Source organism: Pseudomonas sp. EL_65y_Pfl2_R96 (genome assembly GCF_963970905.1).
In the GTDB taxonomy this organism is placed as follows: Bacteria; Pseudomonadota; Gammaproteobacteria; order Pseudomonadales; family Pseudomonadaceae; genus Aquipseudomonas.
The window spans coordinates 1-83191 of record NZ_CAXAQH010000027.1; the positions used below are offsets into that span (position 1 = coordinate 1).

The following is an 83191-nucleotide window of genomic DNA, read 5'->3' on the forward strand; positions in this document are numbered from 1 at the left end:
CCGAACTCAGCAGTGAAACGATGCATCGCCGATGGTAGTGTGGGGTTTCCCCATGTGAGAGTAGGTCATCGTCAAGATTAAATTCCGAAACCCCTATCTGCGTATGCAGGTAGGGGTTTTGTTTTGCTCGCAGAAAAAGTCTACTCCGCTGGCAATACAAAATTGCACAGTTATTTTCGACTCAGAACACTAGAATAGGTCCAACTTTTTTGGAGCCAGAGCCTTTATGCCAGATCCGGTTGACGCCCCTGGGCTGTCAGATTTACCGCTGGACGGTTTGGTAGCGTGTCATGAGTGCGACTTGCTGATGCGCAAGCCTGAACTCGCCCATGGTGAGAAGGCCATTTGTCCACGCTGCGGTTATGAACTGTATGCCCATCGGCACAATGTCGTGCAGCGCAGTCTCGCCCTGGTCATTGCCGCACTGTTGTTGTACATCCCCGCGAACTTTTTACCCATCATGCAGCTCCATCTACTCGGGCAGTCATCGAATGATACTGTCTGGAGCGGCGTTGTCGGCCTGTTCGATACCGGTATGCAGGGCGTAGCAGCAGTGGTATTTCTCTGCAGCATGGGGATTCCACTGCTCAAGCTGCTCTGCCAATTGGTCGTGCTGCTGAGTATCCGCTTCGATATCGGACGCAGTTACGGTTTGCTGCTCTACCGCATTTATCACCATCTACGGGACTGGGGGATGCTCGAGGTTTACCTCATGGGCGTACTGGTTGCGATCGTCAAGTTGGCCGATATGGCGGCGATTACCGTAGGTTTTGGTCTGGCATGCTTTATCAGTTTGTTGTTGGTCCAGGTCTGGCTGGAAGTGGTGATGTCACCGCATCAGATCTGGCAGGCTTTATCAGGAGAAGATGCCCATGCGGGCGATTGATGCGGGCATTCTGATTTGTGGCGAATGCCACGAGTTGAATAAGCAGGAAGCCGACACCGACGAGCAGGTCTGCACCCGCTGCGGTGCGCTGGTTCACGCGCGCCGTCCGAACAGCCTGATGCGTACCTGGGCGCTGCTGGTCACGGCTGCGATTATTTATATCCCGGCCAATGTGCTGCCGATCATGACCGTCAGCTCCCTGGGCCAGGGCGATCCGAGCACCATCATGTCCGGCGTGATCCAACTGGTTCAGCACGGCATGATTCCAATCGCAGCCGTGGTTTTTATCGCCAGTATTCTGGTACCAACGTTCAAACTGGTGGGCATCGGGTTGCTGCTGTTTTCGGTGCAGCGCCGCCAGCCACTCTCGGCACGCCAGCGTATCTGGATGTACCGCTTTATCGAGTTCATCGGCCGCTGGTCGATGCTCGATATTTTTGTGATCGCCATCCTGGTGGCGGTTGTGAATTTCGGACGGCTTGCCAGCGTCGAAGCCAATCTTGGCGCCATCGCCTTCGCCAGTGTGGTGATTCTGACGATGCTTGCCGCAGTAACTTTCGATCCCCGACTGATTTGGGATAACACGGAGTCGGACGACGACCATGACTGAGTTGCCTAAAGCGAAAACCCGACCAGCCTCGAACTGGTCTGCCATTTGGGTGTTGCCCCTGATCGCCTTGCTCATCGGCGGCTGGCTCGCCTGGCGTGCCTACAGCGAGACAGGCATCGAGATTCAGGTGCGCTTCGAAAGTGGTGAAGGCATTCAGGCCAACAAGACCGAAGTCGTCTACAAAGGTATGTCAGTCGGTAAAGTTAAAGCCCTCACACTCGATGACGAAGGCAGCTCCAAAGGCGTGATCGCCACCGTCGAGATGAACAAGGACGTGGAGCAATACCTCAAGACCAGCACGCGCTTCTGGCTGGTCAAGCCGAGCGTGACCCTGGCCGGTATCACGGGCCTGGAGACGCTCGTCTCGGGTAACTATGTGGCCGTCAGCCCAGGGGAAGGCGAGCCGACCCGCAAGTTCAAGGCCTTGGCCCAAGAACCACCGCTGTCGGACGCCAAGCCCGGTCTGCACCTGACCATCAAGGCCGATCGTCTCGGCTCGCTGAATCGCGGCAGCCCGGTGTTCTACAAGCAGATCCAGGTCGGTCAGATTAAAAGCTACTTGCTGTCCGCGGACCAGAGCACTGTCGAACTCAAAGTCTTCATTGAGCCGACCTACGCCAGCCTGGTGCGTAAACACACGCGTTTCTGGAATGCCAGCGGCATCAGTATCGACGCCAACCTGTCCGGTGTGAAAGTGCGTAGCGAGTCCCTCGCCAGCATCGTCGCCGGTGGTATTGCGTTTGCCACACCGGAAAACCGCAAGGACAGCCCGCCCACCGATCCAAGCCTGCCGTTCCGTCTCTATGAAGACTTCGATGCAGCCGCCGCCGGTATTCGGGTCAAGGTCAAGCTCAGCGATTTCGAAGGCCTGCAGGCCGGTCGTACGCCGGTGATGTACAAAGGTATCCAGGTCGGCAATCTGAAAGCGCTCAAGATTGACCCGGACCTGTCCAGTGCGACTGCCGAGTTGACCCTCGATCCGCTGGCCGAAGAGTACCTGGTCACCGGCACGCAGTTCTGGGTGGTCAAACCGTCGATTTCGCTCGCCGGTATTACCGGTCTGGAAGCGTTGGTCAAAGGTAACTACATCGCCGTGCGCCCCGGCGACAAGGGCGGCGCACCACAGCGCGAGTTCGAAGCACGGGCCAAGGCGCCGCCGCTGGATCTGCGTTCGCCGGGCCTGCATCTGGTGCTGTTCACCGACAATCTCGGTTCTCTGGAGGTCGGCAGTCCGATTCTCTACAAGCAGGTCAAGGTGGGTTCGGTGCAGAGCTACCAGTTCTCCCGTACTAAAAAGCAGCTGGTGATCGGTGTGCACATCGAGAAGGAATACGAAGGGCTGGTCAACGCCTCGACGCGTTTCTGGAATGCCAGCGGCATCACGCTAACGGGTGGACTGACCGGCGGCATACAGGTCAAAAGTGAGTCGTTGCAAAGCCTGATGGCTGGCGGCATTGCCTTCGAAACCCCGGAAGCCAAAGCGCCGTTGCAGAAGCGGATTCCACGTTTCCGGCTGTTCGCCAACCATGACGAGGCGACGCAGAAAGGTGCCGTGGTGACCATCAAGGTTGATCGCGCCGATGGCCTTCGCACGGGCACACCGATTCGATTCAAAGGCCTGGACGTTGGCAAGATCGAGGACGTCGACCTCAGTGACGACTTGCAATCAGTGCTACTGACGGCGCGGATCAGTGAAGTGCCGGAGCGTATCGCTCGGGTGGGCAGTCAGTTCTGGGTGGTCAAACCTGAATTGGGTCTGATCAAGACGTCCAACCTCGAGACACTGGTGACCGGGCAGTACATCGAAGTGCAGCCAGCGCCGAAGAACCTCGGCCCGCAAAAGAACTTCGTGGCTTTGACCAATCCTCCGGAAACCGCCAAGGAAGAGGCCGGTTTGAGCCTGGTGTTGAGTGCTGCTCGTCGGGGATCGCTGAAGACCGGGGTGCCCGTCACCTATCGCGAAATCACGGTAGGCAAGGTGACCGGTTATGAACTGGGCCAGACGGCTGATCGAGTGTTGGTGCACATCCTGATCGAGCCCAAATACGCGCCACTGGTGCGCAGCGGCACGCGGTTCTGGAACACCAGTGGTTTTGGTTTTGACTACGGCTTGTTCAAAGGTGCGACCATACGCACCGAATCGCTGGAGACGCTGATTCAGGGCGGCATCGCCTTTGCCACACCGGATGGCGACCGCATGGGAGTTCCGGCGCGGCCCGAGCAAACGTTCCCGTTGTTCGACAAGTTCGAAGATGAATGGCTGACTTGGGCGCCGAAGATCTCGATCGGCAAGTAGTTTATCGGCCTCAAACTCACAGAAAGTCTTTAGTCATTGCATAAAAAAGGCCGCGATCCATTTGGATCGCGGCCTTTTTTGGGCTTCGGTTTAAGCGTCAGACCGCATCCAGCTCTGGCTCATCAGCTTGTACAACAACGGTAGCCTTCACTTCATCGTGACGACGGATGTACTTCCAGTCCGCCTCGTCGATGTAGATGCCATTCGGGCCGCTGCCACCTTCCAGGTCGATGGCGACACTGGCGCAGACTTGCGGTTTCACACTCGCCAGGATCGGCACGAAGCCCAGTTGCAGGCTGGTTTCCAGCAGCGCTGCCTGGTTCTTCTCGTCGATGTCCGCCGCCTCGTCGAGGTAGTACGGCAGGCGCACGCGACCGGCCTGGTCGCGGTCCATCAAGTGCAGCAACAAGTACATGTTGGTCAGCGCCTTGATGGTCATGGTGGTGCCGTTGGACGCCGCGCCGTCGATGTCGGTGTGGATCACCGGCGATCCGTTGACCTTGGTGATCTCGAACGCCAGTTCGAACAAGTCCTTGAGTCCGAGCTGGTTGTGGTTGGCCGCCACCAGCCGCGCGAGGTATTCCTTGGCTTCTTCGTTTTTGTTGTCCTGATCGGCGCTTTGACTCAGGTCGAAGACGGAGAGGGTTTCGCCTTCTTCGTATTGGCCGGCGCTGTGGATGATCTGGTCAATGTGCTTGAGCGCTTCCTTGTTCGGCGCGAGCACGATACGGAAGCTCTGCAGGTTGGAGACCTGACGCTTGTTGATCTCACGGTTGAACAGCGCCAGTTGATGCTCGAGGCTGTCGTAGTCGCTGCGGATGTTGCGCAGGGTCCGGGCGATGTCGGTCACGGCCGCACGGCGCGCCTTGCCGAGGGTCAGGGCTTCGTCGGTGCGGTGTGCATACGCGTTGATCAGCAGTTGCAGGCGACGTTCCATATCGTCTTCGCTGTCGAACTTGGCCACACCCTTGAGGCGAACCTGCGCGTAGAGCGCTTCGATTTGCCCGTCGCTGCGCAGCAAACCTTGCCAGCTGTCCTGATAGTCATTGAGCAACGGCAGCAGGTTGTCCATGGAGTCATCGACCGGGTCCATGAACGGCGTGCCGAAGGGCAGGTCGGCCGGCAACAGCTGACGGCGGCGCAGGGCGTCGTCGAGGGTGCGTTGCTTGGCTTCCATGTCGCCGATCTGGCGGCCGACCAGTTGCAGCTTGGCCGACAGTTGCTGGACGCGTTCGGTGAAGGCATCGCTGGAACGCTTCAATTCGTCCTGAGCGGCTTCCATTTGCGCCAATTGCTCAAGCTTGTCGCCTTCTTCGGCGCTCAAGGTTTGCGCGCGACGGAAGTCTTCCAGGGCTTTCTGCGCATCCAGCACTTGCTGGTAAAGCGCTTCAGTCTGGGTCTTGCTCGCGGCGCGGTCGGCGGCTACGGCTTGTTGGGTCTTCAGTTGCTTGAGTTCTTTGTCCAGACGCTCTTTCTGATCGCGCAGCGCCGCGCGGTCAGCCAGGGCTTGCAGCGCTGGAGGCTCAATGTGCGAGATGTCGATGGACAGGCCCGGCACTTCGAAGCGCTCGCCTTTGAAGCCATCGAGGATCAGCTCCATGGATTTGACCCACTGACCGTCCTCATCCAGCGCGATGCCGTGCTCGCCCAGTGGCAGGCTGAACAGCGCGCTGTTGAACAGCCGCATCAGGCGCTCGACGTCCTGCTGCGAGAATTCTTCGCGCAGTCGGGCGTAGCTGTTGTTGTCAGCGTGATCGAGTTGCTGCTTGACCGACTTCAGGCGTTTTTCCAGATCGCGCAGGCGCTCTTCGAGGTCTTCGGCACTGAACTGGCGGGACTGAGCCAGCGCACCGGCCAGCTCGTCGTGCGCGTCCTTGGCCGCGAGCAGTTGCTGCTCGAGGACTTTGACGTCATCGACCAGGGCGAAGCGATGCTTGAGCACCGACAACTCGCCGAGCCAGCGCTGGATGCCGGTGATTTCCCGCTCCAGACGCATCAGCTCTTGAGTACCGCCGCGTTGATCGTTTTGCAGGGCGTCCTGCTCGTTGCGGTAGTGCTCGGCCTGAATCGTCAGTTCTTCCTTGCGCGCACTGGCGTAATCCGACCAGGTGCCAAGCAAGGAGTCGAGAAGCGGCGAGATCCGGTGCAGTTTGCCGCGCAGGATATTGCGCTGGGCCACGCCAGCGGCCAGTGCTTCAACCAGTGGGCCAGCGGTGACCAGCGAGTTGTAATCCTGCTCCATGCGGCGAACATCGCGGAAGGCTTCTTCGCACGCGGCGATGTAATCGACACTGCCGGAACGCAGGCTGTGTTCGAAGGCATCGAGAAACAGCTGCTTGAGCTTGGCCGCGGTGATTTCGCGCATGTGCAGCAAGTTGATGAACAGGGCGCGGAAGGTCTTCAGGCTCTGCTCGCTGGTGGAGCGCAGCGGGATCAGCGTCAGGTCCAGCGGAATCGAGGTGTGGCCGCCCACCAGCAAACGACGCAGTTCATCCGGCTTGAGTTCGTAGGCTTTCAGGCCTTCGCGCTCAAGGTTGGTGAACAGTTCTTTCTGACGCAGGCAGGTGTCGTTTTTCTGGTAATGGGCCAGGTCGAGCTTGCCGGCGTAGGCAAAGAACTGGTGACCGAAACCGCCGCCCGGGCCGCGGCCGACCACGCCGATCACGTGCGGGCCGTGGGGCAGGGAAACTTCGACCAGGATGTAACTGGTGTCCGAGGCGAAGTAGAAACGCCGGGATTGCTCCAGGCTGTACTTGCCGAAACTCATGTCCGACATGCGCGCCAGAATCGGGAACTGCAAGGCGTTGATCGAGGCGGATTTACCGAGGTTGTTCGCGCCGTAAACCGACAGCGGCTCTTCCAGCGGGAACAGGCCGAGGCTGTAACCGGCGGTGTTCAAAAGGGCAAAGCGGCGAATGCCGTAGCGTTCCTTGCTCATGCGTCGGTCTCCTGTTCTTCGGCAATGGCGCGGGCCATGGCGTCTTCTTCGCTTTCTTCCTCGAAGTCACTCAAGTCGAGCGGATCATCGGTTTGCAGTAATTTTTCGTCGCTATCGTCGTCGATCAACACTGGAACCGGCAGAGGCAACACGCTGTGCAGGCTGGCCGCCAGATCGCGGTCCTGCTGAACCGACAGGCACACGTCGAGGAAACGGTGCATCGGCGGCAGGAAACGGTAGATGCCGGTCTCTTCGCTGGCGAATCCGAGCTGGGTCATGCGGCGCATGATTTTTTCTTCGAGTTCTTCGACGGTCTGCACTTCGGCCTGGATAAACAGGTCGCGGTATTTCTCCAGCAGCGATGGCAATTCATCGCGGCCGAGGCTGCCCCCATCCAGCACGGCGACCGGGTCGCGGCCCTGATCGGCCAGATGCTCGACGAGAATGAAGGTGAACAGCGCCAGACGTTGCGCGGTCTTGTTCACTGCCGCAGCAGCGAGGTCCGGCACGAAGTAGTAGAAACCACGTGTGTCGCAGACCAGCTCAAAGCCCAACGCCTTGAACAGCGTGCGGTACTGGTCCTGGAAGTTAGACAGTTGCGCGTACAGCTCCGGATCGCGGCGGCTGACGTGGTAGCCCTTGAACAGCTCGCGAAAGATCGGCGCCAGCTGGGACAGTTCGTTTAGATCAAGATGCATGTGGGGTGCTCGCAGAATCCTCGGCGGTGTCGCGGGCCGAGAGCAGGGCGAAGGAGCGCAGGCTGACCTGGTGCTCATGAGTGTGGTAATCGCGGCGTTCCAGACGCTCGCGCTTGAAGCGTTTTTCCCGCGACAGGCGCGAGAACCAGTACAGCAATTCGTCGGTGGCGCCGTCCGGCTCCTGCTCCAGCAGCCAGGTCATCAGGTCTGGCATCGGCAGGGCGTCTTCGCAGCGCTCGAGCATTTCCCGAACCGTGCGTGGTGCGCGCGGGGCTTCGCCTTTCTGGGTCTTGTGAGCCTTGGGGAAACGCGCCGGTTTTGGCTCGAAACGGGCCAGAGCGTACACATAGGCTTCGACCTGACTGGCGCTGCCGAGGAAGGTGCTTTGCGGACGAGTGAACAGCGGCATTGCGGCTTGCGGCACCGCATCGATGCCTTTTCGACGAATGGCCGACAGCGCGAGCGCCGCGCCACGGGTCACAGCGTTGTGCCGACGCGCTTCTTCGCGCAGCGGCAGCAGCAGTTCACGGGCATGACGCAAGGTCAGCTGGGCGCTGGTCTGCATTTCGAGGATTCGTGCGTGGGTGCGCAGCAGCATGTCGTCGTCGACCAAGTGGCCGAGACGTTGCTGTTCGGTGAGCATCTTCAGCAGGACGTTTTCGACCTTGCGCACGCCTTGTTCGAAGGCGCCGTCGGCGTTCACCAACTGGATCATCGGTTCGACGTATTCGTCCCAGGTCGCGAGCACTTCAGCGTAGCGCTGACGCAGCGGAATCTGCCGGTCACTGGTCTTGGCCCGCTCGGCGACGGCCACCAGGGCCTGTTCGTCGTTGGCGAGTTTCTTCAGAACGTCGCGCACGCGCATGTCGAGCAGGCGCAGCTGACGTGCCAGGTCGTTGCCGTCGCGAATGTCAAAGGCGTCCTGGATGTAACCGGCCAGGCGCTCGAGGTGGCGCAGGTAGGCTTCGATTTCCAGGCACAAGCCCAGACGGTGCTCACGACGCAGGTAAGCGAGGAAGTCGTGAATCTGCGCGTTGAGCTCGAAACGGTTCGGGCTTTTCGCCACGGGTACCAGAATGTCGAGGCGGATCCACACGTCCAGCAGGCTGGTGATGTCCTGCGGTGTACTGTCCAGTTGCTGGGCGGCCAACTGTGAACGCAGTTCGTTGAGGCTCAGGGTGCCTTGGTCGAAGTGCTCGCACAGTGGCTCCAGAAGTGCCCAGTGTTCAGCGAGGGCGCGCAAGACGCGCTTGGGTTCGATCATCGGAATGGCCGGCTGGTTGGCGATTAAAAGCCGCGATTGTACTGCATCGCAGCCGTGTCGATTCACTCTCGGGACGGACTGTTGGTTTTCTATCGATCAAGCGCGGGCGATCTTGAGCGAAGGGCGGTAGAATCACCGCACTTTAGTTATCCACAAGTGGCCGACCTTTGCTTATCGAGTCCCGTCGCCGCGCTTATTTGGCCGCCATGCAGGTGGTCAACTGGCTGCCGCGCACCGAATTGCCCTTTGCTGCGCCGTCGCGGCCCGAGCTCCTGGAGATGCCTGAACCGTTGGTCATCGCCCCGGTTGCGCCGGCTCCCGTGGCTGATGCGTCAGTGGAACCTGCGGTCAAACCGGCCGAGCGGGTGAAAATCGAGGTGCCGCGTCCATCATTGTCGAGCACGCGCACCGGGGCCAAAGTGGTGGAGGAAGCCGAAGAAGCGCCGGTTATCGCCAAGGCTCCTCAGGTTCCGCCACCGCGTTTCGCCCTGCAATTGCTGCGCGCCGGTCGTTGCCTGTTACTGGTGGAGTTACCCACAGGCGAAACCTTCCAGACCCGCGATCCGGCCTATCTGTTACTCAAGGACATGCTGCGCGCCGCCGGTCTGCCGGACAGCCCGCAGATCGTCGGCGAACCGGTGCGCTGGCCGCTGCTGACGCGCGGGACCATGGATCAAGGGCCGGAAGCGGCTCGGGATTTCGTACAGGGCTTTCTGTCGGCCCGACTGGAAGACGCTCCGTGCGTCTGCCTGTGGCTGATCGGCCTGCCGGCGGTGCGTTTTGCCGGTGAGGCGAACGCCGAATCCTTCAACCGTGAACTCCAGGTCGAAGGCCTTGGCTCGGTCTGGGCCTTGCCGGGTCTGGAATTATTAATGGAAGAGCCACAGCGTAAGGCTGATGTCTGGCAAGCCATGCGTCGGCTGATGGCGCGTTGGAAAGAATCGAATGAGTGACGCTGTATCGTTTCGCCCGATGACCGAGGCGGACCTGGACGCTGTACTGAAAATCGAATATGCGGCCTACAGCCATCCCTGGACCCGCGGGATTTTTCTCGATGGCCTGGGCAAGTACCAGATCTGGCTGATGTTCGAAGGGCAGCAGCAGGTCGGCCACGGTGTGGTGCAGATCATTCTTGACGAGGCGCATCTGCTGAACATCACCGTCAAACCGGAAAACCAGGGCCGTGGCCTGGGTTTGACGCTGCTGGAGCATTTGATGTCGATTGCCTACAAGGCGCAGGCGCGTGAATGTTTTCTGGAAGTGCGCGACAGCAACCGGGCGGCGTTTCGGTTGTATGAGCGGTATGGGTTCAATGAGGTCGGGCGTCGACGGGATTACTACCCGGCGGTGGGTGGACGGGAAGATGCGGTGGTCATGGCCTGCACTTTGGTTGATTGATCCCCAGTAGGAGCTGCCGAAGGCTGCGATCTTTTGATCTTCCATAGGCGCGCCATCGCAAAGATCAAAAGATCGCAGCCTTCGGCGGCTCCTTGGCATCCGGTCAGACCTGTAGATCAGCGCTTGCTGTCTAACGGGTCGCGCTGCGCCAACTCCGCTTCATCCAGCCCATTGCCCCCGCCGATGTCGTCCTCATCGACAATGCTCAGATCCCAATCCGCCTGGCCGCCTTCACCTTCTTCGTGGGCATCCCGTGCGCCATCTTCACGAATGAGGGTTTCCGGGCTCATGTCATCGTCGGTGGATTCATTGTCCCCGGTCATGCCAGCATCACGGATGCGCTTGTCGGGCATCTTCTGCGCACGCTCGGGTTCGGGGATCAGGTCGCCGATTCTGGCGCCGGGTTCTTCTTCGTCGAAGTCCAGCTCACGCACCGAGCGGTCCTCGTCGTCGATGGCCTTGGGTTGCACCGGATCGACCGGACGTCGTGAATCAGTCATGGTAATTCCTCATACTGTAGGCCTTACTACAGTTGACCCACTGGGCTGCTGAGAATTCCACCGGTATGGAGCGCCGGGCAAATGCATCAGGGGGTATCTACATCGCGCGCGTGACCCCGACAGACGGTTGTCTGTCAAAGAAGCGCATCATTCTCGAGGCTTCATTGCATGAACGAATTACAAGATCTGATTGATAACAACGAACGCTGGGCTGACGCGATCACCAAAGAAGATCCTGACTTTTTCGCCAAACTGGCCCGTCAGCAAACACCGGAATTCCTGTGGATCGGCTGCTCCGACGCTCGCGTGCCGGCCAACGAGATTGTTGGCATGCTGCCGGGCGACCTGTTTGTCCACCGCAACGTGGCCAACGTGGTGTTGCACACTGACCTCAACTGCCTGTCGGTCATTCAGTACGCAGTCGATGTACTCAAGGTCAAACACATCCTCGTCACCGGCCACTACGGTTGCGGTGGTGTACGTGCATCGATGCAGGATCGTCAGTTGGGCTTGATCGACGGTTGGCTGCGCTCGATTCGCGATCTCTATTATGAAAAACGCGACGAACTGGCCAAGTTGGCCACTGAAGAAGAACGGGTCGACCGCCTCTGCGAACTCAACGTGATTCAGCAGGTCGCCAACGTCGGTCACACCAGCATTGTGCAAAACGCCTGGCACCGTGGGCAGAGCCTGTCGATCCACGGTTGCATCTACGGCATCAAGGACGGTCGCTGGAAAAGCCTGAACGCCACCATCAGCGGTTTCGAACAGTTGCCGCCGCAGTACCGTTTGCGTCCGGTCGAGGCGTTGTAAAGCCGCTCGGGCTTCTGTTCAGCAGAGGCGGCGCCGATGCGTCCGGCAAATACGGCTGATACGTGGTAAGTCGCACAGGGCAGCAATCCCGCATGAGCCGTGGCTCATGCGGGAAAGGCTTTCATCGTTTTACTGGTGCGGGGCAGCGGCGGAGGTCACAAGGGACGGGGCCTGCAGTTGTTTCAGCTCAGATTTGACCGGCGCTGTTGCGCACTTGGCCACCGCTTGTTCAGGCGTCAGGTTGCGGATCGAGATGTAGAACAGCTCGCAGGTTTTTTCTTTCTGGGTCACTTGCCAGGTTTGAGTACAGCGCTTCAGCTGATCGGCTGGGTTGCTGCCGGGTTTGCTGCCCATCCCGGCCTGCCAGCACGCGGCGCTCAAATCCTGCCCCATGACTTTCAGCCCCGCGGCGTCGGCCTTGGCCTGCGCATCGTCGCCGCTATAGGCTTCGGGGTCGGCGGCGTACCAGATGTAGCTCGGGTGGTTGGAACCCAGTACGGGTACCGCCACGCCCTTGCTCGGGATGATGGTTGCCAGGCCCAGCACGTCCACGGTCTGCCCGTATTGTTGCTTGATCCAGTTACGCACCGGTGAACCAAAGGCGACCATTGGCAATGCAGCGCCTTTGGCATTCTGGCTGACTTCCTTGACCATGGTGGTCTGGTAGTCCGTGAAGTAGTTGTAGACGCCTTCCAGATCCTTGCCGGCGGTGGACGGCGCGGCAATCGGCGCGATGTCGATGATGGTCTGATAGGCCGGCGTCTGGTCGGCGGGAATGTTGTTGGCGGTCAGCAGCGCGGCCCAGCGATCGGTGGTCTTGGACTCCAGATAGTCCTGGGCCTGGGTCAGTGAGTAATCTGGCGGGAAGTGCAGCAGTTCGACGCTTTTGCGGTTTTCCAGCGCCATACCCAGCGGCAGGAACAGGTACCAGTTATAAGTCCATTTACCATCGGCACTCAGCTTGCTGGCGCCGTTGTAAGCCAGATCCCCTGCCTTGAGCAATGCGGTCAGTGGCTTGTCGTAGCCTTTGGGCACACCGCTGATAGTGGCGTAGAGCTGCTTGTTGTCGGTTTTGACCACCACTTTTGCGGTTTTGTAGCCATCGCGTTGTACGCTTTGGGTCAAGTAATGCTCGACGGTCTGCTCCAGTGTCCAGTTACGAAAGCAGATGACGTTGCAGTTGTTGGGGTAGGCGAACAGCCGGGTGACGCGTTCGGTACTGCCCAGATTCAGATCGACATCGGCGTGGGCGGCGGCACTCAGGGTGAGTGCGGCGAGAGTGAGTCCTGCGAGTTTGAACATGCTCAGATCCTTTTCAGCGTGAGCCCTCGGAGGCGGGGCGAGTACATACTGAAACTACTTGTGTCGAGCGGTCTAGTACCCACGTGAAAAGATCGTCAGTAATGTGTGTGCGGGCTTGCTCGCGAAAGCGGAGTATCAGGCGACATCTCTATCGACTGGAAGACCGCTTTCGCGAGCAAGCCCGCTTCCACACTGGATTTGTGGTGATTTGAAGGTCTGTTTAAGGCATTACCGGCGCCATATACGTAAGCGTCGTCCCCAGCGCCCACAGCAGAAACAGCACCAGTGGCGCATGCACCAGCAATTGCACGAACGAAAATCCGATCAGGTCCCGGGCCTTCAACCCGAGCACGCCCAGTAGCGGCAGCATGTAGAACGGGTTGATCAGGTTCGGCAGGGCTTCGGCGGCGTTGTAAATCTGCACGGCCCAGCCCAGATGGTAGTTCAGGTCATTGGCCACTTGCATGACGTACGGCGCTTCAATAATCCATTTGCCGCCGCCGGACGGGATGAAGAAACCGAGGATGGCCGAGTACACCCCCATCAGCAGGGCGTAGGTGTCGTGGGACGCGATTTGCGTTTGGGACTATGGTCTAACGGGTTGTCCATACGCGCATTTGCGCAGACCATGGGCGCCTTGGTTTTTTGCCTGCCAGAGTTCTTTTCCATGACTGCCAACACTGATGCGCGCCCGGCGCCCTTCACCCGCTCGGACTACAAGACCCTGGGGCTTGCAGCTCTGGGCGGTGCGCTGGAAATCTACGACTTCATCATTTTCGTATTTTTCGCGCTGACCCTCAGCCAACTGTTCTTCCCGCCGGAAATGCCCGAGTGGCTGCGCCTGCTGCAAAGCTTCGGGATCTTCGTCACCGGCTACCTGGCGCGCCCGTTGGGCGGGATTCTGATGGCACATTTCGCCGACCGGTTGGGGCGCAAGAAGGTGTTCAGTCTGAGCATCCTGATGATGGCGTTGCCGTGTCTGCTGATCGGGATCATGCCGACTTACGCCCAGATCGGCTATTTCGCACCGCTGTTGCTGTTGGCCCTGAGGGTCCTGCAAGGCGCGGCGGTGGGCGGTGAAGTGCCCAGCGCCTGGGTGTTCGTCGCCGAACACGCGCCGGTCGGGCATCGCGGTTATGCCCTCGGTTTTCTGCAGGCCGGGCTGACCTTCGGCTACCTGATCGGCGCTTTGACGGCGACTTTCCTGGCACAGGCGTTCACCCCCACGGAAGTCCTCGATTACGCCTGGCGTTACCCGTTTCTGCTGGGCGGCGTGTTCGGCGTCATCGGTGTCTGGCTGCGCCGCTGGCTCAGCGAAACCCCGGTGTTCATGGCGATGCAGGCCCAGCGCGAGGCGGCTGCCGAACTGCCGCTGCGTACGGTCCTGCGTGAGCACCGCCTGGCGATGGTGCCGGCGATGATCCTCACCTGCGTGTTGACCTCGGCGGTGGTGGTGTTCGTGGTCATCACCCCGACCATGATGCAGAAAACCTTCGGCATGACCGCCAGCCACACCTTCGCCCTGAGTGCCTTGGGCATCGTCTTTCTGAACATCGGCTGCGTGCTCGCCGGGCTGTTGGTCGACCGCGTCGGCGCCTGGCGCACGGTGATGCTGTATAGCCTGCTGCTGCCTCTGGGCATCGGCGTGCTCTACACCAGCCTGATCATTGAAAGCCAGTGGGTCGGTCTGGCCTATGCGGTGGCCGGCCTCGGTTGCGGGGTCGTGGGCGCCGTGCCGTCGGTGATGGTCAGCCTGTTTCCGGCGCGGATTCGCGTTTCGGGGATTTCCTTCACCTACAATATTGCCTACGCCGCCTGGGCCAGTATCACGCCGCTGTTGCTGATCGGTCTGATGCCGTGGAGTCCGTGGATTTGCGTGATCTTCTGCGCGGCGATGGGGGCGGTGGGCATCGGCAGCGTGGCATATTTCGGCGCGCGGATGCCGCGAATTGGACGCTGTTCAGTGGCTCGCGCGGTATGAGGGTGTTCGTACTGCCACTATTTTTGTAGGACAGCCCTGAAACACTCTTCAGAAAATATCCCCAAGGCCGATGGCTAGGCTGTATACCGCTTTCTATCTCTGCCATCGGTGCTTTCCCATGTTCAACAAACGCTTGAAGCAGGAGCTGTCGGCTCTTCGCGAAGAACTCTCCAGCCTTTTGCAAGTCAAGGAGAGTCTGGAAAGTGAGATGCTGGTCCTGACCCTCGATCCCGATGGGCGAATTCAATCGGCCAACCAAAACTTCATCGGCGAGATGCTCTACAAAAGCAACGACCTGATCGGCCGGAACATAGAAGACTTCGTCCCGGTCCATGTGAAGTCGGACGAGTTCCACCACCGTTTCAAGGCCGCGCTGAACCGTGGCGAGCACTTTGCCGGTGCGGTACGTTTGCTGCGCGGTAACGGTGCTGAAGCCTGGCTGCGTTCGATCATGCAGCCGGTGCGCTCGTCGGACGGCCGGATCAAACAATTTTCGATTTTTGCCAGCGACCTGACCCGTACCATCGAGGCGTCCCGTGAGCATGAGAACCTGATTGGCGCACTGGTGCGCTCGACGGCGGTGATCGAGTTCGACCTCAATGGCAACGTGCTGATGGCCAACGAGCGGTTCCTCAACGGCATGGGGTACAGCCTGGCGCAGATCCAGGGCAAACATCACCGCATCTTCTGCGCACCAGAGGAATACAACAGCGCCGAGTATCAGGACTTCTGGCGCCGCCTGAACGCCGGCGAGTTTGTGGCTGACCGCTTCAAGCGCGTCGACAGCCACGGTCGTGTGGTCTGGCTGGAGGCTTCCTACAACCCGGTGGTCGACGCCAACAACAAGCTTTACAAAGTGGTGAAATTTGCCACGGTGATTACCGATCAGGTGAATCAGGAACGCGCTGTCTCCGAAGCGGCCAACATTGCCTACGGCACTTCTCAGCAAACCGACCAGAGTGCACAGCGCGGTACTGCCGTGGTGACCCAGGCCGTGGACGTGATGCGTGATTTGGCCAAACACATGCAAACCGCCGGCGAAGGCATCGAAGCGCTGAACGAGCAATCGCTGGTGATCGGCACCATCGTCAAAACCATCAGCGGCATCGCCGAACAGACCAACCTGCTGGCGCTCAACGCGGCCATCGAAGCGGCTCGCGCTGGTGAACAGGGGCGGGGTTTTGCCGTGGTGGCTGACGAAGTCCGGCAACTGGCCTCGCGCACCAGCCAGGCGACCGATGAAATTGTCGGCGTCGTACGCCAGAACCAGGACATGGCGCGCAACGCCGTGGCACTGATGACCGACGGTAAACTCCAGGCGGAACAGGGTTTGGCGCTGGCGGCAGAAGCGGGGACGGTGATCGTCGAAATCCAGGACGGGGCGCAAAAAGTGGTGAACGCGGTCGGGCAGTTTGCCAACCAATTATCGACTTGATGTCCTCCATTCAGGCGTGGGTAGCCCTCAAAAAGGGGCTACCTGCTTCAAACCAGGCCTCATGTTTTCCGGGGATGGCCTGAATTTCCCGGTAAGCCTTTCCTCATTCCTGCGTACGATTCAATCCCCCAACGCTTCCCCCTCTCGCCGTGGATCGGCCCCGCCGGCCAACGCCGCTTTCCCCTGCGCATCCTTGACCCGAACAACCGCCTGAGTCCCGCTGGTCATGTCGATCTCGTTCACACTGTGCCCTTTGTCTTTCAGTGCCTGAATCAGCGCCGGGCTGAACTGCCCCAGTTCCAGTTCTGTCGGGCCGTTGCGGCTGCCGAAGTTGGGCAGGTTGATGGCGGCTTGTGGGTCCAGGTTCCAGTCGAGCAGGCCAATGGTGGATTTGGCCACGTACTCGATGATCTGCGAGCCGCCGGGCGAGCCGACAGTGGCCACGAACTCGCCGCTCTGGCGGTCGAGGATCAGCGTTGGCGCCATGGACGAGCGCGGGCGTTTACCCGGTTCGACGCGGTTGGCGACCTTTTGCCCGTGCTCTTCGGGGATGAACGAGAAGTCGGTCATCTGGTTGTTGAGCAGAAAACCCTGGACCATCAAGTGTGAGCCAAATGCCGCTTCCACGGTGGTGGTCATGGACACGGCGGCGCCCTCGTCATCGACCGCCACCACCTGCGAGGTGGAGATGCGCAACGGCGAGCGGTCCGGCGCGTAGGCGACCTGAATGCCCGGCGGGGTGCCGGGTTTGGCCTGGCCCATGCTGCGCTCGCCAATCAAGGTTGCGCGGGTCGCCAGATAAGTCGGGTCGACCAACCCTCTGACTGGCACGGGTACGAAGTCGGTGTCAGCGACGTACTGCGCGCGATCGGCGTAAGCCAGGCGCTCGGCTTCGGCGATCAGGTGCACGGCTTCAGGGGCTGGCTCTATGCCCGCCGGTTTGCTGGTCTTGACCGGTTTGAGTGGCGCCAGGGCAAAGCGTGGGTCGCGAGTTTCCAGGGCCTGCAAGGTGCCAAGGATCTGCGCCACGGCGATCCCCCCCGATGACGGCGGCGGCATGCCGCAAACTTGCCAGCGTTTGTAGTCGGTGCACAGCGGCGCGCGTTCCTTGGCCTTGTAGTCCTGGAGATCGTTCAGCGACAGGCTGCCGGGGTTGGTATGGCCTTGAACCTTGGCGACGATTTCTTTTGCGATCGGCCCTGTGTACAGCGCGTCGGGGCCTTCCTTGGCGATGCGTTTGAACACCGCGGCGAGTGCCGGGTTTTTCAGCTGCGTACCGACGGCTTTCGGGTGGCCATCGGCAGTCAGAAAGTAGGCGGCCATGTCCGGTGAGTGCTGGATAAACGCGTCGGTCGCGATCAACTGATGCAGTCGTGGCGAGATGACGAAGCCTTGTTCCGCGAGTTTGATGGCCGGTTCGAACAGCTTCACCCACGGCAGGCGACCGTGCTTGCGATGGGCCAGCTCCAGTGCCCGCAACACGCCCGGCGTGCCCACTGAGCGCCCGCCGATCTGCGCCTGGGTGAACGGCATCGGTGTGCCGTCGGCTTGCAGGAACAGTTTCTCGTTGGCGCCGGCCGGAGCGGTTTCGCGACCGTCGTAAGTGCGCACAGCCTTGCCATCCCATAGCACGATCAACGCGCCGCCACCGATACCCGATGATTGCGGTTCGACCAGCGTCAACACCGCTTGCATGGCAATGGCTGCGTCAATCGCCGAGCCTCCCGCACGCAACATCTCCCGCCCGGCTTCAGCTGCCAGCGGATTGGCGGCTGCGGCCATGTGTTTGGAGGCGTACCGGGTTTGCAGGTCGGTGCGATAACCGGCGGCGATTTCCGGCGCGACCGGCAGAGTCGAGACCGAAGGTGACGCGGGCGGGGCATTACACGCGGCGAGGGTTAAAGCGGTGGCGATCAGCGAAAGGGCTGACAGGCAATGGCGGCTCAAGCGCAAGGTTGAGAACACGCGGGGCGCTCCGTCCGTGGGATAAAAGGTCCGGGGACTTTATCGGCCTGAGGGGGAGGGACGCAAATCACGTCTGCCGTCCTGAAACGAATGCCACTTTTCTCGAGGCATAAAAAAACGGCCTACCTTTCGGTAAGCCGTTTTTAGTACTTGGTGGCTACACAGGGACTTGAACCCCGGACCCCAGCATTATGAATGCTATGCTCTAACCAACTGAGCTATGTAGCCAAGTGGCGCGCATTATTCACCTGTAACGAAGATGCGTCAAGCGTAAATCTAAAATATTTCTCCACACTTTCAACCGCTTATCCCCCTGGCCCGAAAAATCGGGCCAGGGGAGGGCGTCAACTGAGCTGAAATCTTCCGGTATTCGCACTCAAGGCCTTACTGCCCAGGCTCAAGGTGTCTGCCGCCAGGTTCACTGCCCGTGCGCCTTCAAGCAGGCGTAAAGCGGCCTGATCGACTTGCTGGATGTTGCCGCTGACTTCATCGGCGGTACTGGCTTGCTCTTCGACAGCGGTGGCAATTTGCGCCAGGGTGTCGGTGACGCTCTGCACCGCGCTGGCGATTTCCCCCAGGCGTTCACCGAGACCGGTGACGGCTTGCGCATCCGATTGTGCCTGGCCGCAGGCGGCTTCCATCAGGCTTACCGCTTCGTTCACGGTGCTGCGCAGGCTGTCGACGGTGCCGGCGATCTGCGCGGTGGAGGACTGGGTGCGTTGCGACAGGCTGCGTACTTCATCGGCCACCACCGCAAAGCCGCGACCTTGCTCGCCGGCCCGTGCGGCCTCGATGGCGGCGTTGAGGGCCAGCAGATTGGTCTGCTCGGCGACGCCGCGAATCGTATCGACCACCAATTGAATCTGCTGGCCTTGTTCGCTGACCCGACCCAATGCTGCTGCAGTGTCGTTCAAACGCTGATTGAGCTGCTGAATACTCGCCGTCGTGCGTTGGCTGTCGCGGCTGCTGTCGGCGGCGATGCGCTGGGTGTGCTGAGCGCTGCCAGACGCCTGTTCGCAACTCTGGGCGACCCCTTGGGAGGTCGCGGCCAATTGCGTGGCCGCTGCGGCGATCTGGCTGATCTGCAACTGCTGGGCCTCGACTTCGCCGAGGGCGCCGCTGGAGTGATCGTTGAGGGTGCGTACTGCGTTACTCAGCTGCAGGGTTTCGTGATCGACCCCCAGCAAACTGTTGCGCAGTTGCACCACGGCGACGTTAAGCGCGGTGCTGATCGCTGCCAGTTCGTCGCGGCCCTGCACTGGTACTTGCAGGCTCAGGTTGCCGTCGCGCAATGCTTCGGCCAACAGCGTGATACCGCTGGCGCTGCGACGGATCGAGGCCTGTAAACAGATGAACAGGTACAACGCGGCCAGCAGCAGGCAGCCAAAAATTATCGCCACCACGATGAACTGGCGGATGGCCGAGCCGTGGTAATAATCCAGCCGTTGATCCAGCGAAACCAACGATTGCTGACGCATCGAGGCGAGGTTGCCGAGCAGGGCATCGAGGCTGCGTTCGAAGTCCTCCGGTTTAAGGTTGATGCTGCCGCCGAAGACGCCGTCGTCCAGCACCTTCAAACCGGCATCCAGATGTTTGAGGCTGTCGTGGTATTGCCCGGCCCAGGTTTGCAAGGCGCTGGGCAGGCGTGCTTCCAGCAGGCTGGCTGTTTTCACCAGCTGCTCCCGGGCATCGCCGATGCGGCTGCGCAAGTCCCGCAGTTGCAGACGGCTTTGCAGGGTGAACTGCCCGGACACCACCGATGCCTGGCCGACTGCGGCGAGGCGGCCGACCCGTTCGATCAGGTCCGGTGCATGCTGGGTTGAAATCTGCGTCAGCAGCCAGGTTTCCAGCCATGGTGCCAGGGTCAGGCGATTATCCATCGCGATTTGTTCGCGCAAGGCTTGCAGAGCGCTCAAGGCATTGGTGAAGCGATCGTAACCGTCCGGCCACCAACCGACGCTGCTCAGGCTTTTCGAGTCCAGGCCGGTGAGGGCGGTTTGCAGGGTTTGATAGCGGGCAAGGGTTTCGCCCTCGGCGCCTTCGGTTTTCAGGGCATTGCCCAAGTCCGTGGTGGCTTGGGCCACAGCTGGCTGAACCGTGTCGAACGCTGCCATCGCCGCGATGGTTGCGGGTGTCGGCTGGCGATTGGTTTCGGTGGCGCGCCAGCGCGCGGCGCGGTCACGCTGGGCGGCGAGCAGGTTGTCGAGCGCATCCAGGGCGAGCAATTGACGAACCCCGGCACGTTCGCCGGAGATCAGGCTCAACTTGTCACGATAGTCTTGCCCGATCATCCACAGGCTGCCAGCGAGTGGCAGGATAAACAGTAGAAACAGCAACTGAAATTTTCGCGCGAAGCCGAAACGCCCCAGCAGCCCGATCCCCGGTGATAAAAAAGCCTGCATGCCCCATGACTCCTCTGGACACCACGCACCATTGGCGTGCATCGAGGTCATTGAGACCGCGACTTGTGTCCTTCTAAAAGGCCTCGAAAGTTCACCTTGGTCCGCTCTGTAGGCCGACTCTGTAGCGAAACTTCCCATTCTCGGTCCCCTTTATAAGGGGCCGCGTTGAAGCAGATAAGCAAGGCAAGATTCAGACCATGGCGTTGGGCTATCACCTTTTTTGAGGTCGTTAGCAGGCTAAGGGGATGGCGCTGTTGCACCGAAAAATGGCACATTGACCGACCTGCCAGTGTGCACCCATCTGCAGTACGGAAACTCTCATGGCTATCAGTAACGCTCAGTCCGCCTCGACATCGGCGCCCACTACTTCACAAAACAGTCCGCTGGTCATGCGCATCATCGGCGCGGTGGCACTGGCGCATCTGATCAACGACCTGATTCAGGCGGTGCTGCCGTCGATCTATCCGATGCTCAAGGCCAACTATGGCCTGAGCTTCACTCAGGTCGGCCTGATCACCCTGACCTTTCAACTGACGGCCTCGCTGTTGCAACCGTGGGTCGGTTACCACACTGATCGCCATCCCAAACCCTGGCTATTGCCGGCCGGTACCGTCTGCACATTGGTCGGCATTCTGATGATGTCTGTGGTCGGTAGCTTTGCGATGATTTTGCTGGCGGCGGGGTTGATCGGTATCGGCTCGTCGACCTTTCACCCGGAAGCTTCTCGCGTGGCGCGACTGGCCTCGGGTGGGCGCTTTGGCTTGGCGCAGTCGACATTTCAGGTCGGCGGTAATGCGGGCTCGGCCTTCGGGCCGTTGCTGGCGGCGGCGATCATCATTCCCTACGGGCAGGGCCATGTGGCCTGGTTCGGATTGTTCGCGCTGTTTGCGTTGTTCGTGCTGTACCGGATCAGCCGCTGGTATGCCAACCACTTGAATCTGTTCAAGCTCAAACAAGGTCATGCAGCGACTCACGGCTTGTCGAAAGGCCGGGTGATCAGCGCACTGGTGGTGCTCGGGTTGCTGGTGTTCTCCAAGTATTTCTACATGGCCAGTTTCACCAGTTACTTCACGTTCTACCTGATCGAGAAATTCGACCTGTCGGTGGCCAGCTCGCAGCTGCATCTGTTCCTGTTTCTCGGTGCGGTAGCGGCGGGGACCTTCTTCGGCGGGCCGATCGGCGACAAGATCGGGCGCAAGGCGGTGATCTGGTTCTCAATCCTCGGCGTCGCACCGTTCACCCTGATCCTGCCTCATGTCGACCTGTTCTGGACCAGTATCCTGAGCGTGGTGATTGGTTTCATCCTTGCCTCGGCGTTCTCGGCCATTGTGGTGTATGCGCAAGAACTGGTGCCGGGGAATGTCGGAATGATTGCCGGGGTGTTCTTCGGTCTGATGTTCGGTTTCGGCGGGATTGGCGCGGCGTTGCTTGGGTATTTGGCGGATATTCACGGTATTGAGTACGTGTACTTCCTGTGTTCGTTCTTGCCGCTGCTTGGGGTCTTGGCGATCTTCCTGCCACGGACCAAAAAAGTCTGACCGGGACCTGCGGCAGGCTATTTTGGCCGAGAGTTGGTGAAGAACAAGCTGCCGACCTGTCACGCTGGCGATATCATCGTCAGTCTGGACGCTCAAGTCAGCGGCGGGCATCGGACCGCAGCGCTCGGTGTCTTCCATGATCATCAAGTCTCAAGGAACATAGGCCCATGAATCTCTACAGTCAGTATGCGTTGGCCTGCGTGGGGATGATGCTGCTGTACATTTTCGTAAGGCGCTACGTACTCAGGAAATGGCTGGGTATTGCTCTGGTCGGTTTGGGCTTTGGTGTGATGTTTGTGCTGCCGCCCTACATTGGCAGCATCGATGTCGGGATCTTTGCAATCGCGGTAGTGGGGGCGGGGTCTTCGATGTTCTTCAATCGGAGTAAGTACCGAGTATGACCATAACGGTAGTGGCACACCGGTTTCACTGGGGTGGATGACGAAGGGAGGCCGGTACGACCAGCGTTTGCAGCAACCGCTTTTGATATGCCGGATGTCCTTTTCGCTCGTGAGCGCTCTCGTAAATAGGAAAAGCCCGCCTGTATCAATACACGCGGGCTTTTCCATGCTTGGTTAATTCATCGCATCAAATGCACTTCAAATCGTCAATGACGACTTTGCTGATCAACTCGTCTCTATCTTTTGCGATTTGTTTGAATGACGCTTTGAATTTTGAGCGGTCTCCTGCCTGATAAGCTTTCGACATGGCCGTGCTATTTCCAAGGGACGAACCGTCCGCACTATAGAACCGCACACCCATGGTTAAAAACATTTTGCATGATTTTGAGTACGTCACATAACCATTCAGATCGAACCTGTCGTCCAGACTCGCTTCCAGTTTCACCTGATCCAGGGTGGCCACACTAGATACTGCCGGGCTTACTTCGACTTTCATTTCCTGAAACCCGTTTCTCACCGAAGTGCGAAGATTGTTGATGCCATCCCTAATTGGATTACTGCATCCTGACAAAAATAAAATACAAATCGGGAGTGCCACGGCTAATTTCTTCATGTATTTCTCCTTTAGATAAAACTGTGCGCGATGGCACGTGATGGGTGGGGCAATACAGTTCAGGTGCACATTAATCGCCTCGATTCAAGCTTGCCCCAGTTTCCTCATCGTTGACTTAGGCAACGTCGGGGCATCAAGAAGAATCGAATCAAGGCGCTTGCGGATGTCAGAAACAATTTGCCCCAGGACAGCCTCGTCCTTGCAGCTGGCAATTTCGTCCTGAGTTTCACGGGATATCGCACCGGGCTTCTTGGCGGTGTCTTTGTGCCCAGCGGCGCGGGTGTCGAAGTTGAGGGAGGTCTGTACCGAACTCAAGATCAAGGTCAGGATTGATATGACGCTGGCGACAGACTCATTGATTGAGCTAAAGACGCTGGCGCTGACTACCGCTGACAGCGCCACGCAGGGAATGCCCAGTTGCCAACTGAACTTCCCGAAATCCCGGGCATTGATTTCGTGTTCAATCTGCAACCGCACGATCATGCGATTCCATTTGCTTAGTAGCTCGAGCCGACCCATGGTTGCAATCCTTTGCCGGGGGTTCAGGGGAATACTAATTACCATTTGGCCACCTATCAGGGCTCAGGGTCAAGAACATGTAGCGCTTGCTGAGAGGCGACTTTGGGATGGATGTGCAGTTCGCCATGGCCCCACAGTTCGACCCTTCCAACGCCTGTTTCCGGCTCGACTGGACGCCACCGATGGACACCCGCGTGTCAGCCAACAGTTCCGGCTGTCGCAGATCTGCGGTGAAACACAATACTTGTGGGAGGGGCCGGTGTACCCGATGTTGAGTTTCAACGGGGCAATTTTCAGGCACAAAAAAGCCGCGTCGAGACGCGGCTTTTTCTTGGGTGTTTCTTTACAGGCTCAGGTACTGCTTTTGCGGAAACTGCCGGGTGTGATGCCCACTACTTTTTTGAAGGCCCGGGTCATGTGGCTTTGATCGAAGAAGCCGCAAGCGAATGATGCTTCGGTGAGACTGGACCCGGTGCGCAGCAGTTTTTGGACCTGAGAGATCCTTTTCTGGATTTGATAGCTGTGGGGGGAGACGCCAACGCTTTTTTTGAACACCCGAATCAGGTAGAGCGGGTCCAGGTTGACCAGTTGCGCCAATTCTTCCAGAGACAGATGTTGGTCGAACTCGTCTTCGAGCTTCCTCTTGATCCTTTGCACGGCGTGCTGCTCAGTCGCACTGACCGGTTCGATGGGCGCGCCGCTGCGCTCGAAGAGCTGCGTCACCAGATCCAGCAGAATAGTTTCCCGTTCAAGGCTGGAGGGGGATTTTTCAATGATTTGATGTTGATGCAAAAAGGTCCGGGCGAAGTCGGGGGACTGGCTCAGAGCTGTTTGAAAAAGATGAATATGATCGTCTGAAAAACGCCCTTGAAACACCATCCGATTGACCCATTCGGGGTCGATATAGAGCATTCGATACATCCAGCCCTCATCATGACCTGGCAAGCCGTCGTGGATCTCCCCGGGAGTAATGGTGACCACACTTCCAGCGATCCCCATGTAGTAGCTGCCGCGATAAAAAAGTTTTTCAACACCGCTACTTATAACGCCGATAGCGTACCGGTCATGTGAATGTCGGCCGAAAGATTGAGTACTGTAACGCGCAGATAACAACTCACAGTCGCCTTCGGGTATACGCCGGAATTGAACAAAGTCCTTGTCTTTTTGAGGGGCTTTGTCACGGCGATTCTCGTCCATGAATTGTCCAGTTTTGTGCAATACGTATGAAAAAAAGGTCGCTAAATTTAGCACCTACTTCATAACACAAGCTAGGGGATGCGATGTCTACAAAATTGGTTGTTGGGGATTTTAATAAGTCTTCGTGGTCATTTCGTGCGTGGCTGGTTCTTGTGACAGCGGATGTTGCGTTTGAAACCCTTCAGATCAAACTGGAACAAAGCGACACCCGCCAGCGCATTCTGGAGCACTCGCCTTCCGGCAAGGTACCGGCGCTGCTGCTTGATGATGTCGTCATCAACGACAGCCTGGCCATCAGCGAATACATTGCCGACACATATCCGGCCGCCAACCTTTGGCCCCTGGATTCACGGGTCAAGGCCCTGGCACGAGCTGCTGCGGCAGAGATGCACTCCGGCTTCACCCACTTGCGCACGCAGATGTCGTTTGGCCTGAACACCGGTGACATCCCAGAAAGCCTGACCGCCGAGACCCGAGAGGAAATCATGCGGGTATTCGCTATCTGGAACCAGCTCCGTGAGGTGAGCGGTTCAACACAGTTTCTCTGTGGTGACTTCGGCATTGTTGATGCGATGTTTGTTCCGGTGGTGTTCCGCTTCCGTCGTTATGGTATTGCCATCCCTACGCAACTGCAGGGTTATGTCGAAAACATTCTGGCTTATGCGCCGGTACAACAATGGTTGAAATTGGCCGCGCAAGAAATTTAAAGAACTGCATTGCTGCTAACTATTAAAGCCAATTAAAAATTAGTTATTTTTTGACTCGTGGCAGAAAAGACCCTTGAGGCTTTCTGCTTTGTCGAGCCAGATATTTTTTGCCGGGGGGATAAGTTGTGAGTGTTCATAAAGTTAATGCCGGTCTTTATCAATGAGGCTTCTCATGTCGACTAATAACAATCGGGCAATCATTGAATTGACCATCGGTGGACTGATGCTCAGTCTGTCTGCTCTAGCCGTCGCTTTCGCCCATATCGGTGCAGGTGGCGCAGGGTTCTATCGGATGGTGTTCGCCTCGATCCTGTTCTTCCTGCTGCTCAAGGTGCGCAAAACACCGGTGCTGCTCAAAAGCGCCAAGGCGCAGCTGTACACCGCGTTGGCTGGGGTGTTTTTGGCCATTGACCTGGTGCTTTGGCACCAGAGCATCTATATCGTTGGCCCGGGCATCGGGTCGATCCTGACCAACTGTCAGGTGTTCTTCATGACCCTACTGGGGTTGTACCTGTTGAAGGAAAAACCTTCGATCTACTTCCTGGTATCCATTACCTTGGCATTTGTTGGGCTCTATCTGTTGTTGCTACCCGAGATGACCAGTGCGGTAGGGATCAGGGGCGTGGTGTATGGCGTGCTGTCGGGGCTGGCGTATGCCATCTGCGTGTACTTCCTGAAGATCAACACCCAGTTGCCTGACGGCGGGGGTGACAAGATCGCACAGATGCTCAATTTGAGTCTTTGGGCGGCACTGGTTCTGCTGGCATACGCGCTGGCAACTGGGGAAAGCTTGGCCATCGTGGATGGGCAAACCTTGCTGATGCTGATCATATACGGGGTACTGGTGCAGTTTGTCGGCTGGCTGCTGGTCAACCGTTCGATCGGAGCCATCAGCCTGGGGTTGGCCGGTCTGATCCTGTTACTGGAGCCGGTGATCACGTATTTCATTGATGTCGCCTTTCTCGGCAAGGTCAGCTCCACGCTGCAGATTTGCGGCGCGCTGGTGACTATCTTTGCGGTTTACATCGGCTCAATCAAACCGCCTGAGAAAGCGCACCCTTTACCCGAGGCGACCTGACAGAAGGTATACACGGCGGTCTCGTGGATGACGGGCTGCCGTGATCCTGGCCAATGCGATACGCGCAGGCCCGCAAGGTTTGAGCATGATCTCGATCTTTGGCTCGAATCCAAAGCTACCTGAACCTCAACCAAGGAGGGCATTAAAAATCGCTGACTACTTCAGGCCTTCCCAAGGTCACGGATTCCGGCACCAAGGGTCATTCTGGCGTCGGCGCCAACACCCCCGATTCCCAAATCATTAAAATTCCATTGCTTCGGTGGAAGTATTCCGCTCGCCCGTGTTACCCAATATAGGCCGTTTTTGAACCACGCCTGACTCCCCGTTCCCGCAGGCGACGCATGCCATCGGCCGTCGCGCAAGAAAAATGCAAGAGTGACTGGAATCGTGCATTTTCAATCATTTTCAATCATTTTCATTTTTTAACTATGTATATAGTAGTTGCTTCCATAGCGAATTCTTTGCGTTATATCGAATCGACACCAAAAAAGGACTTTACGTAATGATCTCTAACGAAAGATGGTTTTCGACGCAGCACTGCGCGTCATGTGAGAGGAAAAGATTTTATTGATGCAGTCCAGGTCAAACAATGGATCAAGAACTTAGTGGTTCCGCTGGTCGGCTTGGCCATGTTAGATACGGGAACGGAACGGTAAATGAAAGCCTGAACATTCTTTTCGTATTCTGCGCATTTTGTTTGGCCGCCTCGTCAATCTACGGTTCCTGCAATCGACGACGTTTTTTGTAGTCAAACCCAACTGGAGAAGTAATATGTCCGTCAATCTCGTCATCAGCTTTAATGTAAAAGAAGAAAAACTGCAATCGTTCAAGGACATCATGAACGACGTGAAGATCAATCTGCCGAAGGTGGACGGTTGCCAAACGGTCAAGATCCTCAACTACTTGGAAGATCCACTCGCGTTCACGCTGGTGGAAGTTTGGGATTCGCGTGAAATTCACGGCACCCATGTCGACCAAATGGTCTCGAGCGGTCAGTGGAAGGTCATCGTCGAGCATCTGAGCAGCGCGCCGGTCAGCGGCTACTTCAGCGAAGTTTGATGCCGTAACGTCAGCGGCCGGGCGCGTGCGGCGGACCGCGCCGTCTCGGCCATACATGCGCTACTTGCCGTGACGTATTTCTGCTACTTTCCTGGATATCCTCTTCCGTCCCGAACGTCCTACACGCTTGGGCAGCAGCGTGTCGCGCTGCTGGATACCGTCCTGTCCAAATGGGGCGGCCAATTTGTTGAGAAGCCATAGCAATGACACTCGAAGTAGTACCGGCGGCGCTTTATTCGATGCGCAACGTAAAGCCTATCCTCGCTGACGGTAGCTCGTCCATCCTCCATAAAACGCTTGAAACGAACCTGGAAAACAAGGCGATTTATATCGCCACGCCGTTGATCGTCTACATCAAGCAGGGCAAGCAGATTATTCGCGACTATGACGCCATGGCCAATGTCGTCGACGAGAATCATTTGATTTTCCTCTCCAAAGGCGTTTATACGGTATCGGACTACGTCACTGGCAGCGATATCTTCGAGGCGGTGCTGCTGTTTTTCGACGACAAGCTGATCGCCAAATACCTGTCGCGCGCGGCCGGCACAGGCAATTCGCACACGGACGGCCTGCAGAAAAACGTGCACGGCACTTATACCCTGCACGCCAACGAACAGATTCAGCGCTATATCGATTCGCTGAATTATGTCTACAAGGGCGCGGAGGGCTCCGACGCGCTGCTGGAATTGAAACTGCTCGAACTACTGCACCTGATCGCCATCCAGGACAAGTCCTTCCGTTTCCTGCGCGAGCTGTCCTGCGGCGGCAGCCGCAAACGCCGCCTCATCACCGACTTCATGGAGCAGTACTATTCGCACAAGCTGAAGATTGAAGACTATGCCCTGTTGACGGGACGCAGCGTGTCGACCTTTATCCGCGACTTCAGGCGCAGCTACAACACCACCCCGAACCGCTGGATCATCGAAAAAAAAGTCGACATCGCGCATCAGCTGTTGACGACTGAAAATTATTCCGTCACCGACGCGGCAGCGGAGGTGGGATATGAAAATACCTCCCACTTCATCAAGGTCTACAAGCAACGGTACGGTGTCACGCCGAAGAAAGCCAAGACCTTCGCGGCAGAACTGTAGCGCGACAAGGCCCAAGCCCCCCGCTGGCGCGACAGGGTGTTGTTGGGCGTGGTTGTAGTCGCCGACTAGATTTTGACCTGGGCGGCCGATTCTGCCTGACCCCGGCCGAACCATCGAAAGCCGCGCTGACCCTCGTTTTGTGCGTAGTAGGCTGGGTCAACGGATTCTGGCACCAAAGGTCAATCTGGCGTCGGCGCCAACACTCACGGCTAATGGTAGAGGCTGCTCGCCCTAGCAGCGTTGCTATGGAACGGATCGAGTTGTCTGCCACCACTGCACGCGAAATCTCTTCGCGCTCAGCCAACGTCAGCGCCAATCTGGACCTGCGGCGTACAGCTGGTCTGATACCGCCTGTTTCCGCCAAGATGCGCTGTATCGATGAGTGGTTTCGTTCAAATAGTTGGGCGATCTGCTGGAGAGAGTCGCCTTTCCGCCAGTGATCCCACATCAGTTTTTTCTGGCTTTCGGTGTAATAGATCCGAGGTCTCCGTTTCATCTGCAACACTCCTTCTGCTTACACAGAATGTAGTTTCTGGCGGTATTGCCGGAACCGATCTCGATCGGGCTGCCGAAAGCGCAGAGCGCATCCGCAAGGCGATCCAGGGATTGGTGACTGACAGTGACGGCCATAAAGTCGGCGTGACGCTGTCCATCGACATTACGCAATATCGTGCTCAAGAGGCGCTCAGTAACGCCATTGCCCGGGCCGATAAGGCACTCCACAAGGGCAAGTCGGCTGGGCGCAACAGGGTGGAAGTGGCGCTGGCTTGATGGCGTCGGCTGCGCCGTCGAGTGAAGGGCAGATCGCGTTATAGGCGGTAGCCCAAGCAACTGGTCGATCTCACTGGCTCGCAAGCTAGCCCCTATAAAGGACGGCCGGCATTGATCCAGCTCTCGATCTGCTCCTGGTTGGCCGAGAGCGTCGATACTTTCTTCGGTCAGAACGTCGCAATTCTCGAACATGCATTATCTGCTGCGTCGTACCAGGCACTTCCCGGTGGTTTCTTGTTATCCTGACGGCCCTCTTTCATGGACGAATACCGAGACAAGCCATGGCTAACCTCACCCCGTCACGCCTCGGGAAGATGCTTCAGGGGCTGCTCTTTGCCCTGATTGGTATCGGCTTGTTGGGCATTGCCGTCAATCTCACGCTTGAACGACGCGAATTCCTCGCCCACGCACAGACCGCCGATGGCATCGTCAGCCACTTGAATGCTGGTAGTTCGCATCCCGAGATCGCCTTCACCACCAGCAGTGGTGAAAAGATTTCCTACCCCCAGGGCGGCTTCATTTTTGGCTATCAGCAGGATCAGCCGGTGCGGGTGTATTACCTGCCCGAGCAGCCGGCCAGTAGCGCCGTGGTCGATACCCCTGCCGCACTGTGGGCCACTCCCGGGGTGCTGGGTTGTATTGGTCTGCTGTTTACCCTTGCCGGCCTGTTAAGGGGCATCCGTCAGCGCGGTCGCGGCGCAGTTCATTCATAAAAGACTTTGAACGATGAGCTACAACATCCCGATCCCGCTCAATGACAGTCGCTGGCAGTATCAGACCGCCAGCGGCGGCGGTCTGAGCTATCTGTTCTAGTTGCGCATAGCGGCTCGATATAACGCCCACAAAAAAGCCGCGAATCAACGCGGCTTCTTCGATTCCAACAACGCTACACGTTGAAACGGAAGTGCATCACGTCGCCGTCTTTAACGATGTAGTCCTTGCCTTCCAGGCGCCATTTACCGGCTTCCTTGGTGCCGGCCTCGCCCTTGTACTGGATGAAATCGTCGTAAGCGATGACTTCGGCGCGGATGAAGCCTTTTTCGAAGTCGGTGTGGATCACACCGGCGGCTTGTGGCGCGGTAGCACCCACACGGACAGTCCACGCGCGGACTTCTTCGACACCGGCGGTGAAGTAGGTCTGCAGGTGCAGCATTTCGTAGCCGGCGCGGATCACGCGGTTCAGGCCAGGTTCTTCAAGGCCCAAGGCTTCGAGGAACATGTCTTTCTCTTCGCCGTCTTCCAGTTCGGCGATTTCGGCTTCGATCTTATTGCAGACCGGAACCACCATGGCGCCTTCTTCTTCGGCGATGGCTTTGACGATGTCCAGCAGCGGGTTGTTCTCGAACCCGTCTTCAGCGACGTTGGCGATGTACATGACCGGTTTGGTGGTCAGCAGGTGGAAGCCACGAATCACCGCTTTGTCGTCGGCGCCCATGTTCTTCATCAGCGTGCGCGCTGGCTTGCCGAGGGTGAAGTGAGCGATCAGTTGCTCCAGCAGACCTTTCTGGACCACGGCGTCCTTGTCACCACCCTTGGCGTTGCGAGTGACTTTCTGCAGTTGCTTCTCGCAGCTGTCGAGGTCGGCGAAGATCAGTTCGAGGTCGATGATCTCGATGTCGCGTTTCGGGTCGACGCTGTTGGAGACGTGGATCACGTTCTCGTCTTCGAAGCAGCGGACCACGTGGGCGATGGCATCGGTCTCGCGGATGTTGGCGAGGAATTTGTTGCCCAGGCCTTCACCTTTCGAGGCGCCGGCAACCAGGCCAGCGATGTCGACGAATTCCATGGTAGTCGGCAGGATGCGCTTGGGATTGACGATGACCGCCAGGGCTTCCAGGCGCGGATCCGGCATCGCTACGATACCGGTGTTCGGCTCGATAGTGCAGAAGGGAAAGTTCTCGGCCGCGATCCCGGATTTGGTCAGGGCGTTGAACAGGGTGGACTTGCCGACGTTAGGCAGGCCGACGATGCCGCAATTGAATCCCATGGTGTTTCCCCGAGGAGTTAGAGTCAGGCCTTCTGGCTGTGCAGGTTTTTCATCGCGCGGTTCCATTCACCGGCGAGGATATCCGGCAGCACGCCGAGGGCAAAGTCGATGCTGGCATCGAGTTTTTCCTGTTCGGCGCGTGGCGCACGACCCAGGACGAAATTTGAAACCATACTGGCAACGCCCGGGTGGCCGATGCCAAGCCGCAGGCGGTGAAAGGTATTCTGATTACCCAGTTGCGCAATGATGTCGCGCAACCCGTTATGACCGCCATGGCCGCCGCCCTGTTTGAGCTTGGCAACGCCCGGAGGCAGGTCGAGTTCGTCATGCGCCACCAGAATCTCTTCAGGCTTTATGCGAAAGAAGCCGGCAAGTGCCGCCACGGCCTGGCCGCTGCGGTTCATGTAGGTGGTGGGAATCAGTAGACGAACATCCTGACCTTGATGCGAATAGCGCCCGGTCAGGCCGAAATATTTGCGATCGGCCACAAGGCTGACACCTTGCGCGTGTGCGATGCGCTCAACAAAAAGGGCCCCTGCGTTATGCCGGGTCTGTTCGTATTCAGCGCCTGGATTTCCCAGGCCAACGATCAGTTTGATGGCAGTCACGATAGGGGCCCTTCCTTGAAGTGGTGGATAACATCGCCGCAATCAGTGGGTGCGGCGAAAGTGGACGACAAGTGCTCATTTACCATGATGTAAACTCCGCGTTCTCGCCCGCTTTCTCGCTACGCTCTAGTCCGCGATGTTTCCGGTCACTCCGGCGTACAGAGTGAAATTACTCTGCAGCGCCTTCTGCAGCTTCTGGAGCAACACGTGGAGCGTGAACGTTGGCAACAGCCAGGTCGTTACCGTGAGCCAGAGCAACAAACTCAACGCCTTTAGGGGCTTTGAGGTTGGACAGGTGAATGATCGCGCCGACGTCGGCATCAGCCAGGTCAACTTCGATGAATTCAGGCAGGTCTTTTGGCAGGCACGAAACTTCGATTTCAGAAACAACGTGCGAAATTTCGCCGCCTTTCTTGATCGGAGCAGCTTCGTTGATGAAGTGTACAGGCACGATAGCGGTCAGTTTCTGGCCAGCTACGACGCGTACGAAGTCAGCGTGCATCACGTGGCCTTTGGCCGGGTGACGCTGCAGAGCCTTGATGATTACGTTTTGCTTGGTGCCGCCAACGTTCAGCTCGATGATGTGGCTGTAAGCCGCTTCGTTTTCGAGCAGTTTGGCAACTTCTTTAGCCAGCATGCTGATGGATTCAGGGGCTTTTTCGCCACCGTAAACTACAGCTGGAACCAGGCTTGCGAGACGACGCAGGCGGCGGCTCGCACCTTTCCCCAGGTCGGAACGCACTTCAGCATTCAGAGTAAAATCGTTCATGTTGTATCTCCAAAATAACCACATTCGCCCCAGCGTTTGCGACCAGCGCTAAAGGCGATATGGGCAAAAAAGCCCCGCCCCGACAGGAATGCCGGGGCGGGGCGCTTTTCGTCAACGAGATGTTTTGAAAAGGGCAGGGCCCTTAACGGAACATCGCACTGATCGATTCTTCATTGCTGATGCGGCGGACCGCCTCGGCAACTACCGGTGCGATATCCAGTTGGCGGATACGCGCACAGGCTTGTGCTGCAGCGGACAGCGGGATGGTGTTCGTCACCACCAGCTCGTCCAGCACGGAATTCTCAATGTTTTCGATCGCCCGACCCGACAGCACAGGGTGCGTGCAGTAGGCGAAAACCTTGGCAGCGCCATGCTCTTTCAAGGCCTTGGCCGCGTGGCACAGAGTGCCGGCGGTATCGACCATGTCATCGACCAGAATACAGGTACGCCCTTCGACATCACCGATGATATGCATCACTTCAGAGTGATTGGCTTTCTCACGGCGTTTGTCGATGATCCCGAGATCCACGCCCAGGGATTTGGCAACAGCCCGTGCACGCACGACGCCACCAATGTCCGGGGACACGATCATCAGGTTTTCGAAGCGCTGATCTTCAATGTCATCCACCAGAACCGGGGAGCCGTAGATGTTATCTACCGGAATATCGAAGAAACCCTGGATTTGGTCAGCATGCAGATCAACCGTGAGAACACGGTCGATGCCGACTACGGTAAGCATGTCAGCAACGACTTTCGCGCTGATAGCCACACGTGCGGAACGCGGACGGCGATCCTGACGGGCATAACCAAAGTAAGGAATAACAGCAGTGATACGAGTAGCCGAGGAGCGGCGGAAGGCATCAGCCATCACTACCAGTTCCATCAGGTTATCGTTGGTCGGAGCGCAAGTCGGCTGAATAATGAAGACATCTTTACCGCGGACGTTTTCATTGATCTCGGCTGTAATTTCGCCGTCGGAAAATTTACCGACAGAGATGTCACCGAGAGGGATATGCAGCTGACGTACGACACGCCGAGCCAGATCGGGGTTAGCGTTCCCCGTAAAGACCATCATCTTGGACACGCGCAGTACCTGAAGGCTGAGGGTAACCTGGATGAGTATAGGAAAATGGCAGGGGCGGCTGGATTCGAACCAACGCATGGCAGGATCAAAACCTGCTGCCTTACCGCTTGGCGACGCCCCTGTATCTGTTGCAACGATTACCCAGTAATCGGTTCCTTTAGAGCAGACTTTGCAGCTTGCGATGCAACATCGAAACGTTGCTTCCTTTTGCTACAAACCCTGTAAGGGTCTCTGTAAGAAGGGCCGAGACTTTATCAGCTTCAGCTTTGCTTGGGAAGCCCCCAAACACACAACTTCCAGTTCCGGTGAGTTTTGCTTCGGTAAAATTACCTAACAAATTCAATGCGTTACGTACCTCTGGATAACGCCTTGCTACCACCGGCAAGCAGTCATTTCGACTGTTTCCCTTGGGAACGGGGCGCACTTTAATGGGAGGAGAGTTACGTGTCAACAGCGGATCTGAAAAAATTTCTGCTGTACTTACAGATACTTGCGGCACCAGCACCAGATACCACGGTTCCTCGGGTTCTACAGGTGTGAGTTTTTCCCCCACACCCTCGGCGAAAGCCGCGTGGCCACGCACGAAAACCGGGACGTCGGCGCCCAGCGTCAGGCCCAGAGAAGCCAGCCGATCCTCATCCCAACCCAGTTGCCAGAGATGATTGAGGCCTAGCAACGTGGTGGCCGCATTCGAACTGCCTCCACCGATTCCGCCGCCCATGGGCAGGATTTTTTCGATCCAGATGTCGATGCCCAGCGAGCAACCGGATTGTTCCTGAAGTTTTTTTGCGGCTCGAACAATTAGATTGCTGTCGTGAGGAACACCGTCGAATTCGGTGTGCAACCGAATCACGCCATCATCGCGAACGGCGAAGGTGATTTCATCGCCGTAGTCGAGAAACTGAAAAATCGTTTGCAGCTCGTGGTAACCGTCTTCACGGCGACCGAGGATGTGCAGCATCAGGTTGAGCTTGGCGGGTGAGGGCAATGTCAGGCGTGGCGCAGTCATGTTCACTGCCCCAGTTTGCGTGGTTGCCATTCCTTGATCACCAGCGTGACATCAAGGTCGGTGCCGTGCAGTTTGATCCGCTCAGGCAGCCAGTAGCCGTTTTGCTCGGCATAGCTCAGGTACTCGACCTGCCAGCCATCCTGTTCGAGATTGGCCAGGCGGCTGTCGACGTCAAGGGTCAGGCGGCTTTTGCTGTCCGGGGCCGGGAGCCCGCGAACCCACCATGCCAGATGGGAAACCGGCAATTTCCAGCCCAGTTGCTCTTCGACCAGGGCTTCCGGAGTCGGCGCGTCATAACGGCCCTGATTGGCGATTTCCAGCGAGACTTTGCCGGGGCGACCGGTCAAGCGGGCTGCGCCACGACCCAGCGGGCCGGAGAGGCGGATATCGTAGTAGTCCTGGCGCTGCAGCCAGAACAAGGTGCCGCTGCCCGAGTCTTTTGGCGCGCGGATGCCGATCTTGCCGTTGATCTGCCAGCCATCGAGGGCGGTCAGTTGCTGTTTGTGCTCACGCCATTGGGCCGGATTACCGTGCCCCCCGACCGATTCACGGGCACCGAAGCCCGCGCAACCGGCGAGCAGGGCGATGAAGCTGAAAACGATGAAGTGGCGCAAAAACATAATCTTAAAGAGTCTCTGATCCGGTCAGGCGCTTGATGGTGCTGCGCAGGGTAGGGCTGTCGGGCTGTTCCTTGAGGAACTTGCTCCAGATTTGCTTGGCTTCGCGCTGTTTGCCGTTGGCCCACAGGACTTCGCCCAGGTGAGCGGCGACTTCCTGGTCGGGGAAGCGTTCCAGCGCCTGGCGCAAATAGCGCTCGGCTTCATCGAGATTGCCCAGGCGGAAATTCACCCAGCCGAGGCTATCGAGAACGGCCGGGTCTTCCGGGTTGAGCTGGTGCGCCTGTTCGATCAGGGCCTTGGCTTCGGCGTAGCGCGTGGTGCGGTCGGACAGGGTGTAGCCGAGGGCGTTCAACGCCATCGCGTTGTCCGGGTCGCGCTTGATGATCAGTCGCAGGTCTTTTTCCATCTGCGCCAGGTCATTGCGTTTTTCCGCCTGCATGGCCCGGGTATACAGCAGATTCAGATCGTCCGGGTATTTCTGCAGGGCTTGCTGCAAGACTTTCCAGGCCTTGTCGCCCTGTTTATTGGCAGACAGGGTTTCGACTTCGATCAGGTACAACTGGATCGCATAATCGGGTTGCTCGTCCCGCTGGGCCGCCAGACGGCTTTGGGCTTCGGCGGTCCTGCCGTTGTTCATCAGAATATCGGCCTGACGCAATTGAGCCGGCAGGTAATCGTTGCCCGGCCCGACCTGGGCGTACTCGATCAGCGCGCCTTGAGGGTCGTTACGCTCTTCAGCGATACGCCCCAGATTCAGGTGTGCCGAATCAACGTGGCTTTCCCGAGCGATCAAGTCTTGCAGGTAACCTTTGGCCTCGTCCCAGGCCTTGGCTTCCAGGCAAACCAGGGCCAGGGAGTAACGCAGCTCGTCGTCTTCCGGGTATTGCTGAACCAGGCTTGAGAACTCGACTTTGGCGTCGTCCATGCGATCCTGTTCAACTAGCATGCGCGCGTAGGTCAGGCGCAGGCGTTTGTCGTCCGGGTACTTCTTGATGCTTTTTTGCAGTAGCGGCAAGGCTTCATCGCCACGGCTGAGCCCTTGCAGCAGGCGCGCGCGCAGCAGAATCGGCGCGATTTCGCCCTCGTCCGGCGGGTTGTCTTCGAGCAGGGTCAGTGCGCCTTTGGCATCGCCGTCCTGTTGCAACAGCAAGGCTTTGCCGAAAATCAGCTGATTGTTATGCGGGTGACGTTGCAACAAGCGATCAAAACCTTTCATCAGGCCGTTGCGCGTTTCCTGGTCGGTATCGGCCGCGGACAGGGCGAGGAAGTCGAAATGCGTGTCGCCTTTGCCTTGCAGGACTTTCTCCATATAGACCATGGAGTCGTCGTAACGCCCGGCGCGGGCAAGTTGCACGGCAGCCGCCCGTTGCGCTTCAAGATCGTCCGGAGCGTTTTTTGCCCAGATCAGCGCCGTGTCGAGGGCGGCCTGATCGGCGCCCAGGTACTCGGCAATGCGAAATGCCCGCTCGGAGACGCCGGGATCCTGAGTATTGATGGCCTGGGTTACGTAGTTGTCCAGGGCAATGTCGTAACGATTGCGCTGGCCAGCCAGTTCGGCGCTCAACAGGCTAAAGACGGTTTCCTCACTGAACGAGCTGTAAACCTTGGGCTTTTCAGGGGCCGGAGTGCTGTCTTCGACCGGCGGCGTACCGTCCGACGAAACGGGTGCCAAGGCCTGGCAGCCGCTGAGGAAGACAAAAGCGAGGAGCAACGCGGAAGATCTATTCATATAGGAAGAGGACGACTAACCTGCGGTCGGATCATCATGACACAAGCCTTGGGCCAAACATAACCGCCCGGCCAATTTACCCGCGAGCCCAATGCTCGATCTTTCGGCCTTGTACCTGATAATCGCGGGGCGATGCCATTGTAGGCGCTGCCCAAGGCTGCGATCTTCTGATCTTGCTCTTTTAACGGCAAAAGATCGCGGCCTTCGGCAGCGCCTACAGAAGCCCGTCGCCAGTGTGAATAAGAACAGATCGCAGCCAGTGGGGATGTCTACCAAGACGATAGATATCGAGTGGTTGTTCTGGCTCTGTCGAAGTAGGACAATTGTCGGCTTCACGTCACCATCAGCGACCTTGAATGGCCTTCCTTGCACTCGGTATTAACCACAAGACTGCTTCAGTAGACGTCCGCGAGCGCGTGGCCTTTACCCCTGAGCAGCTGGTTGAGGCCTTGCAGCAGCTCTGCCGACTCACCGACAGCCGCGAAGCTGCGATCCTCTCCACCTGCAATCGCAGTGAACTGTATATAGAACAGGATCACCTTTCGGCTGACATCGTGTTGCGCTGGCTGGCCGATTATCATCATTTGAGCCTCGATGAGCTGCGCGCGAGTGCTTATGTGCATGAAGACGATGCGGCAGTTCGTCACATGATGAGGGTCGCCTCCGGCCTTGATTCGCTGGTGTTGGGCGAACCGCAGATTCTCGGTCAGATGAAGTCGGCTTACGCCGTGGCCCGCGAAGCCGGCACCATTGGTCCGCTGCTCGGGCGTTTGTTCCAGGCCACGTTCAATGCGGCCAAACAGGTGCGAACCGACACTGCCATCGGTGAAAACCCAGTGTCCGTGGCGTTTGCCGCGGTCAGCCTGGCGAAACAGATTTTCAGTGATTTGCAACGCAGCCAGGCTTTGCTGATCGGCGCTGGTGAGACCATCACCCTGGTTGCCCGCCATTTGCATGAACTGGGTGTGAAGCGAATCGTGGTCGCCAACCGCACACTGGAGCGCGCGAGCACGCTGGCCGAGCAGTTCGGTGCCCACGCGGTGCTGCTCTCGGATATCCCGGCAGAACTGGTGCGCAGCGACATCGTCATCAGTTCCACCGCCAGCCAGTTGCCGATTCTCGGTAAAGGCGCGGTGGAAAGTGCCTTGAAATTGCGCAAGCACAAGCCGATCTTCATGGTGGATATCGCCGTCCCTCGGGATATCGAGCCGGAAGTCGGCGAGTTGGACGATGTTTACCTGTATAGCGTCGACGATCTCCACGAAGTGGTCGCCGAGAACCTCAAGAGCCGTCAGGGCGCTGCCCAGGCCGCCGAAGAGATGGTGTCGGTCGGTGCCGAAGATTTCATGGTTCGCCTGCGCGAACTGGCGGCGGTGGATGTGCTCAAGGCCTATCGTCAACAAAGCGAGCGCATGCGCGACGAAGAGTTGCTCAAAGCCCAACGCATGCTCGCCAATGGCAGCAGCGCCGAGGACGTGCTGGTGCAACTGGCCCGTGGCCTGACCAACAAACTCTTGCACGCACCGAGCGTGCAATTGAAAAAGCTTTCTGCCGAAGGCCGCCTCGATGCGCTGGCCATGGCCCAGGAACTCTTTGCCCTCGGTGAGGGCTCATCGGATAGCTTTTCGGATAAAAAAACGCAATGAAAGCGTCACTGCTCAATAAGCTGGACATCCTCCAGGACCGTTTCGAGGAATTGACCGCCCTGCTTGGCGATGGCGAAGTCATTTCCGATCAGAACAAGTTCCGTACCTATTCCAAGGAATATGCGGAAGTCGAGCCGATCGTCGACACTTATAAACAGCTTCTCAAAGTGCAGGGCGACCTCGAAGGCGCCCAGGCACTGCTCAAGGACAGCGACCCGGACATGCGTGAAATGGCCGTGGAAGAAGTCCGCGAAGCCAAGGAACGCTTGATCGAACTCGAAGCCAGCCTGCAACGCATGCTGCTGCCCAAGGATCCGAACGACGGTCGTAACGTGTTCCTGGAAATCCGCGCGGGTACCGGCGGCGACGAAGCGGCAATTTTCTCCGGCGACCTGTTCCGCATGTATTCGCGTTATGCCGAGCGGCGTGGCTGGCGGGTAGAGATACTCTCGGAGAACGAGGGCGAACACGGCGGCTATAAAGAAGTCATTGCCCGGGTCGAAGGCGAGAATGTCTACGGCAAGCTGAAGTTCGAATCCGGTGCGCACCGCGTACAACGGGTTCCGGCCACTGAATCTCAAGGCCGCATCCACACCTCAGCCTGCACCGTAGCCGTGTTGCCCGAGCCGGACGAGCAGGAAGCCATCGAGATCAACCCGGCGGATCTGCGGGTCGATACCTATCGCTCCTCCGGTGCCGGTGGTCAGCACGTCAACAAGACCGACTCGGCAATCCGTATCACCCACTTGCCATCCGGTATTGTCGTCGAATGCCAGGAAGAACGTTCTCAGCACAAGAACCGTGCCCGGGCAATGTCCTGGCTGTCGGCCAAGCTCAATGACCAACAGACCAGCGCGGCGGCCAATGCCATCGCCAGCGAGCGTAAATTGCTGGTCGGTTCCGGTGACCGCTCCGAGCGGATCCGTACCTACAACTTCGCCCAAGGCCGGGTCACCGACCATCGGGTCAACCTGACGCTGTATTCGCTCGACGAAATTCTCGCGGGCGGCGTGGATGCGGTGATCGAACCGTTGCTGGCCGAGTACCAGGCCGATCAATTGGCAGCGATAGGTGAGTAAATGACGATCATTGCCAGTTTGCTGCGCGCCGCCGATTTACCTGATTCGCCCACCGCGCGTCTGGATGCCGAATTGCTGCTGGCGGCTGCCTTGGGCAAGTCCCGCAGCTTTCTGCACACCTGGCCTGAGCGTATCGTCCCGAGCGAAGCGGCACTGAAGTTTGCCGAGTATTTGCAGCGCCGCCGTAGCGGTGAGCCAGTGGCCTATATTCTGGGTCAGCAAGGCTTCTGGAAGCTCGACCTGGAAGTCGCGCCCCACACGCTGATTCCGCGTCCCGACACTGAATTGCTGGTGGAAGCTGCGTTGGAACTGTTGCCGGCCACCCCGGCCAAGGTGCTCGATCTGGGCACCGGCAGTGGTGCCATCGCCCTGGCGCTGGCCAGCGAGCGTCCGGCCTGGAAGGTCACCGCCGTGGATCGCGTGCTGGAAGCCGTGGCCCTGGCCGAGCGCAATCGTCAGCGCTTGAACCTGAACAATGCCACGGTATCGAGCAGCCATTGGTTCAGCGCTTTGGAAGGCCAGCGTTTTCAACTGATCATCAGCAATCCGCCTTACATCGCGTCGACCGATCCGCATCTGGTGGAGGGCGATGTGCGCTTTGAGCCGGCCAGTGCCCTGGTGGCGGGCGTCGATGGGCTGGACGATCTGCGTCTGATCGTCGCCCAGGCACCGGATTATCTTGAAGCGGGTGGCTGGTTGATGCTCGAGCACGGTTACGATCAAGCTTGCGCGGTGCGCGATTTGCTGCTGACCCGCGGCTTTGAAGAGGTCCACAGCCGTACCGATCTGGGCGGTCACCAACGCATCAGTCTGGGGCGCTTGCCGTGCTGAATGATCAGGAGTTGCTGCGTTACAGCCGGCAGATTCTGCTGCAACACGTCGACATCGACGGCCAATTACGGCTCAAAGAAAGCCGTGTACTGATTGTCGGCCTCGGCGGCCTCGGTTCGCCGGTTGCGCTGTATCTGGCCGCAGCCGGCGTCGGTGAGTTGCATCTGGCGGACTTCGACACGGTCGACCTGACCAATCTGCAACGCCAGATCGTTCATGACACCGACAGCGTCGGCCTGAGCAAGGTCGATTCGGCGATCCGTCGCCTGACCGCGATCAATCCCGAGATTCAGCTAATCGCCCATCGCACTGCATTGGACGAGGATTCGCTGGCCGCCGCCGTTGCTGCGGTGGATCTGGTGCTGGACTGTTCCGACAATTTCTCCACCCGCGAGGCGGTCAACGCCGCATGTGTGGCCGCGCGCAAGCCGCTGGTCAGCGGTGCGGCGATTCGCCTCGAAGGGCAATTGTCAGTATTCGACCCTCGTCGTCCAGAAAGCCCGTGCTACCACTGTTTGTACGGGCACGGCAGCGAAGCCGAGTTGACCTGCAGCGAGGCGGGCGTCGTCGGTCCTTTGGTCGGGTTGGTCGGCAGCCTCCAGGCGCTGGAAGCGCTGAAACTGCTGGTGGGGTTCGGCGAGCCGCTGGTGGGGCGCCTGTTATTGGTCGATGCCTTGGGCTCACGCTTCCGTGAATTGCGGGTCAAGCGTGATCCGGGCTGCAGCGTCTGCGGGTCGCGCCATGCGTGAAGCGCCGATCGGCGTGTTCGACTCCGGTGTCGGTGGGCTGTCGGTGCTGGCCGAGATCCAGCGTCTGCTACCCAACGAGTCTCTGTTGTATTTCGGCGATTGCGGGAATATTCCCTACGGCGAGAAAACCCCGTCATTCATCCGCCAGCGTTGCAGTGTCATGGCGCAATTCTTTCAGCAGCAGGGCGCCAAGGCACTGGTGCTGGCTTGCAACACCGCGACAGTGGCTGGTGTTGCGGACTTGCGGCGCGATTTCCCCGAGTGGCCCATCGTTGGCATGGAGCCCGCGGTCAAACCGGCCGCTGCGGCGACGCGCAGCGGTGTGGTCGGCGTGCTCGCCACCACCGGTACTTTGCAGAGTGCCAAGTTTGCTGCCTTGCTCGATCGTTTCGCCACTGATGTACGGGTGATTACTCAGCCGTGCCCCGGGCTGGTGGAGCTAATTGAAAATGGCGATTTGCACAGCGAGACATTGCGTCAGTTGCTGCAAGGGTATGTCGAGCCGTTGCTGGCTGCAGGTGCAGACACAATCATTCTGGGCTGCACGCATTATCCCTTTCTAAAGCCACTGCTTAAGCAAATGCTCCCGCAGGGCATCAGCCTGATCGATACCGGTGCCGCTGTGGCGCGGCAACTTCAGCGTCTGTTGGCCGAGCGTGAGTTGCTGGCCGAGGGGCCTGCCCGCGCCGCACAGTTCTGGTCGAGTGCCGATCCTGCGCATTTCAGAAATATCTTGCCGATACTGTGGAATATGTCTGGTGTTGTGCGAAGCTTCGAAGGGTAGAGATGCGTAGCAAACGAATAATTGGGGGGAGCTTCTGATTAAACGGCGACTGCATGGCTTTGTTTGTTGAGCAGCATAAAAACCATACTAAATTGTTCGGAAAAGGATGTTTCTAATGAAGCGACTATTCTGCTTGGCCGCGATTGCGACCGCGTTGATGGGGCACAGTTTTACCGCGCAGGCGGCGGGGGTGGAGTTCGGGGTCGGCCAGACCAGCGATTCGACCATGACCTACCGACTGGGCATGCAATTCGACTGGGACAAGAGCTGGTTGCAGAGTGACATCGGACGCTTGACCGGCTACTGGAGCGGCGCTTACACCTACTGGGATGGCGACAAAACAGCGAGCAATCACAGTTTGTCGTTCTCGCCGGTGTTGGTGTACGAGTTTGCCGGTCAGACCATCAGACCCTATGTTGAAGCGGGTATCGGCATCGCGGTGTTCGCCAACACCGAACTCGAAGATAACAGGCTCGGCAGTGCCTTTCAGTTCGAAGACCGTTTCGGGTTTGGTTTGCGCTTTGCCGGCGGACATGAAGTCGGGATTCGCGCCACCCACTACTCCAATGCCGGGCTCAGCAATCCGAACGACGGTGTAGAAAGTTACGCATTGCATTACACAATGCCCTTGTAGGCAGCACTGCACCTTCAGTGTGGGAGCGGGCTTGCTCGCGAATGCGATTTAACATTCAACACTAATGTTGACTGATAGTCCGTCTTCGCGAGCAAGCCCGCTCCCACATTGAATCTTCGGTGGTCTGAGGTTCACCGATACGCCGTCGCAATTCCCTGGCGTTCGCTGATGCATTCCGGTGCGCCCATTTCGAATTCCCGGCAGATCAGCGGACGTTTTTCGTAGATGGTGCACATCATGCTGTTGCGATCCAGCGCGGCGCACCAGCCGTCATCCAGTCGCAGCATGACTTCCCCACCCCAATCGTCTGTATCGATAAAACGCTCGGGCACTCCGGTGTCGGTGATCAGCATGACTTCAAGCTGGCAGCAGCAGGCTGCGCAAGTCGAGCAGGTGACCGCAGGCTCGGCGATTTGTGTGTGAGGAATGGTTTTCATGGCGCGCAGTGTAAGGCAGCGCGCCCACGCTGTGTGAAAGGCCTGACGGACGCTCAGGCTTCACGGCAGATCCTCGATCGGCGGCTTGCTTCGCGCCATGCGCGTGCCGATTGCCAGTGCGGGCTGGTGGGGCTTTTGCGGCAGAGGCCAAAGGACGGGCATGATCAGCTCCGGTAAGCTGATCTCCAGTGGACGATACCTGAGCCTGTCGAAGAGGTATCGCGCAACTTTGCCCGCCGACCAGTTGAGGTGTATCGGAGCCTCGTCCAGGGGGGTATCGATAAAACCTGGGCTGACCACCGTCATTTCGATGTTGTCCGCAGCCATGTCGATGCGCGTGGACTCCAATAGATGACGCAACCCGGCCCTTGAATCACCATAGGATTCGACCCGGGGCAGGGGCAGCCAGGTTACCGAGCTGGCCATGCCCACCAGATGCGGCGCCGTACCCGCCCGCAGCAGGGGCCGGGCGGCTGCGATGCAATAACTGCTGGCAAGCAGGTTGGTACGCACGATGTGCTCGATGATGGATGAGTCGAACTGATTGGCGTTGACGTATTCGCAGGTGCCTGCGTTAAGGATCATGGTGTCCAGAGAACCCCATTCCTTGGCAATTTGCTCGCCGATTTCGCGCACTCTTTGGCCGTTGGTCAAATCCCCCGCAACCATCAGCACTTGTCCGGGATAACGCTGAGACAGGGCTTTCAATGGTGCCATCGAGCGGGAGCTGACGGCCAGATGAGCACCTGATTTGAGTATTTCTTCGGCCAGCGCGGCACCAATACCATTGCTGGCTCCGGTCAACCAATATCGCCTTGGCGGTGTAAGACTCATCCAAAATTCCTTTTTATTAGGCAGTTTTTTTTGGCTCAATACCAATGAGTGTTCATAAGGCAACGCTCCGGTATCAAAATAATTACGTTGCGATCAACCTTGTCGCGACGGCAGGCTCTTATACGCGGCCAGTGCTCGTTCGCGGGAAGTGCTCAGGTTGACGATCGGCGGTGGATAATCCCTTACGCCGAGCAATCCGTCGAGACTCGCCGGGTTGTGCAGGTCTTTTTTATTCAGTTCGTTGAGCTCCGGTAACCAATGCTTGATGAACACTCCTTCAGCATCGAACTTTTCCGACTGGCTCAGCGGGTTGAAAATCCGGAAGTAGGGTGCCGAATCGGTGCCGGTGGATGAACTCCACTGCCAACCGCCGTTGTTCGCCGCCAGGTCGCCGTCAATCAGATGTTGCATGAAAAAGCGTTCGCCTTCACGCCAGTCGATCAGCAGGTTTTTGGTCAGGAACATTGCCACCACCATGCGCAAGCGGTTGTGCATCCAGCCGGTTTCCAGCAATTGGCGCATGGCGGCGTCAATGATCGGAAAGCCGGTACGGGCTTGCTGCCAGGCCTTGAGTTCTTCCGGGGCGTCACGCCAGGCCAGGGCTTCGGTTTCCGGGCGGAAGGCGCGGTGCCGGGAAACCCGTGGGTAGCCCACCAGAATGTGTTTGTAGAACTCGCGCCACAGCAGTTCGTTGATCCAGGTGACGGCACCGACCTTGCCGCTTTGAAACTCCCCCTGATTGCTTCGTAGCGCGGCGTGCAGACACTGACGAGGGGAAAGGACCCCGGCGGCGAGATAGGCCGAGAGCTGGCTGGTGCCGGGTTTTGCCGGGAAGTCGCGTTCGCTGTGGTAATGGTCGATCTGTGCGTCGGCAAAGGTGTCGAGGCGGCGTCGGGCTTCGGTTTCGCCGGCCGGCCAGAGAGCACGCAAGCGGTCGCAGGGTGTATCGAAACCCTCGACACGGGAGGGTGGTTCGTCGTGGTCTATATCGAGCGGAGCCTGGGCAGTGGGTGCAGCGACCAGTCTGGGTAATGACGCGTGCAGCCGTTCGTAGCAGACCTTGCGAAACTGGCTGAAGACCTGGAAGTAAGTGCCGGTTCTGGTCAGTACGGTGCCCGGCTTGAACAGCAGTTGATCGAGATAGCTGTAAAAGTCGATGCCCCAGGCTTTCAGCGTTTGGGCCACCGCCGCATCGCGACGGGTTTCATGAGTGCCGTACTCCTCGTTTGCGTGCACTGCGTCGATCTTCAATTGCTGGCAGAGATCGAGCAGGACCTTCGGTGCCTCATCCCAGCGGGACGCTTTACGAATCAGCAGCGGGATGTTCAGTGCGTCCAGCGCCTGGCGTAATTCGCTCAGGTTACGCAGCCAGAAATCCACTTTGCACGGCGCGTCGTCATGCGCAAGCCATTGCTGCGGACTCAGCAAATACACCGCCACACTCGGGCCGCGGGCGGCAGCGGCCGAGAGGGCGGTGTTGTCGTGCACACGCAAGTCGCTGCGCAGCCAGATCAATTGCAGGGGGGTGTCCGCACGATTCATTACAAATTCGCCATTAAATAAGCCCACGCTGAATCAGGCCCTGATGGGCCGACAAGGGATCTTCGGCCAGGGACAAATCAGCAATGGCGGTGGTTCTTGCGGACAACTCGGAGTGGTGAATGCATACCGTTGGTCCGGCGATCATTTTTGGGCAACTGATGCCGTTCAGAAGTTTCGGCAACTGCGAAAGATTCATGGCTTTGCTGGAATACAGCAGTACGCCGCGGGCTTGCAGGTGATCAACCGCCAGTGTCAATTCGCCGGCCGGGAGTGGCCAGTCGAAAACTTCCACTGGGCAATCGGTACTGCTGATCAGCCAGGCCGTGAGCCACAGATGAGGCTCCAGCGGCAGGTCCGAATGATTGATCAGCAGCAGCGGCGCGGTGCGTAACTGCCGGTTGTTATGGTAGACCCTCGCGCCGAATTTGCTGCGCAACCAGGAATAAACAAACACCCGCTCCATCTGTGCGCCGAACTGGCCTTGCCAGCGTTGTTCCAGTTCCGCCAGCAACGGCATCAACAGTCGTTCACACAAGGTACGTGGCGGATACAGCGCCATCGCCTGATTCACCGTGTCATCGAGGGTGCGTTCGGCTAGCTGAGTGACCGCTTGCAGCAGTATCTGGCGCAGCACCAGCCAATCGTTCCCAACGGGTTCGGTAAGCCCCTGAGGCGTGTCGAGCAGTTGTTTGACCTGGCTGACAGCCACGCCGCGATTGAGCCAGGTGAGGATCGTCAGGATCCGTTGAACGTGTTCGGCACGGAACAGCCGATGCCCCTTGGGCGTACGCTGCGGCACGATTAGCCCATAGCGCCGTTCCCAGGCGCGCAAGGTGACGGCATTGACCCCGGTTTGCCGGGCCACTTCACGAATGGGCAGCCAACCAGCATCAAGGGCCTTCTTGAAGTCGGTGCCAAGGTCTTCGCTGGCGCTGGTATCCGGTGGGCTTTTCATTAAATCGCGTTTCGCAGGCTGAGGTTTTCCGGATGCGGTTGCAGGTAAACCTGTTGTGCAATGTATGGATCCGGGTGTTGGCGAAAGTAGTGTTTGAGCAACGTCAATGGCACCACCAGCGGCACGATGCCCTGGCGATACTGGCCGATGACGTGCTGCACTTCCTGTTTGTCTTCAGGGCTGATGGCTTGTTTGAGATAGCCGCAGAGGTGCTGCAGCACATTGGTGTGGGTGCGGCGCGTGGCGCATTTTTTCAGGGCCGCCATCAGCTCACTGAAATAGCGCGGGCCGAGCACGTCGAGATCGGTCTGGCCCATGTTGCCCAGCAAGTTGCCCAGGGTTTTGTATTGCACCGGGTTGTGGGCCATCAACAGGTATTTGTAGCGCGAGTGAAAGTCAGTGAGTCTGCGTCGGGTCAGGCCTGTGTGCAGCAACTGCTGCCAGGCGCTGTAAGCGAACACGCGGGTGAGGAAGTTTTCCCGCAGCACCGGGTCATTGAGGCGGCCGTCTTCTTCCACTGGTAAATCTGGATGCAACGCGCAGAAGGCTTGGGCGTAGATGCCACGGCTACCGCCGTCCACTGGCGTGCCGTTGGCGTGGTAGACCTTGACCCGTTCCAGCCCGCACGAAGGGGATTTCTGCATGAAGATATAGCCGCAGATGTCGCCCAGTTCCACTGCCATTTTTTGCGCAAACTCGGCCAGCGGCCGGGTGACGTTGATCTCCGGGTGGACGGTGCCGACAGCCTCCGGATGTTCGGGGTTGCCGACCAGGCGGATCGGTTCGCGAGGGATACCCAGGCCAATGGCGACTTCCGGGCACACCGGGACGAAATCGAAATAATCAGAGAGGATGCGGCTGCACAGTGGTGATGCCTTGTGCCCGCCGTTGTAGCGCACCTCGGCCCCCATCAAGCAGGCGCTGATGGCGATTTTCGGTTGGGTCGTCGACTGTGCAGGCATAGGAGCGTCTCGAATCCAGATCTGTACAACATGACTTCATCATAGATTCGAAGGTGTACAAGTCAATTTTTTTGTATAAGTTTTTTGCGGGGCTGCAGCCCATCTCGACAGCAGCAATGGACTGGACTTGATTCAATTCACTGCAGGTGCTCATGCAGACGACGGGCTGCTTCCTGACCACTGAGCCAGGCGCCTTCGACACGGCCGGACAGGCACCAGTCGCCGCACACATACAGTCCCAGATCAGCATCGGCCAGGGCTCCCCATTCATGGCTGCTGGCCGGTCGGGCGTAAAGCCAGCGATGAGCGAGGCTGAACGTCGGAGCAGGCATGGCGTCGTGCAGCAGTTCGGCAAAGGCACCGTGCAATTGCTCGATCACCGCTTCCTTGGGCAGGTCGATATGTTGCCGGCTCCAGGCGCTGGTGGCGTGCAGCACCCAGGTATCGAGGGTGGTGTCGCGTCCCGGTTTGCTGCGGTTGCGCGCCAGCCAGTCAAGAGGACTGTCCTGTACGAAGCAACCTTCGATGGCGGTTTCCAGTGGCGTGTCGAAAGCCAGGGCGACGGCCCAGGTAGGCTCCATTTTTACCCCGGCGGCGGCTCCGGCGAGCTTCGGCGCGGCCGCCAGCAGTGCGGTCGCCTGAGGGGCGGGCGTGGCGATGACGACATGGCTGAACGGGCCGTGAGTGAAACCCTCGGCGTCTTGCAGGTGCCAGTGTTCTTCACCGCGATAGACCTCGGTGATGCGGCAGGCGAAATGCACTTCCAGATCACCGAGCAGGCCGCGCGTGATCGCGCTCATGCGTGGTGTGCCGACCCAGCGTGTCTGTTCGTCCGGCGAAGGTCTGAGCTGGCCGCCGTGAAAGGTATAGAGCTGCGGCGTCCATACGGCGACCCAGCCGTTGGCTTGCCAGCGCTGGACTTCCGTGACGAAGCGACGGTCGCGGGCGGTGAAATATTGCGCGCCCATGTCCAGAGCACCCGCATCGCTGCGCTTGCTCGACATGCGTCCGCCACTGCCGCGGCTTTTATCGAAAAGTTGAACGACATGCCCGGCCTCCGTAAGGGCCTGGGCGGCTGAGAGCCCGGCGATGCCGGTGCCGATGATTGCGATAGGTACAGTCATAGGGGCCTCGTTTACCTTTCTGTACAGACTACGCCGTGGTTCAAACCTGTACAATATTGTTTTTTGGTATAACTTTTAGCGTTCTCGTTCTGACAGCTTGACCTATTGTTAGACACAGAGCCTGCCCGATACCAAAGATCCCTGCTTATAAAAATAGACTAGTGATCAGGGTAAAACGCCACGCGAGGAAGATGTCATGCACATATTGCTGACCGGCGGTACTGGTTTGATAGGACGTCAACTCTGCCAACACTGGTTGAGTCAGGGGCATCGCCTGACGGTCTGGAGCCGCACGCCTGCGAAAGTCGCCAAAGTCTGTGGCACTCAGGTACGTGGAGTCGCACGGCTCGAGGACCTGGGTCAAGAACCGGTGGATGCCATTATCAACCTCGCGGGCGCCCCGATCGCCGATCGGCTCTGGACCCATAAACGCAAAGCGTTGTTGTGGAGCAGCCGGATCACCCTGACCGAAAAGCTGCTGGCCTGGCTCGAAAGCCGCGAGCAGAAACCGCAGGTGCTGATTTCCGGCTCGGCGATCGGTTGGTACGGCGACGGTGGCGAGCGGGAGTTGACTGAAAAATCTCCGCCGGTCATCGATGATTTCGCCAGCCAGTTGTGCATCGCCTGGGAAGAAACCGCGCAACGCGCCGAAGCCTTGGGCATTCGCGTGATCCTCATTCGTACCGGGTTGGTGCTGTCCGCCGAGGGCGGCTTTTTGTCGCGGCTATTGTTGCCGTTCAAACTGGGGCTGGGCGGGCCGCTCGGCAATGGTCGGCAGTGGATGCCGTGGATTCATATCAAGGATCAAATCGCCCTGATTGATTTTCTTCTGCATCGCAATGAGGCCAGCGGTCCATATAATGCCTGCGCGCCCAAGCCGGCGCGCAATCGCGAATTTGCCCAAACGTTGGGTAGCGTGTTGCATCGTCCGGCGTTCATGCCGATGCCAACCTTCGTGTTGAAGGTGGGCCTGGGCGAGTTGTCATTGTTGCTGCTGGGTGGCCAGAAGGCCATGCCGGCTCGCTTGCTGGAAGCGGGCTTCACTTTCCAGTTCACTGATTTGCGCGCGGCGTTGGACGATCTGTCCAGCCGCCTTAAGAAATAGGACGTTGCATGACCGATCACGCGTTGCTTCTGGTCAACCTGGGTTCACCCGCTTCCACCTCGGTGGCGGATGTGCGCAGCTACCTCAATCAATTTCTGATGGACCCGTATGTGATCGACCTGCCATGGCCGGTGCGGCGTTTGCTGGTGTCGTTGATTCTGATCAGGCGTCCAGAGCAGTCGGCCCACGCCTATGCTTCGATCTGGTGGGAGGAGGGCTCGCCACTGGTGGTGCTCAGCCGTCGCTTGCAACAGGCCATGACCGCCCAATGGACTCAGGGGCCGGTGGAACTGGCGATGCGTTACGGCGAGCCGTCGATTGAATCGACACTGGTGCGGCTGGCTGCCCAGGGGCACAAAAAAATAACCTTGGCGCCGCTCTATCCGCAGTTCGCCGACAGCACCGTGACCACGGTGATCGAAGAAGCCAGGCGCGTGGTGCGAAATAATAACCTCGATGTGCAATTCTCGATTCTTCAGCCGTTCTACGATCAGCCGGAATACCTCGAGGCCTTGGTCGCCAGTGCCAAGCCTTATCTGCTGCAGGATTACGATCACCTGCTGCTGAGTTTCCATGGCTTGCCGGAACGGCACCTGACCAAGATCGACCCCACCGGTCATCATTGCTTTAAAAGCGATAATTGCTGTCAGAACGCTTCACCGGAAGTATTAACCACCTGCTACCGCGCCCAATGCCTGCGCACCGCTTCCGAGTTTGCCCAGCGCCTGGGCTTGCCGGACGGCAAGTGGTCGGTGTCGTTCCAGTCGCGTCTGGGGCGAGCCAAGTGGATCGAACCCTACACCGAAGCGCGCCTCGATGAGTTGGCCAAGAGCGGTGTGAAGAAAGTTCTGGTGATGTGCCCGGCGTTCGTCGCCGATTGCATCGAGACACTGGAAGAGATTGGTGATCGTGGGCGGGAGCAGTTCCGCGAAGCGGGAGGGGAGGAGTTGGTATTGGTGCCGTGCCTCAACGATCATCCGCAGTGGACCAAGGCGTTGAGCACCTTGTGTGAACGGGCACCGTTGGCGCTTTAAAAGCATCGCGGGCAAGCCCGCTCCCACAGGTATTGCGCTGACCTTGTGGGAGCGGCGGTGCGGAGGTCCGACTTGCCCGCGATGGCGTTCTTGAGACCTGCTTAGATCAGCGGCTCATCCGCCCGCTTGTGCTTCCAGCTGTCATTGCCCGGCAGTAACAGGTTCAGCGCAATCGCCACCACCGCACACAGCGCGATGCCTTTGAGGCCGAAATCGTCCGGGCCGGTACCGGTGCCGACCAACATGCCGCCAATCCCGAACACCAGCGTCACCGAGACAATCACCAGATTGCGTGCTTCGCCCAGGTCGATCTTGTGGCGAATCATGGTGTTCATCCCCACCGCCGCGATCGAACCGAACAACAGGCAGAGAATCCCGCCCATTACCGGTACCGGGATGCTTTGCAGCAGTGCGCCGAACTTGCCGATGAACGCCAGGCTGATCGCAAAGATTGCCGCCCAGGTCATGATTTTCGGGTTGTAGTTTTTAGTCAGCATCACCGCGCCAGTCACTTCGGCGTAGGTGGTGTTGGGCGGGCCGCCGAACAGGCCGGCTGCGGTGGTGGCAATGCCATCGCCGAGCAGGGTGCGGTGCAGGCCGGGCTTTTTCAGGTAATCGCGACCAGTCACGCTACCGACTGCAATCACGCCGCCAATGTGTTCGATCGCTGGCGCGAGGGCCACCGGAACGATGAACAGAATGGCCTGCCAGTTGAATTCCGGCGCCGTGAAGTGTGGAATCGCGAACCACGGTGCGGCAGCAATTTTCGCGGTATCGACCACCCCGAAATAGAACGCCATGGCGAAACCCACCAGCACACCGGAGATGATCGGCACCAGGCGGAAAATACCTTTGCCGAACACCGCGACGATCAGGGTGGTCAGCAGCGCCGGCATCGAGATCAACATCGCCGTCTGGTAAGGAATCAGCTCCGTGCCGTCGCCGGCCTTGCCCATCGCCATGTTGGCGGCGATCGGCGCCATGGCCAGGCCGATGGAGATGATCACCGGGCCAATCACCACCGGTGGTAGCAAGCGGTCGATGAACCCGGTGCCTTTGATCTTCACGGCAAGGCCGAGGAAGGTGTAGACGAAACCGGCCGCCATCACACCGCCCATGGTCGCCGCCAGGCCAAACTGGCCCTTGGCGAGAATGATCGGCGTGATGAAGGCAAAGCTCGAGGCCAGGAACACCGGCACCTGACGCCCGGTGACGATCTGGAACAGAATCGTCCCAAGGCCTGCGGTGAACAGCGCCACGTTCGGGTCGAGGCCGGTAATCAATGGCATCAACACCAACGCGCCAAAGGCCACGAACAGCATCTGCGCACCCGACAGCACTGTGCGCCAGAGCGGATCGTTGAACTCTTGCTGCATGGTCACGCGTCCTTCTGCTTGGTGCCGAAGATCTTGTCACCGGCATCGCCCAAGCCTGGGATGATGTAACCGTGTTCGTTCAGTTTCTGGTCAATGGAAGCGGTGTAGATGGTCACGTCCGGGTGAGCCTTCTCTACAGCGGCGATGCCTTCGGGGGCGGCAACCAGCACCATCGCGCGGATGTCCTTGCAGCCGGCCTTCTTCAGCAAATCGATGGTGGCGACCATCGAGCCGCCGGTGGCGAGCATCGGGTCGATGATCATCGCCAGGCGCTCGTCGATTTCCGGCACCAGTTTTTCCAGGTAGGTGTGGGCTTCGAGGGTTTCCTCGTTGCGGGCCACGCCCACGGCGCTGACCTTGGCGCCCGGGATCAGGCTCAGCACGCCTTCGAGCATGCCGATACCGGCACGCAGGATCGGCACCACGGTAATCTTCTTGCCGGCGATTTTCTCGACCGACACCGTGCCGCACCAGCCTTCGATGTCGTAGCTTTCCAGCGGCAGGTCTTTGGTGGCCTCATAGGTCAGCAGGGCACCGACTTCCTGAGCGAGCTCACGGAAATTCTTCGTGCTGATGTCGGCGCGGCGCATAAGGCCAAGTTTATGACGGATCAGCGGATGGCGGATCTCACGGATGGGCATGGGAAAAGGCTCCGGCGGCGGGCAAAAAAACCGGCCTAGATTAATCTAACCGAGGGTGTTGTCCTATAGACATATAGAACGTTAGTCCACAAACGCTTGATCTGGCCTCGCTTGATGCGTACCTTTGCCCGCTTTTCGTGACTACGTCCCCCCCTAATTTCCCCCTTGGAGAACGCCATGTCCGCTGATCTCGAGCATATCCGTCAAATCATGCGAGAGGCTGACTGCCTGTACACCGAAGCTGAAGTCGAGGCGGCCATCGCCCGCGTCGGTGCGCAAATCAACGATCAGCTGGCTGAGAGCAATCCGGTAGTGTTCTGCGTGATGAATGGCGGGCTGATTTTCTCCGGCAAGCTGCTGACGCATCTGAACTTCCCGCTTGAAGCGTCCTACCTGCACGCCACCCGTTATCGCAACGAAACCAGCGGTGGCGAGCTGTTCTGGAAAGCCAAGCCGGAAGTTTCGTTCATCGACCGTGACGTGCTGATCATCGACGACATCCTTGACGAAGGTCACACCCTGGGCGCGATCATCGACTTCTGCAAACACGCCGGCGCGCGCAAAGTGCACACCGCCGTGCTGATCGACAAGGACCACGACCGCAAGGCCCGCCCGGACCTGAAAGCCGATTTCGTCGGCCTGCCATGCATCGACCGTTACATCTTCGGTTACGGCATGGACTACAAAGGCTACTGGCGTAACGCCAACGGGATTTTTGCCGTTAAAGGCATGTAAACAGGATGACTGTCTGGGGGCGATTGGCCGCCAGGCCTCACATCGGGATGCGTGCGCAGTTTGCTTGAACTGCGCGCTCAGTCCTGTCCGGCAACCCAGTGTTCGCTTTTGCGTCGAGCTTGTTCCAGGTTGTTCACGTAGGCCAACTGGCGCTGTTCCCGATGGATGCCCGCGCGCCTGAGTTTCAGGCGTACCCGTGGAGCGGTTCCGACCAGAATCAGGCCGATGCCGTCGGTGCGGTAATCCCTGAGGATATTGTCGAAGGCCGCCAGCGCCGTCATGTCCAGCATGGGCACGGCACTCATCTCGACGATCACCACTTTGACCTCCGGGCTGAATTTGCGCAGTACGCCCAGGGCTTTTTCCGCAGCACCGAAAAACAGCGGCCCGCGTATCGCATAGCAACGAACATGCTCCGGCATATCCTGTAAGGCTTGATGGAACTCGCGAGGCAGTTCGGCGGTGTCCGTGAGGTCGCTCATGCGCTTGATGAACAACCCGGCGGCCAGCAGCAGGCCGACAGCGACGGCCAGTACCATGTCGAACAGCACTGTCAGGCTCAGGCAGGTCAGCAAGACCAGCACATCGCTGCGCGGTGCAATACGCAAGGTGTGCATGACGTGTCGGGCTTCGCTCATGTTCCACGCCACCATCACCAGCAATGCCGCCAGCGCCGCCATCGGCAAGTAGCTGAACAGGGGCGCGAGGGCGAGTATCGCCAGCAACACCACCGCACTGTGGATAATCGCCGCCAATGGTGAAAACGCTCCGCTGCGCACGTTGGTGGCGCTGCGGGCGATTGCCGCGGTGGCGGTAATGCCGCCGAACAGCGGTGCGACCAGATTGCCCAGGCCTTGACCCAGGAGTTCGGCGTTGGGGTCGTGTTTGCTGCCCGTCATGCCATCGGCCACCACCGCGCACAACAATGATTCGATGGCACCGAGCATGGCGATGGCAAAGGCTGGCGCCATTAATTGGCGGATCAGGTCGTAAGACAGGTGCAGCGGCTGGCCGTAGGGCCCCGGCAGATTCCACGGCCAGTCGAAGCTCGGCAGAAACGGCGGTATGCCGGGATGGCTGATGCCATCGACGATATAGCTGAAGCGCTCCCCCAGCGTCGCAACCGGTAACCCGCCGCTTTCCAGTGCCGCCCCCAGCAATGCGCCGACGGCCAGCGCCACCAGATGCCCCGGAATCCTCGGCACAAAACGCGGCCAGACGATCAGAACCGCCAGGCACATGACACCGATGATCCCGTCCCCCAGACGAGCGCTGGGTAACGCCTGGAGCACCCCGCCTAATTGCTCGATGTAATGTTCGGCATGCCCGGTGGTACTCAGGCCCAGCAAATCCTTTAGTTGGAGTGTGGCGATGACAATGCCGATCCCGGCGGTAAAGCCCAGGGTCACCGGATAAGGAATGTACTGAATCAGCCGTCCGGCCCGAATCAGCCCCAAGGCAATCAGGATTGCCCCGGCAAGCATGGTGCACAGCAGCAGGCCACCCAGACCATATTGTTGGGTGATCGGCAGCAGTATCACCACGAACGCGGCTGTCGGCCCGCTGACATTGAAGCGCGAGCCTCCCGTCAGGGCGATCAGGGGCGCGGCAATCAGCACCGTATACAGACCTTGCTGGGGTGCTACCCCCACCGCAATCGCCAGGGCCATGGCCAGAGGGATGGCGATAATCCCTACCGTCACCCCGGCACTGATATCGCCGCGCAAGCGTCTGAGGCTATAACCTGCGCGCCAGGTCTGACGCCAAGCGGCGAACAACGGGGGAATGGAGAAAGACATGGGTACTCCACAATAGACGGCGCACTGTCGAAATAGGGCTGAAAGCTCTTTCAGTATGCCCAGCCTTGTCTTCAAGAGTATTGACCTGGATCGGTTATTCGCCCGGTTGATCCTCATGCTAGAGTGCTCGGCCCCGCCCCCGGAGCCTGTCATGAGCCTTTTGATCCGCAGCTGCGCCGCCCTGTTGCTGACCCTCAGCCTGCCCCTGGCCGCCGCGCCGGCGCCAATGCACGCGCAGTTTTTGCCCCCGGACGACCTGACCCTGCGTGACGCCGAACCCGAGCAGCAACAACTGTTGCAGGTCACCGACTATTCCGTGGTAATCGGCAGTCAGCGCCAGTCCAACCAACAGCCGATCCCGGTCACATCGCCATTGCTGATCCGCCTCAAGGGTAAATCCTTGAACAAGGGCGCGACCATCAGCCAGGTGTTGGTCAATTTCGATGGCGAAAGCAAAAGCCTGAAAAAGCCGATCTACGACGAAAGAAGCAAAACCCTGACGCTCTATTACCCGCTGGCTCAGTACCGGGTGGTGATCGACTTGTTGCGCAACGACACGGTGTATTGCCAGTTCCTCAGCTACGCCAACGGCCATATCTGGGCCGATTTGCACACAGGCAGCGTTCGTCCGCGTTGAGCCCGGCGCTAAGGCGGGGGTAAACTGCCCGCCCCGTGAAATGTCTGCGAGCTGGAGTCGGCAATGCGTAAAGATAAGAAGCAAGTGATTGGTGACGAGATCGGCGATGCGCAGATCAAACTGTTCCTCGATTTTGAACCGGTCGACGCCACTTCACCGTCGCTGCACAAACTGATCAAGGCCTACCGCGGCCTGCGTATCGATGACTTCGAGCGTTTTCTGACGTTCTTTGTCGAAGCCGGCTATGAGCTGGACGGCAAGGATGAGCACGGCAATGATTTCGTCGCCCTGATCAAGGATCAACGCAACGCCGCCGAGTACATCGAGCTGATCGACAAGGCTCGCGGCTGACCTGAGGGTGCACTGTTGTTGCCCTGACTTGGTGGGTGTTTGTGCTGGCCCTTCGCGAGCAGGCTCGCTCCCACATTGGATCTGTGTCGATCACAAAATTGTGATTCAACTCGATCAACTGTGGGAGCGAGCCTGCTCGCGAAGGCGGCGTAACCAACACCGAAGATCTTAGGGTCAACCGTTTCACCGATATAAAAAAACGCCCCGCCCTCAATGAGGACGGGGCGTTTTTTGTGCTGCTGAATCAAGCGTAGCTTTCGGTCTCGTTGCTGGCTTCAACCAGTTCCAGCGCGACGTTGTTGTGCGCATTGATCTTGCGATACAGCGCTGCGTCGGTTTCCAGAACCTTTTCCCGAGCCGGGAAGATTTCCGCCAGTTTGGCAGCCCACTCACCGGACGCTTTGTTCGGGAAGCATTTTTCGATCAGCTCAAGCATGATCGAAACCGTCACCGAAGCGCCTGGGGACGCGCCGAGCAGGGCCGCAAGGGAACCGTCCCTGGCCGCGACCAGTTCGGTACCGAACTGCAGAACGCCGCCTTTCTTCGGGTCTTTCTTGATGATTTGCACCCGTTGGCCGGCCACTTCCAGGCGCCAGTCTTCGGCTTTCGCTTCAGGGTAGAAGCGACGCAGGGATTCCAGGCGCTGCTCCATCGACTGCATCACTTCGCTGACCAGGTACTTGGTCAGGTCCATGTTGTTTTTTGCCACGGCCAACATCGGGCCGATGTTGCCGGCGCGAACCGACATCGGCAGGTCCATGAAGGAGCCGTGCTTGAGGAACTTGGTGGTGAAGCCGGCGTAAGGTCCGAACAGCAGGGACTTCTTGCCATCGACCACACGGGTGTCCAGGTGCGGCACAGACATCGGTGGCGAACCGACCGCAGCCTGGCTGTAGACTTTGGCCTGGTGGTGCTTGACCACTTCCGGGTTGTCGCAACGCAGCCACTGACCGCTGATCGGGAAGCCGCCGAAGCCTTTGCTTTCTTCGATGCCCGAAGCTTGCAGCAGCGGCAGTGCCGCGCCACCAGCGCCGAGGAAGACGAACTTGGCGTCGACTTCACGAGTGTTGCCGCTATTGACGTCCTTGATGCTGACGGTCCAGCCGCCGTTGTTACGCTTCAGGCCGGTGACGCGCTTGCAGTACTTGACCTGGGCATCGGGTGCGCTGGTCAGGTGCTGGAGCAATTGGTTGGTCAGGGCACCGAAGTTGACGTCGGTGCCGTTCATCACGCGGGTGGCGGCGAGGACTTCGTCGGCCGGGCGGCCCGGCATCATCAACGGCATCCACTCGGCCATTTTGGCTTTGTCTTCGGTGTACTCCATGTCGGCGAAGGCGTGGTGCTTGCTCAGCACCTTGAAGCGTTCCTTGAGGAAGGAAACGCCTTTGTCGCCCTGCACGAAGCTCAGGTGCGGCACCGGGCTGATGAACGATTTGCACGAACCGAAGGTGCCTTTCTTGGTCAGGTAGGACCAGAACTGCTTCGACACCTCGAACTGGGTGTTGATGTGCACGGCTTTCTTGATGTCGACGGTGCCGTCGGCGGCCTGTGGCGTGTAGTTCAGCTCACACAGCCCGGCGTGACCGGTACCGGCGTTGTTCCACGGATTGGAACTCTCCGCGGCACCGGAATCCATCAGCTCGACGACTTCCAGCTTGATCGCGGGGTCGAGCTCTTTGAGCAGTACAGCAAGGGTGGCACTCATGATGCCGGCCCCAACCAGTACTACGTCGACTGCTTCGTTATGCGCCATTTAACGCGTCTCCAAAATCTGCAGCACCAAATTGTCGGCATAGCTGCCAGGTGTTCCGGGGCGTGTCAGTGATGCCCCAGGTACCCATGGCCAGGATCGCCATGTCCGAATCTTCGCAATTTTTCGCAACTTCGACGGATGCATGCGGCCTGGCCTCAAGAGTCACATGAACTCATTTCAGCGCGCGGCTGGCAATTCGACTTATGGTCGAGACATCCGTTTGTGCAACCAAATCCGTAGCGGACAGGCTTCAGGCTCCGGTGTTCGAGGAGTACTCGGTCCTGTGTCGTTGGGCTGTTGTAGACGCTAATGGTGCATGTTCAGACGCAAAACTATTCATTTGCTCGCCACACTCTTGTGAAGTTGTGAAAACCCGTTTTTTTCACGCTCTTTTGAAGACGTGAACCTCAAAAAAGGGCTGTCCCAGCCTGGCACCGCGCCCGGATGGATTGCCGCCATGGGTGCATGGGCAGGCAAAAACGGGCAAACAGCTCAGTGACCGAGCGTAATGACAGCTCTGCAGATTCGCGAAAAGTGGTGATTTGCTTAAGAAACAGCAAGCGCGCCAGCTTCACTCGATCTGTGTGGGCGGCTCTCTGTGGGCGGTGCGGGGTGTCAATACCGAGGCATTGAACGATGCTGCGAGGCCCGATCAGGAGACGTCCTTATAATCGGGGGGAGATTGTAACGAAGAAACGCAGGGAATTGGTCGTGTTTAATGACTTTTATTAGGCGTCCGGTCAAGTGGTCAGCAGTTGCTGCGCCCGCGCGCGCGGCTGGTGCTGGCTGACACGGGCGCTGGCGGGCAGGGGATGGTGCAGCCAGTTGAGGCGGATCTCTTCGATTTCGACCCAGCCATCGCCCATGGGCTGGAGGCTGCACTGCTTGAATGCCTGGCAGTGGCCATTGCGGTCGAGCAGAACAAAGCTGCGATGCAACGGGCGTGGCGCGAACAGCGAGATGAGAAAACGCATGGCAAAGTACCTTGTGGGTGACTGCTGTGAAGGTTGCCAGTGAGTGATGACGTGCATGTGTAAGGTGGGTGACAGATGTGTGACAGGAACCGCACTGTGCCGGGTTTGTCAGAGATTTCAGTAATCGTTGCGCGAAGCTAGTTCGCCGCAGTGGCGCACCGCTATACTGCGGGCATTGTTAGTTGCCTGATTCTGGAGAGAAGAGCATGTTGCAACGCCTGTTGTTCGGTTTGATCACTGTGACCAGTTTGACCCTCGTCGGCTGCGCCCACAGCCCGCAACAACTGAACCCGGAACCCAAGCTGACGGCTCAGCTGGCGCCGGTCGGCCGTGGTCAGCCGGTGGTGGTGCGTGTGGTGGACGGTCGTCCGTCGCCAACGCTGGGGACTCGTGGTGGTCTGTATCCAGAGACCAGTGCGATCACCGTGCAGGGCGCGCAGATTCTGCCGAAGCTGCAGGCTCAGGCTGAAGCGGCCGTGCGGCTGCTGGGCTTTACGCCGACGGCCAATGCGTTGAACGCGCCGCAATTGACGGTGACCCTGGCCGAGCTGAAGTATCAGTCGCCCAAAGAAGGCCTGTACGTAACCGAGGCAACGATTGGCGCGACGTTCCGTTCGGATGTGCAGAATGCCAACCGCCGTTATAGCGGTCGTTATGGTGCGTCGCTGGATCAGCGTTTTGGCATGGCGCCGAATCAGGAAACCAATACCAAGCTGGTCAGTGATGTGCTGAGTGATGCGTTGACCCGCTTGTTCAAGGACCCGACGATTGGTCAGGTGCTTGCCGAGTAACGGTTTGCGGATTGTTTAAAGAACCCGGTGTCAGTGATGGCGCCGGGTTTTTTTTTGAGTTCGCCGACCTGTTGCAGATTTACACCGATCAAATGTGTGCGGGCTTGCTCGCGAAAGCGGTGTGTCAGACGACTGAAATGTAGTCACTGCGTCTGTAGGACGCTCAAGCCGCCTCCGAATAAAAATCCAGAACACTCACCCCCGTCAGCAAATCCGCTTCCGGTAAATCCGCATGTTGATGCCCGCCCAGCGCGCAATACACCAGCCAGTGGCGGTCCTGTACGTTGAAGGCGAGGCTGCCGACTAAGGTTTGTTGTTCGTCGCTTTGGGCAATGAGGTAGAGGCGGTCCTGGTTTTCGGCGTGGAGCATGACGCGGTCCGTGTCGGTTTCGAGGGGCGACAGACTGGCGGATTCAGATGACGGCGCCGTGACACAGGACAGTAATCGGCCAAATGGTTTCGTTATTTGTCGGAAAGCCGGGGCAGGCCGGAGCGCTTTCGGTAGAATTCGCGCCGCGGTCGTCGGTTGGGTGTCCGCCACACTGGTTTTACCTGAGGTTTGTGATGTCGCTGCAATTGATTTCGCTCTTTACCGCTCATCCCGCCAAATTGATCAACCTGCTGGCCTTGCTGTTCGCCTGCCCGGGCGGCTGGTTGCTGCATGCCACCCGTCGTCGTGAGCAACGTGCGTTGGCCAGTATCGAAGCCCAGCGCCAGCGTCGTCCCAGCGAAGAGCCAACGCTGGATTGGGCGACCCTGCGCATGAACCGGTTTTTCTACCGCTTCGGTTTTGCCTGCCTCGGGATGGCGTTGCTGGTGTCGTGGGTCAGCACGCGCGTCTGAAAATCAAAAGATCGCAGCCTGCGGCAGCTCCTATGGGGGATTGCGCATACATGTTGGATATCGGGTGTACTCGGTCAATGTAGGAGCTGCCGAAGGCTGCGATCTTTTGATCTTGCATAAAGAAACGGCGCCCGAAGGCGCCGTTGTCATTTCCAGCCATTGCCTTACAGCGGCAACCCGGCCTTGACCCGATACTGATTGCGCACCGGTGTCGCGTATTGCAGCACCAGGAACGGACGATGTTCCTCAGGGCAGGCATCCAGCCGACGCTGCCATTCTTCCTGAGCCTTGGCCAGCTCGTCTGCCGCAAACACCTCGGCCGCTTTCGGCACCTGCAATTGCGGATCGGCGTCTTTCCACAGCGCATAAGCCAGGTAGTGCACCGGGAACAACCGGTAACCGCCGAGGATCTGCTTGTCCATTTCGATCGCCAATTGCTTGGTGTCTTCGAACAGTTCGGTGATCGGTGTGGCGAAGTTCACGTGGACCCGGCCTTTGTAACCGGTGATGCCCTTGGCGATGCTCACATCATCTTCGCCCGGCGCCTTGGTGTAGCTGCCGGTGGTGGCGCGGATGTACAGCTCGCGGGCCTTGGCCTGGTCGCACGGGTCGTATTCGTAGCTGATCGACACCGGGGTAAGGTTCAGCGAACGGATGACCTCGCCGAACGGCTCGTCCTTGCGGCTCATGTGGAACATCTTGAGGATCGCCGACTCGGTACGGTCGTCGCCGTCCTTGGCCCGACCTTCGGCCTGGGCGATCCAGATCGAGGCGCAATCGTTGCGGATCGAGTGGTTGATGTACGCCGACAACAGCTGATAGGCCGCCATTTTTTCCCGGCGACCAGTGATCGAACGGTGCACGATGAAGCTCTTGTTCAGGCGCATCAAATCGCTGACAAAAGGCTTTTGCAGCAAGTTGTCGCCAATGGCGATGCGCGGGGTCGGCAGGCCGGCGTGGTACACGGCATAGTTGACGAAAGCCGGGTCCATCACGATGTCGCGGTGGTTGGCGATGAACAGATAGGCGCTGCCGGACTTGAATTGCTCCACGCCGGCATAGGTCACCCCGTCCGTGGCTCGCTCGATGGTGTGGTCGACGTAAAACTCGACTTTGTCCTGCAAGGTGGCCACCGACGTGACGCCGGCGAACTCACGGCGCAGCCGATGCGCTATAAGAGGTTTGAGCATCCAGCCTAAGGCACCGGCATAACGCGGGAAGCGGAAGTGGGTGAGGATATCTAGAAACGCCTTGTCGCCGAGCAGCCGTGCCAGCACTGCTGGGACTTCGCTGTCGTCGTAAGGTCGGATGGCATCGAATTCGCCCATCATGCTCTCTTGTTGGAAACGGCTAGGGTAAGTAAAGGTTTTGATCGAAAACCAACGGGGCACGGTCTGAAAAGGTAGCCAGACGAAAATAGCCCTGCAAATAGACCGGCGATTATACGCACAAGTCACTTGGGAGACCGCGATGCAAGAAACCGAGCGCTATACATGTCCGTATTGTGGGGAAGAGTCCGAGGCGCTTCTGGATCTGTCCGGCGGGGATCAGGTCTATATCGAAGACTGTCCGGTCTGTTGTCGGCCGATCAGGTTTCATCTCGAAACCGATGGTTTGGAATGGATGCTCGAAGTTTACAGCGAAGACGAGTGAGGGGCGCGAATGCAGCGAATCTACGAGCCGGAAAACCTGATGGAAGGCGAGTTACTGCAAGGCATGCTGGCCAGTGAGGGCATCGAGGCGCATCTGCTGGGCCGGGATTTGATCGGCGGCACCGGGGAGTTGCCGATGTTCGGCCTGTTGGGTCTCTCGGTCGATAATGATCAGGCCGAATACGCCCGGGAGCTGATCACCGCGTACAATGCCGCGCTGCCGCTGTCCGGCGACGAACCGGAAAGCTTTCCCGGCACGCTGGTCTGTTAGGCTGGCGTTCGTTCGATCAAGAGTCGTATTGCCCCATGTGTGGACGTTATGCCCTGTTTCGCTGGAACCCCGCCTTCGCGGCCCTGCCCGGATTTCCCGCCGGCCAGCAGGCTCAGTGGAATATTTCCCCCAACGATTCGGTGTTGATGCTGCGTGCCGGCGCAGACGGCCAGCGTGAGTTGGCCCGTGCCCGTTGGGGGCTGACGCCGCCGTGGCTGACCGACCTGTCCCGCACCCCGGCCCATGCCCGCGCCGAAACCGTTGCCGAGCAGCCGATGTTTCGCGAAGCCTTGCGCCTGCGTCGTTGCCTGCTGCCGGCCAATGGTTTCTACGAATGGCGCGGCACCACACGTAAACGTCCGTACTGGCTGACCCCGGGGGAGGGCTCGGCGCTGTTCTTCGCGGCGATCTGGGAGGCGTATCCGGTGCAGGAGCAGGTGTGGCTGAGCACGGCGGTGATCACCCAGCCTGCCTCGAGTCAGCGTCGGCCGTTGATTCTCGATGCGGCGGGGCAGGAAGCCTGGCTCAACCCCGAAACCCCGTTGCATGCCTTGCAGGCGCTGCTGGCCAGCGAACCCGCGGCGTTGCGTGAGCGGGTGTTGGCCAATATGGTGAATGATCCGAAGCTCAATGGGCCGGAGTGTTTGACGCCGGGTTGATGAGGCGCCTGAGCCGGCTTCATCGCGAGCAGGCTCGCTCCCACATTTGATCTCAGGTGTTCACAAATAATGTGTTCCCAAATATCACCTGTGGGAGCGAGCCTGCTCGCGATAAGGTCCGCAGGACCTTCCCGCAATTGTTAAACCTTGAACTGATTGATCAACCGCCGCTGCTGTTCCGCCAACTTGGTCAAATCCGCACTGGCCGCGCTTGATTCATCCGCGCCACCGGCCACTTCATTGGCCACTTGCCCGATGTTGATCACGTTGCGGTTGATGTCATCGGCCACCGCGCTCTGTTCCTCGGCCGCGCTGGCGATCTGGGTGTTCATGTCGTTAATCACTGACACCGCTTGCGTAATGGTCTCCAGCGCCTCGGCCGCTTTCGCCGCGTGCTGCACGCTTTCGTCAGTGCGGTTCTGGCTGTCTTCCATGACCCGCACCACGTCGCGGGTGCCTTGTTGCAGTTGCTGGATCATGGTCTGGATTTCTTCAGTGGCCTTCTGGGTCTTCTGCGCCAGGTTGCGCACTTCATCGGCCACCACCGCAAATCCCCGGCCCTGTTCACCGGCCCGCGCCGCTTCGATGGCGGCGTTCAAGGCCAGCAGGTTGGTCTGCTCGGCGATCCCGCGAATGGCCGTCAGGATCGCGTTGATGTTTTCGCTGTCCTTGGCCAGGGTCTGCACCACGCTGACGGCCTTGCCGATCTCCACCGCCAGCACGCCGATCGAGTTCGAGGTGTCACGGACGATTTGCATGCCCTGCGCCGCTGCCTGATCGGCATGGCTGGCAGCTTGCGCGGCCTGAGTGGCGTTGCGCGCCACGTCCTGGGCGGTGGCGGTCATTTCGTGCACGGCGGTGGCGACCTGATCGATCTCGGCCATTTGTTTGTGCACACCGATGTTGGTGCGAATGGCGATGTCGGCGGTGTGTTCCGACGAATCGCTGACGCTCTGCACCGATGTCACCACTTGAGTAATCATTGCCTGCAACTTCGCCAGGAACGTATTGAAGCCCTTGGCGATCGAGCCCAATTCGTCGCTGCGGTCGCTGGTCAGGCGGCGGGTCAGGTCACCTTCGCCCTGGGCGATGTCATCGAGCATGGTGACCATCTGCTTCAGCGGCCGGGCAATGCCATGACCCACCAGCCAGATCACCAACAAACCGATACCGGCGATCAGCAGGCCGACCATGGCCATGCCAAAGGTGTCGGATTTGCGCTGCGCATCCAGATCGCCCTGAAGTTTTTGCAGGTCGGCCATCACCGCGTTCAGCGGCAGTTGCAGCATCAAGGTCCAGCGGGCGTCGGTCTGGCCGATGCCGAATGGCAGGTACAACTCGATCCGGCCCTGGGCCTTGTCGACGGTGTAAGTCACTTCGCCGCGTTTGAGATTGGCCATGTTGGCAATCTGCTTGCTGTCGAGGATATCGCTGACCTTTTCGCCGAATTTGCTCGGATCTTTGGTGTAGGCGACGATCCGGCCGTTACCGCCGATCAAGGCCATTTCTCCGGCGCCGCTGTACAGTTTCTGATTCTCCCCCAGGAGCATTTCCTGGATGAAGTTCACTGACAGGTCGGCGCCGACGATGCCCTGGAACGCGCCGTTGAGCATGATCGGTTCAATGAAGGATGCGAGCATGACGATCTTGTCGCCGACCTTGTAGGGCGCCGGATCGATCACGCAGGATTTTTTGGTTTCCTTGGAGCACAGGTAGTACTCGCTGGCGCGCACGCCGGTGGACAGGGTTTTCTGGTCGTCGACGTCCACCAGTTTGTCCAGGCCCAGGCTGCCGTCTTCGTTGCGGAACCACCACGGCAGAAAGCGTCCGTTGCTGGCATCAATACCAACCACTGGGGTGTCAACGTAGGCTGCATCGTTATGGTCGAGTGCGTTTTTTTCCCAGCCGATGTAGGTGCCGAGAATCTTCGGGTTCCGGGCGACGTTTTCCTTGATCAGGCTGATCAATTGCTCACGGCTCAGGCTCAGTTGCGGTTGACCGTCGGCGCCCGGGGTGCCGATCAGCGCATTGACCCGCACAAGGCCGCCGGCAATCAGCAGCGGTGCTTCGAGTTCGCGCTGGATCTGGCTGACCTGGGTTTGCGCCAGCGACGTCAGGCGTTGTTCGATGACTTGCTCGAACTGCGCCTGAGTCCGTTGCTGGACCATGTCTTGGGTCTGGGCACCGGAAAACAGCGCGTACAGCACCAGGGCTGCGACGACGCTGAGGACAATGGCGCCGGCCAGGGCGGCAACGGAAAACTGGATCGACTTGAATTTCATGGGTGCTCCGCACGCAAGAGAACGTCTGCAGAACGGTATCGGCAAGGGTCAGGAGGATCATGAGCGCGGTGTGACGAATTGGCAGTTTTGGAGTGCTGGATGTCGTAAATGAATCATTGCTGACCGTGATCGGCCATGGCGGGCGCTGTTGTGTGAATTTTTTCCTACGGTGATCGAGGTTTTGTCTGAAAAGTATGTGCTACACGTTCGTTGTATCTGGCGCCGATACAAATCACCACCTAGGATACGCGACATGTTTCCAGGGAGCTTCTTGATGAATAAGACATTGGTATTGTGTGCACTGAGCGCAGGTCTGCTGCTCGCCGGTTGTCAGTCGGTCAACACCACCAACGGTGGCGCCGTGGGTGTTGAACGCAAGCAATACATGTTCAGTATGTTGTCGACCTCCGAGGTCAACCAGATGTACGCCCAGTCTTATCAACAGACCGTCGGGGAGGCGAGCACCAAGGGCGTGCTGGACAAAACCAGTAACGATGCGAAGCGCGTGCAGGCAATCTCCAATCGTCTGATTGCTCAGGCGCCGGTGTTCCGTCCAGATTCGGCCCAGTGGCAATGGGAAGTGAACCTGATCAAGAGCGACGAACTCAACGCCAACTGCGGGCCTGGCGGCAAGATCATTTTCTATACCGGGCTGATCGACACCCTACAACTCACCGACGACGAAATCGCCGCCATCATCGGCCATGAAATCGCTCACGCCTTGCGTGAGCACGGTCGTGAAGCGATGTCCAAGGCTTACGGTATCGAAATGGCCAAGCAGGGCGCGGGTGCGTTGCTCGGTCTGGGCCAGGACAGCCTGGCCCTGGCGGACACCGTGGCCAAATACGGCATGACTTTGCCCAACAGTCGCGAGAATGAAAACGAAGCGGACTTGATCGGCCTTGAGCTGGCGGCCCGCGCCGGGTACAACCCGAACGCCGCGATCACCTTGTGGAACAAGATGAGCAAAGCCTCGAATGGCGCACCGCCAGAGTTCTTGAGCACTCACCCAGCGTCGACCAGTCGGATTGCGTCGTTGCAGGCGGCGATTCCGAAAGTGATGCCGTTGTACGAGAAAGCACCGAAATCCTGAGCCATGTATTTAGGCTGCTGACGCCATCGCGAGCAGGCTCGCTCCCACATTGAAATGCGATCAACTGTGGGAGCGAGCCTGCTCGCGATGAACGATAACGCGGTGCTACTGACTTAACGCGTCAAACCCACCCACTGCTCTGCATCGCCTTGTACACCGCGACAATCGCCAGGATGAAGAACGCCGACGCTGCCAGGCGACGGATCAACGTCAGAGGCAGTTTTTCCGCCGCAAAGTTACCCGCCAGTACCACCGGCACGTTGGCAATCAACATCCCGGCAGTGGTGCCGATGATCACCAGCCATAGATCCGGGTATTGCGCGGCGAGCATCACGGTAGCGACTTGGGTCTTGTCGCCCATCTCCGCCAGGAAGAACGCAATCAGCGTGGTCAGGAACGGCCCGAACTTGCGGGCGGTGCTGGCTTCGTCCTCATCCATCTTGTCCGGCACCAGGGTCCACAGCGCGGTGGCGGCGAAGCTGGCGGCGAGGATCCAGTGCAACGTCGCATTCGAGAAGAAACTGCCAAACCAGGCGCCTACCGCACCGGCTGCCGCGTGGTTGGCCAGGGTCGCGGCGACGATGCCGGCGATGATCGGCCAGGGTTTGCGAAAGCGTGCGGCGAGAATGAGCGCGAGCAGTTGCGTCTTGTCGCCGATTTCGGCCAAGGCAACGATTGCGGTGGGAACGAGAAGTGAATCCAGCATCAGGGTTTTCCTAAGGGGCGGGTCGACACGGCTATGACACGTACAGCCTTCCCGCCCCGGGTAAGGTGTTCGTGTCATAGGTCTTGTCAAACCCTGCGATCCGTCTGGTGCGGACGCTTGGGTCGCATACGCCATGGTCTGAGGACCAAGTATGTTGACGTATGCCGGACGAGCATGGCGCTCGTGGGAGACTACTCCCCTAGGACGGAGCGGATTCTGCCTAGGCAAATCCGATTGGGCAAGTCCTCTTTTTCAAAAGCGTTTTCAGCCGCGCTTGGCCCGGTAGATTCGGAAACCCTGTCCTTCAGCCTTGATCGCACACGCGCCCAAGTGCTCTTCGATCAGCGGTTGATACTTCAGGAAACTGTTCGCTACCAACCGAAGTTCGCCGCCGTTTTTCAGATGTTTAGCCGCTTTTCGCAGCAAGTTCTCGGTGGCGAAGTAATCGGTGTGTACGCCGACATGGAACGGTGGGTTGCTCAGAATCGCGCTCAAACCCATGGGCGCGGCATCGATGCCATCACCGGTCATCACCTCCGCTTCCAGGCCGTTGGCGGCCAGGGTCAGGCGACTGCTGGCGGCGGCAAACGCGTCCACATCGAGCAGAGTGACCTGGTTGTGCGGATAACGCCGCTTGACCGCCGCCCCCAACACGCCAGCGCCGCAACCGAAGTCCAGCAGGTGGCCGCTGGGCAGTTTGTCCAGATGTTCCAGCAGCAGGGCGCTGCCGCGATCCAGTCGACCGTGGCTGAACACACCCGGCAGGCTGATGACTTTCAACGGCCCTTCGGCCAACGGCAGTTCGTAGGTCTGGGCCAGGCTTTCCAGTGATTTGGCTTCTGGCGCATTGGCCACGGTGACCTGCCAGAGCTGGCAATGCCGTGCGCTGTCGAGTTTGCGTGGTTTACCGAAGGGGTTCAGCTGCTTGGCCGCGCCTTCGATACCGCTGCGTTTTTCGCCTACCAGATACAACTCGCGACCGGCCAGACGAGAGGCAAGGGCGTTGAGGATGTAGTCGGTCAGGTCCTTGGACTTGGGCAGAAACACCACGGCGCTGTCGAATTCACGCGCCGGTGCGTTCACGCCAAAATGGCTGCGCTCGGCGAAACGGGCGTCCAGTGCTGCTTGATCACCGGCGTGCCAGCACCAGCCGTGGGCATCGGGCAAGCGGCCCAGCAAATCATCGGCGGGCAAACCGGCCAGCAGCACCGAACCCTGGAATAACTCGGCCTGACGAAGCAGTACTTCACTGCGCGGATCCATACTCTGCTCCTTGAAAAAAAGTGCCGCAGTTTATCAACTGACGACCCGCAGCGCTTTACCGCTGAAGTAAGCCTGAGCGTTTTCGGTCAACTGGCCAACGATTCGTTGCCGCGCCTCGCGACTGCCCCAGGCGTTGTGCGGGGTGACGATCAGCCGTGGAATGTCCTGGGCCAACAGCGGATTGCCCGCGATGGGTGGTTCGACACTCAACACGTCGGTGGCCGCGCCGCCCAGATGATCGTTGCGCAGGGCGTCGGCCAAGGCCTGCTCGTCAATCAAGCCGCCGCGCGCGGTGTTGACCACGAAAGCACCGGGTTTCATCGAGGCCAGTTCACGGGCACCGATGAAGTGCCGAGTGTATTCGTTGAGTGGGCAGTGCAGGGTCAGCGCGTCGATTTGCGGCAGCAGTTCATTCAGCGGCAAGCGATCCGGCCGGGCAGGGCGTCCTGGAATCTGCCCCAGCAATACGCGCATGCCGAACGCCTCGGCCAACCGCGCCACGGCGCTGCCCAGTTCACCGTGGCCAAGCAGACCGAGGGTTTTGCCTTGCAGTTCGACAATCGGGTAATCCAGCAGGCAGAACTGTTTCGCCTGTTGCCAGCGACCTTCGGCGACAGCTTTCTGATAATCGGCCAGGCGCGTCGCCAAATTCAGCAACAACATGATCGTGTGCTGAGCCACCGACGGCGTGCCGTAACCCTGGCAGTTGCAAACGGTAATCCCGTGAGCGCGGGCGGCGGCGAGGTCGACGTTGTTGGTGCCGGTAGCGGTGATCAGGATCAGCTTCAATTCGGGGCTGGCCGCCATGGCCGCCGCATCGATCAGGATTTTGTTGCTGATGGCGACGGTGGCGCCCTTGAGGCGTTCGATCACCTGTTCTGGCGTGGTTTGTGCGTACAGCTGCAAGTCGCTGAAGCACTCGTGTAGCGGGCTGAGATCGAGATCGCCGAGGTCCAGGGATGGATGGTCAAGGAAAACGGCGCGGCGAGGGTTCGTCATCAACTGTACCTTTTGTGCATTGAACTGAAGGCGTAATCTGCCGAGCCTACCAGATGAAACAAACAGTTACGCTGGCCCAAAAGGAGCCCCCATGTACTGGACAGAGTTCTTGACCGTTGCCCTGATTCACCTGCTGGCCGTCGCCAGCCCCGGACCGGATTTCGCCGTGGTGGTGCGTGAGAGCGTGACCCACGGTCGCCGTGCCGGGACCTGGACGGCACTGGGCGTCGGTTCGGCGATTTTCCTGCACGTCGGTTATTCGCTGCTGGGCATCGGGCTGATCGTGTCTCAATCGATCGTGCTGTTCAACGCCCTGAAATGGGCGGCCGCCGCGTACCTGCTGTACATAGGCTTCAAGGCCTTGCGCGCGCAACCGGCCAAACCGGTGGCTGACGATCTGCACCAGGAAGCCGGCGAACGCACCGCACGGGGCGCTTTCACTTCGGGTTTCGTGACCAATGGCTTGAACCCGAAAGCCACGCTGTTTTTTCTGTCGCTGTTCACCGTGGTGATCAACCCGCACACGCCACTGGCGGTACAGGCCGGCTATGGGATTTATCTGGCGGCGGCGACAGCGGTCTGGTTCTGCCTGGTGGCGATGCTGTTCAGCCAACAGCGCGTACGCGCCGGTTTCGCCCGCATGGGCCACTGGTTCGACCGGACCATGGGCGCGGTACTGATCGCCATCGGCGTGAAACTCGCGTTCACCGAGATGCATTGATCGCGCTGAGCACCTACGGGGGATTGAGCTCGCTCAATTTGTTCAACGCGTTCAGGTATTCCCGAGGGTTTTCTCCGAGTAAACGGCGAAACATCGCGCTGAACGCCCGAGCACTGCCGTAACCCAGATCACACGCCACGCTCTGCACGCTTTCCCCGGCGAGCAGGCGCGGCAGGGCTTCCATCAGGCGCAGTTGTTGACGCCAGGCATTGAAATTCATCTTCAGTTGTTGCTGGAACAGCCGCGCCAAGGTTCGAGAACTGGCGCCGACCTGCTGGGCCCAGTCTTCCAGGGTATTGGAATGGTCCGGTGCGCGCAGCAGCGCCAGGCAGATGCCCAGCAGGCGTCGGTCCTCGGGCATCGGAATGTGTAGCGGAAGGTTTTCCAGGCTGGCGATCTCTTCGAGCATCAGCCTCTGAATCAATGAGTTTTCCGCGTGTTGCGGACCTTTCACCGCGCGCAGGATCAGCTCGCGCAGCAATGGCGTGACGGCCAGCACGCAGCACTGTTGCAGAGTTGGCGGCGACAGTTCGGCGGCAATGAACAGCGAACGCATGCGCACCTCGCCCGACATGAAAATCTCATGCGCCACCAAGGGCGGAATCCACACGGCTCGGGTCGGTGGAATGACCCAGGCCCCTTGCGCCGTGACCACTCGCATAGTGCCGCAAACGGCGTACAGCAACTGCGCTTCTCGGTGTTGATGCAATTCCTGATGAGCACCGTCCATATAATCTCGCGGATAGGCGCTGACCGGTCCGTGCAGGAAATGGCTGATTAACATGTCAGATCCAATGACTTTATTGTCAGAAATACGCTTTTTCGCCAACTTAGCATAAGCCGCTCTCTATAACGTAAAGCGTGCCGCGATGAACCAGTCCAGAAACGTCCTCCGCTACATCAACGCAGCCCATGTGATCGATCATATGTTCATGTTGATTTTTCCCGCCGCCATTCTCGGCATGACCCAGGCCTTCGCGCTGGACTACGCCGCGCTGATTGGCCTGTCCCTCGGCGGTTTCATTGCCTTTGGCGCCTGTTCATTGCCGGCCGGTTGGCTGGGGGATCACTGGAGCCGACGGAAAATGATGCTGGTGTTTTTTTTTGGTATTGGCGCCTCGGCGATCTTTACCGGCGTGAGCAATAGCGCCCCGATGCTGGTACTCGGCCTGACGCTGATCGGGGTTTTCGCCGCGATCTATCACCCGGTGGGCACCGCGATGCTGGTGGCTTACGCGCAGCATCGCGGCCGGGAAATCGGTATCAACGGTATGTGGGGCAACCTCGGCGTGGCGTTTTCGGCGCTGATCACCGGGCTGCTGGTGGCGCAGTTCGGCTGGCGTTCGGCATTCATTTTGCCCGGCGTGGTGGCGATTGTGCTGGGCATCGGTTTCGCGTTTCAGGTGCGCGAAGAACCGATCCCGAAGCGTCCGCACATGCCGCTCAAAGGTGCGGCTGGCCAGCGGATTTCCATGTTCATGGTGTTCGGCGTACTGGCCTTGGCCACCGCGACCGGCGGTGTGGTGTTCAACGCCACGACCATGACCTATCCGAAACTGTTTCAGGAGCGCCTGCACGATTTGTTTGCTTCACCGCAAACTCTTGGCGTCGTGGTCAGCCTGGCGTATGCCTTCGGCGCCGTGGCGCAGTTGAGCATCGGCCGGGTCTTGCATCGTTTCAGTCTGAAATGGCCGTTCATCGTGTTGACGTTGTGCCAGGCGCCGCTGTTGTTCGGGTTGGCCTATGTCGACGGATGGGCTGTGATAGCGCTGGGCGCAGCGTTCATGTTCGTGGTGTTTGGCCAGGTCACGGTGAATGATGCGATGGTCGCCAACTTTGTCGCGGCGCAATGGCAATCCCGAGTCTTTGCGCTGCGTTACTGTTTATCGTTCGGTGCCAGTGCTACCGCGATTCCGCTGATTTCGTTCGTCGAACCGCGCCAAGGTTTTGTAGGCCTTTACCTGATATTGGCAAGTTTTGCGGCGTTGACCTTCGTGGCTGCAGTGGTTTTCCCCCGGACACCATCCGAGGCTGCCGTAGAAAAAACGGCGTAACGGCTAACGAATTCCTGCAAATGCTGGCGCAAGGCTAGCATTTGTACGGCTGTGCAAATCATTCCTTTGGCTGATTTTGCTGGCGTTCAAGGGCTCTAGAGTGCTTAGCTTTAGCAGCCAAGACTGTGCAGTCAAAAAGGGACTCTTATGTTGCAGACTCGCGTTATTCCTCCCGCCGAGGGCGCTTACCAGTATCCGCTGTTGATTAAACGGCTGCTGATGTCCGGCGCCCGTTACGAAAAAACTCGCGAGATCATCTACCGCGATCAGTTGCGCTACAGCTATCCGACCCTGATCGAGCGGGTCGCGCGGCTGGCCAATGTGCTGACAGAGGCCGGCGTGAAGGCCGGGGATACCGTGGCGGTAATGGACTGGGACAGCCATCGCTACCTGGAGTGCATGTTTGCCATCCCGATGATCGGCGCGGTGATCCACACCATTAACGTGCGCCTGTCGCCGGAACAGATTCTCTACACCATGAACCACGCCGAGGACCGCTTCGTGCTGGTCAACAGCGAGTTCGTCGGGTTGTACAAGGCGATTGCCGGGCACCTGACCACGGTGGAGAAAACCCTGCTGCTGACCGACTTACCGGAAAAGACCGCCGATTTGCCGAACCTTGTCGGCGAGTACGAGCAACTGCTGGCCGCCGCGAGCCCGCAGTACGACTTCCAGGACTTCGACGAAAACTCGGTCGCCACCACGTTCTACACCACCGGCACTACCGGCAACCCCAAAGGCGTGTATTTCACCCATCGGCAACTGGTGCTGCACACCATGGGCGTGTCGACCATCATGGGCTCCATCGACAGCGTGCGCTTGCTGGGCACCAACGACGTGTACATGCCGATCACGCCGATGTTCCATGTGCATGCCTGGGGCTTGCCGTATGTGGCAACCATGCTCGGGCTCAAGCAGGTCTATCCCGGTCGTTATGACCCCGAATACCTGGTGGAACTGTGGCGCAAGGAGAAGGTGAGCTTTTCCCACTGCGTGCCGACCATTCTGCAAATGGTCCTCAATGCCAAGGCGGCGCAAAACATCGATTTCGGTGGCTGGAAAATCGTCATCGGCGGCAGTGCGCTCAACCGTGCGCTGTATGAAGCGGCCAAAGCCAAGGGCATTCAGTTGACCGCCGCTTACGGCATGTCGGAAACCGGGCCATTGGTATCGTGCGCGCACCTCAACGATGAGTTGATGGCCGGTACCGAAGACGAACGCACCACTTACCGGATCAAGGCCGGTGTACCGGGGCCGTTGGTCGAAGCGGCGATCATCGACACCGACGGCAACTTCTTGCCTGCCGATGGTGAGACCCAGGGCGAACTGGTGCTGCGCGCGCCGTGGCTCACCGAGGGCTATTTCAACGAGCCGCAGAAAGGCGCCGAGCTCTGGGCCGGGGGCTGGCTGCACACCGGCGACGTGGCGACGCTGGACAGCATGGGCGTGATCGACATTCGCGACCGGATCAAGGACGTGATCAAGACTGGCGGCGAGTGGATCTCCTCCCTGGACCTGGAAGACCTGATCAGCCGCCACCCTGCGGTACGCGAAGTAGCAGTGGTGGGCATCGCCGATCCGCAGTGGGGCGAGCGGCCGTTTGCGCTGTTGGTCGTCAGGGAAGGGCATGAGATTGGGGCCAAGGAACTCAAGGAGCACCTCAAGCCGTTCGTTGAACAGGGGCACCTGAGCAAGTGGGCGATCCCGAGCCAGATCGCCATTGTTACTGAAATTCCCAAGACCAGCGTCGGCAAACTCGACAAGAAGCGCATCCGCGTCGACATCACCGAATGGCAGGCTAACAACAGTACCTTCCTCTCGACGCTTTAAGCGTCCGCTGGCGCGCCGAAAACGGCGCGCCAGACCCACCAAGCAAGCGCTTGACTTGTGAAATCCGAATTTTCAGCCATCCTTGCCGGGCCGACATGTGTCGGACTGGCGAAAGGACTGTTCCAGAGTGGCCGGCAGCTGCAAATCACACTTTAGAGGGATCAAGCACTACTACCTGCTGGCTATAGTCCGCTCAAGGATTTTTAAGAACGGAGCTCACGCACAAAACGGGGCGATGCAACTTTGGAGTGACTTCGGAACCGCTTGGCTTCCGGTCACCCACAACGTTTTTAAAAGTACTCAGCCATAACAATAATGCACATGGAGTAGCGTCGATGACATCAGTAAACCAGTTCTGGCGCCGGGCGAAACTGCCCCTGGCGGTCAGTCTTGCCTCTTCGCTCGCCGGGCCTGCATTCGGCGTCAGTTTCAACGTCGGTGAGATCGAAGGTCAATTTGACTCATCCCTGTCGATCGGCGCCAGTTGGTCTACTCAGAGCCCCAACAAGAATCTTATCGGCGTCAATAACGGGGGCCACGGCCTGTCCCAGACGTCCGATGACGGTCACAACAACTTCAAGAGCGGCGAAACTTTTTCGAAGATCTTCAAGGGTATCCATGACCTTGAATTGAAATACGGTGATACCGGTGTCTTCGTCCGGGGCAAATACTGGTACGACTTTGAACTCAAGGATGAAAGCCGCGAGTTCAAGGACATCAGCGACGAAAATCGCAAGGAAGGCGCCAAGTCCGCCGGCGGTCAGATCCTCGACGCCTTCGTCTACCACAACTACGCCATTGCCGATCAGCCGGGTTCCGTGCGTCTGGGCAAGCAGGTGGTGAGCTGGGGTGAAAGTACTTTCATCGGTGGTGGCATCAACTCGATCAACCCGATCGACGTGTCTGCGTTCCGTCGTCCCGGTGCCGAAGTCAAGGAAGGCTTGATTCCGGTCAACATGTTCTACGTGTCCCAGAGCCTCACCGACAACCTGTCGGCCGAAGCCTTCTATCAGCTTGAATGGGACCAGACGGTTGTTGATAACTGCGGCACCTTCTTCTCCCAGCCGGACATCATTGCCGACGGTTGCACCGACAATCTGCGCGTACTGAACAAGCGCTCGACCATTCCGGCCGCCGCCCTGCCTACATTGACCAGGCTGGGCGTCGACGTAAACGATGAAGGTGTACTGGTGCGCCGTGGTGCGGATCGCGATGCGCGGGACAGCGGCCAGTGGGGCGCGTCCCTCAAATACATGTTCGAGCCGCTGGACACCGAGTTCGGTGCCTATTTCATGAATTATCACAGTCGTGCGCCTATCTTCAGCGCCACCGGTGCTCCAGCGGCGGCCTACGCCCGGGCAGCGGCATTGCCAGGGGCGCTTCGGGCTTTGGCACCCCTGGTGGTCGCGGGTAACTCGGAATACTTCGTCGAGTACCCGGAAGACATCCGCCTCTACGGCTTGAGCTTTTCCACCACCCTGCCTACCGGTACGGCGTGGAGTGGTGAACTCAGCTACCGTCCGAATGCGCCGGTGCAGCTCAACTCCACTGACATCCTGTTCGCTGGCGTGCGCCCATTGGGCGGTGCCCTGACCAACGCTTCGTTGCTCCCCGGTGTACCGGGTCAGGATCTGCACGGCTATCGCCGCAAGGAAATCACCCAGTTCCAGACCACCCTTACGCACTTCTTCGATCAGGTCATGGGCGCCAGCCGCCTGACCCTGGTGGGCGAAGTGGGCGTGACCCACGTCGGCGGCCTGGAAAGCAGCTCCGACGTCCGTTACGGCCGTGACCCGGTCTACGGGCCTGGTGAACTGCCGTCTACCGGTGGCCTCGACACCTGTTCGGCGATTCTCAACACCAGCACCATCAACGGTGCCGGCGCAGGTGCTGCCACCAACAACCGCAGCCGCAATTGCAACGACGACGGCTTCACTACGGCGACTTCGTGGGGTTATCGCGCTCGTGCCATCTGGGATTACAACGACGTATTCGCCGGTGTGAACCTCAAACCGAACGTGGCCTGGTCCCACGACGTGAGCGGTTACTCGCCTGGCCCTGGCGGCAACTTCGAGGAAGGTCGTAAAGCGGTGAGCCTGGGTCTGGATGCCGAATACCAGAACACCTACACCGCGAGCCTGGCGTACACCAACTTCTTCGACGGCAAGTACACCACCGTGGATGATCGCGACTTCGTTGCGCTTAGCTTCGGCGTGAACTTCTAAGCACTATTTTCAGGACGAACACATTTATGAAAATAACAAAGAGTCTGTTCCACGTTGGCGTTCTGGGGCTTTCGCTGCTGGCGACTGGTGTCATGGCGGCGGTCCCGACCGCCGAAGCGGACAAGCTGGGCAAGAGCCTGACCCCGATGGGCGCCGAGATGGCAGGCAACGCCGACGGCTCGATCCCGGCCTGGAAACCCATGCCGAAAAACGCCGGTAGCGTAGACAGCAAGGGTTTTTTGTCTGATCCGTTCGCGAGTGAAAAACCGCTGTTCACCATCACCGCGCAGAACGTCGACCAGTACAAGGACAAGCTCGCGCCGGGCCAGTACGCGATGTTCAAGCGCTACCCGGAAACCTTCAAGATGCCGGTCTATCCGTCCCATCGCGGTGCCACCGTGCCGGATGACGTGTTCGCCTCCATCAAGAAGAACGCCACCAACACTAACCTGGTGTCCGGCGGCAACGGTCTGGAAAACTTCGAAACCGCGATCCCGTTCCCGATTCCGAAAAGCGGCGTTGAAGTGATCTGGAACCACATCACCCGTTATCGCGGTGGCAGCGTGACCCGTCTGATAACCCAGGCCACGCCACAGCCGAACGGCTCGTTCAGCCTGGTGTACTTCGAGGACCAGTTCGTGTTCCGCGACAAGATGAAGGATTACGACCCAAAAAATCCGGGCAACATTCTGTTCTACTTCAAGCAGAAAGTGACCGCGCCGGCGCGTCTGGCCGGTGGCGTGCTACTGGTTCACGAAACCCTCGATCAGGTTAAAGAGCCGCGTTCGGCGTGGGTCTACAACGCCGGGCAGCGCCGCGTGCGTCGTGCGCCGCAAGTGTCCTATGACGGACCGGGTACCGCAGCCGATGGCCTGCGTACCTCCGACAACCTGGACATGTACAACGGTGCGCCGGATCGCTATGACTGGAAGCTCGAAGGCAAGAAAGAGATGTACATCGCCTCCGACAGCTACAAGCTCGATTCGCCTCAACTGAAGTACGCCGACATCATCAAGGCCGGTCACATCAACCAGGACCTGGCTCGCTATGAACTGCGTCGGGTCTGGCATGTGGTCGCGACCCTGAAGGAAGGTCAGCGTCACATCTACGCCAAACGTGACTTCTACATCGACGAAGACACCTGGCAGGCGGCAGTGGTCGACCACTACGACGGTCGCGGGCAACTGTGGCGCGTCGCCGAGGCTCACGCCGAGAACTACTACGACAAGCAAGTGCCGTGGTACGCCCTCGAAACCTTGTACGACCTGCAATCGGGCCGCTACCTGGCACTGGGCATGAAGAACGAAGAGAAGTCGGCGTATAACTTCGGCTTCACCGCCAGCACCGCCGACTTCACTCCGGCCGCGTTGCGTCAGGAAGGCGTTCGCTAATACGTTGTAAACCGAGGCCGCATCCTCGAAAAAACGCCCCGACTGGTTCGGGGCGTTTTTTTTCCTTCAAAAGATCGCAGCCAGCGGCAGCTCCTACAGGTTATGCGTGCGCCGCGATGCTGCGGGTGTACTCGGTCGGTGCAGGAGCGGCTGCGAACTTTTTGCCGACATTCAGGCGTTATGAGCCGGACATCTCTGGTTGTAGTCTTTTTGTAGCCATTTGTAGCAATAACCTTCAATAGCTCTTCGTTTACCGCTAGGCTGCGGACATCTGTAACGCCGCCATCAGTATTTCAAACAAGAGCCGGCCATGACTGATCTGTCCCCACTTCCGGGCCCTGAAAGCGTTGCCGTCGCGGCACTGGGCGGGCGCTTTTTCCGACCCCCGCTGCCCGACGGCCATGTGCTGCGGCGGCGTCTGTGCGAGCGCCTGAGTGCAGGTCTGGGTGGCAGGTTGTTGCTGATCAGCGCTCCGGCGGGGTTCGGCAAGAGTTCATTGGCGGTGGAGTTTTGTCAGGGTTTACCGGAGCATTGGCAAAGCCTGTGGCTGGGGTTAAGTCCACGGGACAGCGATCCGGGCCGTTTTCTTGAGCGCCTGCTCGAAGGTCTTCAGGAGTATTTCCCGCAGTTGGGCAGCCAGGCGCTGGGGCTGCTGAAAATGCGCCAACGTCATCAGCCGTTTGCCTTCGAAGAATGGCTGGACGGTTTGCTCGATGAGCTGGCGGTGCACCTTACACTTGGTAAGCCGCTGCTGCTGGTGCTCGATGACTACCATCTGGCCCAAGGCCCGGTGCTTGATCGTTGCCTGCAATTTTTTCTCAATCATTTACCCGATGGCCTGCTGGTCATGGTTACTAGCCGGCAGCGTCCGGACTGGCACCTGGCGCGTCTGCGGTTGTCGCGGCAACTGCTCGAACTGCACGAGCAAGATCTGCGCCTGACCCACGATGAGGCTCTGAGCCTGCTTGATCGACACAGCATTTCATTGCGTGGCGAAGCGCTGGAGGGTTTGATCCAGCGCAGCGAAGGCTGGGTGGCCGGGCTGCGCTTCTGGCTGCTGGCGGCCTCCGAAGCGGGCAGTGAGGGCGCATTGCCCCAGTCGTTGTACGGTGGGGAAGGGCTGATTCGTGATTACCTGCTCGAAGAGGTGATCGATTGCCTGCCCGCCGAGGTGCAGTCATTCCTGTACGACACCGCGCCACAAGAGCGCTTTTGCAGCGAACTGTGCGACGCCGTGCGCGAAGCCCATGACAGCGCCGAGATCCTGCGTTTCCTGCTGGCGCATCAGGTATTTCTGGTGCCACTGGACGAACACGGTCACTGGTATCGCTATCACCACCTGTTTTCCGACCTGCTGCGCAGCCGGCCCAGCGCCCAGGCGATGGTGCCGACAGCCAGCCTGCATCTGCGTGCCTGCCGCTGGTTCAACACCCAGGGACTACTCGATGAAGCGGTAGAGCAAGCGTTGCGCGCCGGGCACCTGGATGTTGCAGCGAATCTGGTACAAAACCTCTCTGAAGAACAGCTGCTGGCCGAGCAGAACGTCGGCATGCTGCTGCGCTGGAAAATGGACTTGCCCGACAGCCTGCTGATCAGCACGCCACGGTTGATCGTGCTCTACAGCTGGGCGTTGGGGCTGGCCTGTCAACTGGACGCCGCCGAGGAGCTGGCCAGTCACCTGAGCCGCTTCCTGCCGGCGCCATCGGCCACGGCGCAAAAGTCCATGCTGGCGCAATGGCTGGCCCTGAGCGGCATCATTGCCCGGGGGCGAGGCAATCGGGAGCTGACGCTGCTCTATTGCACCGAAGCGCTGGAAAGCCTGCCGGCCAAACGCTATGGACAGCGCCTGATGTGCCTCTCGACATTGTCCAACCTGGCCATTGCCGACAGCGATCTCTGGCGTGCACGAGGGTTGAATCGTGAGTCCCTTGAGCTGGCACAACGGGTCGGTAACCCGTTGTTCGAGGCGCTGGCCCATTACGACCGCGCCCGCGTGTTGCAAGCGCGCGGGGAGATTCTTCGTTCACTGGATGAAGTCCGTCAGGGGCTGCAACGCCTGCAAGGCTTATCCCCGCTACGGCTTTATGCGGTGCGCGCACGTTTGACCTTGTACGAGGGTTTTTTGCTGGCGCTGCGCTTGCAACCCCAGGCCGCGAGGGCGCGTTTGCTGGCGGGGTTGGGGGAAGCCAGGGCCTGTCGCGACATCAGCGTGCTGATCGGCCACTGCGTAATTGCCCGGCTGGACGGCAACAGCGGCGAATTCGCGAAAGCCTTCGCCGAACTTGCCGAGGCCGAGCGGCTGATGCACATCTGGGACGTCCCGCCGATTTACTATCTGGCGATGATTACCCTGGTCAAATGCGAACTCTGGCTGGTCCAGGGCCGCACCGATCTGGCCGAACCCTGGCTTGCGCGACTGGGCCAGACCTACAACGGCGAGCACCCGGCGGCACCGCCGGAATTCCATCCGCAACTGCCGCTGCACATTGAACTGCAACAGGCGTTGCTGGACGTGATGAAGGGCCAGCCCATGCTCGCCGAAGGGCGCTTGAACGCGCTGCATGAACACGGTCAGCGCACCGACCGGCAGATGCTCAGCGTGATGGCGCTGAATCAGACAATCACGCTGTTGTTGGCGGGCGATCGCGAGCCCGAGGCCCGCAAGGCTCTGATCCAGGCGTTGGAAGCGGCCGCCGGTGGCGTCCTGCAACCGTTCGACCAATTGCTGGCCGAGCACCCGGACTGGCTGCGCGGGCAACTTCAACTCTGTGCGCCAACGGCCGTTTCGCTGAGCCTCTCGGAAAAGCTTCCGGCTCTGGTCTCCCGCCCGATGCTGGAGGCGTCGCCTGCTGCGGAACAACTCAGTACGCGTGAACTGGCCGTTTTGCAACTGATCGCCCAAGGGTGTTCGAACCAGGAAATCAGCGATCAGTTGTTCATTTCGCTGCATACGGTGAAGACCCATGCCAGCCATATCAACAGTAAGTTGGGGGTTGAGCGGCGCACGCAGGCGGTGGCGCGGGCGAAGGAGTTGGGGGTGTTGTCTTAGCTGAGGGACAACGGCATCTCTTAAAGAAAAACGCCCCGAACAAGTCGGGGCGTTTTTCATTGTATTGCCCTTGTCATACCACCAGATCGTTGGCACTAAAGGTGTCCACGCCTACCAGCTGGATTTCGAAATCCGCACCCAGCGTGCCATTGACGTTGCCATACAGCACATGATCTTCGAAACGCAGTTGTCCTGATCCTGTGAACGCATTCGAGTCAATGAAGGTGAAGGTGTTGAACGCAGAGGTGAGCATATTGGCATCGAGTTTCGACAGGTCGATCTTGTCGCCCTGCAGGCTGCTGAAGTCGGTGATGACGTCGCTGGTTGCCCCTTTACCCAGCTCGCTGAGCAAATTGAAAACAAACCGGTCGGCACCAGAGCCGCCCGTGAGGGTGTCTACACCCATGCCTCCCACCAGTAGGTCATTGCCCGCACCACCGTCGAGCAGGTCGTCGCCCGCCCCGCCATTGAGCAGGTTATTGCCGTCGTTGCCGTTGATAACGTTGTTCAGGGTGTTGCCGACACCGTTGAGGTTGTTGCTGCCGGTGAGGGTGAGGTTTTCCAGATTGGCACCCAGGGTCCAGCTCACCGAAGAGCGCACGGTGTCGATTTCGCTCGCCAGGGTACTGGTCTCGGTGACCGCGTCCTGGAGGTTGTCGACGATATAGGTGTCGTTGCCGGTGCCGCCGATCATCAGGTCGGCGCCGGTGCCGCCCTCCAGAACGTTATTGCCGTTGTTACCGGTCAGACGGTTGCCCAAGGCATTGCCGGTGGCGTCGAGGTTGTCGCTGCCGGTGAGGGTAAGGTTCTCGAGGTTGCTGCCCAGGGTGTAGCTGATCGACGACATGACCGTGTCGATCTCGGTCAGCGAGGTGCCGCGTTCGATCACCGTGTCGCCGAGGTTGTCGACGAGGTAGGTGTCGTTGCCGGCACCACCGTCCAGGGTGTCGGCCCCGGCCTTGCCGTCGAGGATGTTGGCGGCGGCGTTGCCGGTGAGGCTGTTGTCCAGCTCATTACCTGTAAGGTTCAACGCGGCGGTGCCGAGCAGCACGCCGTCTTCGACGTTGGCCGAGAGGGTGTAGCTCACCGCCGTCCTGATCAGGTCGTGGCCTTCGTCGGTCAGTTCGGTGACTTTATCGAACGCGTTGTCGATGACGTAGGTGTCGTCACCGCTGCCGCCGCTGAGGGTGTCGGCACCGGCGCCGCCATCCAGCCAGTCGTTGCCGGCGCCGCCTTGCAGGGTGTTGACGGAGGCGTTGCCGAGCAACGTGTTGTTCAGGTCGTTGCCGACTACGGTGAAGGCACCAAGGCCGGTCAGGGTGACGTTTTCGACGTTCTGCAGGCTGGTTTGACTGAGGTCGACGGTGCTGGTGGCCAGGGTCGAGGCGTAGGTGATGTTCAGCAGGTCGCGACCCTGATCGGCGTCTTCCTGCAGCCGCGCCAGTTCGCCGAACTGGTCGAGGATATAAGTGTCGTCGCCGGCGCCACCGCTCAGCGTGTCCAGTCCCGCCGCGCCGTTTAGCACGTTGTTGCCGCTGTTGCCGGTCAGCACGTTATTCAGGGTGTTGCCGACACCGGTGAGGTTGTCGCTGCCGGTGAGGGTGAGGTTTTCCAGGTTGGCGCCGAGGGTCCAACTGACGGAGGAGCGTACGGTGTCGATTTCGCTCGCCAGGGTGCTGGTTTCGGTGACCACGTCCTTGAGGTTGTCGACGATGTAGGTGTCGTTGCCGCTGCCACCGATCATCAGGTCGGCACCGGTTCCGCCATCCAGAACGTTGCTGCCGCTGTTGCCGATCAGACGGTTGCCCAGGGCGTTACCGGTGGCGTCGAGGTTGTCGCTGCCGGTGAGGGTCAGGTTCTCGAGGTTGCTGCCCAGGGTGTAGCTGATCGACGACATGACCGTGTCGATCTCGGTCAGCGAGGTGCCGCGTTCGATCACCGTGTCGCCGAGGTTGTCGACGAGGTAGGTATCGTTGCCGGCACCGCCGTCCAGGGTGTCGGCCCCGGCCTTGCCGTCGAGGATGTTGGCGGCGGCGTTGCCGGTGAGGCTGTTGTCCAGCTCATTACCTGTAAGGTTCAACGCGGCGGTGCCGAGCAGCACGCCGTCTTCGA

At 59.1% G+C, this 83191-nt stretch carries 74 protein-coding genes, 2 tRNA genes, 1 rRNA gene, 5 pseudogenes and 1 riboswitch; of the genes and pseudogenes, 41 read left to right on the forward strand and 41 right to left on the reverse strand.

The features are described 5' to 3' along the window. The 4 genes from rrf to AACY49_RS22760 all read left to right on the forward strand — a co-directional run. Positions 1-77, forward strand: a 5S ribosomal RNA gene (gene rrf / locus AACY49_RS31945); the annotation flags it as partial. A gap of 149 nt (positions 78-226) precedes the next feature. Continuing rightward, complete coding sequence (locus AACY49_RS22750; RefSeq protein WP_320393301.1) at positions 227-886, forward strand: paraquat-inducible protein A; 660 nt, start codon at positions 227-229, stop codon at positions 884-886. Continuing rightward, the gene (locus AACY49_RS22755) at positions 873-1496 is read left to right on the forward strand and encodes a paraquat-inducible protein A (protein WP_258699070.1); all 624 of its coding nucleotides are present in this window, start codon (positions 873-875) and stop codon (positions 1494-1496) included. The genes AACY49_RS22750 and AACY49_RS22755 overlap by 14 nt, the downstream gene beginning before the upstream one ends. Further along, positions 1489-3792: a PqiB family protein gene (locus AACY49_RS22760; protein ID WP_339526600.1), complete on the forward strand. Its 2304-nt coding sequence runs from the start codon at positions 1489-1491 to the stop codon at positions 3790-3792. Before AACY49_RS22755 ends, AACY49_RS22760 begins: the two co-directional genes overlap by 8 nt. A gap of 97 nt (positions 3793-3889) precedes the next feature. On the opposite strand, the gene mksF is transcribed toward AACY49_RS22760, so the two are convergent. Genes mksF through mksB form a run of 3 tightly spaced genes read right to left on the reverse strand, consistent with a single transcriptional unit; the run spans position 3890 to position 8692 of the window. Beyond that, complete coding sequence (gene mksF / locus AACY49_RS22765) at positions 3890-6730, reverse strand: Mks condensin complex protein MksF (protein WP_339526602.1); 2841 nt, start codon at positions 6728-6730, stop codon at positions 3890-3892. Beyond that, positions 6727-7428 (reverse strand): Mks condensin complex protein MksE, encoded by a 702-nt coding sequence (gene mksE, locus AACY49_RS22770; RefSeq protein WP_258699073.1) that lies wholly within the window; start codon positions 7426-7428, stop codon positions 6727-6729. Before mksE ends, mksF begins: the two co-directional genes overlap by 4 nt. Further along, positions 7418-8692, reverse strand: a complete 1275-nt coding sequence (mksB, locus tag AACY49_RS22775; protein WP_258699074.1) for an Mks condensin complex protein MksB — start codon at positions 8690-8692, stop codon at positions 7418-7420. Before mksB ends, mksE begins: the two co-directional genes overlap by 11 nt. 206 nt (positions 8693-8898) lie before the next feature. Here mksB and AACY49_RS22780 point away from each other — a divergent pair, with 206 nt between their 5' ends. Beyond that, positions 8899-9645, forward strand: coding sequence for an energy transducer TonB (locus tag AACY49_RS22780; protein WP_258700657.1), 747 nt, complete (start codon positions 8899-8901; stop codon positions 9643-9645). Then, a complete protein-coding gene (rimI, locus tag AACY49_RS22785) occupies positions 9638-10090 on the forward strand; it encodes a ribosomal protein S18-alanine N-acetyltransferase (RefSeq protein WP_258699075.1) in 453 nt (150 codons plus the stop codon). Before AACY49_RS22780 ends, rimI begins: the two co-directional genes overlap by 8 nt. Before the next feature lie 116 nt (positions 10091-10206). Here rimI and AACY49_RS22790 read toward each other — a convergent pair whose 3' ends face one another. Further along, positions 10207-10590, reverse strand: a complete 384-nt coding sequence (locus AACY49_RS22790; RefSeq protein WP_339526604.1) for a serine kinase/phosphatase — start codon at positions 10588-10590, stop codon at positions 10207-10209. Between the two features lie 168 nt (positions 10591-10758). On the opposite strand from AACY49_RS22790, the gene can reads away from it, so the two are divergent. Further along, on the forward strand, positions 10759-11403 hold the full coding sequence (can, locus tag AACY49_RS22795) for a carbonate dehydratase (protein WP_258699077.1): 645 nt from the start codon (positions 10759-10761) through the stop codon (positions 11401-11403). A 129-nt stretch (positions 11404-11532) separates the two neighbouring features. Here the strand turns inward: can and AACY49_RS22800 are convergent, their stop codons facing one another. Together AACY49_RS22800 and AACY49_RS22805 are read right to left on the reverse strand one after the other, a co-directional pair. Further along, positions 11533-12705 (reverse strand): hypothetical protein, encoded by a 1173-nt coding sequence (locus AACY49_RS22800; RefSeq protein ID WP_339526606.1) that lies wholly within the window; start codon positions 12703-12705, stop codon positions 11533-11535. A gap of 220 nt (positions 12706-12925) precedes the next feature. Beyond that, positions 12926-13282: pseudogene (locus tag AACY49_RS22805) on the reverse strand (TIGR00366 family protein); the annotation flags it as partial. 90 nt (positions 13283-13372) lie between these two features. On the opposite strand from AACY49_RS22805, the gene AACY49_RS22810 reads away from it, so the two are divergent. From AACY49_RS22810 to AACY49_RS31955, 3 genes and pseudogenes are all read left to right on the forward strand, one after another. Then, positions 13373-14686, forward strand: coding sequence for an MFS transporter (locus tag AACY49_RS22810; protein WP_339526608.1), 1314 nt, complete (start codon positions 13373-13375; stop codon positions 14684-14686). A gap of 208 nt (positions 14687-14894) precedes the next feature. Then, positions 14895-15581: pseudogene (locus AACY49_RS31950) on the forward strand (PAS domain-containing protein); the annotation flags it as partial. A gap of 105 nt (positions 15582-15686) precedes the next feature. Next, positions 15687-16121, forward strand: a pseudogene (locus AACY49_RS31955) (methyl-accepting chemotaxis protein); the annotation flags it as partial. Between the two features lie 120 nt (positions 16122-16241). Here the strand turns inward: AACY49_RS31955 and ggt are convergent. From ggt to AACY49_RS22830, 3 genes are all read right to left on the reverse strand, one after another. Further along, positions 16242-18086, reverse strand: a complete 1845-nt coding sequence (ggt, locus tag AACY49_RS22820) for a gamma-glutamyltransferase (RefSeq protein ID WP_339526612.1) — start codon at positions 18084-18086, stop codon at positions 16242-16244. Between the two features lie 151 nt (positions 18087-18237). Beyond that, a tRNA-Met gene (locus AACY49_RS22825) sits at positions 18238-18314 on the reverse strand. A 116-nt stretch (positions 18315-18430) separates the two neighbouring features. Further along, positions 18431-20488: a methyl-accepting chemotaxis protein gene (locus tag AACY49_RS22830; protein WP_258699082.1), complete on the reverse strand. Its 2058-nt coding sequence runs from the start codon at positions 20486-20488 to the stop codon at positions 18431-18433. A 320-nt stretch (positions 20489-20808) separates the two neighbouring features. Between AACY49_RS22830 and AACY49_RS22835 the strand changes: the two genes are divergently transcribed. Both AACY49_RS22835 and AACY49_RS22840 read left to right on the forward strand, forming a co-directional pair. Beyond that, positions 20809-22026: an MFS transporter gene (locus tag AACY49_RS22835; protein ID WP_258699083.1), complete on the forward strand. Its 1218-nt coding sequence runs from the start codon at positions 20809-20811 to the stop codon at positions 22024-22026. Positions 22027-22193: 167 nt separating this feature from the next. Beyond that, positions 22194-22427, forward strand: a complete 234-nt coding sequence (locus tag AACY49_RS22840) for a hypothetical protein (RefSeq protein WP_339526614.1) — start codon at positions 22194-22196, stop codon at positions 22425-22427. Between the two features lie 187 nt (positions 22428-22614). Here AACY49_RS22840 and AACY49_RS22845 read toward each other — a convergent pair whose 3' ends face one another. From AACY49_RS22845 to AACY49_RS22855, 3 genes are all read right to left on the reverse strand, one after another. Beyond that, the gene (locus AACY49_RS22845) at positions 22615-23040 is read right to left on the reverse strand and encodes a hypothetical protein (RefSeq protein ID WP_258699085.1); all 426 of its coding nucleotides are present in this window, start codon (positions 23038-23040) and stop codon (positions 22615-22617) included. An 84-nt stretch (positions 23041-23124) separates the two neighbouring features. Then, entirely contained in the window at positions 23125-23559 is a 435-nt protein-coding gene (locus tag AACY49_RS22850; RefSeq protein WP_339526615.1) for an SLATT domain-containing protein, read from the reverse strand. A 351-nt stretch (positions 23560-23910) separates the two neighbouring features. Next, positions 23911-24756 carry an AraC family transcriptional regulator gene (locus AACY49_RS22855; protein ID WP_258699087.1) on the reverse strand — a complete coding sequence of 282 codons (846 nt, stop codon included), beginning with the start codon at positions 24754-24756 and terminating at the stop codon, positions 23911-23913. A gap of 83 nt (positions 24757-24839) precedes the next feature. Here AACY49_RS22855 and AACY49_RS22860 point away from each other — a divergent pair, with 83 nt between their 5' ends. The 4 genes from AACY49_RS22860 (at position 24840) to AACY49_RS22875 (ending at position 28691) form a co-directional block, all read left to right on the forward strand. After that, positions 24840-25463: a glutathione S-transferase family protein gene (locus AACY49_RS22860; protein WP_258699088.1), complete on the forward strand. Its 624-nt coding sequence runs from the start codon at positions 24840-24842 to the stop codon at positions 25461-25463. Positions 25464-25635: 172 nt separating this feature from the next. Next, the gene (locus AACY49_RS22865; RefSeq protein ID WP_320393314.1) at positions 25636-26541 is read left to right on the forward strand and encodes a DMT family transporter; all 906 of its coding nucleotides are present in this window, start codon (positions 25636-25638) and stop codon (positions 26539-26541) included. 771 nt (positions 26542-27312) lie between these two features. Continuing rightward, positions 27313-27600, forward strand: coding sequence for a putative quinol monooxygenase (locus tag AACY49_RS22870; protein WP_258699090.1), 288 nt, complete (start codon positions 27313-27315; stop codon positions 27598-27600). 203 nt (positions 27601-27803) lie between these two features. Further along, the gene (locus AACY49_RS22875) at positions 27804-28691 is read left to right on the forward strand and encodes a helix-turn-helix transcriptional regulator (RefSeq protein ID WP_339526617.1); all 888 of its coding nucleotides are present in this window, start codon (positions 27804-27806) and stop codon (positions 28689-28691) included. A 178-nt stretch (positions 28692-28869) separates the two neighbouring features. Here AACY49_RS22875 and AACY49_RS22880 read toward each other — a convergent pair. After that, positions 28870-29187 (reverse strand): annotated as a pseudogene (locus AACY49_RS22880) (helix-turn-helix domain-containing protein); the annotation flags it as partial. Between AACY49_RS22880 and AACY49_RS22885 the strand changes: the two are divergent. Then, positions 29070-29462 (forward strand): diguanylate cyclase domain-containing protein, encoded by a 393-nt coding sequence (locus AACY49_RS22885; protein WP_258699092.1) that lies wholly within the window; start codon positions 29070-29072, stop codon positions 29460-29462. The pseudogene AACY49_RS22880 and the gene AACY49_RS22885 overlap by 118 nt on opposite strands. A 281-nt stretch (positions 29463-29743) precedes the next feature. Next, positions 29744-30175, forward strand: coding sequence for a DUF3592 domain-containing protein (locus tag AACY49_RS22890; protein ID WP_258699093.1), 432 nt, complete (start codon positions 29744-29746; stop codon positions 30173-30175). 173 nt (positions 30176-30348) lie between these two features. Here the strand turns inward: AACY49_RS22890 and ychF are convergent, their stop codons facing one another. The 8 genes from ychF to AACY49_RS22930 form a co-directional block, all read right to left on the reverse strand. After that, a complete protein-coding gene (gene ychF / locus AACY49_RS22895) occupies positions 30349-31449 on the reverse strand; it encodes a redox-regulated ATPase YchF (protein ID WP_339526620.1) in 1101 nt (366 codons plus the stop codon). A 23-nt stretch (positions 31450-31472) separates the two neighbouring features. After that, entirely contained in the window at positions 31473-32057 is a 585-nt protein-coding gene (pth, locus tag AACY49_RS22900) for an aminoacyl-tRNA hydrolase (protein WP_258699095.1), read from the reverse strand. Between the two features lie 169 nt (positions 32058-32226). Continuing rightward, positions 32227-32826, reverse strand: coding sequence for a 50S ribosomal protein L25/general stress protein Ctc (locus AACY49_RS22905; RefSeq protein ID WP_258700658.1), 600 nt, complete (start codon positions 32824-32826; stop codon positions 32227-32229). 142 nt (positions 32827-32968) lie between these two features. Then, a complete protein-coding gene (locus tag AACY49_RS22910; protein ID WP_003171603.1) occupies positions 32969-33910 on the reverse strand; it encodes a ribose-phosphate pyrophosphokinase in 942 nt (313 codons plus the stop codon). A 46-nt stretch (positions 33911-33956) separates the two neighbouring features. Then, positions 33957-34031: transfer RNA gene (locus AACY49_RS22915), tRNA-Gln, on the reverse strand. A gap of 36 nt (positions 34032-34067) precedes the next feature. Further along, positions 34068-34919, reverse strand: coding sequence for a 4-(cytidine 5'-diphospho)-2-C-methyl-D-erythritol kinase (gene ispE / locus AACY49_RS22920; protein ID WP_320393321.1), 852 nt, complete (start codon positions 34917-34919; stop codon positions 34068-34070). Positions 34920-34921: 2 nt separating this feature from the next. Next, the gene (gene lolB, locus AACY49_RS22925) at positions 34922-35539 is read right to left on the reverse strand and encodes a lipoprotein insertase outer membrane protein LolB (RefSeq protein WP_320393322.1); all 618 of its coding nucleotides are present in this window, start codon (positions 35537-35539) and stop codon (positions 34922-34924) included. 4 nt (positions 35540-35543) lie between these two features. Continuing rightward, positions 35544-37268, reverse strand: a complete 1725-nt coding sequence (locus AACY49_RS22930) for a tetratricopeptide repeat protein (protein WP_258699097.1) — start codon at positions 37266-37268, stop codon at positions 35544-35546. 356 nt (positions 37269-37624) lie between these two features. Here AACY49_RS22930 and hemA point away from each other — a divergent pair, with 356 nt between their 5' ends. The 6 genes from hemA (at position 37625) to AACY49_RS22960 (ending at position 42991) form a co-directional block, all read left to right on the forward strand. After that, complete coding sequence (hemA, locus tag AACY49_RS22935; RefSeq protein WP_258699098.1) at positions 37625-38914, forward strand: glutamyl-tRNA reductase; 1290 nt, start codon at positions 37625-37627, stop codon at positions 38912-38914. Beyond that, a complete protein-coding gene (gene prfA / locus AACY49_RS22940) occupies positions 38911-39993 on the forward strand; it encodes a peptide chain release factor 1 (RefSeq protein WP_007939759.1) in 1083 nt (360 codons plus the stop codon). Before hemA ends, prfA begins: the two co-directional genes overlap by 4 nt. Further along, on the forward strand, positions 39994-40824 hold the full coding sequence (prmC, locus tag AACY49_RS22945) for a peptide chain release factor N(5)-glutamine methyltransferase (RefSeq protein ID WP_320393324.1): 831 nt from the start codon (positions 39994-39996) through the stop codon (positions 40822-40824). Next, the gene (locus tag AACY49_RS22950) at positions 40818-41573 is read left to right on the forward strand and encodes a molybdopterin-synthase adenylyltransferase MoeB (RefSeq protein ID WP_258699100.1); all 756 of its coding nucleotides are present in this window, start codon (positions 40818-40820) and stop codon (positions 41571-41573) included. The genes prmC and AACY49_RS22950 overlap by 7 nt, the downstream gene beginning before the upstream one ends. Beyond that, positions 41566-42357, forward strand: coding sequence for a glutamate racemase (gene murI / locus AACY49_RS22955; RefSeq protein ID WP_258699101.1), 792 nt, complete (start codon positions 41566-41568; stop codon positions 42355-42357). The genes AACY49_RS22950 and murI overlap by 8 nt, the downstream gene beginning before the upstream one ends. Positions 42358-42472: 115 nt before the next feature. Beyond that, on the forward strand, positions 42473-42991 hold the full coding sequence (locus AACY49_RS22960) for an acyloxyacyl hydrolase (protein ID WP_320393325.1): 519 nt from the start codon (positions 42473-42475) through the stop codon (positions 42989-42991). A gap of 131 nt (positions 42992-43122) precedes the next feature. Here the strand turns inward: AACY49_RS22960 and AACY49_RS22965 are convergent, their stop codons facing one another. The 6 genes from AACY49_RS22965 to AACY49_RS22990 all read right to left on the reverse strand — a co-directional run bounded on the left by AACY49_RS22965 (position 43123) and on the right by AACY49_RS22990 (position 48845). Further along, a complete protein-coding gene (locus tag AACY49_RS22965; protein WP_258699103.1) occupies positions 43123-43428 on the reverse strand; it encodes a YkgJ family cysteine cluster protein in 306 nt (101 codons plus the stop codon). A 60-nt stretch (positions 43429-43488) separates the two neighbouring features. After that, a complete protein-coding gene (locus AACY49_RS22970) occupies positions 43489-44262 on the reverse strand; it encodes an SDR family NAD(P)-dependent oxidoreductase (protein ID WP_258700660.1) in 774 nt (257 codons plus the stop codon). Positions 44263-44355: 93 nt separating this feature from the next. Next, positions 44356-45783 (reverse strand): deoxyribodipyrimidine photo-lyase, encoded by a 1428-nt coding sequence (gene phrB / locus AACY49_RS22975; protein ID WP_339526667.1) that lies wholly within the window; start codon positions 45781-45783, stop codon positions 44356-44358. 34 nt (positions 45784-45817) lie between these two features. Continuing rightward, positions 45818-46759: a MerR family transcriptional regulator gene (locus AACY49_RS22980; protein ID WP_339526628.1), complete on the reverse strand. Its 942-nt coding sequence runs from the start codon at positions 46757-46759 to the stop codon at positions 45818-45820. Further along, positions 46759-47721, reverse strand: coding sequence for a YbgA family protein (locus AACY49_RS22985; RefSeq protein ID WP_339526630.1), 963 nt, complete (start codon positions 47719-47721; stop codon positions 46759-46761). The genes AACY49_RS22980 and AACY49_RS22985 overlap by 1 nt, the downstream gene beginning before the upstream one ends. Before the next feature lie 137 nt (positions 47722-47858). Then, positions 47859-48845 carry an NAD(P)/FAD-dependent oxidoreductase gene (locus tag AACY49_RS22990; RefSeq protein WP_007905831.1) on the reverse strand — a complete coding sequence of 329 codons (987 nt, stop codon included), beginning with the start codon at positions 48843-48845 and terminating at the stop codon, positions 47859-47861. Between the two features lie 196 nt (positions 48846-49041). Between AACY49_RS22990 and AACY49_RS22995 the strand changes: the two genes are divergently transcribed. Both AACY49_RS22995 and hemH read left to right on the forward strand, forming a co-directional pair. Beyond that, entirely contained in the window at positions 49042-49950 is a 909-nt protein-coding gene (locus AACY49_RS22995) for a TIGR01777 family oxidoreductase (protein ID WP_339526632.1), read from the forward strand. Between the two features lie 8 nt (positions 49951-49958). Beyond that, entirely contained in the window at positions 49959-50984 is a 1026-nt protein-coding gene (hemH, locus tag AACY49_RS23000) for a ferrochelatase (protein ID WP_339526634.1), read from the forward strand. Between the two features lie 101 nt (positions 50985-51085). Here the strand turns inward: hemH and AACY49_RS23005 are convergent, their stop codons facing one another. After that, the gene (locus AACY49_RS23005; protein ID WP_320393328.1) at positions 51086-52360 is read right to left on the reverse strand and encodes a uracil-xanthine permease family protein; all 1275 of its coding nucleotides are present in this window, start codon (positions 52358-52360) and stop codon (positions 51086-51088) included. A 2-nt stretch (positions 52361-52362) separates the two neighbouring features. Further along, the gene (gene upp / locus AACY49_RS23010; RefSeq protein WP_007939777.1) at positions 52363-53001 is read right to left on the reverse strand and encodes a uracil phosphoribosyltransferase; all 639 of its coding nucleotides are present in this window, start codon (positions 52999-53001) and stop codon (positions 52363-52365) included. 177 nt (positions 53002-53178) lie between these two features. On the opposite strand from upp, the gene AACY49_RS23015 reads away from it, so the two are divergent. Beyond that, complete coding sequence (locus AACY49_RS23015; protein ID WP_258699109.1) at positions 53179-53736, forward strand: hypoxanthine-guanine phosphoribosyltransferase; 558 nt, start codon at positions 53179-53181, stop codon at positions 53734-53736. Between the two features lie 77 nt (positions 53737-53813). Here AACY49_RS23015 and dauA read toward each other — a convergent pair whose 3' ends face one another. Then, a complete protein-coding gene (gene dauA / locus AACY49_RS23020; protein ID WP_258699110.1) occupies positions 53814-55535 on the reverse strand; it encodes a C4-dicarboxylic acid transporter DauA in 1722 nt (573 codons plus the stop codon). 151 nt (positions 55536-55686) lie between these two features. On the opposite strand from dauA, the gene AACY49_RS23025 reads away from it, so the two are divergent. Both AACY49_RS23025 and AACY49_RS23030 read left to right on the forward strand, forming a co-directional pair. Further along, positions 55687-56172 carry a hypothetical protein gene (locus AACY49_RS23025; RefSeq protein ID WP_339526637.1) on the forward strand — a complete coding sequence of 162 codons (486 nt, stop codon included), beginning with the start codon at positions 55687-55689 and terminating at the stop codon, positions 56170-56172. Between the two features lie 63 nt (positions 56173-56235). Next, the gene (locus AACY49_RS23030; RefSeq protein WP_258699112.1) at positions 56236-56523 is read left to right on the forward strand and encodes a PA4642 family protein; all 288 of its coding nucleotides are present in this window, start codon (positions 56236-56238) and stop codon (positions 56521-56523) included. A 244-nt stretch (positions 56524-56767) separates the two neighbouring features. Here AACY49_RS23030 and mqo read toward each other — a convergent pair whose 3' ends face one another. Then, positions 56768-58276 carry a malate dehydrogenase (quinone) gene (mqo, locus tag AACY49_RS23035; RefSeq protein WP_258699113.1) on the reverse strand — a complete coding sequence of 503 codons (1509 nt, stop codon included), beginning with the start codon at positions 58274-58276 and terminating at the stop codon, positions 56768-56770. A gap of 740 nt (positions 58277-59016) precedes the next feature. Beyond that, a complete protein-coding gene (locus tag AACY49_RS23040; protein WP_258699114.1) occupies positions 59017-59250 on the reverse strand; it encodes a hypothetical protein in 234 nt (77 codons plus the stop codon). Positions 59251-59456: 206 nt separating this feature from the next. On the opposite strand from AACY49_RS23040, the gene AACY49_RS23045 reads away from it, so the two are divergent. Further along, positions 59457-60041, forward strand: coding sequence for a YajG family lipoprotein (locus tag AACY49_RS23045; protein ID WP_007905851.1), 585 nt, complete (start codon positions 59457-59459; stop codon positions 60039-60041). 163 nt (positions 60042-60204) lie between these two features. Here the strand turns inward: AACY49_RS23045 and AACY49_RS23050 are convergent, their stop codons facing one another. Next, positions 60205-60411 carry a hypothetical protein gene (locus tag AACY49_RS23050; protein WP_030129737.1) on the reverse strand — a complete coding sequence of 69 codons (207 nt, stop codon included), beginning with the start codon at positions 60409-60411 and terminating at the stop codon, positions 60205-60207. Between the two features lie 194 nt (positions 60412-60605). On the opposite strand from AACY49_RS23050, the gene AACY49_RS23055 reads away from it, so the two are divergent. Continuing rightward, positions 60606-60884: a hypothetical protein gene (locus AACY49_RS23055; RefSeq protein WP_258699115.1), complete on the forward strand. Its 279-nt coding sequence runs from the start codon at positions 60606-60608 to the stop codon at positions 60882-60884. A 164-nt stretch (positions 60885-61048) separates the two neighbouring features. On the opposite strand, the gene AACY49_RS23060 is transcribed toward AACY49_RS23055, so the two are convergent. Beyond that, positions 61049-62215 carry a 1-acyl-sn-glycerol-3-phosphate acyltransferase gene (locus AACY49_RS23060; protein ID WP_258699116.1) on the reverse strand — a complete coding sequence of 389 codons (1167 nt, stop codon included), beginning with the start codon at positions 62213-62215 and terminating at the stop codon, positions 61049-61051. Positions 62216-62354: 139 nt separating this feature from the next. Between AACY49_RS23060 and AACY49_RS23065 the strand changes: the two genes are divergently transcribed. The 3 genes from AACY49_RS23065 to AACY49_RS23075 are packed head-to-tail and all read left to right on the forward strand — an operon-like array spanning position 62355 to position 63466. After that, on the forward strand, positions 62355-62537 hold the full coding sequence (locus tag AACY49_RS23065) for a CPXCG motif-containing cysteine-rich protein (RefSeq protein WP_258699117.1): 183 nt from the start codon (positions 62355-62357) through the stop codon (positions 62535-62537). Between the two features lie 9 nt (positions 62538-62546). After that, positions 62547-62807 (forward strand): putative signal transducing protein, encoded by a 261-nt coding sequence (locus tag AACY49_RS23070; protein ID WP_339526641.1) that lies wholly within the window; start codon positions 62547-62549, stop codon positions 62805-62807. A gap of 35 nt (positions 62808-62842) precedes the next feature. Continuing rightward, on the forward strand, positions 62843-63466 hold the full coding sequence (locus AACY49_RS23075; RefSeq protein ID WP_339526643.1) for an SOS response-associated peptidase: 624 nt from the start codon (positions 62843-62845) through the stop codon (positions 63464-63466). A gap of 140 nt (positions 63467-63606) precedes the next feature. Here the strand turns inward: AACY49_RS23075 and AACY49_RS31960 are convergent, their stop codons facing one another. Together AACY49_RS31960 and AACY49_RS31965 are read right to left on the reverse strand one after the other, a co-directional pair. Then, positions 63607-64449, reverse strand: a complete 843-nt coding sequence (locus AACY49_RS31960; RefSeq protein WP_408980615.1) for a methyl-accepting chemotaxis protein — start codon at positions 64447-64449, stop codon at positions 63607-63609. A 12-nt stretch (positions 64450-64461) separates the two neighbouring features. Then, positions 64462-65748 (reverse strand): annotated as a pseudogene (locus AACY49_RS31965) (HAMP domain-containing protein); the annotation flags it as partial. A gap of 274 nt (positions 65749-66022) precedes the next feature. Here AACY49_RS31965 and AACY49_RS23085 point away from each other — a divergent pair. After that, positions 66023-66841: a M48 family metallopeptidase gene (locus tag AACY49_RS23085; protein WP_339526647.1), complete on the forward strand. Its 819-nt coding sequence runs from the start codon at positions 66023-66025 to the stop codon at positions 66839-66841. Between the two features lie 121 nt (positions 66842-66962). Here the strand turns inward: AACY49_RS23085 and AACY49_RS23090 are convergent, their stop codons facing one another. From AACY49_RS23090 to AACY49_RS23100, 3 genes are all read right to left on the reverse strand, one after another. After that, the gene (locus tag AACY49_RS23090) at positions 66963-67547 is read right to left on the reverse strand and encodes a TMEM165/GDT1 family protein (RefSeq protein WP_205889759.1); all 585 of its coding nucleotides are present in this window, start codon (positions 67545-67547) and stop codon (positions 66963-66965) included. Between the two features lie 88 nt (positions 67548-67635). Beyond that, positions 67636-67760: riboswitch (yybP-ykoY riboswitch) on the reverse strand. 51 nt (positions 67761-67811) lie between these two features. Next, entirely contained in the window at positions 67812-68810 is a 999-nt protein-coding gene (locus AACY49_RS23095) for a class I SAM-dependent methyltransferase (protein WP_339526651.1), read from the reverse strand. A 33-nt stretch (positions 68811-68843) separates the two neighbouring features. Then, a complete protein-coding gene (locus AACY49_RS23100; RefSeq protein WP_339526653.1) occupies positions 68844-69809 on the reverse strand; it encodes a 2-hydroxyacid dehydrogenase in 966 nt (321 codons plus the stop codon). A 91-nt stretch (positions 69810-69900) separates the two neighbouring features. Here AACY49_RS23100 and AACY49_RS23105 point away from each other — a divergent pair, with 91 nt between their 5' ends. Beyond that, positions 69901-70530 (forward strand): LysE family translocator, encoded by a 630-nt coding sequence (locus tag AACY49_RS23105; protein ID WP_050683067.1) that lies wholly within the window; start codon positions 69901-69903, stop codon positions 70528-70530. 13 nt (positions 70531-70543) lie between these two features. Here AACY49_RS23105 and AACY49_RS23110 read toward each other — a convergent pair whose 3' ends face one another. Next, on the reverse strand, positions 70544-71314 hold the full coding sequence (locus tag AACY49_RS23110) for an AraC family transcriptional regulator (protein WP_320393337.1): 771 nt from the start codon (positions 71312-71314) through the stop codon (positions 70544-70546). Between the two features lie 85 nt (positions 71315-71399). On the opposite strand from AACY49_RS23110, the gene AACY49_RS23115 reads away from it, so the two are divergent. The 5 genes from AACY49_RS23115 to AACY49_RS23135 all read left to right on the forward strand — a co-directional run bounded on the left by AACY49_RS23115 (position 71400) and on the right by AACY49_RS23135 (position 81079). Then, entirely contained in the window at positions 71400-72584 is a 1185-nt protein-coding gene (locus AACY49_RS23115) for an MFS transporter (protein WP_339526656.1), read from the forward strand. Positions 72585-72731: 147 nt separating this feature from the next. Further along, positions 72732-74414 carry a fatty acid--CoA ligase gene (locus AACY49_RS23120; protein ID WP_258699125.1) on the forward strand — a complete coding sequence of 561 codons (1683 nt, stop codon included), beginning with the start codon at positions 72732-72734 and terminating at the stop codon, positions 74412-74414. Positions 74415-74749: 335 nt separating this feature from the next. Then, the gene (locus tag AACY49_RS23125) at positions 74750-76639 is read left to right on the forward strand and encodes a DUF1302 domain-containing protein (protein WP_339526658.1); all 1890 of its coding nucleotides are present in this window, start codon (positions 74750-74752) and stop codon (positions 76637-76639) included. Positions 76640-76665: 26 nt separating this feature from the next. Further along, positions 76666-78030: a DUF1329 domain-containing protein gene (locus AACY49_RS23130; RefSeq protein WP_339526660.1), complete on the forward strand. Its 1365-nt coding sequence runs from the start codon at positions 76666-76668 to the stop codon at positions 78028-78030. A gap of 310 nt (positions 78031-78340) precedes the next feature. Further along, positions 78341-81079 carry a LuxR C-terminal-related transcriptional regulator gene (locus tag AACY49_RS23135; protein WP_339526662.1) on the forward strand — a complete coding sequence of 913 codons (2739 nt, stop codon included), beginning with the start codon at positions 78341-78343 and terminating at the stop codon, positions 81077-81079. Positions 81080-81152: 73 nt separating this feature from the next. On the opposite strand, the gene AACY49_RS23140 is transcribed toward AACY49_RS23135, so the two are convergent. After that, a partial coding sequence (locus tag AACY49_RS23140) for a beta strand repeat-containing protein (protein ID WP_339526664.1) occupies positions 81153-83191 on the reverse strand: 2039 nt, incomplete at its 5' end.

Excerpts from the sequence above, each read along its gene's own strand:
- AACY49_RS22750 (WP_320393301.1), top strand. The coding sequence starts at position 227 with ATGCCAGATCCGGTTGACGCCCCTGGGCTGTCAGATTTACCGCTGGAC.
- AACY49_RS22755 (WP_258699070.1), top strand. The coding sequence starts at position 873 with ATGCGGGCGATTGATGCGGGCATTCTGATTTGTGGCGAATGCCACGAG.
- AACY49_RS22760 (WP_339526600.1), top strand. The coding sequence starts at position 1,489 with ATGACTGAGTTGCCTAAAGCGAAAACCCGACCAGCCTCGAACTGGTCT.
- mksF (WP_339526602.1), bottom strand. The coding sequence starts at position 6,730 with ATGAGCAAGGAACGCTACGGCATTCGCCGCTTTGCCCTTTTGAACACC.
- mksE (WP_258699073.1), bottom strand. The coding sequence starts at position 7,428 with ATGCATCTTGATCTAAACGAACTGTCCCAGCTGGCGCCGATCTTTCGC.
- mksB (WP_258699074.1), bottom strand. The coding sequence starts at position 8,692 with ATGATCGAACCCAAGCGCGTCTTGCGCGCCCTCGCTGAACACTGGGCA.
- AACY49_RS22780 (WP_258700657.1), top strand. The coding sequence starts at position 8,899 with ATGCAGGTGGTCAACTGGCTGCCGCGCACCGAATTGCCCTTTGCTGCG.
- rimI (WP_258699075.1), top strand. The coding sequence starts at position 9,638 with ATGAGTGACGCTGTATCGTTTCGCCCGATGACCGAGGCGGACCTGGAC.
- AACY49_RS22790 (WP_339526604.1), bottom strand. The coding sequence starts at position 10,590 with ATGACTGATTCACGACGTCCGGTCGATCCGGTGCAACCCAAGGCCATC.
- can (WP_258699077.1), top strand. The coding sequence starts at position 10,759 with ATGAACGAATTACAAGATCTGATTGATAACAACGAACGCTGGGCTGAC.
- AACY49_RS22800 (WP_339526606.1), bottom strand. The coding sequence starts at position 12,705 with ATGTTCAAACTCGCAGGACTCACTCTCGCCGCACTCACCCTGAGTGCC.
- AACY49_RS22810 (WP_339526608.1), top strand. The coding sequence starts at position 13,373 with ATGACTGCCAACACTGATGCGCGCCCGGCGCCCTTCACCCGCTCGGAC.
- AACY49_RS22830 (WP_258699082.1), bottom strand. The coding sequence starts at position 20,488 with ATGCAGGCTTTTTTATCACCGGGGATCGGGCTGCTGGGGCGTTTCGGC.
- AACY49_RS22835 (WP_258699083.1), top strand. The coding sequence starts at position 20,809 with ATGGCTATCAGTAACGCTCAGTCCGCCTCGACATCGGCGCCCACTACT.
- AACY49_RS22840 (WP_339526614.1), top strand. The coding sequence starts at position 22,194 with ATGAATCTCTACAGTCAGTATGCGTTGGCCTGCGTGGGGATGATGCTG.
- AACY49_RS22845 (WP_258699085.1), bottom strand. The coding sequence starts at position 23,040 with ATGAAGAAATTAGCCGTGGCACTCCCGATTTGTATTTTATTTTTGTCA.
- AACY49_RS22850 (WP_339526615.1), bottom strand. The coding sequence starts at position 23,559 with ATGGGTCGGCTCGAGCTACTAAGCAAATGGAATCGCATGATCGTGCGG.
- AACY49_RS22855 (WP_258699087.1), bottom strand. The coding sequence starts at position 24,756 with ATGGACGAGAATCGCCGTGACAAAGCCCCTCAAAAAGACAAGGACTTT.
- AACY49_RS22860 (WP_258699088.1), top strand. The coding sequence starts at position 24,840 with ATGTCTACAAAATTGGTTGTTGGGGATTTTAATAAGTCTTCGTGGTCA.
- AACY49_RS22865 (WP_320393314.1), top strand. The coding sequence starts at position 25,636 with ATGTCGACTAATAACAATCGGGCAATCATTGAATTGACCATCGGTGGA.
- AACY49_RS22870 (WP_258699090.1), top strand. The coding sequence starts at position 27,313 with ATGTCCGTCAATCTCGTCATCAGCTTTAATGTAAAAGAAGAAAAACTG.
- AACY49_RS22875 (WP_339526617.1), top strand. The coding sequence starts at position 27,804 with ATGACACTCGAAGTAGTACCGGCGGCGCTTTATTCGATGCGCAACGTA.
- AACY49_RS22885 (WP_258699092.1), top strand. The coding sequence starts at position 29,070 with ATGAGTGGTTTCGTTCAAATAGTTGGGCGATCTGCTGGAGAGAGTCGC.
- AACY49_RS22890 (WP_258699093.1), top strand. The coding sequence starts at position 29,744 with ATGGCTAACCTCACCCCGTCACGCCTCGGGAAGATGCTTCAGGGGCTG.
- ychF (WP_339526620.1), bottom strand. The coding sequence starts at position 31,449 with ATGGGATTCAATTGCGGCATCGTCGGCCTGCCTAACGTCGGCAAGTCC.
- AACY49_RS22905 (WP_258700658.1), bottom strand. The coding sequence starts at position 32,826 with ATGAACGATTTTACTCTGAATGCTGAAGTGCGTTCCGACCTGGGGAAA.
- ispE (WP_320393321.1), bottom strand. The coding sequence starts at position 34,919 with ATGACTGCGCCACGCCTGACATTGCCCTCACCCGCCAAGCTCAACCTG.
- lolB (WP_320393322.1), bottom strand. The coding sequence starts at position 35,539 with ATGTTTTTGCGCCACTTCATCGTTTTCAGCTTCATCGCCCTGCTCGCC.
- AACY49_RS22930 (WP_258699097.1), bottom strand. The coding sequence starts at position 37,268 with ATGAATAGATCTTCCGCGTTGCTCCTCGCTTTTGTCTTCCTCAGCGGC.
- hemA (WP_258699098.1), top strand. The coding sequence starts at position 37,625 with ATGGCCTTCCTTGCACTCGGTATTAACCACAAGACTGCTTCAGTAGAC.
- prfA (WP_007939759.1), top strand. The coding sequence starts at position 38,911 with ATGAAAGCGTCACTGCTCAATAAGCTGGACATCCTCCAGGACCGTTTC.
- prmC (WP_320393324.1), top strand. The coding sequence starts at position 39,994 with ATGACGATCATTGCCAGTTTGCTGCGCGCCGCCGATTTACCTGATTCG.
- murI (WP_258699101.1), top strand. The coding sequence starts at position 41,566 with ATGCGTGAAGCGCCGATCGGCGTGTTCGACTCCGGTGTCGGTGGGCTG.
- AACY49_RS22960 (WP_320393325.1), top strand. The coding sequence starts at position 42,473 with ATGAAGCGACTATTCTGCTTGGCCGCGATTGCGACCGCGTTGATGGGG.
- AACY49_RS22965 (WP_258699103.1), bottom strand. The coding sequence starts at position 43,428 with ATGAAAACCATTCCTCACACACAAATCGCCGAGCCTGCGGTCACCTGC.
- AACY49_RS22970 (WP_258700660.1), bottom strand. The coding sequence starts at position 44,262 with ATGAGTCTTACACCGCCAAGGCGATATTGGTTGACCGGAGCCAGCAAT.
- AACY49_RS22980 (WP_339526628.1), bottom strand. The coding sequence starts at position 46,759 with ATGAAAAGCCCACCGGATACCAGCGCCAGCGAAGACCTTGGCACCGAC.
- AACY49_RS22985 (WP_339526630.1), bottom strand. The coding sequence starts at position 47,721 with ATGCCTGCACAGTCGACGACCCAACCGAAAATCGCCATCAGCGCCTGC.
- AACY49_RS22990 (WP_007905831.1), bottom strand. The coding sequence starts at position 48,845 with ATGACTGTACCTATCGCAATCATCGGCACCGGCATCGCCGGGCTCTCA.
- AACY49_RS22995 (WP_339526632.1), top strand. The coding sequence starts at position 49,042 with ATGCACATATTGCTGACCGGCGGTACTGGTTTGATAGGACGTCAACTC.
- hemH (WP_339526634.1), top strand. The coding sequence starts at position 49,959 with ATGACCGATCACGCGTTGCTTCTGGTCAACCTGGGTTCACCCGCTTCC.
- AACY49_RS23005 (WP_320393328.1), bottom strand. The coding sequence starts at position 52,360 with ATGCAGCAAGAGTTCAACGATCCGCTCTGGCGCACAGTGCTGTCGGGT.
- upp (WP_007939777.1), bottom strand. The coding sequence starts at position 53,001 with ATGCCCATCCGTGAGATCCGCCATCCGCTGATCCGTCATAAACTTGGC.
- AACY49_RS23015 (WP_258699109.1), top strand. The coding sequence starts at position 53,179 with ATGTCCGCTGATCTCGAGCATATCCGTCAAATCATGCGAGAGGCTGAC.
- dauA (WP_258699110.1), bottom strand. The coding sequence starts at position 55,535 with ATGTCTTTCTCCATTCCCCCGTTGTTCGCCGCTTGGCGTCAGACCTGG.
- AACY49_RS23025 (WP_339526637.1), top strand. The coding sequence starts at position 55,687 with ATGAGCCTTTTGATCCGCAGCTGCGCCGCCCTGTTGCTGACCCTCAGC.
- AACY49_RS23030 (WP_258699112.1), top strand. The coding sequence starts at position 56,236 with ATGCGTAAAGATAAGAAGCAAGTGATTGGTGACGAGATCGGCGATGCG.
- mqo (WP_258699113.1), bottom strand. The coding sequence starts at position 58,276 with ATGGCGCATAACGAAGCAGTCGACGTAGTACTGGTTGGGGCCGGCATC.
- AACY49_RS23040 (WP_258699114.1), bottom strand. The coding sequence starts at position 59,250 with ATGCGTTTTCTCATCTCGCTGTTCGCGCCACGCCCGTTGCATCGCAGC.
- AACY49_RS23045 (WP_007905851.1), top strand. The coding sequence starts at position 59,457 with ATGTTGCAACGCCTGTTGTTCGGTTTGATCACTGTGACCAGTTTGACC.
- AACY49_RS23050 (WP_030129737.1), bottom strand. The coding sequence starts at position 60,411 with ATGCTCCACGCCGAAAACCAGGACCGCCTCTACCTCATTGCCCAAAGC.
- AACY49_RS23055 (WP_258699115.1), top strand. The coding sequence starts at position 60,606 with ATGTCGCTGCAATTGATTTCGCTCTTTACCGCTCATCCCGCCAAATTG.
- AACY49_RS23060 (WP_258699116.1), bottom strand. The coding sequence starts at position 62,215 with ATGATGGGCGAATTCGATGCCATCCGACCTTACGACGACAGCGAAGTC.
- AACY49_RS23065 (WP_258699117.1), top strand. The coding sequence starts at position 62,355 with ATGCAAGAAACCGAGCGCTATACATGTCCGTATTGTGGGGAAGAGTCC.
- AACY49_RS23070 (WP_339526641.1), top strand. The coding sequence starts at position 62,547 with ATGCAGCGAATCTACGAGCCGGAAAACCTGATGGAAGGCGAGTTACTG.
- AACY49_RS23075 (WP_339526643.1), top strand. The coding sequence starts at position 62,843 with ATGTGTGGACGTTATGCCCTGTTTCGCTGGAACCCCGCCTTCGCGGCC.
- AACY49_RS31960 (WP_408980615.1), bottom strand. The coding sequence starts at position 64,449 with ATGATTACTCAAGTGGTGACATCGGTGCAGAGCGTCAGCGATTCGTCG.
- AACY49_RS23085 (WP_339526647.1), top strand. The coding sequence starts at position 66,023 with ATGAATAAGACATTGGTATTGTGTGCACTGAGCGCAGGTCTGCTGCTC.
- AACY49_RS23090 (WP_205889759.1), bottom strand. The coding sequence starts at position 67,547 with ATGCTGGATTCACTTCTCGTTCCCACCGCAATCGTTGCCTTGGCCGAA.
- AACY49_RS23095 (WP_339526651.1), bottom strand. The coding sequence starts at position 68,810 with ATGGATCCGCGCAGTGAAGTACTGCTTCGTCAGGCCGAGTTATTCCAG.
- AACY49_RS23100 (WP_339526653.1), bottom strand. The coding sequence starts at position 69,809 with ATGACGAACCCTCGCCGCGCCGTTTTCCTTGACCATCCATCCCTGGAC.
- AACY49_RS23105 (WP_050683067.1), top strand. The coding sequence starts at position 69,901 with ATGTACTGGACAGAGTTCTTGACCGTTGCCCTGATTCACCTGCTGGCC.
- AACY49_RS23110 (WP_320393337.1), bottom strand. The coding sequence starts at position 71,314 with ATGTTAATCAGCCATTTCCTGCACGGACCGGTCAGCGCCTATCCGCGA.
- AACY49_RS23115 (WP_339526656.1), top strand. The coding sequence starts at position 71,400 with ATGAACCAGTCCAGAAACGTCCTCCGCTACATCAACGCAGCCCATGTG.
- AACY49_RS23120 (WP_258699125.1), top strand. The coding sequence starts at position 72,732 with ATGTTGCAGACTCGCGTTATTCCTCCCGCCGAGGGCGCTTACCAGTAT.
- AACY49_RS23125 (WP_339526658.1), top strand. The coding sequence starts at position 74,750 with ATGACATCAGTAAACCAGTTCTGGCGCCGGGCGAAACTGCCCCTGGCG.
- AACY49_RS23130 (WP_339526660.1), top strand. The coding sequence starts at position 76,666 with ATGAAAATAACAAAGAGTCTGTTCCACGTTGGCGTTCTGGGGCTTTCG.
- AACY49_RS23135 (WP_339526662.1), top strand. The coding sequence starts at position 78,341 with ATGACTGATCTGTCCCCACTTCCGGGCCCTGAAAGCGTTGCCGTCGCG.